This is a genomic window from Marivibrio sp. (genome assembly GCF_040218065.1).
Taxonomy (GTDB): domain Bacteria; phylum Pseudomonadota; class Alphaproteobacteria; order UBA8366; family Aestuariispiraceae; genus Marivibrio.
Genome location: NZ_JAVJQE010000005.1, coordinates 225,206 through 338,794, shown reverse-complemented (window position 1 = coordinate 338,794; position 113,589 = coordinate 225,206). Strand labels below are relative to the sequence as shown.

Sequence of the window (113,589 nt, the reverse complement as noted above, 5' to 3'; positions counted from 1 at the left end):
TACACCGGCGAGGACGGCTATGAGATCTCCTGCCCCGCCGACGGCGCGGAAGCCCTGAGCGAGGCGCTGTTGGCGCGCCAGACGGTGAAACCGATCGGGCTCGGCGCGCGCGATTCGTTGCGGCTCGAGGCCGGGCTGTGCCTTTACGGTCACGACATCGACGAGACCACAACGCCGGTCGAGGCCGGGCTCGCCTGGTCGATAGGCAAGCGCCGACGGGCCGAAGGCGGCTTTCCCGGGGCCGAGACCGTCCAGCGGCAATTGGCCGAAGGGCCGGCCAGGAAACGGGTCGGGATCCGCCCTGACGGCCGCGCGCCGGCGCGCGAAGGCGTCGAAATCCAGAGCGAATCGGGCGAAAGACTGGGTGAGGTGACGAGCGGCGGCTTCGGCCCCACCGTCGGCGGGCCGGTCGCCATGGGCTATGTGCCGAGCGCCTTTGCGGCGCCCGGCACGCGGGTCGGCCTCAGCGTACGCGGCAAAGCGCTGCCGGCCGAGGTGCGCCGCCTGCCCTTCACGCCCGCCAACTTCTATCGCGGATGACGAGCAACTAGGGGGAACGCAAGGCGATGAGCCAAATCTATTTCAGCGAAGATCACGAGTGGATCGAGGTCGAGGGCGACGTCGGCGTCGTCGGAATCACGAATTACGCCCAGGAACAGCTCGGCGACGTCGTCTTCGTCGAGACGCCGGAAGTCGGCGCGGCCCTCGACCAAGGCGACGAGGCCGGCGTGGTCGAAAGCGTCAAGGCCGCGAGCGAGATCTACAGTCCCGTCAGCGGCGAGGTGAGCGACGTCAATGAAGAGCTCGCCGATAATCCGGGCTTGGTCAACGAGGAGCCGGAGGACGGCGCGTGGTTCTTCAAGATCAAGCTCTCCGATCCCGGGGAGCTCGACGATCTGATGGACGCCGCCGCCTACAAGAAGTTCTGCAAAGATCAGGACTGAGCCGTCCGGCCGTCGCGGCCGCATTTCCAGCCTTTGGGGAAGAAAAAGATGAGCATCGATTGGCAGCACGGCGAGCGTCTGACCCTGGAGGCGCTGGAGGTGCGGGACGACTTCCTGCGCCGGCACATCGGACCGACCGAGGACGAAGTCTCGGCGATGCTGGCGACGCTGGCGGCGGACGGAGTCGCGGACCTAGACCAATTGACCGACGCCGCCGTGCCGAAGTCGATCCGGCAGACGCAGGAGCTGTCGGTCCCGGACTCGATCAGCGAGCGCCAGACCCAATCGGCGCTGCGCGCCATGGCCCGGCGCAACAAGGTCTTCGTCTCGATGATCGGGGCGGGCTATCACGGCACGATCACGCCGCCGGTCATCCTGCGCAACGTGCTGGAGAATCCCGGCTGGTACACGGCCTACACCCCCTATCAGGCGGAGGTCAGCCAAGGCCGGTTGGAGGCGTTGCTGAACTTCCAGCAGATGGTCGTCGATCTCACGGGGATGGAGCTCGCCAACGCCTCGCTGCTGGACGAGGCGACGGCCGCGGCGGAAGCCATGGCGATGGTCAAGCGCGCCAACCGCAAGAACAAGGCCGAGCGCTTCTTCGTCGACGCGGACGTCCATCCCCAGACGCTGGCGGTGCTGAAGACCCGCGCGGCGCATCTCGGCCTGCAGATCGTAATCGGCGACGCCGAAACGGATCTGGAGGCCGAGGGCGAGCTTTTCGGGCTGCTGGTGCAGAACCCTGGAACCTCCGGACGGCTGCGCGACGTCTCCGGCCCGATCGCGGCGATCCACGCCAAGGGCGGACTGGCGATCGTCGCGACCGACCCGATGGCGCTGGTGCTGACCAAGTCGCCCGGCGCGATGGGCGCCGACGTCGTCGTCGGCTCGGCCCAGCGCTTCGGCGTTCCGATGGGCTATGGCGGCCCGCACGCCGCCTTCTTTGCGACGCGAGAGGAGTACAAGCGCTCGACCCCCGGCCGGATCATCGGCGTCTCGGTCGACGCCGAAGGCCGCCCGGCGCTGCGCATGGCCTTGCAGACGCGCGAACAGCATATCCGCCGCGACAAGGCGACCAGCAACATCTGCACCGCCCAGGTGCTGCTGGCGGTCATCGCCGGCTGCTACGCGGTCTATCACGGGCCGGAGGGGCTCAATCGCATCTCCGGGCGCATCCACCGCAAGGCGGAGATCATCGCCGAGGGGCTGCGCCGGCTGGGTCACGGCGTCGTGCACGACTGCTTCTACGACACGATCAAGCTGTCGGTCCCGGGCCAGGCGCACAAGCTCGCCGCCCGCGCGCGGGAGAGCCGCATCAATCTGCGCGTCTACGATCCCGACCATTTGGGGATCAGCGTCGACGAGACGACGAAGCGCGAGGACCTGCAGACGCTGTTTCGCGTCTTCTCGCCGAAGGCCGGCGCGGCGCTCTCGGTCGAGGGTCTCGATCGCGAGGTCGGCGGCACCATCCCGGGCAAGCTGGTCCGCCGCGGCGAGATCCTGACGCATGAGGTCTTCCGATCCTACCACTCCGAGACCGAGATGATGCGCTATCTGCGCTGGCTGCAGGCGAAGGACGTGGCGCTCGACCGGGCGATGATTCCGCTCGGCTCCTGCACCATGAAGCTCAACGCCGCGACCGAAATGATCCCGGTCACCTGGCGGGAGTTCGCCCATCTCCATCCCTTCGCGCCGCTCGACCAGGCGCAGGGCTATCAGCAGCTGTTGGAAGAGCTGGAAGCGTGGCTCGCCGACATCACCGGCTATGAGGCGATCAGCTTCATGCCCAACGCCGGCAGCCAGGGGGAGTACACCGGCCTGCTGGTGATCCGCCAGTATCACGCAAGCCGCGGCGAGGGACATCGCAAGATCTGCCTGATCCCCTCCTCCGCCCACGGCACCAACCCGGCCAGCGCCGTGATGGCGGGCCTCGAGGTGGTGGTCGTCGAGTGCGACCATCAGGGCAATGTCGACGTCGCGGACCTCAAGACCAAGGCGGAGAAGCACGCCGACGATCTCGCCGCCATCATGATCACCTACCCCTCCACCCACGGCGTGTTCGAGGAGAAGGTCTCCGAGATCTGCGACATCGTCCACGCGCACGGCGGTCAGGTCTATGTCGACGGCGCCAACCTCAACGCCATGGTGGGGATCTGCCGGCCGGGCGATTTCGGGGCCGACGTCAGCCACTTGAACCTGCACAAGACCTTCTGCATCCCGCACGGCGGCGGCGGGCCGGGCATGGGCCCGATCGGAGTGAAACGCCACCTCGCGCCCTTCCTGCCGGAGCATCCGCTGGTCGACGGCGTCAACCCGGCGGCCCATGAAGGCCAGCCGGTCGGCCCGGTCTCGGCCGCGCCTTACGGCTCCGCCTCGATCCTGCCGATCAGCTGGGCCTATATCCGGATGATGGGGCCGCGCGGTCTCAAGCGCGCGACCCAGGTCGCGATCTTGAACGCCAACTACATGGCGACGCGGCTCGGCGACCACTTCAAGGTGCTCTACACCGGGCGCAACGGGTTGGTCGCGCACGAATGCATCCTCGACTGCCGGCCGTTCGAGGAGACGGCGGGCGTCACCGTGGAGGACATCGCCAAGCGGCTGGTCGATTTCGGCTTCCACGCGCCGACCATGTCCTGGCCCGTCCCCGGCACGCTGATGATCGAGCCCACGGAGAGCGAGAGCAAACGCGAGCTGGACCGCTTCTGCGACGCGATGATCCAGATCCGCGAAGAGATCGCGGCGATCGAGCGCGGCGATGCCGATCGCGAGAACAACCTCCTGAAGAACGCGCCCCACACCCACCATCTGCTGACCGCCGAGGCCTGGGAGCGACCCTACAGCAAGGAAGCCGCCTTCTTTCCGCTGAAGCAGATCCGCGAGGACAAGTTCTGGCCGCCCGTCGCGCGCGTCGACAACGTCGCGGGCGACCGCAACCTCATCTGCACCTGCCCGCCGATGGAGGATTACCGCGCGGCGGCGGAGTGATCCGCCGCCCGCGGGGGCCTCAAGGCCTGGTCGCGCCGCTCCTTGCGGGCGTCGCCGACGGGCGGCGCGCCCGGCCGCGCGGGCGACTTCTGACCGTCGATCGACGCGCCGCCTCGCGACCAAGGCTCGACGTCGCCCGGTCGGATCGCGGGCTGAGGGTCGGGGCGCTTAAAGCCCGTCTGCAGGCTCAAACCCGGATAGGCGCGCCGCCATTGGCGGGGCACGGGGTCCAAGAGACCGGGGGGCGGTCCGCCGATCGACTGCGCGCGCTGCGCGGCGCAGCGCTCATCGCTTGGCGTCGTCCGAGGAAAGCCCCTGCGCCGCCAGCGTATCGAGGGTCTCGCCGAGCAGCGTGTAGGTGAGGAACGGCGCGGCGAGGCAGGCGGCGAGCGAGGGTAGGACCACGCGCACCGGCTGCTCGATCAGGGATTCCCACAAGACCCCGCCCGTCGCGCCGATCCCGACGAGGTAGGCGAGCGCATAGGTCCCCGCCAGCCAGCCATAGGTTCGCCGCCAGGAGAACCCATGCGCCCGCGCCGCGCGATACCGCAGCCAGAAATGCCAGGGCGTGTGCATGACGGCGCGTACGGCGAGGGTGGCGACGGCGACCTGGGCCGCGGACGCCAAGACCAGGTCCGCGTTCCGCATTGTTGGATCAACCCCGCGCCCCTCAAGTGCTTGGAGAAAGATGATGGAGCAATAGAAAGTCACGCATAGCAGAGCGTCGACAGTCGCCTCGACGCCGATTGCACGCGCGCACCGTGCGTGGCGCGACCTCATTGCAAAGCCTCGTACCGAAGGTCAATCATCGCCTTGCCAAGCGCTTCACGGTGGGATTGTTTGGAGAAATCAAAACCGCCGTCAGCGAAGGTTTTCTCCACGGCGCCGCGAACGCCGGGATCGCCGAGCTCATCTGCAAGGAATTTTTGCAAGCCGCTGAGATTGATCAACCGGCTCAACTCTCCCGTCACCTCCGGGCGCTCCGCTTCCGGGAATTGTGCGAGCTCGGCGTCCAGATGCTTCTGCACCAGCGCCTGCTCGCGCTCGACCAGCGCGTGGTCGAGCGCCTTGCCGGAAAGGCCCTTCAGATCGTCGGGAAGCTCTCCCGTCCTGAGGGTGTCGAACAGCGCGAAATTCTCCGGCGCCAACTTGTGATGGACCGCGCGCATCACCGACGCCGCGCGCTCGTCGACCAATTCGCCGGCCGGACTGTCGAGCGCGCCCAGAGAGTTAAGCGAGGTGACGTCCGCCGCCGCGCCGAACCAGTGCGAGCGCACGGCGCCGTCTTCTTCCTGCAGGATCTCGTCCATCCGCCGCGAGGCCTCCATCTTCACCAGCTCGGATCGCGCAGCGGCTGGTAAAGACCCTCCAGTCCTTCCGCCTCATAGGCGGCGAGCAGCTCGGGAATGATCTCGCGCACCCGGATCATCGCCTGCTCCCGCGGCATGCCGTCGCTCAGCCTCGGATCATACAGCGTACGCAGCAGAATCTTGTCGTTCAGCGGGAAGTCGAGGCGCAGAGCACGGTGCTCGACAAAAAGCGAGTCAAAATCTTGCACTGTGTCGCCCATCAGACCCAAACTTTGAATAATTTCTTCCAATATGCAGTTAAGATAATCAGAATCTTCTGCCAGCGGGCTAAAGACCACATCGATTCTTGGATGATACTCTTTTTTGTTTTTGACAAAGTTTACAAAGCACGCGTAGTGCTCGATACCTCTTCTTAGGATGTTTTTCTCTTTTAATAAAAAAAATTTATGTTCGTATTCCTTTTTTGATGGAAGCACTATCCTAATGTTTGGAGATGTTATCGAAGCTGGGGAAACAATCCACACGCGCCTTCCGATCAGCTTTTCCAATTCTTGCGTGAAGTTTGCGGCCTGGCCGCGAACCTCTGAAGCAACGTTGGAAAACCCCAGGCGAAGCGGGTACTCCCATCTCGTCAGACGATGACGAAACAACTCACGCTCAGTTTCAGGCGTAACGTCGTCTCGGAACGCCACCTTTTCGAACCGATCGATAAGCGCTTCGGGTCCGGCATGCCTGGCCGTCTCGGGCGTCGATTGATGATAAAGCGCAACGCCGAGCGCGATCCCCGCCCCGACAAGCGAGGCGAGGAGAACGCTCGGACGCCGCAATGAGACGCACGCTTTAGCGCCCACGACGCCCTCTACCTGAGGACTTGTCGCCGCGAGACGGTTCTTCACCGTCCAAAAATCCTTGCTCTCGCAACCATTTCAGAAGTCGCCGACCAAAGGCGGTTTGGGCGTCGCCGCCGCCGGGCTGCAGCGCAGGCCGCCGACCGGGTGCGGGCTTTCTCGGCCGCTGTCCGTCCGGCAAGGGGACCAAAGGCGGCGGCGCGCGCGGGTCGTCCGGCGTTTCTTCCGGTGTGTTTAGCTCAGGGTCAGGCTCGTTCTCTTCCTCACGCTGGGGTGCAGAAGGCGCATCGAGGCGCGGTCGACTGATATCCCCATGCTCGAACCTATCGGTTCGATCCGAGACGCCCTCCACCCCCGGCGGCCCGTGGAACAGCAGTTGCTGCACGGTCAGCGCCTCGTGGAGGGCGTCCAGCTGATCGTCCGTCATTTGATCCGGCGGCGTCTCCAGAAGACCGTCGAGGCGCTCGCGCAGGCGGGCTTGCGCCTCGGGCGCGCTGGCGTAAGGAGCGCCGTCCGGGTCGCGCACCGGCTCGCCTGTGCGCGGGTCGGTCAGGATCGTGCCATGCTCGGGATCGAACCGTTTTTCCGGCCAGCCGAGGTCTTCACCGCTCGACGGATCGACGGTCGAGGGCGCGCCGGTGTCGGGATCGTGGAGCTTCCAGGGGAAGCGGCCGTCGCCGCCGTCATCTCTCGGGGCGGGGTGCGACGTCGAGCCCGGCTTACCGCCGGTCTCCGCATTCCCCGCCGGGTCGGTGCGCTCGGGTCGGGAGGCGTCGGTCTCAGCGCGCGAGTCCAGCTCGGTCAGGTAGACGGGCGCTTCCTCCCGGCCATACGGCCGCCGCTCCCAAGTCCGTCCCGTCGCGGCTGGGTCGTCCCAGCGGCGCTCCAGGGCGGTCGCCTGAGGCGGCTGCGGCGGCCAGGGCTCCACGTCGACCGGCCGGATAACGGGACGCGGGTCGGGCCGCTTGAACCCGGTGTGCACGCTCACGCCCGGATAGGCGCGCGCCCATTGGCGGGTCACGTGGTCGAGCAAACCCGGGTCGCGCTCTGCCGATGGACTGCGCGCGCTGCGCGGCGCAGCGCTCATCGCTTGGCGTCGTCCGAGGAACGACCCTGCGCCGCCAGCGTATCGATCGTCTCGCCGAGCAGCTTGTAGGTGAGGTACGGCGCGGCGAGGCAGGCGGCGAGCGAGGGGAGGACGATACGCACCGGCTGCTCGATCAGGGATTCCCACAAGACCCCGCCTGTCGCGCCGATCCCGACGAGATAGGCGAGCGCATAGGTCCCCGCCAGCCAGCCATAGGTCCGCCGCCAGGAGAACCCATGCGCCCGAGCCGCGCGATAGCGCAGCCAGAAATGCCAGGGCGTGTGCATGACGGCGCGCACGGCGAGGGTGACGAGGGCGAAATGAGCCGCCCCCGCGAGGATCAACGATGCGAACGAGACCGACGCTTTGGGAGATATGTCCTGGAAACCGACAATCGCGGTGTAGGCGATTATGCAAATCGCTCCATCGCAAATTATTTCGACAGATACGGCGCGCGCGTATTGGAAAAGGCGGGCGTTCACGGCAACACCTCATACCTTAGGTCAATCATCGCTTTGCCGAGGGCTTCACGATGAGAACGTTGTGAGAAGTCGAAACCGCCCTCTCCAAAAGCTTCTTTGACCGCGTTTCGAACGCCCGTATCTCCTAAGAGGTCGGCGAAACGCTTTTCGAGGCCGCTGAGATTGATCAACCGGCTCAACGCCGCCGTCACCTCCGGGCGCTCCGCCTCGGGGAACTGCGCGAGTTCGGCGTCCAGATGCTTCTGGACGAGCGCCTGCTCGCGCTCGACCAGCGCGTAATCGAGCGCCTTGCCGGAGAGGCCCTTCAGATCGTCGGGAAGGTCCCCCTTCCTGAGGGTGTCGAACAGCGCGAAATTCTCCGGCGCCAGCTTGTGATGGACCGCGCGCATCACCGACGCCGCGCGGTCGTCGACCAGTTCGCCGGCCGGACTGTCGAGCGCGCCCAGAGAGTTAAGCGAGGTGACGTCCGCCGCCGCGCCGAACCAGTGCGAGCGCACGGCGCCGTCATCCTCCTGAAGGATATCATGCATCTTCTCATATTTGAGGGAATTGAGCGGGATCGAGCTTTGCGGCTCCATCCGACCTCGTTTGTCGCGACGCTCCTTGCGGGTCTCGCCCGCAGCCGGCGCCGGCGTCTCGCGGGCGGTCCGTTCGCCGGTGGAGCGATCCAGCCGGTCGAGCTCGGCCGCCGCGACCTGTACGCCTTCACCGCCGCCGTCGTCCGGATAGGCCTCGCGGATGCGTTCGGCTTCTTTCAGGAACGCCGACGCGCGCATTCCGCCGTCGGCGGCCTCGGCGCGCAGGGCGTCGAGCGCGTCCTCGCGGCTGAGGCCGCTGTTGTGGTCGGGGGCCGGGGCGTCCGCTTTCAGCGGTGTCGGCCCGCGCTCCAACCACGCCTGCTCTTCGGCCGCCTCTTCGGGCGTCATCCGCTCCCACCGGCCGGTCCAGCCGTTCCATCTCCAGCCCGGCCGCATGATCATCGGCCGCGGGTGCGGCGGATGCTCGCCCGGGCGGGCGGGAAGCTTCTGGAGCTTGGGCTTTTCGTCCCGCGCCGGCCAAGGCTCCACGTCGCCCGGGCGGATCGCGGGCTGCGGGTCGGGGCGCTTGAACCCGACGTGCCGGCTCACGCCCGGATAGGCGCGCCGCCATTGGCGGGTCACGTGGTCGAGCAGGCCGGGATCGCGCTCGCGCCAATAGCGCGGGTCGCGCATCAGCGAGCGGATGCGATCGTCGACGGTGGCGCCCTGGGGCGTCAGGGGCGCTGAGCCGGGCGGCTCTTGCGCGATTTCGCGGAGGTCCCCGCCTTCGCGGGGACTCGGCCGCTGCGGGGCTTGGGCGGCGTTGCGGCGCGCCAGCGCCTTCAGGCGATCCTCGCGCTGACGCTCGGCCGCCTGGTCCGCCGCCGTTTTGCGGGCGCGGGCGGCCTTGTCGCGGGCGGCCTGTTCTTTCTCCCGCTCAGCCTTCCGGGCGCGGATCGCGGCCATCTGGTCGGGGCGGGCGGAGTCGGGAGCGGAGTCGGGGGCGCCGCCGGACGCGAGATCGGGGCCGGCGTCGGCGTCGGCGCTTGATATAGAGAGGTCCCCGCCTGCGCGGGGACTCCCGAACGCGGCGGCGGGGGCCGGCGTCCCGGCGGCGGGCTGGGCGGCCAGGGCGCCCGGGCCGGCGGGGGCGTGCGAGGCGGTGATCTCGTCCGCCGCGCTTTGATGGGTTCCGGTCACGAAAAACTCCTATAACGGGCGCCGCCGGGCGCGCCAAGGGGTGTCGGGGGAGGCGGCGCGGTCTGGGCGGCGAAGAGAAACCGAGGATCGGCGCGCGAAACCCGCAGCGGCCGATCCGACGAACCTGGTCAGCCAAGCGTAAAAATCTCACTTTGTCTACTAAAAAGTGTTATGTGAGCGTTATTGTTCTCTGTTGTATAATCATATGTAGAACAAAATTCCTCAGGGTCGCTCCTCCACCGGCACGGCCGGGCGGGGATCGCTCGCCAGGATGGCGAAGGTCTCGTGATCCTGCCATTGGCCGGCGATGCAGAGATATTTCCGCGCGATCCCTTCGCTCTGGAAGCCGGCCTTGAGAAGGAGCCGACGGCTGGCCTCGTTGTGGGTGAGGCAGGCGGCCTCGACCCGATGGAGCTGGAGGCGACGGAAGGCGAAGTCGAGGGCGAGGTGCAGCGCCTCCGTCATGTAGCCCTGGCGGATGAAGGGCTGGCCCGTCCAGTAGCCGACATTGGCGCTCTGCACCACGCCGCGGCGCACGTTGGCCAGCGTCACGCCGCCGACCAGCCGGTCGCCGTCTCGCGTGAAGACGAAAAAGCCGAAGCCCGTGCCGGCGCGCCATTCCATCAGGAACCGGTCGAGGCGCCGGCGATAGCCCTGGGGCGTCAGCGCGTCGCGCGGCCAGGTGGGCTCCCACGGCTCGAGGAAGCGCTTGCTCTCGCGGCGGATGGCGATCCAGGCGCGCTGATCGCGCCGGGCCGGGCAGCGGATGTAGACGCTGGGGCCGATCAGCCGAAGGGTCGGCGCGCGCCGCCCGAAGAGACCGAAGAGACCCGCGCCGCTCACCGCTCCTCCGCCTCCCGGCTCGCCGGCGCCGTCACGCCGCGCGCGCAGCGCCCGGCAGGCGCGCGGCGATCGCCTCGTACGTCTCCAACCGCGACAGAGGGCCGAGCGCGGCGAGCGTCGGCGGCGCACGGAACAGCGTCTCCGCGGCCGAGCGCACGGCCTCCGGCGTCACGGCCTCCAGCTTCGCGATCTGCTCCTCCACGGGAATCGCCCGGCCGTGGATCAGAAGTTGCTGTCCCAGCTGGTCGCAGCGCGCGCCGGTGGATTCACGCGCCATCAACATGGCGGCCTTCACCTGGGCGCGCGCGCGCGCGACCTCCTCCTCCGGCGCGGCCTCAGCGGCGGTGCGCGCGATCTCCTCGCACAGGACGGGCACGAGCTCCTCGACGTCGGCTTCGCCGGTGCCGGCGTAGACGCCGAAGATCCCGCTGTCGGCGAAGGCGCTGTTGAAGGAGAAGATGGAATAGACGAGGCCCCGCTCCTCGCGGATCTCCTGGAACAGGCGCGAGGACATGCCGCCGCCGAGCAGCGTGTTTAGGACGGCGGTCGGATAGAAGTCCGCGTCCGCATAGGCGGGTCCGGGGAAGCCCAGGATCAGATGCGCCTGTTCGCTGTCGCGGATCTCGCGATGCTCGCCGCCGGTGTAGGCGGCGTCTTCGACCGCCGCATCGCTGGTCGCCGGCAGGGCGTCGAAGGCCTCGGCCGCGCGGGCGACGAACTCCTCATGCTCCACCGCCCCCGCGGCGGCCAGCACCATGCGGTCGCCGGCGTAGCGCCGCGCCATGAATCCCTGCACCGCATCGCGCGTCATCGCCCCGACGGTGTCGACCGTCCCCAGCACCGGCCGCCCCATCGCCTGGGCCTGGAAGGCCTGCTCCTGAAAGTGATCGAAGATCACGTCGTCGGGCGTGTCGAAGCACTGCCCGATCTCCTGCAGGATGACCGACCGCTCGCGCTCCAACTCGGTCGCGTCGAACGTCGGATGCAGCATGATGTCGGCGATGATGTCGAGCGCGAGCGGCGCGTCCTCCGCCAGCACTTTGGCGTAATAGGCGGTGTTCTCGCGCGCGGTGTAGGCGTTGAGGAGTCCGCCGACGGCCTCGATCTCCTCGGCGATGCGCCGAGCGCTGCGCCGCTCAGTGCCCTTGAAGGCCATATGCTCGAGGAAATGGGCGACGCCGTTGATCGCCGCCGGCTCGGCCCGGGCGCCGGCGCCGACCCATACGCCGAGGCTGACGGTCGCCACATGCTCCATCCGATCGGTCGCCACGGTCAGTCCGTTCGACAGCCGGGTCGTCCGGATCGTCGTCTCGTCCGTCATACCGGGGCTCCCGCTCTATTGTTCGCGCGGATGGCGTCTTGCAGGTCGCCGAGACTGTTGCGCATCTCGGTAAAGCGCTCGGGCCGGTCGTAGAGATCCGACAGGCGCTCGGGCAGGGCGGGACGGATCCCCGTCGCCGCCTCGACCGCGTCGGGGAACTTGGCCGGATGGGCGGTCGCGGCCGTGACCAGCGGCGTGCGCGGGTCGCGCCGCGCGGTCCAGCCGGCCAGAATCCCGATCGCGGTGTGGGGGTCGACCAGTTCGCCCGTCGCCTCCAGCACGCCGGCGATGGCGGCCGAAGTCTCCGCGTCGGTAAAGCGCGCGCCGGCGAAAAGCTGGGTCGCGCGGCTCCAACGGCCCTCGTCCAGCGGCAGTTCGCCTGACGCCCGGAAGGTTTGCATGACGTGGGCCGTCTTTTCGCCGTCGCGGTCGAGCAGGTCGAACAGCAGGCGTTCGAAATTGCTGGAGACTTGGATGTCCATCGACGGGCTCAAGGTCGGCGCGACGGTGCGGATCGACATGTCGTTGGATTCGAAAAACCGCGTCAGGATGTCGTTCTCGTTGGAGCCGACGATCAACTGGCCGACCGGCAGCCCCATCTCACGCGCGCCGTAGGCCGCGAAGACGTTGCCGAAATTGCCGGTCGGCACGGCGAAGGCGATCTCGCGATCGGGCGCGCCGAGGGAGACGCCGGCGTGCGCGTAGTAGACGATCTGGGCCATGATCCGCGCCCAGTTGATCGAATTGACCGCCGAGAGATTGACCTCGTCCCGGAACAGCGGGTCGTTGAACAGCCCCTTCACCAGATCCTGGCAATCGTCGAACGACCCGTCGACCGCGATATTGTGGACGTTGGCGGCGTCCACCGTCGTCATCTGCCGGCGCTGCACCTCCGAGGTCCGGCCCTTGGGATGGAGGATGAAAATGTCGATCATGTCGCGGTCGCGGCAGGCCTCGATCGCCGCCGAGCCGGTGTCGCCCGACGTCGCGCCGACGATCGTCACCCGCTCGCCCCGGCGGCTCAAGATATGGTCGAACAGGCGGCCCAGCACCTGCAGCGCGAAATCCTTGAAGGCCAGAGTGGGACCGTGGAACAGCTCCATCACCCAGCTGTTCGCGTCGAGCTGCTTCAGCGGCGCCACCGCGTCATGATCGAAGCCGGCGTAGGCGTCGGCCAGCAGATCGGCCAGGGTCGCCTCGTCCAGCGCGTCGTCGACGAAGGGGGCCATCACGCGCGCCGCCAACTCGACGTAGGACAGGCCGCGCAGCGCTTTCCAATCCTCGGTCGCGAAGCGCGGCCACTCGGCCGGGACGTATAGGCCGCCGTCGCGGGCCAGGCCCGTCAGCAGGACGTCGTCGAAGCCGAGTGCGGGGGCTTCCCCGCGAGTGCTGACATACCGCATGGAGGCGACGCACCCTCTTCTATTCGGCCGCGGCCTGGATCATGTGCACGTCGCGCTGCGGGAAGGGAATGGTGCAGCCGGCGTCTTCGACCGCCTTTTTCGCGCCCTTCTGAACGTCCCATTTGACGGCCCAGAAATCGGCCGTGGAGACCCAACAGCGCAGGTTGATGTTGATCGAGCTGTCGGCGAGCGCGGTGACCATGGTCATCGGCGGCGGCTCCGCCTTGATCCGGTCATCCGCCTGCATGAGCGCCATCAACGCCTTCTGGGCCGCATCCACATCGTCGTCGTAGGCGATCCCCACCTCGAAATCGAGGCGACGGGTAGGATTGCGCGAGTAATTGGTGATCGCCTGATTCCACAGCGCGCTGTTCGGCGCGGAGATGTAGACGCCGTCCGCCGTGGTGAGCGTCGTGGTGAAGAGGCCGATCTCCTCCACCGTGCCGCCGAGCGATCCGGCCTGGACATACTCCCCGACCTTCAGCGGGCGCAGCGCCAGCAGCATGATGCCGGCGGCGATGTTCTGCAGCGTGCCCTGCAGCGCCAAGCCGATCGCGAGGCCGGCCGCGCCGAGGACCGCGATGATGGAGGCCGTCTGAACCCCGAAGCGGCCGAGCACGGCGACGATCGTGATGATCAGGATCGTGTATTTGACGAGGCTGGCGAGCAACGGCTTGACGGTGCCGTCCATCCGCTTCTGGCGATCCAGCAGTTTGCGCACGGCCGCGCCGACGCGCCCGGCGATCCACCAGCCGACGATCAGGATCAGAATCGCGCTGACGATGTTCTCGCCGTACTCCAGCACCATCGGCGCCGCCTGATCGTACAGCGCCTGCATCTGCTGCGTGGTCTCTTCCATCTCACTCGGTCTCCAGATAGCGGCGCTTGAGATGCGCCTGGAACGCCGTCGGATCGAGCGGCCGGCCGGTCGCCCGACGGATCACCTCCTGCGTCGGATAGCGGCTCGCTTGAGAGTGCACAGCCCCGGCCAGCCAATCAAGCAGCGGCGTAAAGTCGCCCTCGGCAAGGCGGGCGGGGATTTCCGGCCGCGCTTCCTGCGCGGCCGCCATCAGCTGCGCCGCCGTCATGGCCCCCAGCGTATAGGTCGGGAAATAGCCGAACGCCCCGTCGAACCAGTGAATGTCCTGCAACACGCCCTCGCGGTCGGTGTCCGGCCGAACGCCCAAGAGCGCCGAAAGCTCATCCCGCCACGCGCCCGGCAGATCGTCGACCGCGAGATCGCCCGCCATCAACGCGCGTTCGAGGCGCGTGCGCAGGATGACGTGCGCGGGATAGGTCACCTCGTCCGCCTCGACCCGGATGAGGCTCGGCGTCACCTGATTGTAGAGGCGCTTCAGGTTGGCGGGCTCGAAGGCGGGGTCCGGACCCAGGGCGGCCGACATTCGCGGCGCCAGCCAAGCGATGAATTCCGGCGATCGACAGGCCTGCATCTCCACGATCAGCGACTGGCTCTCATGCATCGCCATGCCGCGCGCCCGGCCGACCGGCTGGCGCGCCCACGCCGACGGAAGCTGCGCCTCGTAAAGCGCATGGCCGCATTCATGCAGCGAGGCCATCACCGCCATCGACGGATCGTCCTCCTTCACCATGATGGTGATGCGGTTGTCGCCGGGATAACCGGTGGAGAAGGGATGCGCGCTTTCGTCCAGGCGTCCCCGCTCGAACGGGAAGCCGACGCGCGCCAGCAGGTCGCGCACCAGCGCGCGTTGCCCGTCGGCGGGGAACGGACCCTGCGGCGCCGCGGGCGCCGGGGCGCGCCCCTGCTTCTCCAGCACAGCCGCCAGAAAATCCGGCAGAAAGGCGGCGTAAGCCTCCAGCACCGGGACGACGTCGTCCGCCCGCGCGTCGGGCTCGTACTGGTCCATCAGCGCATCGTAGGGGTCGAGACCCAGCGCCTCGCCCTTAACCGCCCCGATCTCGCGGGACAGCCGGACGACCTCCTCCAGATGCGGGCGAACGGCGGCGAAATCATCCTCGCCCTTGGCCGTGCGCCAACGGGCTTCGCAGGCCGAACAAGCGCGGCTGTGCGCAGCCACCAGATCGACGGGCGCGGCGGCTGCATGCAGGTGGTCTCGGCGCATCTCGCGCAGATTGGCCGCCGCCCACGGGTCCTCGGGCGGCGCCTCCTCGGCGGCGCTCAGCAACTCGCCCAGCGCAGGGTCGGTCAGCAGTTCGTGCAGCACGACCCGCAGTTCCGCCAGCTGATCGCCGCGCGGTTCGGCCGCGCTCGCCGGCATCATCACGGCGGCGTCCCAATGCAGAACCGTCGCACATTCCTCCAGAACCGCGATGCGGCGAAACCGCGACTCGAGGTGCGAATAAGCGTCGGCGGCGGTCATGGGCTCCCCTGGGTTAGGATCGGGTGTCGCCGGCGGTCTTGTCGCCGCCGCGCGGACGCCGGTGGTAGACGACGTAGATCACCGCCAAGGCGATCGCCAGGAAGAACCAGGTCAACGCGTACTGCAGGTGATCGTTGCGGATGTCGAGGCGCCACTGGCGGGAGACGGGGTAAAGACCCGGCGTCTCGTCCCGACCGTCGACGAGGTAGTAGTTCGGCAGTTCCGCGGCGAGCTCCGCCTCCATCTGGTCGAGATTAGGGTCGTACCACATGTTGTTCTGCGGCTCGTTCTCCGGCAGGAAGACGCGCTGCAGGCCGGTCACCTCGCGGGGGAACCGCAGGATGCCCTCGACGGTGACCGCGCCGTCGATCAGGCCCTGCTCGCGGGTCTCCCGCTCGCGCTTGTCGAAGGGGACCCAACCGCGGTTGACCAGGATCGTCTGCTCGCCGTCCACGTCGGTGCGCTTGAGCGGCGTGAGGACGTGGATCCCGGGGTTGCCGTTGAGCGATCGGTTGAGGAGATAGAATTCCTCCTCATGCAGGAAGACGCCCTCGGCCTCGACCTTGCGGTACTCCCACTCCTCGCGGTCGAGGGCGGGGGTCGCGGGCAAGTCGACGGCCTCTGCTACGGCGCGGCTTTGCAACTTGTCTATCAGCTCCTCTTTCCACTCCAGCCTCTGCAACTGCCACACGCCCAGCCAGACGAGGACGATCACCGATGGAATGGTGAAGAGGGTCGGGATCAGCTTGGGCCGAAACGGCATTGGGGTCTCCCATTACGGCGCGCACCGGATCGTGCGGCGTCTCAGTCTTGGTCGAAGCTGCTGCGGCCGGTGTCGCCGGCCCGGTTGACGAACTGCAAGGCGATCAGCAGGCCCTTGGCCTTGGGAATCGAGAGGATCGTCAGCACCACGATCAGCGGCGCCGTCACCGCCAGCGTTCCCCAGACCGACCAGTCGTAGCCCAATAGAAAAACCATTCCGAAGCCGACGCCGAGCGCGCCGATCAGCAGAATCAGAAACGGCACGGCGCCGTCGCCGGCGTCCTCACCGCTCAGATCCAGCCCGCATACGCCGCAGCGCGGGGCCACTTTGAGGAAGCCGCTATAGAGCCGCCCCTCGCCGCATCGCGGGCACCGCCCTTTCCAGCCGGTCGCCCATGGGCTAGGATAGCGATTCGGATCGGGCGCCGCCTCCTCGTCTTCGGGCTGTTGGTGCGGGTTGCTCATCGCTCTCTCAAAGGCTCTTTGACGGGGCGTTGGAGCGGTCGGCGCTCGCTTGAAAAAACGGCGGGCGCCGGTCCCGATCGGCCGGCGCCCGCCCCCTTGATGGTCGTCGCGTCTCGCGCGGGCGTCCGAAGCCGCCCGCCAGGCCGCCTATCAGGCGCCCCACCAGTAGATCGAGACGAACAGGAACAGCCACACCACGTCGACGAAATGCCAGTACCAAGCGGCCGCCTCGAAGCCGAAATGCTGATTCGGCGTGAAGTGGCCCTTGTAGGCGCGCACCAGGCAGACCGCCAGGAAGATGGTGCCGACGATTACGTGGAAGCCGTGGAAGCCGGTGGCCAGATAGAAGGTCGAGGCGTAGATCCCGTCGGTGAAGCCGAAGGCGGCGTGGCCGTACTCGTAGGCCTGCATCGCGGTGAAACAGACGCCCAGAATGACGGTCAGCCAAAGGCCCTGAATCAAGCCCTTCCGATTGCCCTCGCGCAGCGCATGGTGCGCCCAGGTGACCGTGCAGCCGGACAGCAGCAGGATAAGCGTGTTCATGAAGGGCAGATGGAACGGGTCGAAGGTCTGGATCCCCTCAGGCGGCCAGACGCCGCCGGTGGCCTCGACGCGGCCCGGCATGTTGGCCTGATCGACGAACAGGCTGGCGTCGAAATAGGCCCAGAAGAACGCCACGAAGAACATCACCTCCGAGGCGATGAAAAGCGCCATGCCGTAGCGCAGGCCGAGCTGCACGACCGGCTTGTGGTCGCCGGCGTTGGCCTCGCGCACCACGTCGCGCCACCAGTAGAACATGGTCGCCAGCACCAGGACGATTCCCGGCACAAACTTGATTACGCCGAGTTCGAGACCCAGCAGATCCGGGTGCATGTAGAGCACTGCGCCCATCGCAAGCACGAAGCCGGACAGCGCGCCGAGCGCGGGCCACGGGCTCGGGTCGACCAGATGATAATCGTGATTGGGCGCGTGATGTTCGCTTGCCATCCTACTTCCCCTAGGTGACGGGGCCCTTCCCCCAAAAAACTCCGATGACCGGTTTTCGGTCCGCCGCCTCCGGGCTTACTGCGTCCCGGCGGCCGCGTCCAGGCTCGAGACCTGCTCGCTCGCCTCGCCCTTCTTCGGAAAGAAGGTGTAGGAGAGCGTGATCGTGTTCACATCGTCCAGATCCGGATCTTCCTCGATCGCGGGATCGACGTAGAAAGTGACCGGCATGTCGATCGACTGGCCCGGCGTCAGCATCTGTTCGGTGAAGCAGAAGCAGTCGATCTTGACGAAATACTGACCCGCCTTGATCGGCGTCACGTTGAACGTCGCGGTGCCCAGCGTCTCGTGATCGGCGAGGCTCTCCGCCTTGTAGAAAGCCAGATGCGACTCGCCGACCTTGACCGTCATCGGCGCCTGCTTCGGCCGAAAGGACCAGGGCAGGTCCTTGTTGACGCTGGCGTCGAACCGCACGGTGACCTCGCGGTCGATAACCTCGCTCGACCCGGCCCCGACCTGGGTCGTGCCGCCGAACCCGGTGACCCGGCAGAACAGGTCGTAAAGCGGAACGCTGGCGAAGCTCAACCCCACCATGGCGACCACCCCGCCGGCGGCGGCCAGCGCCGTCTTGCGGTTCTTCGCCGCGCGCGCCGCGCGGGGATCTTGGGTCCGGGTCGCTTCGTCGTTCATCGTAGATCCGCCTTCAGTAGCCCGAGCTCATCTTCACGATGGAGACCAGGTAGACGATCACCACGAAGGCGACCACCAACCCCGCAACCGCCAGATTCTTGCCGCGCTGGCGGCGGTGCACCTGCTTCGGGTCGCGGCGGATGTCGCCGTCGAATTCCTCGTTCTCGTCCTTCAAAACCTTCGCCGTCACTTTCCCGCGCTCCTTCGGATGCGTTTGCCGCGCCTCAAAGCCACGCGGCCTGCGCCGCGTCGATCATCAGCGCGCCGAAGATCGCGAACAGATAGAAGATGGAATAGCCGAACATGCGTTTGGCGGCCTTGTCGCCCGCCGCGTCCGGCTCGCGCAGCACCGCGATCGCGGAAACCAGAAACAGCCCGCCCAGCACCAGAGCCGACAGGCCGTAGACCGCCCCCGCCGCGCCCAGCGCCCAAGGCGCGAGGCCGAGCGGGAAGAGAATTGCGGTGTAGATGAAGATCTGCCGCTTGGTCGCCTCGCGTCCGGCGACGACCGGCAGCATCGGCACGCCCGCCTTGCCGTAATCGCCGGCCCGGAACAGCGCCAGCGCCCAGAAATGCGGCGGCGTCCAGAAGAAGATGATCGCGAACAGCGCGATTGAGGCGAGCGAGACGTCGCCCGTCACCGCGGCCCAGCCGATCATCGGCGGAAAAGCGCCGGCCGCGCCGCCGATCACGATGTTCTGCGGCGTGCGGCGCTTCAGCCACATGGTGTAGATGAAAACGTAGAACAGGATCGTGCCCGCCAGCAGCCCCGCGGCCGCGTAATTGACGGCGATCGCCATCAGCGCGACCGAGAAGAGCGACAGCACGACTCCGAAGGCGAGCGCCTCCTCCGCCGGAACGCGCCCCATCGGCAGCGGGCGCCCGCGGGTGCGGGTCATGACCGCGTCGATGTCGCGATCGTACCACATGTTGATCGCGCCGGCGGCGCCCGCGCCAACCGTAATGCACAGGATCGCCACCGCCGCCAACAGCGGATGGATGTCGCCCGGCGCGGCGATCAATCCGGCGACGCCGGTGAAGACCACCAAGGACATCACCCGCGGCTTCAGCAGTTGGTAGTAGTCGCGCACCTGCGCCGGCCGACCGCTGAGCGCGACCGTATCCGGCATCCCGCCGGCGTAGCGGCGTTCGATCTCATGGCTGAAGGCGCTGTCGCTCACGTCCGGCGTCACTCGTCCTCAAGCTCTTGCGAGCGGTTGTCTTCGACCGTCGGCCCCGGCCCGCCCCGTCGGACGGGGCGGATCGGGGAACCGGCGACCCCTTGCGTCGACCGCCGCTTACTTGACCCGCGGCAGGTCGTTGAAGGTGTGGAACGGCGGCGGCGAGCTCACCGTCCACTCAAGCGTCGTGGCGCCTTCGCCCCAGTAGTTGGCCCCCACCTTCTTGCCGGCGAAGAGCGTGTAGAGCAGCACGGCGACGAAGAAGAGGGTGGAGGCGAAGGCGATGTAGGCGCCCCAGCTGGAGATGGCGTTCCACTGGGCGAAGCCGTCCGCGTAATCGATGTAGCGGCGCGGCATGCCGGCGAGGCCCAGGAAGTGCTGCGGGAAGAAGGTCAGGTTGACGCCGACGAAGGTCGTCCAGAAGTGCACCTGGCCCGCCCATTCCGGAATCTGCCGGCCGGACATCTTGCCCATCCAGTAGTAGACGCCCATGAACAGCGCGAACACCGCGCCCAGCGACAGCACGTAGTGGAAGTGCGCGACGACGTAATAGGTGTCGTGCAGCTGCAGGTCCATGCCCGCGTTCGCCAGCACCACGCCGGTCACGCCGCCGACCGTGAACAGGAAGATGAAGCCGACCGCCCAAAGCATCGGCACCGTGAAGCGGATCGAGCCGCCCCACATCGTCGCGATCCAGCTGAAGATCTTGATGCCGGTCGGCACCGCGATCACCAAGGTGGCGGCCGTGAAGTAGGCGCGCGTGTCGACGTCCAGGCCGACCGTGTACATGTGGTGCGCCCACACGACGAAGCCGACGACGCCGATCGCCACCATGGCGTAGGCCATGCCGAGATAGCCGAACACCGGCTTCTTCGAGAAGGTCGAGATCACATGGCTGATCATGCCGAAGGCCGGCAGGATCATGATGTAAACCTCCGGGTGCCCGAAGAACCAGAACAAATGCTGGAACAGGATCGGGTCGCCGCCGCCGGCGGGGTCGAAGAAGGAGGTCCCGAAGTTGCGGTCGGTCAGCAGCATGGTGATGGCGCCGCCGAGCACCGGCAGCGAGAGCACCAGCAGGAAGGCCGTGACCAGCATCGACCAGGCGAACAGCGGCATCTTGTGCAGCGTCATGCCCGGCGCGCGCATGTTGAAGATCGTCGTGATAAAGTTGATCGCGCCGAGGATCGACGAGGCGCCCGCAAGGTGAAGCGCGAAGATCGCCAGATCGACCGAGGCCCCTGGATGTCCCAACACCGACGAGAGCGGCGGGTAGATCGTCCAGCCCGTGCCCGCCCCGTTGCCGACCAAGGCCGAGAGCAAAAGCAGCGCGAAGGCCGGGATCAGCAACCAGAAGCTGATGTTGTTCATCCGCGGGAAGGCCATGTCCGGCGCGCCGATCATCAGCGGCACGAACCAGTTGCCGAAGCCCCCGATCAGGCCCGGCATCACCACGAAGAAGACCATGATCAGGCCGTGCGCGGTGATGAAGACGTTCCACTGCTGCCCGTCGGCCAGCACCTGGACGCCGGGATTGTGCAGCTCCATGCGCATGATGACCGAGAAAAGGCCGCCGATGAGACCGGCGACGATCGAGAACACAAGGTACATCGTGCCGATGTCCTTGTGGTTGGTGGAGTAGAGCCACCGGGCGATGCCGGTCGGCTTGCCGTGATCGTCGTGATGATCGGCCGCTGCAGCGTTGCTCATACCTGTCTCTCCATTTCCGTAATCCGCACGGGCGCACGCCCGAATGCGGATCGGTCCTTATTCGCTATCCGCCCGGCGGCGCCTCAGCGCTCCTCGTCGAGCGCGACCTGAACCGCCTCGCCGCCCTCGGGCGCGGCCTCGGCGGTCCGGCGTTCGGCCTCGCGATCCTCAAGCGTCGGGTCGAGCGCCGCGAATTCCTGCTTCGCCTCGGCGACCCAGTCGCGATACTCCTCCTTGGTGACGACCTTCACCGCGATCGGCATGTAGGCGTGATCCGTGCCGCACAGCTCGGAGCAGAAGCCGTAATACATACCCTCTTTGCCGGCCTTGATCTCGGTCCACGTCTCGTTCAGGCGGCCTGGAACGGTGTCCATGCGCACGCCGAAGTCGCTCAGCGCCCAGTTATGCAGCACGTCGGCCGACGTCATCTGCAGGCGGATCTTGGTGTCGGAGGGCAGCACGACCATGTTGTCGGTGTCCATCAGACGCAGCACGCCGCGCTCCTCGGCCTCTTCATGGGTGCGGGCCGCGAGAAAGGCGTCAAAGCCGAAATTCTCGTCGACATACTGGTATTCCCAGTACCATTGATGGCCGACGATCTTCAGCGTCATCTCCGAATCGGCGACGTCGTCGGTGGCGTAAAGCAACTTGAGCGAGGGGAAGGCCAGCACCACCAGGATCAGCACCGGGATGCCGGTCCAGACGACCTCGAGCACCGAATTGTGAGTCGTCTTCGACGGGGTCGGGTTGCGCTTCTCGCTGAAGCGCCAGCAGGTGTAGACCAACAACAGCAGCACGAAGATCGTAATGACCGTGATGATCGGCAGCAGCCACAGGTCGTGGAAGACTTTCATCTGCTCCGCGATCGGCGTCACCGGCTCCGGCAGCCCCAGCTGCCAGGGCTCGGCCTTCGCGGCCAGCGCCGCGCCCGCGCCGCCGACCAGCGCCGTGAGGCCCGCGGTGAGCGCGCCGAGGCGCTTCGTCATCGAAAAGGTGAAGGATCCAAGGCTCACTGCGATCACTCCCGTCGCTTTATGGCCGACCGCTTCGTCAAAGCGGCCGCGTCGCGCGAAGGCGACGACTTTATGCACGAGACCGAACCCTGAGAGGGGGTCCGGTTCGGGCGTTCAGTCTAGCGGGAGAAGGCGCGCGTTCAAGCGAGCCCGCTGACGTCCCCCCAAGCCGAACGTCCCGTCCACCGGCCGCGGTTAAACACCATGAGGAGCGCGGAATCAATTGGTTTGACGGGGTCTGCGACGACCTGTCATGGCCGCCCTGCCGCGCGTCCGCGCGACAGTATAGCGCAGCCCGCGGCGCCGCGGCTGACGGAACCGAACCGGTCAGGAATCCCGCTCGCGCCCTTCGATGATCTTGCGCGCTCGCTTTAGGCCCGTCCACAGCAACAGCACGATGATCGGGATCGACAGGCCGGTGACGTAGACCGAATCGATCGGCAGGGCGTCGGCCTTCTCCAGCGCCTTCGCACCGTAGTTGATCAGGCCGACCAGATAGTAGCTGATCGCCGCGATCGAGAGACCTTCGACCGTCTGCTGGAGGCGCAACTGCAGCTTCGCGCGTCGGTCCATCGAATGCAGCAAATTCTGATTCTGCCGCTCCAGCGCGAAGTCGACGCGCGTGCGCAGCAGGTTGGCGGCGCGCGTCGCCCGGCGCGACAGGTCCGCCAGCCGCTCGGAGACCGACCGGCAGGTGCGCATGGCGGGTCCGAGGCGCCGATCGAGGAACTCCCCGATCGTCTGATAGCCTTCGATCTGCGATTCGCGCAATTCCGACAGCCGCGCCTCGACCAGGGCGTAATAGGCGAGCGCCGCGCTGAACCGATAGGCGGTGCTGGAGGCCAGCCGCTCGATCTCGGCCGACTGCCGGGTCAGCTGCTCAAGCAGATCGCCGTCGTCATCCTCGCTCTCCGCCCGCCCGGCCTGCGCCATGCGCGACGTCAGATCGGCGAGAGCGCTGTCGATCCCGGCGATCTTCGGGCTGGTCTTCCGCGCCAACGGCAGGGCCATGAGCGCCAGATTGCGGTATGTCGCGATCTCCAACAGCCGCTGGACCATCCGCCCCGCCTTGCGGGAGTGCATGGTCTTGTCCTTCAATAGAATGCGATTGTGGCCGTCCGGGTGGATGCGCAGATCCGTCACCACCGTCGCCGAGCCGTTGGACAACGAACTCATCACCAGACTGCCTGGGACGAACAACCGCTCCAGCATCGCCTGATCCGGCTCCGGATCGTCGCGGTGGAGAAGGGTCAGCTGGGTCGCCACCAGCAGTTCGCCGGGCAGACCGGCGAACCAGTCCGCCGGCAGCGTCTCTCCGGCCGGGCTGCTGAACGGCTCTTGCTTTTCGCGCGGGCGAAAGACGGTGTAGCTGGTGAACTCCGAATGCCGCTCCCAACGCAGCCGGAAGGCGCCGAAATCAGCCTTGAAGAAGTTCGCGCCCTCGGCCGGCGGGTTGATCCCGAAGCGGTCGCACAGCTGGGCCAGATGCGCGCGGTCGTCCCCGGCCGTTCCCTCGCCGGTCACCATGGCGTAGAGCGCCACGTCGATCGGCGCCGACAGCTCCTCGAACGGCCGGGCGTGCAGCTCGTTGCTGAGCGCGTAGCGATCCGGGTGCTCCGCCGGCGGCAGCACGCGCTTCGGCGCGCTTTCGCGCTCCGCGCCGTTGGTCTTCGATCCGCCCATGGCGTCCGCTCTCGTCCCCCGCGCGTCGCCCCCGAAGCCGGAGACGAGACGCGTCTGTCGTTTTCCCCGCGCCCGCCCCTTGGACAATGCCGGGCGGCGCGCCATTTCCGTGGCGGCGGCGTCATGCTATCACGCCGTCAGGGCGGCTTATCGCCCGCCGCGCGCGCCGGCGCAAGGGCGCGCGCTCGTCACAGCCTATACGCAGAGGACGCCATGGCCGATCTCGCGAAGACCGACGATCTTTTCTTTCAACGCACCGGCCTCGACCGGTCGCGAGTCGAAGCGATCGTCGACGACACGCTCGGCGGGGCCGACGACGGGGAGCTTTTCCTGGAATACAGCCAGGCGGAAAGCGTCACCTTCGACGACGGCCGCATCCGCAACGCGGCCTTCGATTCCAGTCAGGGCTTCGGCCTGCGCGCCGTATGCGGCGAGGCGGCCGGCTACGCCCATGCAGGCGACTTGTCGGAAGAGGCGATGAAGCGCGCGGCCCAGGCCGTGCGCGCCGTCAAGCACGGCTATTCCGGCACGTTGGACGGGCCTCCGCCCGGCACGAACCGCAGCCTCTATCCGGACGTAAACCCGATCGCGACGCTCGATTTCGACGCCAAGGTGAAGCTCTTGGAGGAGATCGACAAATACGCGCGGGGCAAGGACCAGCGGGTCAAACAGGTGTCCGCCTCGCTGGCCGGCGAATGGCGCGCGGTGCAGATCCTGCGCGCCGACGGCGAGCGCGCGGCCGACATCCGCCCGCTCGTGCGCCTCAACGTCTCGGTCGTCGTCGGCCAGGGCGACCGGATGGAGAGCGGCTCCTACGGCGCCGGCGGGCGCGCGGACTACGCCGCCTATATCGATCCCGCCTTCTGGCGCGGCGCGGTGGATGAGGCGCTGCGCCAGGCGCTGGTCAATCTGGAGAGCGAGCCCTGCCCGGCGGGCGAGATGACCGTCGTCCTCGGCCCCGGCTGGCCCGGCATCCTGCTGCACGAGGCGATCGGCCACGGCCTCGAAGGCGACTTCAACCGCAAGAAGACCAGCGCCTTCTCCGGCCTGTTGGGCGAGCGCGTGGCCGCGCCCGGCGTCACCGTCGTCGACGACGGCACGATGTCGGATCGCCGCGGGTCGCTGACGATCGACGACGAGGGCACGCCCACCGGCCGCACCGTCCTGATCGAGGACGGCATCCTGAAGGGCTACATGCAGGACCGTATGAACGCGCGTCTGATGGGCGTCGCGCCGACCGGCAACGGCCGGCGGCAATCCTACGCCCACGCGCCGATGCCGCGCATGACCAACACCGTCATGCTGTCCGGCGACAAGGACCCGCAGGAGATCCTGGCCTCGGTCGACAAGGGCGTCTACGCGGTCAATTTCGGCGGGGGCCAAGTCGACATCACGAACGGGAAGTTCGTGTTCTCCTGCACCGAAGCTTATAAGATCGAAAACGGCAAGGTCGGCGCGCCCTTGAAGGGCGCAACGCTGATCGGCAACGGGCCGGACGCGCTGACCAAGGTCTCGATGATCGGGAACGACATGGCGCTCGACCCCGGCATCGGCACCTGCGGCAAGGACGGCCAGGGCGTGCCGGTCGGCGTCGGCCAGCCGACGCTGCGCCTCGACGGGCTGACCGTCGGGGGGACGGGGTGACCGGCGCCGCGCCGGCGTAGCGCTGCGCGGCGGGCGGTCTGGGGAGGAGGCCCGAGGATAATGTTCGGAGTGCGCGCGGCGCTGGCGGCCGCAATGATGCTGGGCCTCTCCGCCTGCGAAGACGACCGGGCTGCCGGCGACGGCGCCGCGACGGACGACGAGCGCGAGGCCAGCATGAACTGCCGGCGCGATCTGCCGCCGCCCAGCGTCGCGGGCGACGTCTCAGGCGATCTGTCGCTGGTGGTCGAGGATTTCAGCTACGAGGTCGTCGACGGCCGCCACCGCTACAATCACACGCGGCGCTTCCGCGAGACCGGCGGCGTGCCGGTCACGATCTATCGCGGCAAGGTCTGCGTGGATGACGGCGCGGAATGCGTCGACGCCTGCGTCAGCTACCGCGTTCCCGCCGGGACCACCTTTGTCCAGGCCGACCACCATGTCGCCACCAAGCGCGAGAGCGACCGGATCACCCTGCGCTACTGGGCGCGTGACGACGCCGGCAACCTGTTCGAGCTCGACCGCGTGATCGAGACCGACGGCCGCACGGCGCGGGTGATCGACTAGCGCGTCGAGCGCTGGACGCGGCCCCTCGATCGGCATAGAAGCGCGGGCATGAGCGACGAGCACCCCCCCGCCCGGAAGATCCTGCTGCAGCCCAAGGCCTGGAAGCGCTTCGCGCAGGGCGCGCCCTGGGCCTTCAGCAACGAAATCCAGATGGATAATGCGGCCCGCAAGCTGGCCGCGGGATCGGTCGTCCGCATCTGCCTGCCGGAGGGAGAGCCGATCGCGCTGGCCCACTTCAATCCGCACAGCCTGATCGCCGCGCGGGAGCTGAGCCGCGATCCGGCGGCGCTGGAGGCCGGACGTCTGCAGGACGGCTGGCTGCAAGCGCGCCTCGCGCGGGCGGCGTCGATCCGCGAGCGCCTGTTCGACCGCCCCTTCTATCGCCTGATCCACGCTGAGGCCGACGGCCTGCCCGGCCTGGTGATCGACCGCTACGGCCCCGTCTTCGTCGTCCAGGCGAACACCGCCGGCATGGACCGCCTGCTGCCGGAAATCGACGCGGCGCTGACCGAGACGTTCGGCGCGGCGGCGATCGTTCACCGGAATGAGTCCGCCTCCCGCGCGCTGGAGGGGCTGACGCAGATCGTCGCCGTCTCGCGCGGGACCGTCGACGGGCCGATCGCGGTGGAGGAGAACGGCTGCGCCTTCTTCTGCGATCCGCTCGCCGGTCAGAAGACCGGCTGGTTCTTCGACCACCGGGAGAACCGCGCCGCCGCCGCGCGCTTCGCGCCCGGCGCGCGGGTCCTCGACCTCTACGGCTACGCCGGCGCCTTCGCGATCCCCGCCGCCAAGGCCGGCGCGGCCGAGGTCGTTACGGTCGACCGCTCGAAGGAGGCGCTGGCGCTCTGCGCGCAGGCGGCGGAGGCCAACGGCGTCGCCGATCGGGTGCGGGGCGAGAAGGCGGACGTCTTCACCTGGCTGGAGCGCGCGACCGCCGACGGCGCGCGGTTCGACCTCGTCATCGCCGACCCGCCCGCCTTCGTGAAAGCCCGCAAGGAAATCAAGCAGGGCGCGCGCGCCTACGCCAAATTGGCGCGACTGGCGGCCCGGGCGACGGCGGAGGGCGGGACGCTGTTGCTCGCCTCGTGCAGCCACCTGGTCGACGAGGCCTTGTTCCTTGAGGAATGCCGCCGCGGCCTGACCGAAGCCGGCCGGTCCGCCCGCCTGCTGCGCCGCGGCGGGGCCGGCCCCGACCACCCGCTGCATCCCGCGCTGCCGGAGAGCGGCTACCTCAAAGCGCTTCTTTTCGCCCTGGATTAAGCGACGGCGCCCGGCGGCGCGGCGCAAGGCCGGCGCGGCGGTTTCGCCTTATTTGTCCGGACCGCTCGGCGTCCGGCGCCGCGAGGTCCCCTCCCGGCGCTTGACCGCCGCATCCGATTTCGCTAAACGTATGTTCAGTCAATTGGAGCGCCGTCGCGATGACCAAGCCGCAGGAAACCCGCCGAACCGAGATCCTGGAGGCCGCGATTCAGGTGATCGCGGAGAAGGGCTTGAGCGCAACCACGATGGAGCGGGTGGCCGGCCGCGCCGGCGTCTCGCCCGGGACCGTCACCTTCCATTTCGCCCGCAAGGAGGCGCTGCTGCTGGCGGCCCTGGACCATGTGGTCGCCCTGTTCGACGTCGCGCGGAGCGAGGCGCTCGCCGCCGCCGGCGACGACGCGGCGCGCGCGCTCGACGGGCTTGCGGCGGCGAGCTTCGCGCCGGACGTCTACACGCCGGAGAAGATCGCGGTGTGGACCGCCTTCTGGGGCGAAGCCAGCGCGCGGCGGATTTATATGGCGCGGGTCGGACCCGCCGACGCGCGCTTCCACCGGGATGTTATGCGCGAGACGCGGCGCCTTCTGGCCCGGGCCGGCGCAGGCCGTGGCGACCAGGCGACCGCCGAAGCGCTGGCCCGCGGGCTTACCGGCCTGGTCGATTCCCTGTGGCAGGAACAATTGGCCGCGCCCGGGTCGATTGACGCCGCCGGCGCGCGCACCCTGATCCGCGCCTATCTGGCGGCCGCCTTTCCCCGAGAGCCCCTGTGGCGCGATGCGCCGACCCATGAAGAAGGAACGAGGGCATGACCGACATCCCCGCGCGACAGGAACCCGTCTACGGCCTGGCCGCCTGGACCTATCAGAACGAGGAGCTGCTCGCGCTCGAGTATGAGCGCCTCATCCTGGGAACCTGGCAGATCGTCTGCCACCAGAACGATCTGGCCGAGCCCGGCGATTATGTCACCTTCGACCTGATGCGCGATTCGCTGGTCTTCATCCGCGACCGAGACGGGACGGTCCGCGGCTTCCAGAACGTCTGCCGCCATCGCGGGGCCCGGCTGCTGGACGGCAAAGGGTCGCTGAAGACGCGCCTGATGTGCCCCTATCACGGCTGGGCCTACCATCTGGACGGACGGCTCGCCGCGGTGCCGGCGGAGGCGACGTTCCCCGGTCTGGACAAGAGCTGTTTCGGGCTGAAGGAGGTTGAAACCGAGATCTTCCTCGGCTTCGTCTTCGTGCGAGTGACGGGCGAGGGACCCTCAGTCGCCGAGCGCTGGGGCGATTTCGCCGATCGCATCCGCCCCTACAAGCCCGAGGAAATGGTCGCCGCCGGCGAGCTCCACATCGAAGAGTGGGCCTGCGACTGGAAGACGGCGATCGACAACAACCAGGAGAATTATCACATCCCGGTCGGCCACCCCGGCTATTTCCGCTTGCTGGAGCGCGGGATCGAGGATTTCGGCAACGATCTGGGCGTCGGCGGCAGCACGACGCGTCACGCCGCCAAGCTGTCGGAAAACTGGGTCGAGCGGATGTATCAGCAGCTCGCGCCGAAGGCGCTGACGCATCTGCCGGAGGCGGAAAGGGTCACTTGGCGATTCTTCTCGATGCTGCCGACGCACGGCATCGACGTCTATCCGGACAGCATGGACTTCTTCCAGATCCTGCCGCTGGGGCCGGGTCGCTGTCAGGTGCGTCTCGGCGCCTACGGTCTGCCGAACCCCAGCCGCGAGGTGCGGGTGCTGCGCTATCTGAACCAGCGCATCAACCGCCAGGTGCTGCACGAGGATCGCTGGCTGTCCGAGCGCGTGCAGCAGGGCCTGCTAAGCCACGGCTACAATCCCGGCCCGCTGTCGACGAAGGAGGACGGGGTGAAGGAGCTGCACGACATCGTGCGCGCCGCCTGCCCGGTCGCCCGTCTGAGCGAGGCCCCGCCGCCCGGCGCGGTGCGCGCTGCGGACGCCGAGATGGCGGCCGCCCGGCGCGCGGCCGAATAGGCCAGGGCGAAAGCCGAGCGAGAGCCGGCGCGGCCCCGGCCTAACGCCCGGCCCGCCGCCTGAAGGTGCGCCACCCGCCGACCGCCAGGAACAGCGCCAGCACGGCCGCCACCACGCCGATGAAGCCGTCCGGGCCGCTTGCGTCCATCGCCGCGCCGGCGGCTGAGGGGCCGATCAGACTGCCGAAACAGTAGCTCATGACGAACAGCGCGTTCGCAGCCGCCAACGCGCCGCCTTGGAACCGCGCGCCGAGCTCGGCCAGGGCGACAGTGTAGAGGCCGGCGACCGTGCCGCCCCACAGGAACAACAGCGGCCAGAGCAGCCAGGGGTCGCCCAGCGCCAACGGCAGCAGCATCGCGCCCACCAGCCCCACCGCCCCCACGCCGAGCAGCAGCGCCCGTCGGTTGACCTTGTCGGTCAGCCATCCGAGCGGGGCCTGCAGCACGACCGTGCCCGCGATGGCGACTGAGAGCATCATCACCGCTTCGCCCTGTGGAACGCCGTTGCGCAACCCGTAGATCGGCAACAATGAGAGCATCGCCGTGTCGACCAGGCCCGAGACGAAGATCGCCGCGAAGACCGTCGGGGCCAGCCGGATCGCGGACCAGCGCCCGCTTTCCGTCGACAACGCCAGATTGGGCGCGCAGCCGACCGCCGCCAGGATCGGCACGCCGGCGAGCGCGATGAAGCCGACGATCGTCAGGAAGGGCGTCCACCCGTCGAGCGGCAGAACCGTCAGCATCGCCGGGCCGCCGGCGAATCCGACGCCCATCAACGCACTGTAGAGACCGGCGTAAAGCCCGCGATTGTGCGGCTTGGCCGCGCTGTTGAGCCAGGTTTCGCTGATCACCCAATGGACCGACATGCCGACGCCCACCAGAAAGCGCAGCACGAACCAGGCCTCCAACTGCCGGAAGACGGCCATCAGCAGGAAGCTGACGATAATCAATGCGATGCCGGCCAGCAGCGTCGGGATCACCCCGAAGCGCCGCACGATCCAGGGCGTCGCCGTCGACATGAGGATCGTCGCCAGCAGCGGCATGGAGGAGTTGAGGCCGATCAGCGTGGTGGAGACGCCCTGACGCTCCAGCAAGAGCGCCAGCAGCGGGATCGAGGTGCCGAAGGTCAGGCCCACCGCCAATAGGCTCGCCAATACGGCGATCAGGCCGCGCTTGCGCTGCGCCGGGGTCAGGCCGGCGACGGCCGCGCGCGCGGACCCCTCAAGGCCGACCGGCGGATGCGGGAACGGCTCATAGGCCGGCGGCCGATCCTCGCTCATGCGCCCGTCCTTTCCCCGACGCCCCTCAGCCGCGCCGGTGCGCGGGCTGATAGAAGCGCGGGCTCACGACCCGCGCGGCCGCGTCAACTTTGCCCTGCGTGATCTCCTTCAGATAGTAGATCTCCGCATCCAGGATCGTCCCTTCGCTCGCATAGGCCGCATCGACCGTCGCAAGCGCGATGTTCTTCTTCAGGATCGGCGACCAGCAGGCCGAGGTGACCTGACCCGCCTCCTTGCCGCGGCGATAAAGATAGGCGCCGATCGCAGGTTTACGGCCGGTCACGTCGAGACCGACGAGACGCTTCTTCGGGCCGCCGCGCTCGCGCTCGGCGACCAGCGCGCGTTTGCCGGTGAAGTGGTCTTTCGACAGATCGACCGCCCAGTCAAGACCGAGGCCGGCCGGGGTGCGGGTCTGCGACTCGCGAATGGCGTGGCGTGCGCCGACGAACTCGACGTTGATCAGGATGTGCCCCGCCTCAATCCGCACGCGGTCCAAGGCCTTGGAGCCGATCGGGCGCAGATAGGTCTCCTCGCCCTCCGCCATCAGCGCGTCCCACAGGTCGAGCGCGCGATCCGGCGCGACCCAGAGCTCATAGCCCAGATCGCCGGTGAAGCCGGTGCGGCTGACCGTCAGCGGCGCGCCCTCCGCCGTCTTGAAGTCGCCGACGCCGAAGAACGGCAGGGCGGCGGCCTCGTCGAGCCCGACGCGGCGCAACAGCTCCTTCGACATCGGTCCTTGCAGGGCGAGCCCTGCGATCTCGTCGGTCACCTCCTCGACGCGCGCGTCGAAGCCCCAGGCCGCATCCTCGAACCAGGCGAGCTGATGTTCGGCGCAATTGATCCGGAATTCGCTCTCCGACAGACGGAAGATCGTCCCCTCCTCGACCACGCGCCCCTTGCCGTCGCACCAGGGCGCGTAGGCGACGCGACCGGGTTTCAGGCGGTCGATCCGCTTCGTGACCAGCCGATCGACGACCGCCTCGGCGTCGGGTCCGTGGATGCGATATTTCAGCATCGGCGAGACGTCGTAGAGGGAGCTTCCGGTGCGCACGGCGAAATACTCGTCCTCCAACTCATAGAACAGGCTGGCGGTCGTGTAGCCCTGCCAGGCCTCCCAGGCGTTGGCGAGGTTGAGCGCCGCGAGGCGCGGGTGAAACGGCGAGCGCTTGAGCGTCGGCCCGCGCGGCAGCAGCGGGCTTTGAGTTTGCTGAGGCGTCATGTCCAGGCTCTCGATCATTGCGCGCCTCCGTCCGCCGATGCGGGTCGGCGCAACCCCGCCTTGGCCGCGGCGAGCGCCGCGCGCGCGCCGTTGAGGCCCGGTTGGCCGGTTATTCCGCCGCCCGGATGCGCACCCGCGCCGCACAGGAACAGACCTTCGATCGGGGTTCGGTACTGCGCCCAGCCGGGAGCTGGGCGCAGCAAGAAGACCTGGTCCAGTCCGAGCTCCAGATGATGCCAATGCCCGCCCGGCGCGGCGAAACGCCCCTCGATCTCCTCCGGCGTCGTGAGCGTCGCGCTCTGGACGCGGGCCTTCAGGCCGGGAATCAACGCGTCCATTCGGTCGACAAGGCGCTTGGCGAACGCCTCTCGCGCCTCGGCCCAGTTGGTCCCGCGCAGGGTGCGCGGCGCGTACTGCACGAGCGCGGCGGCCCGCGTCTCGCTTTCCAGCGTGACCTCAAGCGGCGGGTCGTCGGGCAGTTCGCCGTACTTCGCCTGATCGAAGGCGGTCTCGATATGGGCCAGGCTGGGCGCGTGGACCAGCCGCTCCCCCGGCGCCGCCGCCTCCGGCGCGCCGTCGAGCGCGAGGTCGAGGCGCGCCGTCATCCCCTCGCCGCGGGCGCAGCGCAGCGTGCGCACGAAATCGGCGTCCAGCGCGCGCGGTCCCACCAGATCGATCAGGGTCGTCTTCGGGTGCGCGGACGAGAGGATCACGGGGGCTTCGATCGTCTCGCCGCCGGCCGTCTCGACCCCGACGGCGACGCCGTCTTGAGTCAAGATTCGGGCGACCGGCGCGTCGGTGCGGATCTCCGCCCCTTCTTCGCGCGCCGCACGGGCGAGCGCGTCAATCAAGGCGTCGGCGCCGCCGTCGACAAGCGCCGCCGCCCCCGCCGGCGCGCCGGCGCCGGGCGCATGGCGCAACACCAGGGGGAAGACCGTGTTGGGGGAGCGCGCGCCCATCTTCTGCCCCATCACCGCGTCGAGGGCGAGCAGCCCCTGCAGTTCAGGGGTCTCCAACTCCTCCTCGGCCAGATCGGCGACGGGCAGCGGCAGGATGCGTAGAAGGTCGCGCATGTCGTCCCGCCCCATCCGGCGCACGGCGAAGCCGAGCTTCATCAGCTTCCAGCGCTCGCCCCAATCGGCGAGATCGAGGCGCGGCGGCGTTTCCTCCAGGAACGGAGCCAGCCCGGCCGCGAGCCGGGCGAGCCGAGTCTGCAAACGCCGCCAGCCGTCGGCGTCGGCGGCGCTCTCGCCGGCGATCGCGCGATGCGTCGCGCCCGGGTCGTTCGGGTCGAGCGACAGCGGCCCGCGTCCTTCGCGCAACAGACCCGTGCGCTGCGCCGACGCGCTGAAGGCGAGGCCGCGGCGTTTGAGCTGCAACGCCTCGACGACGGTTGCGGACAACCGATGGACGGACGGCGCCAGACCGGCCATGCCGCCCAACTCCTCGCCGGCTTCGAGCAACAGCGTGCGTCGGCCGGCGTGCGCCGCCAAGGCGGCGGCGATCAGTCCGTTGTGACCGCCGCCGATCACGATCGCGTCGTAGCGAGATTGGCTCACGCCGCCCTCCCCTTCAGATCCTGCAACATCTCGCGGGCCGCATTCGCGCCGGGCGCGCCCATGACGCCGCCGCCCGGATGGGTGCTGGAGCCGCACATGTAGAGCCCGCGGATCGGCGCGCGGTACTGCGCCCAGCCCGGTATCGGCCGGTTGAACAGCAGTTGGTCGAGCGTCAGCTCCCCGTGGAAGATGTTGCCTTCGGTGAGGCCGACCTGATCCTCCAGGTCGGCCGGGGAGCGCACCCAGGCGTCGAGGACCAACTTGCGGAAGCCGGGCATGTGCGCCTCGATCGTCTCCAGCACGGTCTCGCCCATCGCGTCGCGATCGGCGGCGGTCCAGGCGCCGGTCGCGAGCTTCGGCGGCGCGTATTGAACGAAGACGGACATGTAATGCTTGCCCGGCGGGGCCATGCTGCGGTCGAGCGTGGAGGGCAGGAAGATGTCGAGATAAGGCTTTTGCGACCAGGTCCCGTTCTTCCAATCGTCGTAGCCGCGCTCCAAATACTCCATCGACGGGCTGACGTTCAGGCCGCCGCGCATCAGTTTCGGATCGTGCCGGGTCGACGGCGAATCGGGCAGGCCGTCGAGCGCGATGTTCAGCTTGGCGGACGAGCCGCGAATCTTGAAGCGCTCCACACCCTGGACGAAATCCTCCGGCAGGTGCTTGCGCGGCGCGATTTTCAGGAAGGTGCGTTTGACGTCGAGATTGGAGACGACGGTGCGCGCCTGCACCTCCTCCCCGTCGGCCAGCACGACGCCGGCGACCTTGTCGCCGTCCATCAGCAGCTCAGCGACCTCCGCCTCGGTGCGGATCTCCGCGCCATGCTCCTGCGCGGCGCCGGCCAGCGCCTTGCTGATCGCGCCCATACCGCCGACGGCGAAACCCCAGGCGCCGACATGCCCGTCGAGATCGCCCATCACATGGTGCAGCAGCACATAGGCGCTGCCGGGCGAATAGGGGCCGAGCGCAGTGCCGATGATCGAGCCGCCCGCCAACGCGCCTTTCACCGCCTCGCTTTCGAAGTACCGATCCAGGAAATCGCCGCAGCTCATGGTCCAGAACTGCATCGCCTGATAGAGACCCTCCTCGCCGAGCGGCCCGAAGGCGTCGGCGATATCCTTCAGCCCCATCAGATCGCGCCATTTGAAGCTGGTCGGATCGGGCGGCGTCTTCAGCAGCAGCGGGCGAATGGCGCGGCACTGGCGCGTCAGATCGCGCATGAAGTCGTCGAACGCCTCGGCGTCGCGTTTGGAATGGCGCGCCACCTCCCGGCGCGTCAGCTCGGCGTCGGGATACATCGCGAAGCGGTCGCCGCCCGGCAGCATCGACGTGGTCGTGCCGTAAGGAATGATCTTCAGCCCGTGTTTGGGCAGATCCAGATCCCGCATGATCTCGGCGCGCAGCAACGAACACACATAGGAGCAGGAGGAATAAGTGAACCCCGGATAACGCTCCTCAGAAATGGCGGCGCCGCCGATCGCCTCGCGCCGCTCAAGCACCAGCACCTGAGCGCCCGCCCGCGCCAGATAGGCCGCCGCGGCCAGACCGTTATGTCCCGCCCCGATGACGATCGCGTCGTACCGTTTCACCGATCGCTCCCCGCTTCCTGCAGCGCCGCCGCAATGACGGCCGAACCGCGACAGGCTAGCCCGAGGATCGCCCCCTTGTCCAGTTCACTGAATGACCTTTCAATCAATAACAGTTCAATTATCTATACAGTTCATTGTCTTATGCTGCATTATTGCATAAAATGGCGACCAAATAAGAGGGTGACATGCCAAAGGAAGCCCAGACCGCCCAACGCCGCCGCCAGTTGATTGAGGCGACGATCGCCGTCATCGCCAAGCAGGGGCTGACCGGGCTGCGCATCGCCGACGTGGCCGCCGTCGCCGGCGTCAGCTACGGGGTCGTCAACTTCTACTTCAAAAGCAAGGACCAGCTGCTCGCCGACACGCTAGAGCATCTGGCTGCGGACTATGAGGAAGCGGCCGCGGAGGCGCTGGCCGCAGCCGGCCCTTCCGCGGTCGATCAGCTTCATGCGGTCATCGCGTTGGATTTCTCGGACCGGATCGCCGGGCGTCGGCAGATCGCGGCCTGGACGGCCTTCTGGTCCGAATCCCGGGCCAACCCCGCCTTCCGCAGACGGTGCGTCGCGGTGCAGGACCGCTTCCTGGCGATGTGCCGGCGCCTGATGCGCGAAGCGCTGGTCGAAACCGGGCGACGCGAAGATCTGGATCTTCTGGCCGCGGCGCTCAACAATCTGGTGACAGGCTTGTGGGTCGAGCTGCAACTGCGCGGCGCCACGCGCGAGGCCCGGCTTGAGGCGCGGCGCGTGTGCGTCGCCTATCTGCGGGCCTTGTTCCCGCAGGCGGCGCCGGGCGATGTCGAGGCGGACGAGGAGACGGCGGCGTGACAAGGCGCGGGCGAGGCTCGAATACCCGGCGGTGGAGGACGGCCGCGATTGTGCTCTGTCTGGCGGGACCGCTCGCCGCCTGCGCCCCAGCCCCGGGCCCAGACCCAGACCCAGGCCCAGACCCGGACGCGCCGGCGGCGAAAGGCGCGGACTCTGAGGCGTCATCGGTGGAGACGAAGACCGCCGTCGAAGACGATTGCGATTGCCGGCGCGCGGTGAAGACGCCGCTCAAAAACCCGGTTCGGCCGGCGGGAGAAGACGGCGGCTCCTAGTCCGCGCCGCCTCTTACCTCTCGCCCCTCGTCCGGCGTCGCGGCTCAGCCCCTATCCCGTTCCAGCAGGATCACGGCCTCATCCGACCAGCTGAGCCAAACGGGCGCGCCCTCGGCGAGGGACCCGCCGCCCGGCTGCTCGTCCGGCCCGGCGACCGCGATCGGCTGCTCCAACCCGTCAACGCGGACGTGAAAGTGGCTGCGATCGCCGAGATAGGCCGCGGCTTCGATCTTGCCTCGGACGGAATTGGCGCCCCCCTCCGGCGCACTCTCGGACAGCGTCAGCTTCTCAGGCCGAAGCGCGGCGATAAGGCGCGCCGACTTTTGCACATAAGGCCGGCGCGCCGGCGCCTTGATCGCACCGAAGCCGGCGGCGTCGAGGATCGCCTGATCGCCGGAAACCTCCCGTACGGAGGCCTCCAGGAAATTCATCTGGCCGATGAAGTCGGCGACCGTCATATCGGTCGGGTCGTTGTAGATCTCCTTCGGAGAGGCGACCTGCAGCGCCTTGCCGTGCGCCATCACCGCGATCCGGTCGGACAGCGTCATCGCCTCCTCTTGATCGTGGGTGACGAAGACGAAGGTGACGCCGAGCGATTGCTGCAGCTGACGCAGTTCGATTTGCATTTCTGTGCGCAGCTTCTTGTCCAACGCCCCCAGCGGCTCGTCGAGCAGCAGCACCTTCGGACGCCGGATCAGGGCGCGGGCCAAGGCGATGCGCTGGCGCTGGCCGCCGGACAGCTCGTTCGATTTGCGCTGTCCGTAGCCGCCGAGCTTCACCATCTCCAGCGCCTCGTTGACGCGCCGCGTCTCTTCCTCGCGGCCGAGCTTCTCCTTGCGCAGGCCGTAGGCGACGTTCCGCTCGACGTTGAGGTGAGGGAAAATGGCGTAATTCTGAAACACCATGTTGGTCGGCCGCATGTGCGGCGGCGTGCCCGAGACCGGCGCGCCGTCGATGTAGATTTCGCCGACGTCCGGCGTTTCGAACCCGGCCAGCATCCGCAAGAGCGTGGTCTTGCCGCAACCGGACGGGCCGAGCAGCGAGAAGAATTCGCCGGTCCCGATCGACAGGTCGACCTGATCGACCGCCGTGACCGAGCCGAAGCGTTTCGTGACCGTCTCGATCCGCAGATAGGAGTCGTCGCGCGCCATCCGTTCCATCGCTTTCTTCAGGTTATAGGGTCACTCGCCGCCCGCCTGGGGCGTGCCGAAGCTACGTCCGCGCAGCCACTGCGCCAGGAAGACGACGACGAAGGTCACCGTGATGATGCAGGCGCCCAGCGCCAGCACGCCCGGGAGCTTCTGCGGGAAGCGGAGCTGGCTGTAGATGAAGATCGGCAGCGTCTGCTCCGTCCCGGCCAGGAAGAAGGCCATGATGAATTCGTCGAACGAAATCGTGAAGCACAGCAGTAGGCTCGCCAGGATGCCGGGGAAGACCATGGGAAAAGTCACGCGCCAGAAGGTCCACCAGGCGTTGTCGCCGAGATCGGCGGCGGCCTCCTCCATCGATTTGTCGAATCCCTCGAAGCTCGCCATCAGGGTCACGATCGAAAACGGCACGCAGATCAGGATGTGCCCCATCGTGACGGTCCACAGCGACAGCTTGATGTCCGCCTGCGTCAGCAGGATCAGGAGCGCGACGCCCATGATGATCGGCGGGATCACCAGCGGCAGCATGATCACGCCGAGAACCGGCTTCACGCCTTTGATGCGGAAGCGGGTCACCGCTTTGGCGCCGAAAATCCCGAGGATCGTCGCGGTGACGGACGCGATCACGCCGACCTGGATGCTGTTCCGCAGCGCCGCGTGCATCTGCCGGTCCCCGAACATCTCCGCGTACCATTTGGTGGTGAAGCCTTCGAGCGGGAAGCGGATGTAAATCGAATCGTTGAACGAGAACATCGGCAGCAGCGCGACCGGCAGATAGAGAAACGCCAAATAGACGATCGCGTAGATCATCAACGGCCGGTTGGGCCGCTGCAGATGGGCGAGCTTGCTCATATCATCCGCCTCATATCATTCGCTCTTGGGCCTTGCGGCTAAGCCAGATCAGGCTGACGCACAGGATCGTCACGATCGCCATCATCGCGATCGCCAGCGCGGAGCCCAGCGGCCAGTTGTTCAACTTTCCGAACATCTTCTGAACGATGTTCGCCAGCATCAGCCCGTCCGGCCCGCCGACCAAAGCCGGCGTCACGAAGTCGCCGAAGGTTGGGATGAAGATCAGGAAGAGGGCCGCGATGACGCCCGGCGCCGAGAGCGGCAGCGTCACCCGGAAGAAGCGCGCGACCGGCCCGTCGCCCAGATCGGACGCCGCCTCCAACAGCGACCTGTCGATCTTCTCCAGCGAGACGTAGATCGGCAGGATGGCGAAGGCCGCCCAGGCGTGCGCCAATGTGATCACGACCGCCTCCGGACTGTAGAGCAGAAACTCGAGCGGCTCGGAGATCAACCCGAGGGACATCAGGCCGGAATTGATCGCCCCGTTATAGCCCAGCACCACTTTCCATGCGAAAACGCGCAGCAGATAGCTGGTCCAGAAGGGGAGCGTCATCAGGATAACCCAGACGAGCTTATTCTTCTTCACGTGGAAGGCGACGTAATAGGCCATCGGATAGGCGATCAGGACGGTCGCCACAGCGCAGGTCCCGGAGATCGCAATGGTGCGCAGGAACAGCGCCTCGAATATCGGGTTGGAGAAGACCTGTTCGTAGTTCTGCAGGGTGAAGGTGGCGGTGATGTCGAAGCCGGATTGGACCCAGAAGCTGAGCGCCACCATCATCGCCGTCGGCGCGCACATGGCGATCGCCATGACGAGCAGCGTCGGCGAGAGCAGCGCATAGCCGCGCAGCGAATCGCTGCGCCGGAAGCGCGTCGCCAAACTGCGACGGGTCGCGGGACTGGCGGAAGCGGCCGGCCGGTCGCCGAGCGTTGCGCTTTGAGCCACGTGGTCTTCCCCCTGATCGCTAAGACGCAAGAGCGCGCCGACCGGCGCGGCCGGGCGGCGCGACAGGCGGGCCGGGCGCACGCCGATCGCGTCCGCCCCGCCCGCGAAGCCGCGGTCGGCGCCGACGCCGCCTTATGCGGCCGTCGGCGCCGAGTCCTCAGAAGCCGGCTTTGATGTTCTCGAACTCCTGGTTCATCTTGGTCTCGAACTCCTGGCTCTGCGGGATCTGGAACTTGCCCGCCTTGAGCACGTCCGTCGGGTTCGAGCTGAGACCCAGATTGGCCAGCTGCTCTTCACTGAACTGCTCGAACGCCTTGGCGTTGGAACTGCCGTAGCCGTAGTCGCCGATCAGGAAGGTGCCGGATTCGACGCTGATCAGCGAATCGATGATGTCGTGCGCCAGATCGACGTCGGCGTCTTTGTGCATCATCGCCCCGCAGACCCAGGTCAGAGCGCCCTCCTTCGGATCGGCGAACTTCACCGGCACGCCTTCGCCGCGCAACTTGACCGCCGATTCGTTCCAGGTCATCGCCGCGACCAGTTCGCCCGACGCCAGCGCCTGCTCCAACGTCGTCATGTCGTCGGTGTAAGTGCGGATCAGCGGGCGCTGCTCGCGCAGAACGGCGGCCACCTTCTGGAAGTTCTCCTCGGTGGCGATCTCCTCGAACGGCACGCCGGCCTTGATCGCCGCGCACCACCAGGTGTCGCCGGCGGACGCGATGACGCCGAGACGCCCCTCATGCTCCGGATTCCAGAGGATGTCCCAAGACTCCTCCTCCGGCGAGATCAGATCCGTACGATAGGTGACGGAGGTCTGCCCCCACTCCATCGGGACCATGTAGGGCCGACCGTCCTCCATGTTGCCTTCCAACTGGTAGAGCGACGGAATGACGTTTTCCCAGTTGGAGAGCTTGGCCGGATCCACCGGCTGGAACAGACCGGTCGCGACCCACCGCGGCACCGCCTGGTTGCACGGATGGGCGACGTCGGCCACGAAGCCGGCGCGCATTTTGGTCAGGCCTTCCTCCGACCCGCCGAAGGTCGAGAAGCTCGGCGGCTCGCCGTGCTTGGCGATGTAGGGTTGGAACAGCTCCGGAATGTCGTAGCCGCCCCAGGTGAAATACGTGGCGTCGGAACCGGCGGCCTTCGCCGAGCGCGGCGCCGCCGGGACCATCGCGACCGTCACGCCGACGGCCGCCATCGCGGAAAGCATGTCGCGGCGCGACAGCTCGCCTTGCCCGTACGCTTTGACCTTGTCCTTGATCTTCATCACGAGTCTCCCAGTTCTTCAGTCGTGGTTTGGCGTGGGATCTCGGAACAAGTCCAAGAATTCGTTAGCTTTTCTACATCCCATGCGCCGTCGAAATCCCCGAATTTTGACTGTATGGTCAGTCAACAATACGGGCTTATCGTCGAAAACGTCAAGCTGACGTTCCGCTCCCTTGGAGGGCAACCGACTCGGTTCGCCGGTCTTCGCCAGGCGCGGCCTCCGCAAAATCCGCCCCGTCCTGTTCCAGCGACTGGGCGGTCAGATGGTCGAATTCGGACCCGAGGAAATGCTTCGGAAAGAGCTGCGCGAGATACTGCAGGCACGTGCGCATCGCCACGTCGCGCCGGAACTGCTGCGGCGCCATCAGAAGCTCGAGCCACAGCCCGTCCGTCATGCATCGCAGGCCCCGCGCCGCCAACGACGCGTCGACGGCGTAGCCCCCCTCCTTCGCGACCTCGCGGCACAGATCCTCGACCGCGTCGGCGAAAGCGCCGTCGGCCTTGGCGCAAACGTCCAGGTAGGTCGGGCGGCTCTTGGCCTCGCCCCAAAAGGCGTACCAGACCGCGATCTTCTTGCGATTGCAGACCTTGGGGCTGAAGTCCGCGCGCAGCAGCGCCAACAGCTTGTCCCGGGCGCGCGAGGGTTTGGCGATCGCCTTCGACCAGGTCGAGCGATACTCCTCCGTCAGTTGGCGCAACGTCTCGACGAGCAGCTGCTCCTTGCTGGTGAAGTGAAAATTCACCAACCCTCGCGAGACCTGCGCTCGTTGCGACACTTTCGCGAGCGTCATATCGGCGAAGCCGTCGGCCGCGATCACCTCCACCGTCGCCGCGATCAGCTGCTGGCGGGTCGCCTCCTTCTTCTCGATACGAGTTACGGGCGCGGCGGACTTTTTCGGTGCTGGCATCGATTCCCTTGGTCGTTCGTCAGGCCCGCCGCGCGGGCGCCGCATCGCGCGCGCCCGAGGCGTCGAGCCTGCCTGAAACCCACGGACGCGCCGCCCCTCCGACGCGTGCAAGCGGCCTATAATGCGTCATCCTGAGGATATGTGAAGTCTTAATTTTGGCTGAACGTTTGTTCAGTGTGTGGACAATCGGCTTGGGCCGTGCCATTTTGGGCTCGTCTGAACGCATCCGCGCGTCCGACGCCGCGCGCCCCGAAGCGGGGCCGATCGCCGCGCGTCGCCGCGCGAACAAGGGCGCCGAGCCGGCGCGACCCGTAACAGGAAGGCTAGCCGTTATGAAGAGCATGAGCCCCTCGAACGTCACAGAGCCCACAGTCGACGCCCTCGCGGTGGCCGATTCCGCCAAGCGGCATCTGATGCAGCCCTGGGACATGGTCGATCAGCTGGGCGACGAGGCGCGTCCCGTGCTGGACCGCGCCGAGGGCGTCTATCTCTACGACGGCGAAGGCAACCGCCTGATCGACGGACCGGGCGGCATGTGGTGCGTCAATGTGGGCTATCGCCGGCAGGAGATCGCCGACGCGATTTCGCATCAGGCGATGCAGCTGGGCTACAATTCGCCCTGGTTTTCGACCAGCGCGCCGGCGGCGGAATTGGCCCAGCGCATCGCCGAGAAGACCCCGGGCGACCTCAACCGAATCTTCTTCACGACCGGCGGTTCGACCGCCGTCGACACTGCGCTGCGTTTCGTTCACTTCCTGAACAACCTGCGCGGCCGGCCGGAGAAGAAGATGATCCTCTCGCGCGGCGACGCTTATCACGGCTCGACCTACCTGTCCGCCAGCTGTTCCGGCAAGATGCGCGACAAGGACCATCTCGACACCGCGCGCGAGCTCGTCATCCACCTTTCCTCCCCCAACCCCTATCGCCGGCCCGAGGGCATGACGGAGGCCGATTTCTGCGATCATCTGGTCGACGAGATGGAGGCGAAGATCGAGGAGATCGGCGCCGACAAGATCGCCTGCTTCATCGGCGAACCGATCCTGGCGTCGGGCGGCGTGATCATCCCGCCCGAAGGCTACCATAAGCGCGTCGAGGCCTTGTGCCGCAAGCACGACATCCTGATGATCGCCGACGAGGTGGTCACCGCCTTCGGTCGGCTCGGCCATTGGTTCGCCTCGAAGGAGGTGTTCGGCGTGCAGCCGGACCTCATCACCTTCGCCAAGGGCGTGACCTCCGGCTACGTGCCGCTCGGCGGCGTGGCGATTTCGGAGAAGCTGTTCAGCGAGATCGAGCGTTCCGAGGACGGCGTCATGTTCGCCAACGGCTACACCTATTCGGGCCACCCGATCGCCTGCGCGGCGGCGCTCGCGAATATGGACGTCATCGAGCGCGAGGATCTGCTGGCCCATGTGCGCGACATAGAGCCCTATTTCCTCGGCCGACTGAAGGAGCTCGAGGATCTGCCGCTCGTCGGCGAGGTGCGCGGGCGCGGCCTGATGGCCTGCGTCGAAGCGGTGGCGAGCAAGACGAAACGCACCCCTCTCGCGCTGGACAAGAAGGTGGGCGAGCGGATCGACCGACATACCGAGGCGATGGGCCTCGTCGTGCGGCCGATGTACAACATGTGCGTGATGTCGCCGCCGCTCGTGATCGAGCGCCCGCAGATCGACGTGATGGTCGAGATCCTGCGCGAGGGCGTGCTTCGCACGCAGAAGGACCTTGAGGCCGAAGGCGTCTGGTCACCGGCCGACGCGGCCGCCTGATCCGCCCGCCGACCGCCGTGCGGTCGGCGCGCGAGGCCGCAACGGGGGGACGGTCCATGCCGCGGGATCCGCAGTTCGACATCCTGTTCGAGCCGGTGCGAATCGGCCCGAAGACCGCGAAGAACCGGTTCTATCAGGCGCCGCACTGCTCTGGTATGGGCTGGGGCTGGCCGCGGGCGCTCGCGGCCATGCGGGGGATGAAGGCCGAAGGCGGCTGGGCGGTGGTCAACACCGAGTACTGCTCGATCGACCCCAGCTCCGACGACGCGCCCCACCCCTATGCCCGGCTTTGGGACGCCCGCGACGTGAAGGCGAACGCCCTGATGGCCGAGGCGGTGCACGCCCACGGCGCGCTCGCCGGGGTCGAGCTGTGGCACGGCGGCGCCTACATCTCGAATCTCGCCAGCCGACGCCCGACGCTCGATCTGCAAAGCCTGCCCTCGCGCGGCGATCCGGTGCAGTCGAAGAAGCTGGACGCCGCCGACATCAAGGACCTGCGCCGCTGGCACCGCGACGCGGCCGCCCGTGCGGCGGAGGCGGAGTTCGATCTGATCTACGTTTACGCGGCGCACGAATATCTGCTGCACCACTTCCTGCTGCCCGACCTCAACGATCGGCGCGACGCGTATGGCGGCTCGCTCGAGAATCGCGCGCGCATCGTGCGCGAACTGATCGAGGAGGTGCGCGAGGCGAGCAAGGGGGAATGCGCGGTCGCCGTGCGCTTTCCCGCCGCCCATGTCGGCGGACCCGGACCGTCGGACGATGAGATTTCCGCGCTCTTGGAGCACCTCGGCCCGCATGCGGATCTTTGGGATCTGGTGGTCGATGACTACAGCCTTGAAATGGGACATTCGCGCTTCGTCTCGGAAGGCGACGCCGCCGCCCGGTTGATCGAAGCGAAGCGGCTGACCGGCAAGCCGAGCGTCAGCGTCAGCCGCTACACCACGCCGGACGCGATGGCCGCGATGGTGCGCAAGGGCGCGCTCGACATGATCGGGGCGGCGCGCCCGTCGATCGCCGACCCCTTCTTGCCGAAAAAGATCGAGGAGGGTCGGCCCGAGCAAATCCGCGAATGCATCGGCTGCAACATCTGCTACGCCTCCAACTCCCGCGGGGCGCCGATCCGCTGCACCCAGAACCCCACGATGGGCGAAGAGGGGCGGCGCGGCTGGCATCCCGAAAAGGTCCCGGACAAGGGCTCCGAGCGCGCGGCGCTGATCGTCGGGGCCGGCCCGGCCGGACTGGAGGCGGCCTGCACCCTGGGCGCGCGCGGGTACGCCGTCACCTTGGCGGAGGCCTCTGATCGTCTCGGCGGGCGGGTGACGCGGGAGGCGGCGCTGCCGGGGCTCGCCGCCTGGGGCCGCGTGCTGCACCACAGAGAGGAGAAGTTGACCCGCCTCGCCGCCGTGGCCGCCTATCTGGAAAGCCCGATGGACGCGGCCGCCGTGCGCGAAATCGGCGCCCCCGTCGTCGCGATTGCGACCGGCGCGCGCTGGCGGCGCGACGGGATCGGACGCTGGTCGCAGGCGGCGCTGCCGGATCTGGCGGGAGGACCGCTGTTCACGCCGGACGATCTGATGGAGGTCGACGGGCTCGACCGCCTGCCGCTAGGGCCGGTGCTGCTGTTCGACGACGACCACCATTACATGGCCGCCGTCCTTGCGCTCGCCGCGGCGGCGAGCGGGCGCGAGACGATCTTGGTCACCACCGCCGGGCGCGCCTGCGCCTGGGGCGCGAATACGGAGGAGGATTATCGCACCAACGCCGCCCTGATCGAGGCCGGGGTGCGGATCGTCCCGAATCGCGCCGTCGACGGCTTCGACGGGAAGCGCGCGCGCACGCGCTGCGTCTTCACCGGCCGCGCAGAGGATGTGAGCGCGGCGGCGTTGGTGTGCGTCACATCGCGCGATCCGTCCTCTTCGCTCTATGATGCGCTGATCGCCGATCCGGAGGGGCTGGCCGCGGCCGGGATCGAGACCGTGGTGCGGATCGGCGACGCGCTCGCCCCCGGCCTGATCGCGCATGCGATCCACAGCGGCCACGAATTCGCGCGCGAGCTCGATCGCGCGCCGACGCCGATGCTGCACGAAGCGCCCGGCGTCTGACCTGGGAGACCACGACCAAGAGGGAGACCGTCATGAGCGACGCCGAAGAGATCGAATATCCGGACGACCTGATCGCCTTTCTGGAAAGCGTCTGGGGCTGGGGCTTTCTCTCGCCCGGCGGACCGGAGGAGGTCGCGCGGATCGTCGAGGGCGTCGATCTGCGCGGCAAGAAGGTGCTGGATATCGGCTGCGGATCGGGCGGGATCGCGCTGCGCCTGGCGCGCGATCACGACGCGGGCGAAGTAGTCGGCATCGACGTCGAGGGGCCGGTCGTCGCCAAGGCGGAAGAGCGCGCTGAAGAGATGGGCCTCGCCCATCGCGTCTCCTTCAAGAAAGTGACGCCAGGGCCCCTGCCTTTCGCGGACGAGAGCTTCGACGTCGTCTTCAGCAAGGACTCCATGATCCACATCCCGGACAAGGAGACGCTGTTCGCCGACATTTACCGGGTCCTAAAGCCGGGCGGCGAAATCGCCGCCGGCGACTGGCTGATCAGCCACGACGGCGAGCCCTCGCCCGAAATGGCGACCTATATCGAGAGCGAGGGGTTGAGTTTCGGCATGGCCTCGCCCGCGCGCTACAAAAGCGCGATGGAGGCGGCCGGCTTCACCGACGTGCGCCTCGTCAACCGCAACCCGTGGTACAAAGAGGTCGCGCGCGAGGAGCTGGCGCAGATGGAGGGGCCGCTCTATGAGGCGGCCGCCAAGGCCTCCAGCCCGGCGACGGTCGACCACAACATCCAGACTTGGCGACTCATGCTGGGCGTGCTGGAGACGGGCGAGCACTGCCCGCACCATCTGTTCGCGAAGAAGCCCGACTGACCGCGCGGCGGCCTCTCAGCTCCGCTGAGGCGCCCGGCTCAAGCCCGGCCATGACGTCCTCGTCTTCGCGTTCAGCGAATACGGAAGTCGTCATCCCCGGGGGTCGAGACCGGGAATCTCAGGCGGACCGCTCAACGGTCAAGGGCCGATCTTCGCCCGCGCGCGCCCCTCAGGACGGCTTGTCCAGCGCGGCGCGCACCGCCATCAGCACGCCGACGGCGGCGGCGCTCACCCCCATGGCGAGGGGCAGGCCGGCCGGCCCGATCAACTCCATCACCGCGCCTGCGATCGGCGCGCCGGACATGGTCCCCAGCTCCCAGGTCAGGATGAAGGCGGCGTTGGCCGCCGCCATGCCGCCGACGACCGCGAAGCGCGCGCCCAGAAGCGCCAGCGCCACCGTGTAGATTCCGATCAGACAGCCGCCCCACAGCACCAGCATGGGATAGAGCAGCAGCGGCGACGCCGTCAGCGGGACCAGGAGCGCCGCCCCCGCGACCGAGATCAAACACAGGATCACGATAAGCCGGTGTCGGTCGCGGGTTCGGTCGGCGAGCCAGCCGATCGGGAACTGCAGCAACAGCCCGCCGCCGAGCAGCGCCGCCTGCAACAGCGCCGCCTGGTCTTCCGGCAGGCCGGCGCGCACGCCGTAGAGCGCCATCATGCCGAGCGCCGCGCCCTGGGCGACGCCCATCATCAGCCCGGCGCTCATCAGCCGCGGGGCGATCCGGAACACCTTGGCGAGCGCCGCCTTCGCCAGCGGCTCGAAGCCGGGCGCGCCGGGCCGTCCGGGCGCGATCGCCAGCGCCGACAGGATCGCCAACGTCGCGATGGTCGCGAAGGCCGCATTCCCTTGCGTCCCCACCGCCGTCAGCAGCAGAGGGCCGGCGGCGGTCCCGCCGATGAAGGCGGCGATGTAAAGCGAGAGAACCCGTCCGCGCTCGCGCTCCTCGGCCGCCTGGTTGAGCCAGCTTTCGCTCGCCACCCAGTGGACCGACATGCCGAGACCGGCGAGGAACCGCAGGATCGTCCAAGCCCAGTAACCGGGAATCACGATCATCGCCGCAACGCCGGCGGCGAAGACGACGGCGCCGCCCAATACGGCGCCGGTGTAGCCAAGCCGGTTCAACACCGTTCCGATGAAGGGCGCGGTGAAGAAGATCGCGCAGCTGCTGGCGGCGGCGTTGACGCCGATCCAGAAGGCGCTGACGCCCATCTGGTCGAGCTTCAGCGGCAACAGCGGCAAGAACATGCCGATCGCCAGCCCGAAGAAGATGTTGCTGACGATGACGGCGGCGTAGCCGCGCAGGCGCTCCTGGCGCGGGATGGACGCCTGCGCCCGGGACATGAGCTAGCGACCGACCGCGTAGCCCTGCATGCCGCGCGGGTTGGCCGCGCCCTTGATCGTCCCGTCGTCGTCATAGGCCGCGGCCGACAGCCGGCCTTCCGACCAGGGCGGACCTTCGTGCACGTCGTGCCCGCGCGTGCGCAACGCCCCCAGCACGTCGTCGCCGAAGCGCCTTTCGGCCACGATCTTCCGGGGCGAGGCGTGCCGCGGGAAGAAGCTGTTCGGGAAATGCTCGGAATGCCAGGCGGGGGCGTCGATCGCCTGCTGCAGGTTCATACCGTGATCGATGTGGCGCAGCAGCATGATGATCTGCATCTGATCCTGCTGGTCGCCGCCCGGCGTGCCGAACGCCATGTAGGGCCGCCCGTTCTTGTGGGCGAGCGAGGGGGTCAGCGTCGTGCGCGGTCGGCGCCCCGGCTCCAACGCCGACGGCGCAGCCGGGTCGAGCCACGCCATCTGCAGGCGCGTGCCGAGACAGAAGCCGAGTTTGGGGATCGCCGGCGAGCTCTGCAGCCAGCCGCCCGAGGGCGTGACGGAGACGAGGTTCCCGTCCCGATCCGCGACGTCCAGATGGCAGGTGTCGGAGGCGTGCATCTTGCTTTCGGCCGCCGTCGGCTCGCCGCCGCCGAAGCCTGCCATGACGCCCTCGACAGGCTTGCGCCGACAAGCCGCTTCGTAGTCGATCGACCAATTGTTGCCGGCGATCACGCCCGGCCGGAACTCGCCCGACGCCTCGGCGGCGTCGATCAGCCTGCGCCGCTCGGCGGCGTACTCGGCCGAGAGCAGACGGTCCAACGGCACCTCCGTGAATGCCGGGTCGCCGTAATAGGTGTCGCGATCGGCGTAGGCGAGCTTGATCGCCTCCGTCACCGTATGGACGAAGTCGGGGCCGACCGGGTCCATCGCCGCGATGTCGAAGCCTTCCAAGAGCGCCATCGTCTGCAGCAGCACGGGGCCTTGGCTCCACGGGCCGCATTTGAACAGCTCGTAGCCGCGGTAGGTGTAGGAGACCGGCTCCTCGTAATGGGCCCGCCAGCCGTGCATGTCCTCCATCGTCAGCAAGCCGGCGTTCTTCTGGCCGGTCGCGTCCATATGCGGCTCTTCGGCGCAGAAGCGCGCGATCTCCTCGGCGACGAAGCCGTCGTACCAGCAGGCCCGCGCGGCGTCGATCTGGGCGACCCGATCGGACCCGGCGGCCTCCGCCTCGTCCAGCACTCGGCCCCAGGTCTCAGCCAGCGCCGGGTTGCGGTAGAGATCGCCGGTCTTGGGCGCGGAGCCGTCGGGCAGATAGATGGCGGCGGTCGACGGCCAATGCTCTCGCAGCATCGCCTCGGTCGCCTTGATCGTCTCGACCGCGCCGAAGGGCAGCGGGCAACCCTTGGCCGCGTAGCCGATCGCCGGCTCCAGCACCTCGCGGATCGTCATCGTGCCGTAGTCGCGCAGCATCAGCGCCCAGGCGTCGAAGGCCCCCGGAATGCAGGTCGCCATCAGGCCGGTGCCGGGGATGACCTCAAGGCCCAGCGCCTTGAAACGCTCGATCGTCGCGGCCTTGGGCGCCGGCCCTTGGCCGCAGATCACGCGCGGGCGCGCCTCGCCCTTGGCCTGGATCAGGATTGGCACGTCGCCGCCCGGCCCGTTCATGTGCGGCTCGGCCACCTGCAGGACCATGCCGGCGGCGAAGCCGGCGTCGAAGGCGTTGCCGCCGCGCTCCAACACGCCCATCGCCGTCTGCGAGGCGAGCCAATGGGTCGAGGCCGCGACGCCGAAGGTGCCGCGGATCTCGGGCCGGGTGGTGAAGGGGGGCGGGGCGCTGGCGGTCATGGAGATCGATCCTCGAAAAAGCGTTCTGAAGGCCCGCGTCCGGGGCGCGACAACCCGGCTGAGTGTAGGGACGCCGCCCGACGCGGCAAGCCCGGCGACTCCCTATCTGCTGTGCCGGCTGGGAAAAAGCGGCGCTCCCTCAACCGCCCCCTTGCCCCGCCCCCTTGCCCCGCCCCCTTGCAAGGCGCGCGCAGACTCATCAGGTGAAGGATGAAGGCGGACGAAAAGGTTAGTCCGTCGATTGTGAAGGCTACAGGAGACGCCCGACGAAAGGAGGGTTCTCAATGCAAATCAGTCAGGTAATGACTCCCGATTGCGAATGGATCGCCTTGGATGCAAGCGTTGTAGACGCCGCCCAACGGATGCGCGATCAGGATATCGGCGCGGTCGCCGTCGGCGACGGGGAAAAGCTCGTCGGCGTCGTGACGGACCGCGACATTGTGGTGCGCGCGGTCGCCGAGGACGCGACGCTGCGCGACGCCAAGGTCAGCGACGTGATGACCGACAAGGTGCTCTACCTGTTCGAGGATCAGACTACCGACGAAGCGGCGCGCAACATGGCCGAGACCGGCGTGCGCCGCATGCCCGTCGTCGATCGCGACAAGACGCTGAAGGGCGTCGTCACCGTGGGCGACCTCGCCAAGGCCGGCGAGGACGCGCAGGCCGGCGATGCGCTGCGCCAGATCGCGGCGGCGTGATCGCGCAGAGCTGAGCCTCAGAGCGCTTCCAAGCGCTCGCGCAGCGCCGTCGCCGAGAGGCGGCGGCGTTTTGCGTGCGCGCCGTAGAGATCCGCCCAGGGGTCCTCGCGCTGGCCGAGCCGCCGGAACAATGAGCCGAGCGTCACCCGTTGCGGGTCCATGCTCGTGGAGAGTTCGTCCCAGTCGAGCGGCGCTGCGACCGGCGCGCCCGGCAAAGCGCGCAGGCTGTAGGGCAGGATGGTCGTCTGTCCGTAGGCGTTGCGCAGCCAATCGACGAAGACGCGCGCGCCGCGATCCGCCTTGCGTTGGGCGACGGTGAGGCGGTCCGGGTCGTCCGCCGTCAGGCGTTCCGCCAGCGCGCTCGCCAGCGCGCGACTGGTTTCGAAGTCCGACCGGCCGTCGAGCGGGACCAACAGGTGAAGCCCGCGCGAGCCCGTCGTCATCACATAGGCCGGCGCGTCCAGTTGGGCGAGAAGATCGCGCGCGGCCCGCGCGGCCGAAACGATCGCAGGCATCCATCGCCGCCGATCATCGGCGTCCGTCGCATCCGACGGCGGATCGAAGTCCAAAATCAGGCGATCGGGCGCGTCCAAGGCGTCGGCGCGCGACAACGCGCCGTGGAACTCGACCGCCCCCTGATCGGCGAGCCAGGCGAGCGCCTGCCAACTGTCGGCGGTCGGCTGCACCATCGTCCCGCCTTCGATCGGAACGGCGACGCGGTCCAGCCAGTCGGGATAGTGATCGGCGACGCGCTTCTGGAAGAAGACGGCGCCGTCGACGCCGTCCGGCGCGCGCTTCAGGCTGAGCGGTCGGCCGGCGTAATGGGCGAGAAGCTCTTTTCCAACTCTTGAGTAATAGTCAACGACGGCGGCCTTATCGATCCCGGCCGCCGGGAAAAAGAGCTTGTCGGGATTCGACGGCTCGATCGCCTCGGGCGGGCGCTCAGCCATCGTCGCGCCCCTCGCGCCGAACCTGGTCGAGGGTGCGCCCGCTCGCGACCGAGCGCGTCTCGGCGGCGGTCGGATTGCGCCGTGCGTCCGCCGCCCCGTCGCGCGTCTTGATCATCAGCCAGTTGTCGGAGGCTTTCTTTCCCATCCGCTGGAAGGCGTAGCCGCCCGAGAGCTTGTCGCCGTCCAGCCGCACCACGAGATGGCCCGACTCGTACGCGTCCTTGAGGTCGGCGGCGTCCTCCGGCGGCGACCCGCCTTCCGGATCGACCGGATAGTCGAAGCGGCCTCGATCCCAGATCAGGACGGGTCCGGCTCCCTCCTCGCCGTCGGGAATCACGCCTTCGAACGCTGCATAATCCAGATCGTGATCCGGCGTCGGCACGGCGAGGCGCTTTTCCCGCGGGTCCGTCGAGGGTCCCTTGGGCACGGCCCAACTCTTCAGGACGCCGTCGATCTCAAGCCGCACGTCGTAATGATGCGTCGTCGCGTCATGCTCTTGGATCACGAAGATCGGGCGCTCGTCGCTCATCGGCTCCCTCTTTCAAAGCCTCCCCGATCAGAGCAGCGCCTTCACCTGGCTCGATACGGCGATGTGTCCCTCTTCGGCGAAGCGCTCATGGTTTCGCTCGATGTCGGAAAGCTTGTAGAGATAGTTCACCATCATGCCGCAGGACTGCTGCAAGCCCTTCTCGGAGACGTCGCCCATCCAATTGATGCGCTCCACCTGCGCGCCGTTCGACAAATGGAAGCGCGCGACCGGATCGCGCGGCCCGTCGCCCTTCTTCTCGCGCACCAGATACCGGGCGCACAGCCGCATCAGCGGCTCGCGCAGCGCTTCGACCAGCGCCGGCTCCTCGGTCCAGGCCTCCTCGGCGATCAGCTTGGGCAGATGGCCCTTGGCGACCGTACGCCCGGTCGCCTGCTTCAGGCGCTTGCGATCTTCCGCCGTCAAAATCCTGGGCGCGCCGTCGGCGATCGCCCGCTCCATCCATTTCCGGAATCCGGGAACAGGGGACAGGGTCGAAAAGGTCTTCAGATTGGGCAACTCGTGACGCAGATCCTCGACCACGCGCTTGATCAGGAAATTGCCCAGACTGATGCCGCGCAGCCCATTCTGGGTGTTGGAGATCGAGTAGAAGATCGCCGCGTCCTGCTGGCGCGGATCGGCGGTCGGCGCGTCCTCGTCGAGCAGGGTCTGAACGTTATCCGCCAATCCGCGAACCAGCGCCACCTCGACGAAGATCAACGGCTCCATCGGCATGTTGGGATGAAAGAAGGCGTAGAGCCGCCGATCCGCGGCGAGACGGTTATGCAGATCCTGCCAGCTGCGGATCTCATGCACCGCCTCGTATTCAATCAGCTTCTCCAGGAGCGCGGCCGGCGACTGCCAGTTGATCGCCTGCATCTCCAGAAAGCCGACGTCGAACCAGCTGCGCAGCAGGCCCTTCAAATCACGCTCGAGCGGTTCGAGCTCCGGCGCCTCTTTCAGAAAGGCCAGCACGTCGGCGCGCATGTCGACCAGGAACTTCACTCCCTGGGGCAAGGCGTTGAACTGGGTCAGCAGCTCGATCCGCGGCGCGGTCAAGGCGCGGCGCAAGCGGTCCTGCGCGCTCCGGCGGGCGGCCTCGTCGTCGGCCGCCTCGTACTCAATGACGGCGGCGTCGACCGCGTCGCGCTCAGGCCCGAAATTGGCCGCAAGCACCTTAAGGAACTCCAACCGGCCGGCGCGCCCTAGATCGAGATAGATTTGCCCCAGTCCGGCCGCGCGTTGGCGCGCCGAGACTTCGCCGCCGCGGCCGTCGAGACAGGCGGCCATCCGATTTTTGAGATCCGTGCGTTCGCGAGCGCCCAGATCGCTTCGACCGGCCAGCGGCGCCTCCGCTCCGCTCAACTCGCGCCAAGCGGTGCGCACGCTCTCCCAAGTGCGCATGAGGAAGCTCGGCCCTTCTCCCGCGCCGGGGTCCGACGTCGGAACGGCGCGCTTGATCTCGGGCGCTTTCCCTTCCGGCATGGCGACGGTTTCTTTCACGATCGACCTCCGCGGCGCGTCAAAGTTTCGATATGAGCAGCCGTTGACAAGGGGGCAAGGGGCGTCTCTCTATCGAGCCTAGCCGCTGATCGAGACATCAAAAAGACGGGAGCGCCATGATGGACGCCGCCGGCCCGCTTTCGGGCGTCACCGTGATCGATATGACCCGTGTGCTGGCGGGTCCCTATTGCACCATGGTGCTGCGCGATCTGGGCGCGCGGGTCATCAAGGTGGAGCCGCCGGGGCCGGGCGACGACGCCCGCGGCTTCGGGCCCTTCATCGACGGGCGCTCGGCTTATTTTCTGTCGCTCAACCGCGGCAAGGAGTCGATTGCGCTGGATCTGAAGAACGCCGACGATCGCACGGTCTTCGAGGCCCTTCTGAACCGCGCCGACGTACTGGTGGAGAACTACCGCGCCGGCACGCTCGAGAAGCTCGGCTACGGCTGGGAGGCGCTGCATGCGACCTACCCGACGCTGATCTACGCGGCCGTCTCCGGGTTCGGGCAAACCGGCCCCTACGCCGCCCGCGCGGCCTACGACATGGTGGTTCAAGGCATGGGCGGCATCATGAGCGTCACCGGTTGGCCCGGCGGCGAGCCGACGCGCGTCGGCACCTCGGTCGGAGACATCACGGCCGGCCTGTTCACCGCGATCGGCGTTTGCGCCAGCCTGAAGGATCGCGAGCGCACCGGCGAGGGCGCGATGGTCGACGTCGGCATGCTGGACTGTCAGATCGCGATCCTGGAGAACGCGATCGCACGCTATGCGGTCAGCGGCCAGGCGCCGGGCCCCTTGGGCGCCCGCCACCCCTCGATCACGCCGTTCGAGAGCTACCGGGCCGCCGACGGTCACGTCATCATCGCCGCCGGCAACGACAAGCTGTTCGCCAAACTGGCGCACGCCTTGGGTTTGCCGGGCCTGATCGACGATCCGCGCTTCGCCGACAACCAGGCGCGCAACGCCAATGTCGACGCGCTGAAAGCGGAAATGGAGGCGGCGCTGACCGGCGAGAGCGTCGATCATTGGCTGGCCGCGCTGGAGGAGGCCGGCGTCCCCTCCGGCCCGATCAACGACGTGGCGCAGGCTTTGGACGACCCGCAGGTGCGCGCGCGCAACATGGTGGTGGAGATGCTGGATCCCGGCTTGGCGCGCCCCTTGATCATGGCCGGCAACCCGATCAAAAGCTCCGCCTACCCGGACCCGTCGACGCGCCCGCCGGCCCCGGCCCTGGACCAGCACCGGGCGGCGCTGCTGCGCGAACTCGGCCTCGGCGAGGGCTGAGGCGTTGGCCGACGACGATCGCCTCCCGACGCATCTGTGGGTCGGCGCCGCGCTCGCCCGCTGTTCGGCAGAGGGCGTGCCCGCTATGGTCCTGCACAAGGGCGAGCGGATGTCGGGGGTCGTGCTGGTCAAGATTTCGCGCCTCGCCGAGGGCGGGGACGCGGTCCGCCTGCTGACCCAGCAACGTGATCTCGACGGCAGGCTCGGCTGGGTCCCGGCGCTGAAGGAGGACCGGCCGAGCGAAGCGGACGCCGACGCCTACATCGCGCGCGCCCGGGCGCGCGACCCCGACCTCTGGGCGGTGGAAGTGGAGGATCCGACAGGCCGCAATCCCTTCGACCCGAAGGAGGCCGAGGAATGATCCCCCGTTGGATCGACGCAAAGACGGTCGAGCGCCTGACCCCGTTCGGCCCGCTGATGGACTGGCTGGAGGCCCGCCATCGTGAGCCGCCGGCGAAAACCGAGCGAGTCCTGATGCAGGACGAGAGTCGGACCGGTCCGCCCAACGCCTTCCTGACCCTGCCGGCATGGGCCCCTGGGGCGGCGATGGGCGTGAAGATCGCGACCGTTTTTCCGCAAAATGAGGAAGAAACCGACGGGCCGCCGACGGTTCAGGCCGTCTACCAGTTGTTCGACGGGCGCGACGGCCGACCCGCGGCCTTGATAGACGGCACGATGATGACGCTGCGCAAGACGGCGGCCGACAGCGCTCTCGGGGCGCGGCTGCTGGCGCCGGCGCGACCGGCGCGGCTGTTGATGGTCGGCGCGGGGTCGCTTTGCCGCCATCTGATTGAGGCCCACCGCGCCGCCCGACCCAGCCTGACGCAGATTGCAATCTGGAATCGAACGCCCGCGCGCTCGGCGGAGAAGGCGGCCGCGCTGCGCGCCGAAGGAGTCGCGGCCGAAGCGACGACGGACCTGGAGGCGGCGGCGCGCGCCGCCGACGTGATCTGCTGCGCGACCATGAGCGATCGACCGCTGATCCTGGGCGACTGGTTGAAGCCCGGCTGCCATCTGGATCTGGTCGGCGGCTACACCCCGGCCATGCGCGAGGCCGACGACGCGGCCGCGGCGCGCGCCCGGATCTTCGTCGACTCGCGCCCCTTCACGCTTGGCTGCGTCGGCGATCTGACCCAGCCGATGGCGGCAGGCGTCGTCGACGAGAGGGACGTCCTGGCCGACCTCTACCAACTGGCGCAAGGCGCGCATCCCGGACGCGGCGACGACGCGGCGGCGGTGACGCTGTTCAAGAACGGCGGCGGCGGGCATCTTGATCTGATGACCGCCCGGTTCGTCGCGGCCGCGGCGTCGGGCTAAGCCGGCGCGCTCGACGGGCCACGCGGTCTCCCCGCATCCAGGGGTCCGGCCGCGCCTTCCCGGCCCGCCATCAAGGCGTCGGCGTCTGCTTTTCGCGGTGTTCGAGCGACACCTCGATCGGCGGGACGTCCGTCCCGAAATCGCCGGCGGCGTGGCGGGCCTTGAGGTCTCGATCGAGACTGGTCGCGATCGAATCGATCAGTTTCGCCCCGCCCTCGCTCTCCACCTCGGCGAAGAACACGATGGTCAGCCGGCCGGGGAAGTCGACTTGCGCCATCGCCGTCAGGACGTCGGCTATGTGACTGTCGACCTCCGCCTGGATGGCGCCGGCCAGCGCCGCGCCGATCCGACGCTCGCGATAGGCGGGGCGGACGTAGAACAGCTCGGGATAGACTGACAGGATCAGGCGCGGCTCCTCCGCGGGCGCGTCGCCGACCGGATAAGCGCTCAGCGCGCATTGCCAGCGCACGTAGCCGACCGGCGTCTCGTCCTCCGGCGCATAGGCGATGAACAGATGGTGCGTCTGCGGATCGAACCCGTCCAGATAGGCGGCGGCGCTTTCCTCAAAGGCGGGATCCGCGTCGAGGTCGGCGCGCAACGCCGCCAGCGCGGCTGCCGCCTCCGCCGCCTTCAAGGTGAGGCGCATCAGGCAGGCCGTCTCGTCCAGTTCCTCCGGCGCGCCGCCCATGACGCGATAGAAGGCGGCCGGCGTGCCGAGCGCCTCGTTCGCGGCGCGTCGGCTGTACGGGTCGTAGCCGTCGGCGGCCGCCATCCGCGACCGGGTCGCGGCGCCCAGCGGCTTGAAGCCGGCGGCGGCCTGGACGGCGGCGAGCCACGCGCCCGGCCCTTTCGGATCGCTCGCGGCCATGGCGCGCGCCTCTCCTGTTGATCAATTTCGGGGCTCGGTCGGATCAGCGCGAGCATGCAGCCGCGGTCCGCGGCGTCAAGAGGGCGGGGCTGTGCTGTGCGTCCCGTCACTTGCAGGGATTGGGAAAACCGCTAGTGTAATTGCAACCAAAGGCCGTCCACTTAAAGCGGCGTCCGAAAGGGGCGGCGGTCGCCGTCTTGATTTTGCGGGAATGGAGAAAGGTCAAAGCGACGGAACGCCCGCGCGCGTGCGTCGCGTTATTCGGTCTGGCAGGAACCGACGCTGATGCCGCAAACGCTGGACACCGCTTGGTTGATCGTCGCCTCCGCACTCGTTCTGGTGATGCAGGGCGGCTTTTGCGCGTTGGAGGCGGGGCTCGTCCGCGCGCGCAACAATATCAACGTGGCCGCCAAAAACTTGGCCGACCTGTGCCTCTCGACGGCCGCGTTCTGGGCGGTCGGCGCCTGGATCATGTTCGGGGAGGGGTCGCTGTCCGATCCGAGCCCGGCGGAAGTCGAGGTCGGGTGGGCCGCCGCCCTGCTGTTGTTCCAGGCGCTGTTCTGCGGCACGGCCACGACCATCATTTCCGGGGCCGTGGCCGAGCGGGTGGGCTACGTCGCCTACGGAGCCACCGTCGTCTTCATCGCAATCGCCGTCTATCCGGTCGCCGGGAGCTGGGCCTGGGCCGGCCTCGACGGCGGGCCGCCCGGCTGGCTGGAGGCGATGGGGTTCGTCGACTTCGCCGGCTCGACCGTGGTGCATTCGGTCGGCGGGTGGGCGGCGCTCGCCTTCTTGATGGTGATCGGGCCGAGGGCGGGGCGGTTCGGCCCCGACGGCCGCAATCCGCAGGCCAGCAACGTGCCGCTGTCGGCGCTTGGGGTCGTGTGCCTGTGGGTCGGCTGGTTCGGCTTCAACGGCGGCTCGACGCTCGCGTTTGACGGGACGGTTCCGGTGGTGGTGCTGAACACCATGCTGGCCGCCTGCTTCGGCGGAATCGCCTCTCAGCTGCTTTCCCAGGCGATCTACCGCAAGGTCCGGATCGAAGCGCTTTTGAACGGAATCTTGGGCGGATTGGTCGCAGTCACGGCGGGGGCGCACATCCTGCCGGCGTGGGGCGCTGCGACGGTGGGCGGGATCGGCGGGTTGGCGGTGGTCGGGGCGTCGCATCTGCTGGTGCGCTGCCGCATCGACGATGCGGTGGGGGCCGTGCCGGTTCATCTGGCGGCGGGCGCGGCCGGCACGATTCTGCTGGCGGTGCTGGCCGAGCCGGCCGCGCTGCCGCTGCCGCGCGCGGAGCAGTTGGGCGTACAGACGCTCGGCGTGCTGGCGATCGGCGGCTACAGTTTCGCGGTCTCGTTCCTCGCGCTGAAGGCGATCGACCGCGTGACGCCGTTGCGCGTCAGCGCGGCGGCGGAGGCGCGCGGTCTCAACATGGTCGAGCACGAGGAAAGCTCTGCGCTGATCGACATGATCGACGAGATGGAGCGTCCCGGCCAGGAGCCGGAGGCCCTGCCGACGCCGGTCAAGGTGGAGACGGGCGCCGAGATCGAGCCGGTCGCCCGCCAATACAATCAAGTAGTCGGGCGCGTCCACGCCTACACCCGCCATCTCGAGGAGACGATGGAGCAACTTGTCCGCGCCAAGTCGGACGCCGAGGCGGCCAACAACGCGAAGTCCGCCTTCCTGGCCAATATGAGCCATGAGTTGCGCACGCCGCTCAACGCCGTGATCGGTTTCGCCCAGGTGATGGAGGAGGAGAGTTTCGGCCCGCTGGGCGGGGACGGCCGGTATAAGCAGTACGTCGTCACCATTCGCGAGGCGGGGGCCCATCTGCTCTCGGTCATCAACGATCTGCTGGAGCATTCGCGGATCGAGGCCGGGCGGTTGGAGCTGGATGAGGAGTCTGTCGACCTGGTCGAGCTGCTGCATCAGGTGCGACGCCTGACCGAGGAGAACGCGCATCAGGGCGGGGTTGCGCTGGAGGCGACCCATGACGAGGACCTGCCGCGCCTGCACGCCGATCAGCGGCTGGTCCGCCAGGTGCTGATCAATCTCGTCTCCAACGCGATCAAATTCACCGAACGCGACGGCAAGGTGCGCATCGACGCGCGTGTCGAGCCGGACGGGCGCATGGCGCTGGTCGTCTCGGACACGGGCATCGGCATGGCGCGCGAGGAGCTGCGTCGCGCGCTCGAGCCCTTCACCCAGCTGAACGCCGCCTATAACAAGAAACATCCCGGCACGGGCCTCGGTCTGCCCCTCGTCAAGGCGATGATGCGCCTGCACGGCGGCAGCCTGACGATCGACAGCATGCTGGGCCACGGCACGACGGTGACCGCGCGCTTTCCGGAGACGCGCACGCTCTTCGTCGATCGCGCGCCGGAAGGCGCCGGCGCGGCGTGAGGACGCCGGCGCGGCGTTAACGCCTGATTCAGGGACAGACACGGTGGCTGGGGCGGCAGGATTCGAACCTGCGAATGGCGGTACCAAAAACCGCTGCCTTACCGCTTGGCTACGCCCCATCGCGCGCCGACCGCGTCGAGGCGGACAATAGGCGAGCCGGGCCGGCTTGCCAAGATCGGCGGCGGCCGGACAGGCGCGGATCAGGCGCCTGGATAAAGCCCGGCGAAGGGATCGTCGCGATCCTCGTCCTCGGCGGCCACGCCGCACTCGCGCGCCAGCCGGTCGATCAGCGCGGGCAGATCCGCCTGCGTCATCGCCAGCAGGAAATCGCCGCCGGGCGCGAGACGCATGGCCGGTCCCTGGCGGCATTTGTTCAGGCAATGGATGCGCTCCACCCGGCAGGCGATTCGCCGCTCCGCGATGCGCGTCTCCAGGGCGCGGGCGAGGCGCTCCGAGTCGCGGTCGCCCCCGCAGCACGGCTTGTTCGACCCGCTGAGCGGGTTGACGCAGACCAGCAAGCGGTCGGGACGGCGCGCCTCGCTCATTCCGGGACCCCCTCGGTCAGCAGCGCGCCGGCGGCGATCCACCAGGCGCCCGGCGCCGTCCCGCGCAGGCGGGCGGCGAGCGCCTCGGCGCTCGCGCGGTCTTCGGTCAGCGCGAAGCAGGTGGCGCCGCTGCCGCTCATCGCGGCGAACAGACTTTCAGGCTCGGCGGTCAGCGCCTGCAAAACCGACCCGACCGACGGCGTCGTCTCGATCGCAGGATCGGTCAGGTCGTTGCCCAGACCGCGCAGCGTCGCGGCCAGATCGCGCGCGGTCGGGCCGAGGGGTCCGAGCGTCCCGGACGGGGCCGAGATGCGCCCCCGCAACGCCCGGAAGACCGTCCCGGTCGGCGTCGCAACGCCGGGATTGACCAACAGGACGCCCGCCGGCGCGAGCGGCCCCACGGGTGTCAGCCTTTCGCCGATCCCGCCCATCCGCGCAGGCTCGCACGCCAGACAAACCGGCACGTCCGCGCCAAGCGTCAAGGCGGCCTCAGCCAGCGCCGCCGGATCCGGCGCGACGTTCCACAGCGTCGTCAGCGCCCGCAGGGCCGCGGCGGCATCCGAGGAGCCGCCGCCGATCCCGCCGGCGGCCGGCAGGTGTTTCTCAAGCGTCAACGCCGCCCCCGCCCGCACCCCGCTCAGTCGGCGCAAGGCCCGCGCCGCGCGCAGCACCAGATTGTCGTCGGAGGGAAGTCCCGCCAGATCGCCGGCCCGCGGCCCCGTCACGCAAAGCGACAAATCGCCGGCCGGCGCCGCGGATACGCGATCGCCGATGTCGGCGAAGGCGACCAGACTGTCCAGCAGATGATAGCCGTCGTCGCGCCGCCCCAGAATTTTGAGCGAGAGATTGATCTTCGCAGGCGCGCTGCGTCGGAGGCCGAGAGGCGTCACGGAGGGGCCGGGCGTGGCGGGGTCGTTCATGCCTGACGCGCGCTCCACCGCCAAACCTGGGTCGGACGTCACTGGCCGGCGGTTTCCGTCTCGCCCTCAAGCGCGGCGAGGCCGCCTTCGAGCTTGACGTCGATCTGCTCCAGGAGGTCGTCGTCCGCGTCGAGCGTGCGCACGCGCTCCCATTGGAAGCGCGCTTCAAGCTTGCGGCCGACCTTCCAATAGGCGTCGCCCAGATGGTCGTTGATCACCGGGTCCTGCGGGCGCAGCTGAACCGCGCGCTCAAGATGACGCACCGCCTGTTCATAGCGGCCGAGCTTGTAATAGACCCAGCCCAGGCTGTCGACGATGTAGCCGTCGTTCTGGCGCTGCTCCACCGCCTCGCGGATCATCGCTTCGGCGCGCTCGATATTCATGCCCTTGTCGACCCAGCTGTAGCCCAGATAGTTCAGCACATAGGGATCGCCCGGTTTGAGGTCGAGGGCGGTCAGAAACGCTTCCTCGGCGCGCGGCCAGCGGTCGGTGCGCTCCAGCGTGATCCCGTAATAGTAATAGACCAGCCAGTGACGGTCCTCGACCGTCTCGATCCGATCCAGCGCGCGGGAATAAACCTCGACGCCCTCCTCGAAGCGCTCGCGCAGACGCATCAGATAGCCCATCTTCATTAGCGCCTCGATGTCTTCCGGGCGCTCGGCGGCCATCTCGTCCAGGTGCTCGACCGCCTCCGCATCGCGCTCCAAGGCGATCAGATTGTCGGCCGTCGCAAGGCGCGCCGACCAGCCGTAGTCGGAGTCCGCAGGAATCAGCCGCAGCTCTTCGATCGCCTCGCGATGGCGGCTGCGCGCCTCCAGCACCTCTGCGACCAGCAGGCGCGACAGCGCCATCTGCGGGTCGAGGAAGGTGGCGAGCCGGCCATAGGCCAGCGCGATCGAATCCGCCTGTCGGCGCACGCCGGAGGCCAGATGATAGAGCCCCTCCGCCACGCCCGCCGGCGGATCGACCACCAGCGCGTCGAGCGCGCCGTCGGCCTCGAGCGACCGGATGTCGCCCTCGACCACGGTGATCTCGGGATTGGCCGCGTCATAGGCGCGCAGCATGCCCAGCACCGCGTCGCTCGGCTGGCCGGCCTCCAGCCGCACCCGGGCGTAGGCGCGCAGCATGCGCACCGGCATCTGCACCACCGGATCGAGCGCGCCGTCCGACCCCTCAGCCCCTTCGCCGCCGTCGCTCGCATCGTCGAGCGGCGGCGGCGCGAAGGTCTCCAGCGCGGCGTCGAGGCGCCCGGCGCGCTTTTCGATCAGACCGCGATGCAGCGTCACCAACTGACCCCAGCCGCCGTCACCGTCGATCTCCTCCAGGGCGGCGAGCGCGGAGTCGGTCTGACCGGCGCCGGCCAGCGCCCACGCGGCGAACAGCGGCGCGGCGAAGCGTGCGAGGCTGGTGCGCTCGGCCGCGTCGGCCTCCTCGGCGGCGGTCTCGTAGTCGCCGGTCTTCAGCGCGTGGGCCGAGCGGGTCAGCGTCGCCAGCCCCATGCCGATCGGGCTGCGCGCGTCGATCTTCTGCGCGAGGTCATGGGCGCGCTCGAACCGTCCGGCGTTGATGTTGGCGATAAAGGCGCGCCGCACCAGGCGATCGTCGTCCGGCTGCTCCGCCAGGACCTGATCGAGCAGGGTCGCCGCCGCCTCGTAGTCGCTCTCGTTCTCGGCGTGGCGCCCGGCGAGATAAGCGCCGAAGCCGCCCCCGTCGCCGGCCAGCGCCGCCGCCGGCCCGTCGAGCGCGCCCTCCGCCGCTTCAGCGACCGCGATGCGGAAGGTGACGGCCCCGCCGTCGGCGGTCTCCACCGTCTCAATCGGCCGGTCAACCGCGGCCCCGGCGGCCGCCTGAACCGGCGCGACGCCGGCGTTGGACGCCGTGTCCGACGCGTGCGCGCAGGCGCCGAGCGCCAGCAGCGCCGCCGCCCCTGTCAGCCCGCGCCGCAGCCCCGTCGCCCGGGTCACCCGGTTTCCACGCTCCGCCATGCCGCCTCGATTCCCGCCAGAGCCAGACGCCCGCGCCGCCCCCCGCGCCCGAACGTCGTCCATTCGCCCCAGAGCATATAGCAACGCAGCCGCCGGGAGAAAGGGCGGAGGGTCGCAGATCGACATGCACGCTCACAACGCGCGCATCCGCCCTTCAGGCGGGCGATCAGGGGATCACGCGATCACATATTCGCGTAAACCGGCCCCTCGCCGCCCTGCGGGCTGACCCAGTGGATGTTTTGCGACGGGTCCTTGATGTCGCAGGTCTTGCAGTGGATGCAGTTCTGCGCGTTGATCTGGAACTTGGGCTCGCCGTCGTCGTCCTCAACCACCTCGTAGACGCCGGCGGGGCAGTAGCGCTGCGCCGGCTCCGCGAATTTCGGCAGGTTATGCTGAATCGGGACCGACGCATCTTTGAGGGTCAGATGGCAGGGCTGATCCTCTTCGTGGTTCGTGTTGGTGAAGCTGACGTTGGTCAGCCGGTCGAAGCTGAGCACGCCGTCCGGCTTCGGATACTCGATCTTCTTGCACTGGTCGGCGGGCTTCAGGACCGCGTGGTCCGGCCCGTGATGCTTGAGCGTCCAGGGCGCGCGCCCGCGCAGGATGACCGTGTCGAGCGCCGAATAGGCGATCGCCGCGAACAGCCCCCACTTGAAGGCGGGGCGCACGTTGCGGACCTTGTAGAGTTCGTCCCACACCCAGCTCTTCTGCATCGCCTGCTCGAAGGCGGCGATCTCGCGCGGGGCCTCCGCCCCCTCCTCGGCCGGCTTCAGGGCCGCGTAGAGCTGTTCGGCCGCGATCATGCCGGACTTCATGGCGGTGTGCGTGCCCTTGATCTTCGGCACATTGAGGAAGCCCGCCTCGCAGCCGACCATCAGACCGCCCGGGAAGGTCAGCTTGGGGATCGACTGCCAGCCGCCCTCGTTCAGCGCGCGCGCGCCGTAGGAGATCCGCCGACCGCCCTCAAGCACCTTGGCGATCTCCGGGTGATGCTTGAAGCGCTGGAACTCCATATAGGGGTAGAGGTGCGGATTCTCGTAATCCAGCCCGATGACGTAGCCGACCGAGACCAGATTGCCGTCCAGATGATAGAGGAACGAACCGCCGTAGGTCTTGCTGTCCATCGGCCAACCGCAGGTGTGGACGATATGGCCGGGCTTGGACTTCTCCGGCTCAACCTCCCACAGCTCCTTCATGCCGATGCCGTAGGTCTGGAACTCGCCCGGCTTGCGCAGCTCGAAGCGCGTCATCAGCTCCTTGCCGAGATGGCCGCGGCAGCCTTCCGCGAAGACCGTCTGGGCGGCGTGCAGCTCCATGCCCGGCTGGTACATCGGGCCCTTTTCGCCGTCCTTGGTGACGCCCATGTCGCCGGTGGCGACGCCCTTCACCGAGCCGTCCTCGTGGTAGAGGATTTCGGCCGCCGCGAAGCCCGGATAGATCTCGACGCCGAGCGCCTCCGCCTGCTCGCCCAGCCACCGGCAGAGCGCGCCCAGCGAGATGATGTAGTTGCCGTGATTGTTCATCTGCGGCGGGGTCGGCAGCTTCATCGACCCCTTTTCCGTCAGGTAGAGAAACTCATCGTCTTTCGCGGGCGTATCCAGCGGCGCGCCGTCGGCGATCGCATTGGGCAGCAGTTCGAACAGCGCTCTCGGCTCCAGCACCGCGCCCGAGAGGATGTGAGCGCCGACTTCGCCCGCTTTCTCCAGCACGCAGACCGCGATCTCACGGCCCTGCTCGGCCTCCAACTGCTTCAGGCGGATCGCCGTCGCCAGCCCGGACGGACCGGCGCCCACGATCACCACGTCGTATTCCATGCTTTCGCGTTCGGCGCTTTCGCTCATGACCTGCTCTTCCCAGCTGTGTCGCGGCCGCGCGCTCACCGTCGGCGGCCCCCCGTCGATCCAACCCGCGCCCGTTCTAGACGATCGGGCGTGCGGTTCCAAGCCGCGGCGTGCTAGGCTCGCGGTCGAGCCGAGGACGCGCGCCGTCCGTCGGCGCTGAGCGAGAACCCTATTCGGCTTCGATCCACGAACAATGACCGGCGACGACCAGAACCTGCGGGAAAACGACGCGGCGCTCGCCGCCGCGCTGCTGTGGCAGGCGTCGATGGGCGCGGACGAGGCGATCTCGGACGCGCCCGTCGATCGCTACGCCGAGTTCGCAGAGAGCGAACGCCGCAAGGCCGAACGCCGCGCCCGGCCGGCGGCCCGCGCCCCCCATAGCGCCGACGCCCGCTCGCCGGGTCCCCAGCCCTCCCCTGGCGGCGACGTCGCCCCGCGACCGGCTCAGGCGAGCCCGCGCGCTCTGCCGGACGACGCGCCCCTGGGCGCCGCCGAGGCGGCGGAGAAAGGGCGCGCCGCCGCCGCCGCCTGCACGTCCCTGGACGGCTTGCGTGCGGCGTTGGAGGCGTTCGACGGCTGCCCGCTGAAGCTGACGGCGACCAACCTCGTTTTCGCCGACGGCGCGCCCGACGCCGACGTCATGCTGATCGGCGAAGCGCCCGGCGCGGACGAAGATCGTCAGGGAAAGCCGTTCGTCGGCGTTTCGGGACAGCTTTTGGATCGGATGTTGAGCGCCGTCGACCTGGACCGCACGCGGGTGCACATCACCAACGTGCTCTATTGGCGCCCCCCCGGGAACCGCACGCCGACCGACGCCGAGGTTGCGGCCTGCCGCCCCTTCGTCGAGCGTCACATCCAATTGGTCGCGCCCAAGGTGATCCTGCTGATCGGCGGCAAATCGGCCAAGTCGCTGCTCGGGACCGAGCAGGGCGTCACCAAGCTTCGCGGCAAATGGTTCGATTACCCGGCCGGCGGCGATCTGGGCGCCCTGCCGGCGCTAGCGACCTTCCATCCCGCCTATCTACTGCGCAATCCGGCGATGAAGCGTTTCGTCTGGCGCGATTTGCTGGCCCTGCAGCGGCGGATGCGGGACCTCGGGCTGGAGTCGCCGAAATAAGGCGAGTTCGTCAAAAGTTTGGCGAATTCAAAAACTCTGAATCGCCGCAAATCAACGGCTTAGCGACAAGTAGGTTGCCGATTGTGGCGCCTTCCCTTATCTAGCGTGGGTGTTTTCGTGCGCGCGCTCTCCGGCCGAACCGGCCGGAAGCCGGTCGGGAGAGACCGATTAAGCGCCCCGTCGTCGCTTCGGGAGGGCGACCCTTGATGGCCGACAGCTCCGCCCGATTCTGGGGGCCGTTCGAGCGTTTCAGCCGCGCCGCGGCCGCAGGCGCTCTGGCGCTCGGCCTGGCGGCCGGCTTCGCCGCCGCCGAAACGCCGGCGCCGGAGAGCGCCGCCCTCGACATTCGTCGCGCGGTGGAGGCGCCCAGCGTCGATCACGCCGCGTTGCCGCGCGTCCTGAGCGAGGCCGACGCCGCGCGCTACGCCCGAATCTTCGCGCTCCAGCGCGAGGGGGCGATGCAGTCCGCCGACCGCGAGATGGCGCAGCTCGAGTCGGACCTGCTGCTGGGCCACGTGCTGTTTCAACGCTACATGCACCCGACCGCCTGGCGCTCCAGCTATCTGGAGCTCAAGGGGTGGATGGCCGAATACGCGGACCATCCCGGCGCCCAGCGCATCTATCGCCTGGCGCTTAAGCGCCGACCGGCGAACTACAAATGGCCTCAGGAGCCGCGCTCGGTCGCGCTGCCCGGAATTGAAAAGCTGAGCGGCGAAGCGTCCCTGGAGGGCGAGGGAGATCGGCTGGTCGAGCGCGCGCCCGACCCCTACGCCGGAAAGACCCGGTGGGAGCGCGGTCAGATCCGCAGCGTTCAGCGCCAGATCGTCCGCTGGGTGCAGCGCGGCTCGGTCACGCATTCGCTGGAGCATCTGCGACAGGACGCGCATCAGCGGCTGTTCACGCCGCTGGCCTACGCTCAGAGCCTGGGGGTGATCGCGCGCGGCTATTATCGCTACCACAAGGACGCCGAGGCGATGGACGTCGCCGCCGAAGCCGCGCGCCGCGGCGGGGACGAGGCGGCGCGGGCGCATTGGTGGGGCGGTCTGGCCGCCTTCCGGGCCGGCGCGTTCGAGACCGCCTACGCCCATTTCGCCGCGCTTTCCGCCGCCCGCACGGCGGACGCCTGGCGCCGCGCAGCCGGCGCCTACTGGGCGGCGCGCGCGGCGCTGGTCGGCGGCCGGCCGCAGCAGATGAACGCGATGCTGAAGCGCGCCGCAGAAACCCCGCGCAGCTTTTACGGCCTGCTGGCGACGCGGGCGCTGGGGCAGGCGCCGGCGCTGGACTTTTCCCTGCCGGCCTTGAGCGCGGACGAAGTGGCCGTGCTGATGCAGATTCCGGCGGCGCGGCGCGCCGTCGCCCTGATCGAGGTCGGGGAGAGCGAGCGCGCCGACGCCGAACTGCGCCGCTTCGTGGACGCGCTGCCGCCGGCGATGGCGGAGACGCTGCTGGCGTTCGCCGACGCCGCCGGGCTCGCCGACCTCGCCTATCGGGTGGGACGCGATCTGGTGCGCCGAGAAGGGCTGCGGCTCGACGCGGCGCTCTACCCGCTGCCGGGCTGGCGCCCGCAGGACGGCTTCCGGATCGACCGGGCGCTGGTCTACGCCTTCGTGCGCCAGGAAAGCCGGTTCCGCGCGCGGGCCGTCTCCTATGCGGGCGCGCGCGGGCTGATGCAGCTGATGCCGGCGACCGCCGGGTGGATCGCGGGCGAGCGCTATCGCGGCGCCAAACGCGCGGAGCTGTTCGAGCCGGCGCTCAATCTCTCCCTCGGCCAGCGCTACATCGCCATGCTGCTGGACCAGCCGGACATCGCCGGGAACCTGTTCTACGCGGCCGCCGCCTATAACGGCGGCCCGGGGAACCTTAACAAGTGGCGCGACAAGATCGAGTATGTCGACGATCCGCTGCTATTCATCGAAAGCCTGCCCTCGCGCGAGACGCGGGACTATGTCGAGCATGTGATGGCGAATCTCTGGATCTACCGCCACCGCATGGGCCAGGCCACGCCGACGCTGGACGCCTTGATCGCCGGCGCCTGGCCGATCTATATGGGGTTGGACGCGACGGAGATCGCGGAGCAGCCGATCGCGGCTGTCGAGTAGGCGCCGCCCGCCGCCCGCCGCGGCCGGCGTCGGTCCTCAAGCCCTTGCCGGAGCCCGAACGCCCATGGCGATCGACGAAAGCCTGCCCTTCAAGCCCGTGAACATCGCGGTTTTGACCGTCTCCGACACCCGCGACATGGCCAGCGACCGGTCCGGCGAGACGCTGGTCCGGCGTCTGGAGGAAGACGGCCACCATCTGGCCGACCGCGCGATCGTGAAGGACGACGCGGACGCGATCGAGGCCAAGCTGAAGGACTGGATCGCCGACCCGAAGATCGATTGCGTCGTCACCACGGGCGGGACCGGCCTGACCGGCCGCGACGTGACGCCGGAGGCGTTCGCCCGCGTCGCCGAGAAGGAGATCCCCGGCTTCGGCGAGTATTTCCGCTGGATTTCGGCCGCGAAAATCGGAACCTCGACGATCCAGAGCCGCGCGATGGCGGTGCTGGCGAACGGCACATACCTCTTCGCGCTGCCCGGCTCCACCGGCGCCTGCAAGGACGGATGGGACGAGATCCTGCGCGCCCAGCTCGACTTCCGCCATCGGCCCTGCAACTTCGTGGAGCTGATGCCGCGCTTGAAGGAGACGTAGGCGGTCGGCTCCTCGGCTCGCGACGAGGCCCGTCATCCCGGCCGACGAGGCGTGAGCCGTGCGGCGTGCGGATCATCCTACTGCATGGACTGACTTGACGACGGCCTTCCCTCTGTTCCGACGGAGCGGGACGCCGAAACGGGCGCGATCGACCGCGTTTCGGCGGCCTCTTCACTCGATCGGAACGAAAAAAGAACTTTACGCGTTCCGCCTTCGTTCCTAAACTCCCCTGCATGAGCGAGGTCTTCGACGACGGATCTATTGACGCCGGCTACGGCCCCCATCCCGACGACGTCCTGGCGGATCGGCCGGTGAAGGGCCGCGGCGCCGTGTCCAACCGCGCGGGGCGCTTCGAGCCGCGCGGCGCGCTCGCCGCCGACGACGGCTGGGGTGAGGGCGAAGATCCCGATTTCCCGCCCGCCAAGCTGCGCACGACGCTGGGCGTCGACGCCGCGCGCACGGTCATCACCCGCAACCAGAGCCCGGACGTGCCCTTCGATCGCTCGATCAATCCCTATCGGGGGTGCGAGCATGGCTGCGTCTACTGCTTCGCCCGCCCGACGCACGCCTATTACGGCCTTTCCCCCGGTCTGGATTTCGAATCCAAGCTGTTCTGGAAACCGGGCGCGCCGGATCTGCTGGCGAAGGAGTTGTCGAAGAAAAGCTACAAGCCCGCGCCGATCGCGATCGGGACGAACACCGACCCCTATCAGCCGGCGGAGCGGGAGACGCTGGCCATGCGGCGCATTCTGGAGGTGCTGGCCGCCTTCAACCACCCGGTCACGATCGTCACCAAGTCGGCGCTGATCCTGCGCGATCTCGACATCCTGGCGCCGATGGCGGAGAAGAATTTGGTCCATGCGACGCTGTCGGTGACGACGCTGGATCGCCGCCTGGCGAATGCGATGGAGCCGCGCGCCTCGACGCCCGCGCGGCGGCTGGAGGCGATCCGGGGCCTTGCGGCGGCGGGGGTGCCGACGGCGACGCTCGTCGCCCCGATCATCCCGGGCCTCACCTGCCATGAGAGCGAGGCGATCCTGAAGGCGGCGGCCGAGGCCGGCGCGGGGAGCGCCGGCTACGTCATGCTGCGCCTGCCGCTGGAGATCGCGGATCTGTTCGAGGAGTGGCTGGAGGCGCACGCGCCGGAGCGCAAGGAGCGCGTCCTAAACCATGTGCGCGCGATGCGCGGCGGGGCGCTTTACGACAGCGCCTGGGGGACCCGGATGACCGGCGCCGGCGCTTACGCCGAGACGATCCGTCAGCGTTTCGCGCTCGCCCGCCGGCGCCTCGGCCTCGACAAGCGCAGCCTGTCGCTGGATTGCAGCCGCTTCAGCCGTCCCCCGACGGCGGGCGATCAGATGGCGTTGTTCTAAGCGACGCGCCCTCACAAGTAGGCGAACGGCTTGTTTTTCGCGAGGTCCTTGGAAAGCCGTTTGGCGATGCGGCCCATCAGCTTGCGCCCGTCTTTCGAGATGCAGAGTTGGTCCGGGAAGGGCGGCCCTTTGGAGACGCGGTCGATCAGGCCGCGCTCCGCCAGCAGGATCAGCAGGCGGCGAATCGATTCCCGGCTGACGCCCAGATTCTGGAACAGCTCGAAAAGCACCGTCTGGCTCAACATCGGATAGATCTTCAGGTTGGCCGGACTGTCGACGCCGTGTTCGGCCAGCAGCGTCTTGTAATGCTTTTCCGAGAGGCCCGCGTCGGAGAATTCGGTCAGGAACAAGAGGATCGTATAGGCATGGACGCTGGCGAGGTGCGCCGCATCCTGACGCGCCAGCGCCGCGCCGGCGCCGTCCAGAGTGCGCTCGATCTCCTGAGCGAAAAGGCGCAACGCCAACGCCGGGGCGCGCATCGCCGGATCGCCGGGCGTCGCCGCCGCCTTCCCCGGTTGCTTGCCGGCTTTCGGCGCGTCCGCGCTTTTGCCCTTCTTCGCCACGCTCGCTCTTCTCCCCACAGACCCCCTTGGCGGGGCGGTCGGCGCGCGCCATATCCAGATCAGGGCGCGCCCGTCAGCCTTTCCTAGCGCGCGCGCCTCCTGTAAAACCGCCGTCGACGGCGGCGCCGCGCGCCGAGCGTACAGCATGATACGCTAACGCCATCGCCGATCAATTAAGATCGGCGGCGACAGGCGAGCGCCCGCGACCAAGTTAAGGGAAGAGTGTCCGGTGACGAAGCCCCCCCATCCCCGCCGCCCCGAGTCCGGTCGCCGGCCGACCCCGACCGTGCTGTGCATCCTGGACGGGTACGGCGCGCGCGAGGAGACGGAGAACAACGCCATCGCCGCCGCCGCGACGCCTGTGATGGATCGCCTGACGGCCGGCAACCCGCACGCCGTCCTCGACGCCAGCGAAGATCACGTCGGCCTGCCCGCCGGCCAGATGGGCAATTCCGAAGTCGGCCACATGAATATCGGCGCCGGCCGGGTCGTGCTGCAGGACTTGCCGCGGATCGATCGCGCGGTCGAAAGCGGCGAACTCGCCCGCAATCCGGCCCTGCTGGACTTCGTCGAGCAGATCAAGGCGCATGGCGGCGCGGCGCACCTCCTGGGCCTGCTGTCGCCGGGCGGCGTGCACGCCCATCAGGATCATATGGCCGCGCTGGCCGAGGCGCTGGTGGATCTCGGCGTGCCCGTCAGGGTTCATGCGATCCTCGACGGCCGCGACACGCCGCCGCGCAGCGCCGAGGCCTATCTGAAGAGTTTTCAGGCCGCGGCGCCGCGTGCGCCGATCGCCAGCGTCTCGGGCCGCTATTTCGCGATGGACCGAGACAAGCGCTGGGAGCGCGTCGAGAAAGCCTATCGCGCCGCCGCTGAGGGCGAGGGCGAGCGCGCCGAGGATGCGCTGGCGGCGCTGGCCGCCGCCTATGCGCGCGGCGAGACCGACGAGTTCGCGACCCCGACCGCGATCGGCGACTACGCCGGCATGGCCGACGGCGACGGCCTGTTGATGGCCAACTTCCGCGCCGATCGCGCGCGCGAGATTCTGACGGCCCTGTTGGATCCGGGGTTCGACGGGTTCGCGCGGCCGCATCGGATCGATTTCGCCGCCGCGCTTGGCATGGTGGAGTATTCAGAGGCGTTGAACGCCCGTCTGACCCCGTTGTTCCCCCCGGACGCGCCTCAAGACACGCTGGGCGAGACGGTCTCGCGCGCCGGATTGACGCAGCTGCGAATCGCCGAGACGGAGAAGTACGCGCACGTCACCTTCTTCTTCAACGGCGGACGAGAGACGCCGTTCGACGGGGAGGAGCGGATTTTGGTCCCCTCCCCCGACGTCCCCACCTACGATTTGAAGCCGGAGATGTCGGCCGAGGAGGTCACGGACCGGTTGATCGACGCGATCGAAAGCGCGCGCTTCGATCTGATCGTGGTGAATTACGCCAATCCTGACATGGTCGGTCACACGGGAGACTTTGACGCCGCGGTAAAGGCGATCGAGGCGGTCGATCGCTGCCTCGGCCGGTTGGTGCAGGCGGTCGAGGGCGCCGGCGGCGCCATGCTGATCACCGCCGATCACGGCAACGCCGACATGATGGCCGATCCGGCCAGCGGCCAGGCCCACACCGCGCACACCATGAACAAGGTGCCGCTGGTCTATTGCGGCCCCAACGCTCATCGGCTGCGGCTCGAGAGCGGGCGGCTCGCGGATCTCGCGCCGACGCTGCTGGCGATCATGGGTCTCGACCAGCCCCAGGCGATGACGGGGAGGCCGTTGATTCGGTATGTCGAGCAAAGCGCGGCGGAATAACCCGCGCGGGCGCGGAACTCCCGGCGGCGCGCGCACAGGCGCCGCAGCGCTGACGCTGGGCGCGCTGTTGCTGACGTTCGCGCCGGCGCCGCCGCTTTCGGCGCAACAGCCGAGCGAGGCGGAGCTCGAGAGCCTCAACCGACAGATCGAGCAGACCCGCGCCAAATCCCGCGCGCTGGAGGCGGAGGCGCAGAAGCTCGCCGCCGAAATTAACGCGCTGCGTCAGGAGTTGATCACCGCCGCGCGCTCCGCTCAGCAGCGCGAGGCGCTGATCTCCGCGCTGGAGGAGCAACTGCAAGGCCTTGAAGCCGATTTGGCGGAGCGCCGCGCGGCGCTCGCGCTGCGTCACGGTCAGCTGAGCGGGACGTTGGGCGCGCTCGCCCGGCTGTCCAAGGATCCGCCCCAGGCGGTCTTCCTCTATCCCGGCGAACCGACGGAGGCGGTGCGCGGCGCGATGCTGCTGCGCGCCGCCGTGCCGGCGCTGGAGGGGCGCGCGCGCCTGTTGCGCGACGATTTGGAGGCGCTTGCCGCCGTGCGCGCCGACATCGACGCCAAGATCCGCGAGCTGGATCAGGCGGACGCCGACCTCGCCCGCGACCGCGCGGCGTTGGAGGATTTGATCGCCAAGAAACGCAATCTGTACGAGCGCACGGCCGCCGAGTCCCGCAAGACGCAGCAGGCCTTGGACCGCATGGTGCGCGAGTCGCAGAGCCTGCAGGAGCTGGTCGCCCGTCTCCAAGAAGCCGAGCGCCAGGCGAAGCGCGCCGCCGAAGCGGCCCGCGCGAAACCCGACGCGCCGACCCCAGACGCCGCGGCTCCCGAGGAAAGGGCGCAGGTCGCGGCCGCGCCCGCGGCGCTCGCCGTCCGGCCGGAAGGGATGCGCCCCTTCCCCGAAGAGGGGTCGATCACGGCGCCGGCGCGCGGCGACATTCTGCGCCATTACGGCGAGAGCACAGGCTTCGGCTTCAACGCAAAGGGGCTGTTCGTCGCCACCCGACCCAACGCCCAAATCGTGGCGCCGTTCGACGGCAAAGTGATCTTCGCCGGTCCGTTCCGGGATCTGGGGCGTATATTGATTGTCGAACATGACGGGGGCTACCATACGGTCCTCGCCGGATTCGATCGGATCGACGCCGTCGTCGGACAGTGGGTGCTGGCCGGGGAGCCTGTCGGCGTGATGCCCGAGCGGCTGGCGCCCGGCGCCGCGCACAGCGTCGCGGTCGACGCCGGGGCGCGTGACGCGGACCGGCCGCAGTTGTACGTTGAACTGCGGCGCGGCGGTCAGCCCGTCAACCCGCTGAACTGGATCACCGCTGGCAGTCTGAAGGTGCATGGATGATGTTTGACCCCGCCGCCTCGCGCTCCGCCCCTCTCAAGGTCGAGCGCGCCTGCGCCGTCGCCCGCCCCGACCCGTCGGCGCAGCGCGACCCCTGGCGGGCGGCGCTGGCGGCGCTGGCGGCGCTGGCGGCGGCGACGCTGCTGGCGGCCGCGCTCCTCGGGGCGTCTCCGGCCTTCGCCCAGTCCGAAGGCGGCGGCGAGACGGAGGCGGCCGCGCAGAGCGAGCGCGACACCTTCGAGATGCTGGACCTGTTCGGTCAGGTGTTCGAGCAGGTGCGTCGCGAATATGTCGAAGACGTCTCGGACAAGAAGCTGATCGAAAGCGCGATCCAAGGCATGCTGCGCAGCCTCGATCCGCACTCGGTCTATCTGACCGAGGAGAGTTACGACGCCATGCGCACCAACACGCGCGGCGAATTCGGCGGGCTCGGCATCGAGGTGACGATGGACGAGAGCGGCTATGTCCGCGTCGTCTCGCCGATCGACGACACGCCCGCCTCCCGCGCCGGCGTCGAGGCCGGCGACCTGATCACCCATCTCGACGACGATCCGGTGCAGGGCCTGACCCTGAACGAGGCGGTGGAGATGATGCGCGGCCCGGTGGGCAGCGACATCACCCTCACCATCGTGCGCAACGGCGAGGACCCGTTCGACGTCACCATCACCCGAGATCAGATCCGCATTCAATCGGTGCGCAGCCGCACCGAGGACGACATCGGCTATATTCGCATCACCAGCTTCTCAGGGCAGACGCAGGCCGGTCTCGACCGGGCGATCGACAAGATCAAGGAGGATTTGGGCGACTCGTTGCAGGGCTTCGTGATTGATCTGCGCAACAACCCGGGCGGCCTGCTGGATCAGGCGATCTCGGTGTCCGACACGTTCCTGGATCGCGGTGAAATCGTCTCCACTCGCGGCCGCGATCCGGAAAGCATCCAGCGCTTCCAGGCGACGGAAGGCGACCGGGCCGACGATCTGCCGATCGTGGTGCTGATCAACGGCGGGTCCGCCAGCGCCTCGGAGATCGTGGCCGGCGCGTTGCAGGATCACGGCCGCGCCGTGGTGCTGGGGACGAAGAGCTTCGGCAAGGGGTCCGTCCAGACCATCATGCCGCTGAACCGGCGCGGGGCGGCGATCAAGCTGACGACCCAGCGCTATTACACGCCGAGCGGTCGCTCGATCCAGGCGAAGGGAATCGAGCCCGACATCGTCGTCGAGCGCGCCACGCTCGAGGTGATCGAGAACGAGAACCAGCGCAGCGAAGCCGATCTTCGCAACGCGCTCGACACCGACGAGAACGGCCCGAATGAGGGCGACGAGGAGACGGCCGACCGCGCGGTCGACGACTATCAGTTGGCGCGGGCGCTGGACCTCATCCAGGGAATCGCGCTTTATCAGAGGCGGGCTGCGCAATAGGCGGGAGGTCCCGCCTCTCGCGGCGGCTCGAAACTGAGCGCGTGCGCGCCCGCCGGTCCGCCGGGACGGCGGGTCCGTAGCGGGTGAGGCGGGGCGAATGAAGGCGCCGAAGCTGAAGCTCTCGATTCCGAAGCCGTCGCTGGCCAAGCTCGGCGGCCTCAAAGTCTTGGCGGCCAAGGCGGCGGCGGCGCCGGCCGGCCTCCTGGCGCGCTTTCGCAAGGGCGACAAGGCCGGGGCTCCGGCCGACGGCGCGCCGGCGCCCTCGGCGGAGGTCGACGAGGACGACCTTCCCTCTCATCTGAAGCCGACCTTTCTCGAGAAGCACGGCCGGCTTGTCGGGGTCGCGGCGGCCTATCTGCTGTTCTTTGCAACCCTCGGCGGCACGGCGCTTTACCTCGTGCTGAACGAGGAGGCGATCCTGGAGGCCGAGAGAGAGCGTCGCCCGTCGATCACCATCGACCAGCTGCGCCCGGAAATCGTCCGCGTCCAAGAGGAGGCGTCCGACGAAGGGACGGCGTCGACGACGCCCGACGGCGCCGCCGACGAAGAAGGAGCGGCCGAAAGCGCGTCTGCGGACGCCGCGTCCGGCCAGGAGGCGGCGGGGGAAGAGCCTGCGGCGGAAGAGCCGGCGGAAGGGGATGAGGTCGCGCTCCTGACCCCGGCCCCCGATCCCGCCCTGATCGAGGAATCGCCCACCGGCCCGTTGCCGAGGATCGGCGAGGACGGCCGGACGCCGTGGCGGGTCTACAGCCGACCGCACAACGCCTTGGAGACGCGCCCGCAGATCGCCGTCGTGGTCACGGAAGTCGGGGTGTCCGCCAGCACCACCGAGGAGGCCATCGCCCTGCCCGGTCCGGTGACGCTCGCCTTCGCGCCGTACGCGCGCGATCTGGCGAACCAGATCGAACAGGCGCGCCAAGCGGGGCACGAGGTGTTGCTGACCCTGCCGATGGAGCCTCGCGATTTCCCGCGCAGCGATCCGGGTCCCTACGCCTTGATGACCTCGCTCGATTCGGAGGCGAATCTGGAGCGGCTGAATTGGATCCTGAGCCGGGCCGTCGGCTATGTCGGGCTCGCCAACTATCAGGGCAGCGCCTTCACGGCCGACGAGCGGGCGCTGCGCCCGATCATGACGGCCTTGGCGGAGCGCGGCCTGCTCTATTTCGACACCCGCGAAGACCCGTCCAGCGCAGCGCCGCAGATCGCGGAGATCGCCGGCGCGCCGGCGGCCAGCGCGGATCTGATCGCCGATCAGGAGCTGACCCGGAGCGCGGTGCTGCGCAAACTGAACGAGGCCGAGGTTGTCGCCAAAGCGCAGGGCACGGCGATCGTGCTGCTGCGTCCGACGCCGATGGCGATGGGTCGGTTGGAGAGTTGGGCGGCGGACTTGACGGAAAAAGGGATCGTCTTGGCGCCGCTTTCGGCGATCGTGCGCGCCCGCGCCAGCGGCGCGTGAGCCTCCCGACCGTCGGCTTGCGCCCTCAGAGGGCTTGACCATCGTGGGCGCAGCGGGCAGCAAGAATGGGTGATGCGCACACCCGATGACGATCCCCGCCCCTATCGCCCCTGCGTCGGCCTGATGTTGGTCAACGAGCGCGGTGCGGTGTTCGTGGGCAATCGCATCGACACGCCCGGCGATCATTGGCAGATGCCCCAGGGCGGCGTCGACGAGGGAGAGACGCCTCGCGAAGCGGCGTTGCGCGAGCTGGGCGAGGAAGTCGGCCTCTCCCCCGATCAGGTCGAGATCATGGGAGAAAGCCGGCAGTGGCACGCCTACGATCTCCCGCCGGGTCTGTCGCGGCGCGTCTGGAAAGGACGATATCGCGGGCAGACGCAGAAATGGTTCGCGCTTCGATTCCTAGGCCGCGATTCGGACATCGACATCGCCGCCCATACGCCGGAGTTCTCGGCCTGGCAATGGGCGTCGCTGGACCGGCTGCCCGATTTGATCGTCCCCTTTAAACGGGAGATCTATCTGCGCGTGGCGGAGGAGTTCCGGCCCCTGATCGAGCGGCTCGCCGCCGAGGCGCGCGACTGACCGCAGCCGCTCACGCGCCGCGGCGATGAATGCCGCATTCGGTCTTGTCCCGGCCCGCCCATCGACCCGCGCGCGGATCGGTGTCGCCTGCGGCCGGTTTGGCGGTGCAGGGGGCGCAGCCGACCGACGGGTATCCGGCCGCCCAGAGCGGATGGCGCGGCAGACCGTAACGCGCGAAATAGGCGGCGAGGTCCGACGCGGACCAGCCGGCAAGGGGATTGAGCTTCAACCGCGCGGCGCCGCGCGGCGCCGGCTCGATCTCGACCGACGGCGTGGTCGTCCGGGCGGCGCCGTGGAAGCGTTTGCGCCCGCTGATCCAGCCGTCGAAGCCCGCCAACGCCCGGTCCAGCGGACGCACCTTGCGCATGTCGCAGCAGGCGTCGGGGTTGCGCGCCCACAGGGCGTTTGACGGATCGACGCGCCGCCGGTCCGCCTCGTCCGGTTCCCAAATCCGGACGTCGCGCAGGCCGAGGCGGTCGATCAGCAGGTCCCGATAGGCGCGGGTTTCCCGAAAGTGCATGCCCGTCTCCAGAAAAATGACCGGAGTCGCGGGATCCACGCGGGCGACGAGATCGAGCAGCACGGCCGACTCCGCGCCGAACGAGGAGACTGTCGCAAGACGCCCTGGCGTCGTCTCCTTCAGGGCTGTCGACAGCAAAGCCAAACCGTCCAATGGAGCCAGCGCGGCGTAGGCGGCGCGCAGGGCGTCCGACGGAAGCCGCTCGGTTTCGGGCGGATCGGGGGTCAGGCGCGACGCGAAAGGCATGGGCGGTCCATTCCAATGCAGGGCGGGTTCGGCGTTTATTACACAAAAGTTTTATGTGATACAATAATTTTACACATAGCTATTGTCTTTTTGTCGAAGCCATTGCGACTCGCCCCGCCAACCCGGCCCGTGCTATGACCGAGGGGCGTTTGGCGAAGAAGTCGTCCGCGCCGGGCTTTGAAGGCCCTCTCTCCAGCGCAGAATGCGCCGCTCGAACCCCGCGACGCCGCCGCGCCCTCGGCGCGGCCGGCGCGCCTCTTGCGGTCGGCCGGCTTCGTGGGAGCGAGGGCGGCCCGGTGGGATTTCTGCGATGGCTCTCGACATCGCCGGCGCCAACACGCTCGCCCTGTTGGATCGGGCCGCGCTCGCCGCGGACCGAATCGGCGCGCAAGTCATCCTGCAAGGGTCTCGAGCGCCGACCGGCGGAGCCGGCGGCGCGCGGAACGCAGACGCAACCGCGCCGGTCTTGGGCGGTCCTCGACCCGCGATTCTCGTCGGCGCGGAAGGGCTGTCGCTGCTCCAGGCGCCGCCCGACGCCTCCAACGAGTCGCCGGAAAGCGACGCGGCGCGCGGGCGCGACGGCGCGCAGCGCGTGCAGCAGGAAGGCCGCGAGGGCGAAACGCCCGGCGAAGAAGAAGCTGGGACGACATCCGAGGGCGAGCAGGGGGGCGAGCAGGGGCGCGAGCAGGGGGCCGAGGAGACCGGCCCGGACGGTTTGACGGAGGCGGAACGCGCCGAAGTGCAACAGCTCCAGCAGCGCGACGCTGAGGTCCGCCGACACGAGCAGGCGCATCAAGCGGCCGGCGGTCCCTACACCGGGGCGGCGACCTACCAATACACCCGCGGACCGGACAGCCGCCTATACGCCGTCAGCGGGGAGGTGCGGATCGATTCCTCCGTCGTGCCCGGCGACCCGGAAGCGACGATCGCCAAAATGCGGATCGTGCGCCGCGCCGCCCTGGCGCCGGCCGAGCCGTCGCCGCAGGATCTGCGCGTCGCCGCCCAGGCTCAGCAAAAACTCGCCCAGGCGCAGGCGGAATTGCGCCAGGACCGTCTGGAGGAACGTCGGGAGGCCGCAGCGCAGGCGGAGGCGGACCGGGCGGAGCGTGCGATCGCCAGCGACGAGCGCTCCGGGCCGTCCGCCGCGGACGCGGACGTCGCCTTGGCGGCGCGCCGCGCCTTCGAACAGGCGGCGGCGCAGCAGAGCGTGCGCGCCTCCGCGCCGATCGATCTGACGGCGTGAGGTCGACCGGGCGGGATCCCGCCGCTTACGCCGCCTCGCGAACGGCCTCGTACTTGTCCGCTTGCTTGTGAATTCGGTTCAGCATGATGCCGGCGACGGTCTTGCGAACAGGGTCGTAGAGCCGAATGCCGCTGGCCTTGGCGATCATGGCGACCGCCTTGTCCATATGCTGGCGGCGGTAGTTCTTATAGACCGGCGCCATGTACAGACGATGGCAACGCTCCCGATCGTACTCCTCCACGCCGTATAGGTTGGCGGCGTAGTAGGCGTAGGAGAGCTCGTCGTCCTCGGTCTCGTTGATGCGGCTGACTGCGACCTTGAGCCGCCCGAGCTTGCCCAACCCCTCGATATCGAGATAGCGGCGCAGCGCGTCGTAGAACAGCTTGTAGTGCCGAAACTCGTCAGCCGCGATGGCCCGACAGATCTGCTGAAGGACGGGCTCGTCCGTCGCCTCGGCGATCGCGCTGTAGAAGCTGCTCGTGCCGGTTTCGACGATGCAGCGGGCGACCAGTTCGCCAGAGCGCGAGCCGCGGATGCTCTCCGTGGCCTCGACGTCGGGCCGGAAGCCCTCGACGAACCGCTTGAAGGAGGCGTCGAAGTCGAAACTCGGATCGACTTTCTCCGCCCAGGCGGCGAGCGCCTGGCCGTGCTGGATTTCCTCTCGACCCCACTTCCGGGCCGCGTCCTGGAACTCCGGATCGTCGGAGAAGACGTTGCAGAGATAGTCGGTGTAGTCCGCCCCATTGTACTCGACCATCGAGGCGGCCTTGATCAGCTTAACGATCTCGGGATCGACCTTGCTGCGATCGAAGGCGTCCCAATTGATGTCTTCCAGCGTCCAACCGGCTTTCATGCGCTGCACACGATCACCCTTTTCGTGTGATCGACCCCTTATTGTTTGTCCGTCGGCCTCTCGTCGTTCCGGTGCGCGTCCTTTTCCGCGGCGCCCTCCAAAAAAACAAAGGCCGCGACGCTCGACCGCCGCGGCCCTTGGCGCTTACTTGCGCGGGCGCTGTCGCCGAAGCGTCAGCGGTAGGCTGGCGCCTCGGCGGCGGCGAGCTTCGCCTCGGCGACAGCGAGCTTGGCCTCAAGAGCCGCCTGCTCGCGTTCGTCCTTGGCGCGCGACGCATCCTCTTTCAGGTCCCGTATTTGGGATTGCACGTCGCCGACATCAATATCTTCGACGGGCGTCGCCTGATCGGCCAGCACCGTGCAGCGGCCCTCGGCGACTTCGAGGAAGCCGCCGGCGACGAAAAGCCGCTTCTCGACGCTCGTTCCGCTGAACATCGCGATCGTGCCGGGGCGGACATTGGCGATCACGGGCGCGTGGCCCGCCATCACGCCCATGTCGCCCTCTTCCGCCGGGACGACGACCATGTCGACGTCCTCGGAGATCAGCAGCCGCTCCGGCGAAACCACGTCGAAGCCAATCTGATCGGCCATGGATCATCCTTCCTTACATCAGATCGCGCGCCGGCCGAACCGGCCGACGCGGGCGGCCTTAGGCGGCCTCCTTCGCCATCTTCTTGGCCTTCTCGATCGCCTCGTCGATCGTGCCGACCATGTAGAAAGCCGATTCCGGCAGATCGTCGTGCTCGCCCGCGACGATGGCCTTGAAACCCTTGATCGTGTCTTCGAGCTCGACGTACTTGCCCGGGCTGCCGGTGAAGACCTCGGCGACGTGGAAAGGCTGGGAGAGGAAACGCTGAATCTTGCGCGCGCGGGCCACCGTCAGCTTGTCCTCTTCCGAGAGCTCGTCCATGCCCAGAATAGCGATGATCTCCTGCAGGTTCTTGTACTGCTGCAGGGTCTCCTGGACCTTTCGCGCGATCTCGACGTGCTCTTCGCCGACCGTATTGGCCTCGAGAATGCGCGACGTGGAGTCGAGCGGATCCACCGCCGGGTAGATGCCGAGCTCCGCGATCGACCGCGACAGAACCGTGGTCGCGTCCAAGTGGGAGAAGGTCGTCGCCGGCGCCGGGTCGGTCAGATCGTCCGCCGGCACGTACACGGCCTGCACCGAGGTGATCGAGCCCTTCTTGGTCGAGGTGATGCGCTCCTGCATCGCGCCCATATCGGTGCCGAGCGTCGGCTGGTAGCCCACCGCCGAGGGAATGCGGCCCAGCATGGCCGACACCTCGGAGCCCGCCTGCGTGAAGCGGAAGATGTTGTCGACGAAGAACAGGACGTCCTGGCCTTCCTCGTCGCGGAAGTACTCCGCCTGCGTCAGGCCGGAGAGCGCGACGCGGGCGCGGGCGCCCGGCGGCTCGTTCATCTGGCCGTAGACCAGCGCCGCCTTGCTGTCGCCGTCCGGCTGGATGACGCCCGACTCCATCATCTCGTGATAGAGGTCGTTGCCCTCGCGGGTGCGCTCGCCCACGCCGGCGAAGACCGAGTAGCCGCCGTGCCCCTTCGCGATGTTGTTGATCAGCTCCATGATCAGCACGGTCTTGCCGACGCCCGCGCCGCCGAACAGGCCGATCTTACCGCCCTTCGGATAGGGGGTCAGAAGGTCGATGACCTTGATGCCGGTGACCAACTGTTCGGTTTCGGTGGCCTGATCGACATAGTCCGGGGCCGGACGGTGGATCGGATAGCGCTTCTCCGTCTTCATTTCGCCGCGCTCGTCGATCGGCTCGCCGATCACGTTCATGATGCGGCCCAAAACCTCCGGACCCACCGGGACGGTGATCGCGTCGCCCTGATCCTCGACCTTCTGGCCGCGCTGCAGGCCTTCGGTGGTGTCCATCGCGATGGTCCGCACCGTGTTTTCGCCAAGGTGCTGCGCGACCTCGAGCACGAGCGTCTTGCCCTGGTTGTCGCAGTGCAGGGCGTTCAGGATCGCCGGCAGTTCGCCGTCGAATTGGACGTCGACGACGGCGCCGAGCACCTGGGTGATCTTGCCAACGCTGTTCTTCGCCATGGGTTTGCTCCTAGCTTGCGGCCGTTCGTCAGAGCGCCTCGGCGCCCGAGATAATCTCAATCAGCTCGTTCGTGATCTGAGCCTGACGCATCCTGTTATAGGTGATGCTCAAGCTGTCGATCATGTCGCCGGCGTTGCGGGTCGCGTTGTCCATCGCGGTCATCCGCGCGCCCTGTTCGGACGCGAAGCTCTCCAGCATCGCCCGATAGACCTGCACCGACAGGTTCTTCGGCAGAAGGCTGTCGAGGATCGCCTCCTCGTTGGGCTCGAAATCGTATTGCGCCTCGGGCTCGCCGCCGGACGCCTGCTCTTCGTCCTCCTGATCCGGCACCTGGAAGGGGATCAGCTGCAGCGGCGTCACCTCTTGGCTGATGGCGGACAGGAACTTGTTGTAATAGACCGTGCAGACGTCGAACTCGCCCTCGTCGAACATCCGACGGATTTCGGCGACGACTTCGTCCGCGTGTTCGAAAGCGGGGGCGGGCTTCAGCAGATCCTCGTACTTGGCGACGATCTTGTTCCCGTGGTCCCGGCGCAGCAGGGTCACGCCCTTGCGCCCGACGACCATCAGCTTCACCTCGCGCCCCTGATCCTGAAGCGACTTGATGCGGGCTTTCACCGCGCGCGAGATCGACCCGTTGAAGCCGCCGCACAGGCCGCGGTCCGAGGTCACCACCACCAGAAGGTGGACCTTGTCGGAATTCGTGCCGCCGAGCAGCGGCGGCGCGTTCTCCGGCGTGATCCCGGCGGCGAGCGAGGAGAGCATGCGCTCCATGCGCTCGGCGTAGGGACGCGCGTCCTCTGCGGCCGACTGGGCTTTCTTCAGCTTGGCCGCGGCGACCATCTTCATGGCCGACGTGATCCGCCGCGTCGACTGGACGCTTTTGATGCGGCCGCGCAGGTCCTTAAGACTGGGCATTCACTAGCCTCCCGATCGGGCGGCGGCGGGCCGGGGACGGGGCGCGCCCGTCTTCCGGCCGCGGCGTCACGACGCCTTCGCCGCCCTTCTCGTCATCTTCTCGCGCAACGCGCGCCGGCGATCAGGCGTAAACCTTCGCGAAGGCGTCGAGCATCTCGACGACCTTCTTCTCCGTCTCCTCGGTCAGCTGACCGCTGGAGTCGATCTCGTCCAGCACCGCCTTGTGCTCGTTGCGCGCGTACTCGAGCAGCTTCGCCTCGTACTTGGTCACGTCGCCGGTCGGGATCTTGTCGAGATAGCCGTGCGTGCCGGCGTAGATCGAGACCACCTGCTCGGAGACGCTGAGCGGCTGATACTGCGGCTGCTTCAGCAGCTCCGTCAGGCGCGCGCCGCGGGCCAAGAGCTTCTGCGTGGCGGCGTCGAGATCGGAAGCGAACTGCGAGAAGGCCTCCATCTCACGGTACTGCGCGAGCTCGAGCTTCACCGAGCCGGCCACCTTCTTCATCGCCTTAGTCTGAGCGGCCGAGCCGACGCGGCTGACCGACAGGCCGACGTTAATGGCGGGGCGAACGCCCTTGTTGAAGAGGTTGGTCTCCAGGAAGATCTGGCCGTCGGTGATCGAGATCACGTTGGTCGGGATGAACGCCGAGACGTCGTTGCCCTGGGTCTCGATGATCGGCAGCGCGGTGAGCGAGCCGGCGCCTTCGTCGTCGTTCATCTTCGCCGCGCGCTCGAGCAGGCGGGAGTGGATGTAGAACACGTCGCCCGGATAGGCTTCGCGGCCCGGCGGACGGCGCAGCAACAGCGACATCTGACGGTAAGCGACGGCCTGCTTGGAGAGATCGTCATAGACGATCAGGCCGTGCATGCCGTTGTCGCGGAAATACTCGCCCATCGCGCAGCCGGCGTAGGGGGCGAGGAACTGCAGCGGCGCGGCGTCCGACGCGGTGGCCGCGACGACGATCGTGTAGGGCATCGCGCCCGAATCTTCGAGGGTCTTCACGACCTGCGCGACGGTGGAGCGCTTCTGACCGACCACGACGTAGATGCAGTAGAGCTTCTTGCTCTCGTCATCACCCGCGTTGACGGTCTTCTGGTTGATGATCGCGTCGATCGCCACGGCGGTCTTGCCGGTCTGACGGTCGCCGATGATGAGCTCGCGCTGGCCGCGGCCGATCGGGACCAGCGCGTCGAGCGCCTTGATCCCCGTCTGCACCGGCTCATGCACGGACTTGCGCGGGATGATGCCGGGCGCCTTCACCTCGACCAGACGGCGCTGGGACGCCTTGATCTCGCCCTTGCCGTCGATCGGGTTGCCGAGCGCGTCGACGACGCGGCCCAGCAGCTCCTTGCCGACCGGCACGTCCACGATGGCGCCGGTGCGCTTGACCGTGTCGCCCTCGGTGATCTCGCGGTCGGAGCCGAAGATCACGACGCCGACGTTGTCGGTCTCAAGGTTGAGCGCCATGCCTTTGACGCCGCTCTTGAATTCGACCATCTCGCCGGCCTGGACGTTGTCCAGCCCGTAGACGCGGGCGACGCCGTCGCCGACCGAGATCACCTGACCGACCTCGGCGACGTCCGCCTCGGCCCCGAAATTCGCGATCTGGTCTTTGAGAATCGCGGAGATTTCCGCAGCGCGGAGTTCCATGCCCTTAAGCTCCCTTCATCGCAAACTTCAGCCGCTGCAGCTTCCCGCTGAGCGACGAGTCCACCATATGGCTGCCGACCTTGACCACGAGCCCGCCGAGAAGCGACGGGTCGACCGTAAGATCCATCGAAACCTTGCCGCCGACCGCCTTCTTGAGCGCGTCTTCGAGCGCGCTCTTCTGGGCGTCGGTCAGCTCATGCGCGGCCGACACTTCGGCGACGACTTCGCCGCGCCGCTTCGCCAGCTGCGTCAAATAGGCCTTGGCGATCGCCTGCAGCGCGAACAGGCGCCGCTTGGCGGCGACAAGCGCCACGAATTTCCGGGTGAGGTCCGCCGCTTTCATCTTGTCGACCAGGGCGGCCATCGCCTTGCCCTGCTCGTCACGGCTGAGAACGGGGCTGCGCACCAGGCGCATCAACTCCTCGCTCTCGTTCAGCATCGCAGACAGCGTGCGCAGGTCGTCCGCGACCGCGTCCAGCTGTTTGCTCTCATCCGCCAGATCGTAAAGCGCGTGCGCGTAGCGATCGGCGATGTCGGAAACGCCACCTTTGGCTGCCACGGTTGGGAAACCCCTGCTGCGATCGTCAGTGTGCACCCCAGAGCGGACCGCCCGCGCCGCGTTGCGCCCCCTCGCACGCCCCTGATCGAGGGTCGGCGGCGGACGGTCGCGACGACGCGACCCCCCGTCTCGCCCGGCCTGTCGGCCTTTGGGCGGCGGCGGATCGTGCGACCCCTCTTCTCCCCCCGGACGGCGCGGAAATCCGCGCTTTCCGCCCGAAGTCCGCGGCGATGTAGCATAAGGGTCCGGCCCTTGCAACAAGCCAAGGTCGGGGCTCGCCCGGATTCAACTTGCTGCGCAATCCGGGGGCTTACATGAAGCTGTAGGGATCGACGTCGACATAGACGCGCACCTGGCTCGGCGACTTCAGGCCCGAGAGCCAGTCGCGCAGCGCCTTTTGGACGCTGATCGTGCGGTCGGCCTTCAACAGAAGCCGGCGGCGATAGCGCCCGCGCAGCAGCGCGAGCGGCGGCGGCGCGGGCCCCAGGACCCGCAGCCCCTCCGCCGCCGGCGCGGTGCGGGCGAGGGCCTTCGCCACCTCCTCCACCGGACGCTCCTCCGGCCCCGAGACGATGATCGCCGCCAACCGCCCGAAGGGCGGCCAGCCGCCGGCCGCGCGCTGATCGGCCTCGACGGCCAGGAACCCGTCGCGGTCGCCCGCGGCGATCGCCTGCAGGACGCGCGCGTCGGGATTCGCCGTCTGCAGCAGCACGCGCCCCTTCCGACCGGCGCGACCCGCGCGCCCGGCCACCTGACTCAGGAGTTGGAAGGTGCGCTCCGCCGCGCGCAGATCCCCGCCGGCCAGTCCGAGATCGGCGTCGATCACGCCCACCAGCGTCAGCATCGGGAAGTGATAGCCCTTGGCGACGATTTGGGTGCCGATCACGAGGTTTGTTTCGCCCGACGCCATGCGGTCGACGAAGGCGGCGGCCGCCAACGGCCCCATCAGCGTGTCCGAGGTCGCGATCTCCAGCCTGGCCTGCGGAAACAGGAGCGCCGCCTCCTCCGCGAGACGCTCCACCCCGGGCCCGCAGGGAGCGAGCTGATCTTCCGCGCCGCATTCCGGGCAGTCCTTCGGGGCCGGGATCCAATGGCCGCAATGATGACATTCCAGACGCTTGGAGAAGCGATGCTCCACCAGCCAGGCGTTGCAATTCGGACATTGCAGCCGGTGACCGCAGGCCCGGCACAGCGTCAAGGGCGCATAGCCGCGCCGGTTGAGGAACAGCAACGCCTGCTCTCCCGCTGCGAGGCACCGCTCCAAGGCGGCGCGCAGAGGCGGCGCGATCCAGGCCTGGCGCGCCGGCGGGTCGCGGCGCAGATCGACCATCTCGATCGTCGGCAGGTCGGCGCCGCCGTGACGCTCCGGCAGGTCGATGCGGGCGTAGCGCCCGGCCTCGCAGTTGGCGACCGTCTCCAAGGACGGCGTGGCGGAGGCGAGGACGATCGGAAACCGGCCCAGATGGGCGCGGACCACGGCCATGTCTCGCGCGTGGTAAATGACGCCGTCTTCCTGCTTGTAGCTCTGGTCGTGTTCCTCGTCGACGACGATCAGCCCGAGTTCGGGATAGGGCAGATGCAGGGCCGAGCGCGCGCCGACCACCACCTTGATTCGCCCCTCCGCGACTAACCGCCACGTCGAGCGCCGCTGAGCCGCCGTCAGATCGGAATGCCATTCCGCCGGCGGCGCCCCGAATCGGTCGGCGAAGCGCTCCAACCACTGGGCGCTGAGCGCGATTTCAGGCAGCAGCACCAGCACCTGACGCCCCGCCGCCAGCGCGGCCGCAATCGCCTCGAAATAGACCTCGGTCTTGCCGGACCCCGTCACGCCGTCGATCAAGGTGGCGGAAAATCCGCCCTCGCTCGCCTTCCGGCGCAGGTCGTCCGCCGCCTCGGCTTGCGCCGCGGACAGGCTCGGACCGGGTCGGTGCGCATCGGGCTCCGGCGGCTCCAGATCCTCGCGGATCTGCACCGGAACAAGGACGCCCGCGTCGGCCAGCCCGCGAATGACCCCGGGCGTCACGCCCGTCTCCCGGGCGAGATCGGCCGCGGGCAGGGCGGGGCCGTCGCGCAGGAACTCGACCACCCGCTGGCGCGCGGCCGTCATGCGGAGGGGCGGCGGCTCGTCGGACAGGGCGTAGGCCGTGCGGGTCTTCGGCGGACCCAAGGCCTGCGGCGCGCTCATCGCCATGCGAAGCACCGCGCCGGGCGGGGCGAGCGTGTAGGCGCTGATCCACTCGATCAGCCGCCGGTTCTCCTCGGGCAAGGGCGGAACGGGCAGGATCGCCTCCACCGCCTTCAACTTCTCATCCGGAACGCCGCCCCCGGCTTCGGCGCCGTCCGGGGGATCCCAGACGACGCCGACCATCTCGCGATTGGCGAGCGGCACATGCACGAAGGCTCCGGGCCGGGCGGTCATGTCGTCCGGCAACCGGTAATCGTAGGCGCCGGCCAGCGGCAGCGGCAGCAGCACCTTGACCCGCCGGACGGAAGCGGAGAAAACCGGCGACGTCGCGGCGGGGTCGGACTGTGTCGGGGCGGCGTTCATGGCCCATGCTTCTAGCAGCGATTCCCCGTCGTGAGCGAGCGGGAGAATCGGCTTATCGTCCCTTCGCCTTCGCTGCGCCGACGCCGGCCCAGCATCAAGCCCGAGGATCGAGACCATGAAATTCTTCATCGACACCGCGGATCTCGACGAGATCCGCGATCTCGCCGCCACCGGCATGGTCGACGGCGTGACGACCAATCCCTCGCTGGTCGCCAAGACCGGCCGCAGTTTTCTTGAGGTGGTCGAAGAGATCGCCGGGATCGTCCCCGGTCCGGTCAGCGCCGAATGCGTCGCGACCGACCATGAGACGATGCTGAAGGAAGGCGAGAAGCTGGCCAAGATCGCGTCCAACATCGCGGTCAAGGTGCCGCTGACGGTCGACGGCCTGAAGACCTGCAAGGCGCTCAGCGATCAGGGCGTGATGGTCAACGTCACCTTATGTTTCTCGCCGGCGCAGGCCTTGCTGGCGGCCAAGGCGGGCGCGGCCTTCATCTCGCCTTTCGTCGGCCGGCTCGACGACATCGGCCAGGACGGGATGGAGTTGATCGGCGACATCGTGCAGATCTACTCGAACTACGATTTCGACACGGAGGTGCTGGTCGCCTCCGTGCGCGGACCGCAGCATGTCGTGACCGCCGCCAAGATGGGCGCCGACGTCGCCACCGTGCCGCCCAAGGTGCTGCGCCAGCTGTTCGACCATCCGCTGACCGACAAGGGCCTCGACGCCTTCCTGGCCGACTGGGGAAAGACGGGGCAGAGCATTCTCTGAGCCGCTTTTTTCGTTCGGACCGCGGCCGAATCGCGCTACCGATGGCGTCACCACCGTCGAGTCGCGCCCTGGGGGACGAGCCATGAGCCAGAAGCCGAAGACCGACAGCGCGGCGGCCGAGCCGACGCCAGAGCAGGTGGCCGACTATCTGCGGCGCCATCCGGATTTCCTGGTCAAGCGCCCGGACCTCTTGAGCGTGCTGGACGCGCCCGGGCGCCGCGACATGGGCGACGGCGTCGCCGACTTCCAAGCCGCCATGATCCGCCGGCTGCGCCGCCAGATGGAGGACGCCACCGAAGTCGCGCAGGAGCTGATCGACACCAGCCGCGACAATCTGACCAGCACGACGCGCATCCATGACGGCGTGCTGGCGCTGCTCGCCGCAAGCTCCTTCGAGAAGCTCATCGAAGCGGTTCACAGCGATCTCGCCATGATCCTCGACATGGACGCCGTCGCGCTGTGCGTGGAGAGCAAGGAGGCGGAGGCCTTCCCGGTGCGCGCGGTGACGCTGGTCCCGCCCGGTTTCGTCGACCGCCAGATCGGCCGCGATCGCGACCTGCTGCTGCGCGACGACGTCTCAGGCGACCCGGAGATCTTCGAGAGCGCCGCCCCGCTGATCCGGTCCGACGCGCTGGTGCGCCTCAAGATCTCGGACCATGCGCCGCCGGCGCTGCTCGCCTTCGGGAGCCGGGAGGTCGGCAAATTCCATCCCGGCCAGGCGACCGAGCTCATTCAGTTCCTCTCCCAGGTTCTGGCCGAGTTGATCCGGCTGTGGCTCGACCTGCCGGAGTGAGGGGCGTCCGCCCATGCTCGACGCGGCAGACGATCTGCAGGCCGCCTTCGCCGACTTCCAGGCCTGGCTCAGAGACGAGCGGCGGGCGAGCCCCAAGACCGGCGAGGCCTACGGGCGCGACCTGTCCCAGTTCTTCCGGTTTCTGACCGACTACGAAGGCGCGCCGCCGAGCCTCGAAAGCTTGGCGCGCCTGGAGCCGCGGGCCTTTCGCGCCTGGCTGGCCGAGCGTGCGGACAAGGGCGTCTCCGCGGCGAGCCGCGCGCGCCAGCTCTCGGCGCTGCGCAGCTTCTTCGCCTGGACCGCCAAGACCGGGCGCTGCCGCTGCGAGGCGATCCAGCTGATCCGCAGCCCCAAAGTGACCCCGCCGGCGCCGAAACCCCTCTCCGCCCCCGATGCGGAAACCGCGGTCGAAGCGTTCGCCGATTTCGCGCGGGAGCCCTGGGTGGGCAAACGCGACGTCGCGATCGCGACGCTGCTCTACGGCTGCGGTCTGCGCATCGCGGAGGCGCTGGCGCTCGACGTCCGCGACGCCCCACGGGGCGATCAGATGACGGTCCTCGGCAAGGGGTCCAAGGAGCGGATGGTCCCCGTCCTGCCGGCCGTGCGTCAGGCGATCTCGGCCTATCTGGCGGCGTGCCCTCATCCGGCGACGCCGGAACGCGCGCTGTTCGTAGGCGTGCGCGGCGGGCGGCTAGACTCGGGCCAGGTGCGCGCCGCGATGCGCCAGGTGCGCCGAGCGCTGGGCCTGCCCGAAAGCGCCAGCCCGCACGCCCTGCGCCACAGCTTCGCCACCCACCTCTTGGGGGCCGGCGGCGACCTGCGCGCGATCCAAGAGCTGCTCGGCCACAGCTCGCTTTCCACCACCCAGCGTTACACTGAAGTGGACGCGGAACAGCTGATCCGCGAATACGCCAAGGCGCATCCGCGCTACAATCGCTGAGGGAGGCCGCGGGCGTCCCGCCCGCCTGATCAAGGCCTGTCCGAGGCGCCTCTCGCGCGTGCGCCTCAGTACGCGACGCGGGTCAGATAAAGTCCGGCCGCGGGCGCCGTCGGGCCAGCCTGAGCGCGCTCGCAGGCGTCGAGAATCCGGCTGACGTCCTCAGGCGTCCAGGCGCCTTCGCCGACGCGCTTAAGCGTTCCGGCGAAGTTGCGCACCTGGTGATGGAGGAAGCTGCGCGCCTCGACGATCAGCTCGATCGTCTCGCCGTTGCGCCGCACGTCCAGACGGTCCAGCGTCTTCACCGGGCTGTCCGCCTGACATTCGGCCGCGCGGAAGCTGGTGAAGTCGTGACGCCCGATCAGCCGGTCGGCGGCCGCCTGCATCGCGCCCTCGTCAAGCCGCCGGCCGACCCACCAAACGCGTCCCTTCGCCAGCGTCGGCGGCGCGCGCCGGTTCAGAATGCGGTAGAGATAGGCGCGGCCGACGGCCGAGAAGCGCGCGTGGAAATCCGCGTCGACCGCCTCCGCCCGCAGCACCGCGACCGGCTGGCGGCCCAGATGATGGTTGATCGCATCGCGCACCGTGTCGGCGTCGACCGGCTTCTCGATGTCGACATGAGCGACCTGACCCAGCGCATGAACGCCGGAATCGGTGCGGCCGGCTCCCTGCACGACGGCGCGCTCCTGAGTGAAGGCCGTCACCGCCTCCTCAAGCGCCTGCTGGACGCTCGGCCCCGTCTCCTGGCGCTGCCAGCCGACGAAGGGGCCCCCGTCATATTCGACCGTCAGCTTCCAACGGGTCATCGCGTCCCGATCAGGCTCTCATCGAAGGGCGTGTTCTGATAGGTCTGGTTGATCCAATTCGCGATGAAGAGGTGACCGTGGCTGCGCCAAACGTTGCGCGGCTCGCGCGCGGGATCGTCGCCGGGATAATAATATTTCGGCAGGTCGATCGGCTTGCCCTCGCCGAGGTCGCGCTCGTACTCGTCGCCCAACGTCCGGGCGTCGTACTCCAGATGGTTCAGCATATAGATCTGGCGGCGCGGACGATCTTCGGCCATGCAAAGGCCGGCCTCCTCGGAATCGAGGAGGATCTCGACCCCCTCCAGCGCCTCGAGATCGGCGCGCCGCGTCTCGGTGTGGCGCGATACCGGGATCGAAACCTCGTCGCAGAAGCCGCGCATCAACGGCGCGGTCGACGCCTCGACCCGATGCGGATAGACGCCGAACATTTTGCGCGGCAGCTCGTACTTCTCCACGCCGTGGAAGTGCTTCAACGCGGCCTGGGCGCCCCAACAGATGTCCAGGGTGGAGGTGACGTTGGTCTGCGTCCAGTCAAAGATTCGACACAACTCGTCCCAGTACTTCACCTCTTCGAAGGGCAGCGTCTCGACCGGCGCGCCGGTTACGATGAAGCCGTCGAACTTCTGATCCCGAACCTCGTCCCAGGGGCGGTAGAAATTCGAGAGATGATGGCGCGAGACGTTTCCCGGCACGTAAGAGCCGGTGGTGACCAGCGTCAGTTCGATCTGAAGGGGCGTCGCCCCGATCAGGCGCGCGATCTGCGTTTCGGTCTTCTGCTTCTGCGGCATCAGGTTCAGGAGACCGATGCGCAGCGGCCGGATGTCCTGGCGGATCGCGTCCGCCTCGGACATCACCACCATGCCTTCGGCTTCGAGATTCTGGCGGGCGGGCAGGTCGTCGGGAATCTTGATCGGCATCGGCTTCTACTTCCGTCGCTTCAGGTCTGAAAAGCGGGACCCCGAACAGCGTGGACGCCGCTAAGTAATGCAAATGACGCGGTTTCGCCAGACGCAATCTCGTGAGGCGGCGTGAGCCGCGCTCGGACGCGCGACTTGGGCTTTGCACTCCCGCCTCGCAAGCGCTAACTCAAGGGGCCGCAAGACCGAGGGCCCGCCGCGCGAACCCGGGCCCGGCGGGGGAGGACCGTCGCGATGACCAAGACGCCGCGCGATCTGGAGGCGTTGCGCCGCGAGATCGACGCCATTGACGATCAGATCCACGATCTGATCCTGAAGCGCTGGGAGACCGTGCGCCATGTGGCCGAGGCCAAGGGGCCGGGCTCGGGTCTTCCGGTCAGGCCGGCGCGCGAGGCGGCGATGCTCCGCCGCTTGGCGGCGCGCCATAAAGGCCCCTTCCCCTTCGCGGCCCTGGCGCGCATGTGGCACGAGATGATCGCCGCCTTCACCATGCTGCAGGCGGAGTATTCGGTCGCCGTCTACGCCAACGCGCGCGAACATGCGCTGTGGGATCTGGCCCGCGACCAGTTCGGCAGCCAGACGCCCATGCGCGCCTACGCCTCGAAGCGCGACGCGCTGGCCCAGCTGTTCGAAGGCCGACACGACGTCGCCGTCCTGCCGCTGCCGCGCGACGGGGAGGAGAACCCTTGGTGGACGGCGCTCGCCGCGCCCGATGCGCCGAAGGTGGTGATGCGCATTCCCTTCGCCGGCGTCGGCAGCGTGCGCGGGCCGATGCGCGACGCCCTGGCGGTCGCGCGCCTGACGCTGGAGCCGACCGGCAGCGACCGCACCCTGGTGGTGGTCGAGACCAGAGAGCCGCTGAGCCGCACCGGCTTGAACGCCATCCTGCAGCGCGCCAAGTTGTCGCCGCGCTTCACCGTGTCGGCGCATAAGGACCAGGGCTGGTATCATCTGGTCGAGCTGGGCGACTTCGTCGCGTCTGACGACCGGCGCCTCGAACTCATCGAAGTGCGCGACGCGGTCGTCGGCGTCTCCATCATCGGCGCCTACGCCGAGGTGCTGGGACCGGAAGACGGCGCGAGCCGACCGCCGACGGACGATCCGCCGGCTGACGACCCGCCGGAAGACGCCGCCGGTTGACGCCAGCCGATCCGTCGAAGCTCAGTCACCCGTCCGAAAAAAGGCCGATCCGCCATGACAAGCCCGTCCGACGCCCCCTCACCCGCCGCCGATCAGCCGCTGTCCGGGCGGCCGGTCCCACGCCCCGGCGTGATGGACGCGCCGCTTTACGTACCCGGCACGCATAAGGCGGGCGACGACCCGGCGATTCTGTCGGCGAACGAAAATCCGCTGGGCTGCAGCCCCGCCGCGATAGACGCCTTCAAGTCGGTCGGCGACAGCCTGCATCGCTATCCCGAGGGCGGCTCGGTCGATCTGCGCGAGGCGATCGGCGTGATCCACGGGCTCGACCCGGCGCGGATCGTCTGCGGCGCGGGCTCGGACGAATTGATCACGCTGTTGGTGCGCGCCTACGCCGGGCCGGAGGACGAGGTGCTCTACAGCCGGCACGGCTTCCTGATGTATCCGATCACGGCGCGCACGGTCGGCGCGACGCCGGTCGCCGCGCCGGAGCGCGACCTGAGCACGGACGTCGACCAACTGCTGGCGCACGTCACCGAGCGCACGAAGATCGTCTTCGTCGCCAATCCCAACAACCCGACCGGCAGCTGGATTCCGGAAAGCGAGCTGAAGCGCTTGCGCGACGGCTTGCCCGATCACGTGTTGTTGGTGATCGACAGCGCCTACGCCGAATACGTTGCGGCCGACGGCTACGGCGACGGACGCGCGCTGGTCGATGCGGGCGAGAATGTGGTGATGACCCGCACCTTCTCGAAAATCTACGGGCTGGCGGCGCTGCGGCTCGGCTGGGGCTATATGCCGGCCGGCGTCGTCGATGTGTTGAACCGGCTGCGCAGCCCCTTCAACATCAACGCCGCCGCGCAGGCCGCCGGCGTCGCGGCGGTGCGCGATCAGGATTTCGTCGCGCGCTCGGTCGCCGAAAACGCCGAGCAGCTGCGCCGGCTGCAGCAGTCGCTGCAACAGCTGGGGCTGGAGACGCCGCCGTCCGTATGCAATTTCACGCTGGCCGGCTTCACCGACGAGGAGACCGCCGCCGCCGCCAACGCCTGGCTGCTGGAACGCGGCGTGATCGTGCGCGCGATGGGCGCCTACGGCCTGCCGCGCCATCTGCGCGTCACGGTCGGGACGAAGGATGAGGTCACGCGGCTGCTGGACGCCTTGGCCGATTTCATGAAGGAGCGGGGCGGAGCATGAGCGACGGCGAAAGCGAAAATGAAGGCGCGTCGAAGGCGCCGCTTTACGACAAGGTCGCGCTGATCGGCCTGGGGTTGATCGGCTCCTCGCTCGCCCGCGCGATCAAGCGCGGGGCGCTGGCCGGCCGGATAGACGGGCACGCGCGCTCGGAGCGCACCCGCGATCTGTCGATGAAGCTGGGGTTTCTCGATCAGGTGCACGCGCGCGCCGAGGACGCGGTCAAGGACGCCGATCTGGTGGTGATTTGCACCCCGCTCGGCGCCTATGAGGCGGTGCTCGAGGTGATCGGGCCGCATGTGAAGCCCGGCGCGACGGTGACGGACGTCGGCTCCTGCAAGGGCGCGGTTGCGGACGGCTTCGCCCGTCATCTGGGGCCGGGCGTCCACGGCGTACCGGGCCACCCGGTCGCCGGCACCGAGAATTCCGGCCCCGACGCTGGCTTCGCCGAACTGTTCGAGAATCGCTACTGCATCCTGACGCCGACGCCGGAGACCGACCGCGCGGCGTTGGAGCGGCTCTCGACCCTTTGGCGCGCCGTCGGCTCGATCGTCGAGCTGATGGACGCACGCCACCACGACCGGGTGCTGGCGATCACCAGCCACCTGCCGCACCTGATCGCCTACACCATCGTCGGCACGGCCTCGGACCTCGAAAGCCAGCTGAAACGCGAGAAAGCCGATCAGGCCGCGATCGTCGAGACGCAGGAGGTGATCAAATACTCCGCCGGCGGCTTCCGCGACTTCACCCGCATCGCCGGCTCAGACCCCGTGATGTGGCGCGACGTCTTCACCCAGAACCGCGAGGCGGTCCTGGAGATGCTGGGCCGTTTCCAGGAGGATCTGGTGGCGCTCCAGCGCGCGATCCGCTGGGGCGAGGCCGACAAGCTCGAGGATTGGTTCACCCGCACCCGCGAGATCCGCCGCGGCGTGGTGGAGCTGCGCCAAGCCGGCCGCTTCTCGCCGACGGAAGGGGACGAGGCGAAGGACTAGACGCCCGCCCCTACCCCTCCTCGATGATCCGATAGGGATGCTGCAGCGGGACCGCGTCTTCGGCGATGCGCTCTGTCACGCCGCGGCGGTAGGCCGCGTCCTGCACCAGCTTCACCACGAAGGAGTCGGGATCGAGCGCCGAGGCGCCGACCCGCGCGCGGACATGCTCCAGCGCGTCGCCTGTCCGGGCCGCCGCAAAGCGACGGCCCGTCGCCGGCACGTCCGCCAAGGCCAACGGCTTGCCCTGATGCAGATAATGGCCGCGAGTGGAGACGTAGGCGTAGGCCGAGCGCTCGACCCGCCCGTCCTCCATCTGCAGCTTCACACCCGGCAGTTCGGCGTAATGGTAGTTGGCCGCGCCGCGCTCGGTCTCATGCATGATGGCGAGCTGTTCGTCGTCGAGCCAGGTGACCCAGATCTCCGCCGCCGTCCCGGGCGAGGCCTGAAGCATCGCAGGGGCCGCGCCGTAGCTTGTGATGTGCGCGGAATAGACCACGTCGAAATGGTGCAGGCGCGCGCGCTGCACCGGGATGACGTGATGGGCGGCGTGGCCGAACTTCTGTTTGAGGCGTTCCGGCGCGCGGTTGGAGCCGATGGCGAGGACCGGCGTGCGCCCGTCGCGCGCGGCCGCATCGAAGGCGCGGATCCCGTCCTCGGCGTAGAGATAGGAGTGTTCCGGCGCAGCGTAGGGGTAATTGCGCGCGCGATGGAGCAGATGCGCCAGCGCGGCTTCGTCCCCGCTTGCGCCGTCACTGCTGGTCGATGCGGTATCGGACATAGGCGTCGTCGATCGCGGCCATGCTTTTCTGTTTCCAGACCCGCTCGGCCTCCTCGTAGCTCGCATACGGGCCGAGGCGTTCTTCGGTGCCGGGCTTGATCGCCTGGAAGTCGGTGTCGGTGTACTCGCCGCCGACCACGAAGAACTGGTCGTGCTTCTCCCGCTCGATATGGAACCGGGCGTAGGCTTCGTCCACGGTCTCCATCGCCTTGGCGCGCCAGACGGCCTTGGCCTCGTCATAGGTCGAGAAGGGGCCGAGCCGCGTCTCCTTCGTCCCCGGTTCGAGCTCGGAGAAGCTGGTGTCGGTGTAAATCCCGCCGGCCACCCAGTACTGTTCCGCCATCTCTCACATCCTCGTTCAAGCGCCTCCCTCTCCCTTCATGGGAGAGGGTCGGGGAGAGGGTGGGCGCCGCAAGGCGCGTGAAAATCCCGGCGCAGAACGCCGGGTCGATTTCCGGCTCGGAAATCGCACCCCCTTCCAACCTCCCCCCACGAAGGGGGAGGCGATGGGCACCCGTTCTATCCCGACGCCCGGCCGAAGTCCAAGGCCCGATCCGCCTTGCCCGGGCGTGCGTAACGGGATAGGCGAAGTGACCGGCGCGACGAACGGGGAGCCCGATGCCCTACACATCCTTACGCGACTTCATGGACCGCCTGGAGCGGGAGGGCCGTCTTGTGCGGGTCTCGCATCCCGTCTCGACGGTCCTGGAGATGACGGAGATCCAGACGCGCCTGCTGGCCGAGCGCGGGCCGGCGGTGCTGTTCGAGAAGCCGGTGCGCGCGGACGGCGCGGCCTCCGACATCCCGGTGCTGGTGAACCTGTTCGGCTCGGTCGAGCGGGTCGCCTGGGGCATGGAGCGCGAACCGCACCAGCTACGCGAGGTGGGTGAGACGCTCGCCTTCCTGCGTCAGCCGGAGCCGCCGGGCGGCTTCCGCGAGGCGTGGGACATGCTGCCCTTGCTCAAGACCGTGATGGCGATGAAGCCTCGTACGACGCGCACCGCGCCTGTGCATGAAGTGGTCCTAAAGGGCGACGACGTCGACCTGAACCGACTGCCGGTGCAGACCTGCTGGCCGGGGGAGCCCGCGCCGCTGATCACTTGGCCGCTGGTGGTGACGCGCGGGCCGGATCCGAAAGGCGACAAGCAGGACGCCTTTAATCTCGGCATCTACCGCATGCAGGTGACAGGGCGGGACACGACCCTGATGCGGTGGCTCAAGCATCGCGGCGGGGCGCAGCACTATCGGCGCTGGAAGGAAAGCCGGCCGGAGCCGCTGCCGGCGGCGGCCGTCCTCGGCGCCGATCCCGGCACGATCCTGGCCGCGGTGACGCCGGTCCCCGATACGCTTAGCGAGTACCAATTCGCCGGCCTGCTGCGCGGGCGCAAGGTCGATCTGGTCGACTGCAAGACGGTGCCGCTGAAGGTCCCGGCCGAGGCCGAGATCGTGATCGAAGGCCACGTCATGCTGGACGAGCACGGCGAGGAAGGACCCTACGGCGACCACACCGGCTACTACAATTCGGTGGAATCCTTCCCGGTCTTCCGGGTTAGTGCGATCACGATGCGCAAGAAGCCGATCTATCTCTCAACCTTCACCGGCCGGCCGCCGGACGAGCCCTCGATCCTGGGCGAGGCGTTGAACGAGGTCTTCATCCCTCTCCTGCAGCAGCAATTCCCCGAGATCGTCGATTTCTGGCTGCCCCCGGAAGGGTGCAGCTACCGCGTCGCCGTGATCTCGATGAAGAAAGCCTATCCCGGCCACGCTAAACGGGTGATGCTGGGCGCGTGGTCCTATCTGCGCCAGTTCATGTACACCAAATGGGTGATCGTCGTGGACGACGACGTCGACGCACGCAGTTGGGACGACGTGATCTGGGCGATGTCGACGCGCATGGACCCGGCGCGCGACATCACGGTGATCGAGAATACGCCGATCGACTATCTGGATTTCGCGAGCCCTGAAAGCGGACTCGGCTCAAAGATCGGCCTCGACGCCACCAACAAACAGCCGCCCGAGACGAAACGCGAATGGGGCGAGAAGATCCGCATGGACCAGGACGTGGTCGACAAGATCGACCGCATCTGGGGCGATCTCGGTCTGCCGGGCTCAGGAGCCAAGATCTGGCGCGATTGAGTCGGCGACGACCTACAACCCAGACGCAGCCATTGCGCTTATTCATCGGTCCGCTTAAACTCCGACGCGAACCAGGAGGGGGTTCGGTGGGGAGCCGTGATCTATCAACTGGACGCTGTCGCTGAGGGGGTCTTCGCCCCGTTGGTCGCCTGTTGGCGGGCTATGCGGCGCGAGGGCGAACGGCTGCCGGATCGCGCGGCGCTGACGCCGGCGCGCCTCGGACCGATTCTCGATTACGTGCATTTCTTGGAGTGGGTGGATCCGCCGGACGACATCCGCTACCGCGTGTCCGGCGCGGCGGAGCTTGCGCGTCTGGGGTCCGCCTCGCTCGGCGAGAATTATATCGACCATCTCGACGAGCACGCCGCCGACTATTGCCGACGCTGGCTGCATCGGCTCAACAGCCATCCCTGCGGCACGCTGATCGCCTCGGAGGAGTACGGCCGCGACGGGCGGGTCCGCATGACCCGCTACCTGACCCTGCCGATGCTCTGCGGCGAGCGCGGGCGCCTTCAAGTAATGAGCCAAGTCGACACGCGCGAGGAAGTGGGCGTTTTCGGGCCCGAGGTTATGTGCGCGCTGAGCTGGCGCGATCGGTTGACCGAACTCACCCCGGTCGATCTCGGATTCGGCGTTCCCGCAGGGTTCGAGCCCTTCGCGCCCGCGGAGCCGTTAAGCGCTGCGACCGGGAGCGCCGCAGCGCCGCCCTGACCGCTGCGGGTCGCGTCCAAGACGACCGCGATTCGGCTCTATCCCTTCTTCGCCTCGCGCTGCAGCGCCCATTTGACGGCGGCGCCTTCCGGACCCACAACCCCGGTCAGGATGATCTGCTGGCTGCGTTTGCCCTCCCCGCGGCCGAGATAGACGCTGTCCGTCAGCGCCATGTCCGCGCCGGCCGCGCGCAGCCGCCAGCCTTGTCCGGAGGGCGTCCGCAACAGGGCGGCCGTGTGATTGTGCAGCAGCGAAACCTGGATTTTCGGATGCAGGTGGAAGCGGATGGTGAAGGGGGCGCCGTCGCCCCCCTCGATCGCGTCCTCCCCGCGCAGATCGTCGCCGCCGGCCGCCAGGAACAGCCGGCGACGCACCTGCGCCCCGATCCCTTTCCAGTAACCGTCATGCGACGCCTCGAGCCAGAAATTGTCGTCCGCCTCGCGGCGCTCGACCTCGGTCCGGGCGCGGCGTCTGCCGACGCGCGCTGTCTTGGGGAGGATTTCGGAGCTATTGGTGTCGTCGATCCCCAGCGTCGAATGCGCGGCTGTCGCGCGCTGGGCTGAGGACCAATCGCCGTCCGGCCGAAGCGAGGCGCCGCAGTTCACGATCAGGCGTTCCTGGCCGGCGCTGACCTCCAGCGACAGCGCGCCCGCATGGGCGCAACCGTCATAGGGGGCCGCCGGCGGCGCGCCGACGTCCACCAGCACCGTCATGCGCGCCGCCGCCAGCCGCTCGAACCCGCCGTGAGGGGCGCGTTTCGGAGGGCGGCCGCGCGCGTCGGCGAGCGCCAGCACGCTGTCGATCTCCGCCGCATCGCCTTCGCGGCTGTCGTTGAACAAGGCCAGCCCGCCGTCGCCATGCCGGAAGAAGCGCACCATCGGAGCCATCTTGTCGATCGCGCTCTGCAGCGCGTGCGGGGTTTCGACCTGGGCGCTTCGAAACACCTCGCGCAGGGCCGTTAGGTCCCGCAGCACCTCCACCTGAAGGCGCGGACTGCGGGTCGCGTGGCAGCCGTCGGGCAGAATGGCGCGCTCCAGCTCCTCCACCAGCAGGCCGAAAGCGCCGCGCCGCTCCTCCGCCCAGTTCGGCAGGCACAGCGTCGCGACGACGTAGCCCATGATCCCCACAAGGCGGCCCGCGTCGAGACCTTCTTGGCCCGCGACACGGTCCAGGTGGCGGACCTGGCGGCCAAGGCTGTCGAGCAGGGCGGCCGTCGCCTCGTCTCCCGCGCCTTCGCTCAACCAGCCGTAGCGCACGATCCATGACCAGACCCGCCGCCCGGCGACGTCCGCGCGCCATGCGATCGCGTCGCCTTCGAGCTTTCCGGCGTGGTCCGCGGCGATCCAGTCGGCCGTCAGGCTCTGCGCGCGGGCCTGCGCCTCCGCTCCGCCGTGCGCGGCGAGGTCGCGCAGCCAGTCGAAGCCGTTCGCCGTCTCCAACCAGCCGCGCCCGGCGCCGATGGCCGTCCAAGGGTTGCGGGCTTGGGCGATCCGCTCGCCCGCGAAGGCGAAAGCGCCTTCCAGGATCTGGCGCCCGCGATCGGGGTCGCCCGCGAAGGGATCGGGCGGCGCGACGTTTGGAGGCGGCGCGCGTCGGCCGGCCAGCGTTGCGCCGTAAAGACCGGTTCCGCGCGCGAGCTTAACCGCGCCGTACTTCAGGCCGGACCAGAAGGGGCTGGGGGGCGAGGGATCGTCGTCCATCGCGTCGACCCGTCCTCGTTCGCGATTCAGCAGGCGCCGCGCAGGCGCGCGATATTGGCCGCATAGGCCTCGGCGCCGCCCTTGAAGGTGGCGCTGCCTGCGACCAGAACGTCGGCGCCGGCCGCGATGCAGCGCGGCGCCGTGTCGAAATTCACGCCGCCGTCGACCTCCAGATCGATCGCGCGGCCGGTCTCCTCAATCAGCGCGCGCAGGCGCTCGATCTTGGGCAGGGCGGTCTCGATAAAGCTCTGCCCGCCGAAGCCCGGATTGACCGACATCACCAGGACCAAATCCACTAAATCCATGACGTGCGCGATCGCCTCCGCCGGCGTCGCCGGATTCAAGACCACGCCCGCCTTCTTGCCGAGCGCGCGAATCGTCTGAAGCGAGCGATGGAGATGCGGCCCCGCCTCCGGATGGATCGAGATCACGTCAGCGCCGGCCTCCGCGAAGGCCTCGAGATAGGGGTCGGCCGGCGCGATCATCAAATGGCAGTCGAAGGGTTTCGGGCTGTGCGCGCGCAACGCCTTCACCACCGCCGGGCCGATCGTGATATTGGGGACGAAATGGCCGTCCATCACGTCGATATGGATGTAGTCCGCCCCGGCTTCGTCGATGGCGCGCACCTCTTCCCCCAACTTGGCGAAGTCGGCCGAGAGGATCGACGGGGCGATGCGCACGGGCTGTTGCATGACGGCTTACCTAGTCTCGGATTCGCGCCCGCGCAAGCGATCTTGGGCGAAGAGCCGGTCGAACCGGGCGCAAACCGGCGCATTCGGGACAGAAAGCCTCTGGCGTCCGTGAAAGCAAGACGGGTAGAGTGAAGGCCATCAGGGGCGCCAAGGGGGAAGATCATGTTCAAGTCCATCGTCTGCGCGGTCGACGGTTCGGAACATTCGCTGCGCGCGGCTGAGACGGCGAGCGAACTGGCTCAGAAATTCGACGCCAAGCTCACCATTCTGACCGTCGCCAAGGCGGTTAAATTGACGCCGAAACTGCGCGAATTCTTCGAAAACGAAAGCCTGAAAGGCGAGGCCACCTATGTGCTTGAGCCAATGACCGAAGGCGTCTTGGCCGAGGCCAAGAAGCGCGCGTTGGCGAAGGGCATGACCAAGGTGGAGACCGTCGTTCTGGAAGGTCAGCCCGCCCGGACGATCGTCGACTTCGCCAAGCGCAACAAGTCGGACGCGATCGTCATCGGCGGTCGCGGCCTCGGCGACATGGAGGCGGCGCTGCTCGGCTCGGTCAGCCACAAGGTCTCCTCGCTGGCGCCCTGCACGGTGGTGGTCGCGAAGTAGCGACCACGCCCAGACGTCGCAATCCCGGCCTTTCCGGCCGCGCGCTCGCTTGACCGGGGCGGCGGCCCGGGTAGAGTGCGCGCGCCTTAACGAGACGACGGCGCGCAGCACGAGGGAGAGCGACATGGCCCATGAGGATCTTCAGGCGACGATCGACGACGCCTTCGACAATAAGATCGGCGAGATTTCCGCGAAGACCGGCGGCGAAATCCGCGAGGCGGTCGAAGAGGCGCTGACGCTGCTCGATTCCGGCAAGGCCCGCGTCGCGGAGAAGGACGCGGACGGCTGGCGCGTCAATCAGTGGCTCAAGAAGGCGGTGCTGCTCTCCTTCCGCCTGAACGACATGACGACCATCGCCGGCGGCCCGGGGGGCGACGCCAACTGGTGGGACAAGGTGCCTAGCAAGTTCTCCGGCTGGGGCGAGACGGAGTTCCGCGCCGCCGGCTTCCGCGCGGTGCCCAATTGCGTCGTGCGCCGCAGCGCCTTCATCGCCAAGGGCGTCGTGCTGATGCCGAGCTTCGTCAATCTCGGCGCCTATGTCGATGAGGGAACGATGGTCGACACCTGGGCGACCGTCGGCTCGTGCGCGCAGATCGGCAAGAACGTTCATCTTTCCGGCGGCGCAGGCATCGGCGGCGTGCTGGAGCCGCTGCAGGCCGGGCCGGTCATCATCGAGGACGGCGCCTTCATCGGCGCGCGCGCCGAGGTCGCAGAGGGGGTCATCGTAGAGGCCGGCGCAGTGCTCTCGATGGGCGTCTATATCGGCGCCTCGACCAAGATCATCGACCGCGAGACCGGCGAAGTGCATATGGGCCGCGTGCCGTCGAACGCCGTGGTGGTTCCTGGAACCACGCCCGGCAAGCCGCTGCCCGACGGCTCGCCCGGCCCCGGCCTCTACTGCGCCGTGATCGTGAAGCGGGTCGACGACCGCACGCGCTCGAAAACCTCGATCACCGAGTTGCTGCGCACCTGACGGGGACCGGTGAGCGCCCTATAGTCACTGTCATGCCCGACGCTGTGAACCGCCAAGAGACCGCCCCGATCGATCCGCTCGCGCTCGCCCGCGACCTGATCCGCTGCGAAAGCGTGACGCCGGCCGAAGGCGGCGCGCTGGACCTGCTGGAAGAGGTGCTGGCCGGCCTCGGCTTCGACTGCACGCGCCTGCCGTTCGAGGAGGCGGGGACCGACCGGGTCGACAATCTCTACGCCCGGCTCGGCGCCGACGGGCCCAATCTCTGCTTCGCCGGGCACACCGACGTGGTGCCGGTCGGACACCGCGACAGCTGGACCGTCGATCCGTTCGCCGCCGAGGTGATCGACGGCGTCCTCTACGGCCGCGGGGCGAGCGACATGAAGGGCGCGATCGCCTGTTTCGTCTCCGCCGTCGCCGATTATCTGGGCGACGGGCGCGAAGGGCCGGGCCGCGGGTCGATCAGCCTGCTGATCACCGGCGACGAAGAAGGCCCTTCGATCAACGGCACGAAGAAGATGCTGCCGGCGCTGGCCGAGCGGGGCGAGCGGATCGACGCCTGCATCACCGGCGAGCCGACGAACCCAAAGCGCCTCGGCGAGATGATGAAGATCGGCCGGCGCGGCAGCCTGAACGGCTTCCTGACGGTGCACGGCGTCCAAGGCCATACCGGTTACGTCCATCTGGCGGACAACGCAGCCCATCGGCTGACCCGCATGCTGAACGCGCTGTTGGAAATTGAGCTCGATCAGGGCTCGGAGCATTTCCAGCCCTCGACGCTCGCGATCTCCACCATCGACGTCGGCAATCCGGCGACCAACATCGTGCCGGGACGGGCGGCGGCGGTCTTCAATATCCGCTTCAACGATCTGCACACCGGGGCCGAGCTCGAGGAGCGCCTGCGCGCCGTCCTCGCCGACGCGGCCGGCGACGGCGCGCGTTACGATTTCGAGGTGCGAGTCTCGGGCGAGAGCTTTCTGACCCCGCCGGGCCTCCTGTCCGACCTGCTCGGGGAGGCGGCTAAGGCCGAGACCGGCCTCGACTGCGAGCTCAGCACCACCGGCGGGACGTCCGACAGCCGCTTCATCAAAGACTATTGTCCCATGGTGGTGGATTTCGGGCTGGTCGGACAGACCATGCATAAGGTGGACGAACGGGTCGCCGTGGCCGATCTGGAGGCGCTGACGCGCATCTACCGCCGCGTGATCGAGGGCTATTTCGCGCGCGCCTGACGGTCCGTCGGGGCCTTTTGCGCAAACGGGAGGAGACGACGACGAAGATGTTGCCGCCGGTCTCCGCCGCTGAAATCGTCGCGCGCACTCAAGCCGCCTTCAAGCTGTTCCTGACCTTCGACGAGAAGCAGTTGGAGCGGTTCGGCGACGAGATGTCGGACGCGGTCAAGAGCTTCTGGGCGCCGATCCTGGTGCTGCCGCTCAGCCTTTGGATCACGCTGATGCGCGATGCGGGCACCGTCGTCGATCAAGCGCCCTTGCTGCCGCGGCTGATCACCGAATTGTCGGCCTACGCGATCGATGTGGTCTACTGGCCGCTCGCCATGGTGATGATCGCGGATCTGCTGCAGAAACCGGAATCCTACGCCCGCTATATCAGCGCCTACAACTGGACCGTCATCCCGATCACCGTCATCGCGACGGGGCTTGCCGCGGTGTTCGGGGTGACGGACGGCACCATGGGGCTGCCCGGCGTCGCGCTGATGTTCTGGATTCTGCTGTTCCGCATCCGGCTGGCGCGCAAGATCTTCGACCTGAATGTCGGGGTCGCCGTCGCCCTCGTCGCCGGCGACTTCTTCCTGGGCCTGCTGGTCTCCGCCATGCGGGCGGGGGTGCTGGTGGGATAGCCGGAAACCCCCTCGCGGCTCACAGCGTCCAGTAGACCAGCCCTTCCGGTATCGAGCGCTTGCGCCACACGCCCTTGATGTCGGCGACGAGGCCGCCCGGCTTCACGAGGCCGCGCAGCGGCAGTTCCGCGAAGCCCGTATGCGGGACGGCGCCGACGACGGCGTCGTAGGCGAGTTCCGGCGCGTCGATCACGTCCAGCCCGTACTCATGGCGGATCTCTCCCGCGTCGGCGACGGGATCGTAAACGTCGACGCTGTGACCCAGCCCCTCCAGCGCGCGCACCAGGTCGATCACCTTGGTGTTGCGGATGTCGGGGACGTTCTCCTTGAAGGTGAAGCCCAACATCAGCAAGCGCGCGCCGCGCGGCAGGTCGGCGTCCAGCCGCCCGGCGATGGCGGCGGCCATGCCGTCGTTGATCCGCCGGCCGGCCAGGATCACCTGCGGGTCGACGCCGATCTTCTCCGCCGCGTAGGCGAGGTAGTAAGGATCGACCCCGATGCAGTGGCCGCCCACCAAGCCCGGCGTGAAGGGCAGGAAGTTCCACTTCGTCCCCGCCGCCTCCAGCACGTCATAGACCGAGAGGCCCATCTTGCCGAAGATCTGCGCGATCTCGTTCACGAAGGCGATGTTGATGTCGCGCTGGGCGTTCTCGATGACCTTGGAGGCTTCGGCGGTGCGGATGTCGCGCGCGACGAAGACGTCGTCGCCGTTCATGGCGCCGTAGACCTGGGCGAGGAGGCGCGCGACCTTCTCGGTCTGGCCGGCGACGACCTTGGTGATGCTGTCGACGCGGTGGACCTTGTCGCCCGGATTGATGCGCTCGGGCGAATAGCCGAGATAGAAGTCCTGGCCCGAGATCAGGCCCGATTCCGCCTCCAGGATCGGGCCGCAGAAATCCTCCGTGCAGCCGGGATAGACCGTGCTCTCATAGACCACGATCGACCCGAGGCCGATGAGCCCGCCCACGAAGCGCGACGCGCTCTCCACCGCGCGCAGGTCGGGCTTGTTGTCCGGGCCGACGGGCGTCGGGACCGTCACGATGAAGATGTCGGCCTCTTTCAAGGCCGCAGGGTCCGAGACATATTCCAGCCGGCTGTCCAGCAACTCGCCCCGGCTCAGTTCGCCCGTGCGGTCGCGGCCCTCGCGCAGCTGCTCCAGGCGCGTCTCGTCGATGTCGTAGCCCATCACCTCGAAACGCCGGGCCAGCGCGACGGCCAGCGGCAGCCCGACATAGCCGAGGCCGATTACAGTGAGGACGGGATCCTTCGCCATAGGGACGCGTGCTCCGACAAGGGGGCGGGCGGGCCGGTGCGGCCGTCGATGCGCTTGGCGATAGCCCCCGAGGCGCAACCTGTCAATCTGAGCCGCCGCGCGCCGCGTATTGAGGTCCGTCATGCCCGTCACCCTGCTCTGGCTCAAACGCGACCTGCGGGTCGAGGATCATGCCGCGCTCGCCGCCGCCGCGCGCGCGGCGGACGAGGCCGCGCCCGTCCTTCCGCTTTACGTGATCGAGCCGGAGCTGTGGGCCGAGCCCGATCGATCCGGCCGGCATTGGGATTTCCTGCGCGAAAGTCTGCAGGAGGCGCGCGTCGCCTTCGCGGCGCTTGGGGTCCCGCTGGTCGTGCGCATCGGGTCGGTCCTCGAAATTTTTCAGGCGCTGGCCGACACGATCGGCGTCGCGGCGATCCACGCGCATGAGGAGACCGGGAGCGGTTGGACCTTCGCGCGCGACGATCAGGTGCGCGCGTGGGCGCGGGACCGCGGGATTCCCCTGCGCGAACATCGCCAGTTCGGCGTCTTGCGCGGTCTCAAGGATCGCGACGGCTGGGCCGCGCACTGGGAGCGGATGATGGGCGCGCCCAAGGCCGAGGCGCCGGCCGTTCTGCCGCCGCTCCCGGGCGAGATCGATCCCGGGACGATCCCGGACCGCCCGCCGGGGCTGTCGGCCGACGCTCCCTGCCCTGGCCGGCAGCCGGGCGGACGCGCCGCGGGCCTCGATCTCCTGGGAAGCTTTCTCAGCCGTCGCGGCGCCCGCTATCATCAGGAGATGTCGAGCCCGCTGACAGCGCAGCAGGCCTGTTCGCGCCTGTCCGCGCATCTCGCCTACGGCACGCTGTCGATGCGCGAGATCGTGCAGGCCGTGCGGGTCGAGCGGCGTCGCCTCGCCGATGCGCCGCCGGCGGCGCGCGGGCTTTGGCCGGCCGCCCTGAACGCGCTGGACGGGCGCCTGCACTGGCATTGCCACTTCATCCAGAAGCTCGAGAGCGCGCCCGAGATCGAATGGCGCAACATGCATCCCGGCTTCGACGGGATGCGCGAGGACGCCTTCGATGCAGAGCGCTTCAAGGCGTGGACCGAGGGCCGCACCGGTTTTCCCATGGTCGACGCCTGCATGCGGATGCTGGTCGAGACCGGCTGGATCAACTTCCGCATGCGCGCGATGCTGACCTCCTTCGCGGCCTATCATCTCTGGCTGCATTGGCGCGAGCCGGCGCTGCATCTGGCGCGCCTGTTCACCGATTACGAGCCGGGAATCCATTACAGCCAGATGCAGATGCAATCGGGGACGACCGGCGTGAACACGCCGCGCATCTACAATCCCGTCAAGCAAGGCTGGGACCACGACCCGGACGCGCGCTTCATCCGACGCTGGGTCCCCGAGCTTGCGCGCCTTGAGGACCCGAAGCTGGCGCACGAGCCCTGGCGCGCGCCGAACGCCGCGCCGGACTATCCGGCGCCGATCGTCGATCTGACGGAGGCGGCGCGCTTCGCCCGCTCCGAGATCGCGCGGGTGCGACGCAGCGACGGCTACCGCGAAGCGGCGGGCGCCATCCAGCGCCGGCTGGGCTCGCGGCGCTCCGGTCTGAAACAGACGGGCGGCGCCAAGGAACGCGCGGCGGCGGCGCGGCGCGCCGCGACGCGGGACCAGATGTCGTTCGACCTTTAACCCAGCAGCTCCAGCGCCCGCGCGCCGACCAGCGACAGGCCCGAGAGCAGCAGGATCCCCAGCACATAGCGGCGGAACTGCGCGTCGGAGGCCCGGCGATAGACCCAAAGTCCGGCGCCCGCGCCGAGGATGGCGGCGCCGACGGCGCCGGCGACGAGTCCGGCGTCCGAGAGCGCGATGCGGCCGCTGGCGTAGTGCCCGATCGCGGCGGTCAACAGGATCGCGAGGTTGAAAGGCTGAAAGACGCCGCGCTGCTCGTCCTTGGGCCAGCCGCGCAGCCCCGCCCAGATCGTCGGCAAGGGACCCGACAGGCTGGCGAGCCCGCCCAGGAACCCGCCGCCCACGCCGACCAGCGCATCCGCCGACCGCCCGCCCCACCGGATGACGGGCGGCGTACGCACCGCAAGCCCGTAGGCGCAATAGGCCAGCAGAAAGAGCCCGAGGCCGAGCTTCACCGCCTCGCGATCAAGCGTCGGCAACAGCAGCACGCCGATCGGCATGCCGATCAGTCCGCCCGCTAGGAACGGCAGAAGCCGCGGCCAGATCACCCCGTGCCGCACGAAAGCCAGCGTCGTCACATGGGCCGCCACCGCGATGGTCGCCGCCACCGGCACGGCGAAGGCGGGCTCCGCCACGTGCAGCCACAGGCTGAGCGCGATCAGGGCGGTGCCCAGGCCGGTCAGGCCCGAGACGAAGCCGGCCAACAGGGCGCCGCCGATCATGACGGTCAGGAAAAGCGGCTCCATCTGGCTCGGGTCTCCGGTTGGGCTTGAAGGGCGGGAGGGGCCTGTCTAGCGTCAGGCGCGCCGCTTGGAAAGGAGAGCTCGCATGACGCTCGACCTCGCCGTCGTCGAGGCCGGTCAGGACCGACCCGGCCCGCCGCTTGTCATCCTGCACGGCCTGTTCGGGGCCAAGAAGAACTGGGGCGCGCTGCAAAAGCAGTTCGCGCGGACGCGGTCCGTGATCGCCGCCGACCTGCGCAATCATGGGCAAAGCCCGTGGGACGCCGCGATGGATTATACGATCATGGCGCAGGACGTCGCGCGGCTGATCGAGACGCGCTGCGCGGGCGGGCCGGTCCATCTGCTGGGCCATTCCATGGGCGGCAAGGCGGCGATGATGCTGGCGCTCTCGCGGCCTGAGCTTTTGGCCTCGCTGATCGTCGTCGACATCGCGCCGGCGCCCAGCCAGTCGGCGCAGTTGACCCATTACGCGGAGCTGCTGCGCGATCTCGACCTATCGCCCTATTCGCGGCGCTCGGAGGTCGACGCGGCGCTCAAGCCGGCGGTCCCGGACGACGGGGTGCGCGCCTTTCTGCTGACCAATCTGGAGACAGCCGGCGACGCGCTCTCCTGGAAGCCCAATCTCGACGCGCTGGTCGACAATATGCCTCAAATCGAGGATTGGCCCGCGCTCGACGGCGTCGAGCCGTTCGAGGGTCCGACCCTCTTCATCGCCGGCGGGCGCTCGGACTATATCGGCCCGCAGCATCAGGCCGAAATCGAGCGCCTGTTCCCCAACGCCGAGATCGAAACCATTCCGGGCGCCGGGCATTGGGTCCACGCCGAGGCGCCGAAAGCCTTCCTGGAGACGGTGGAGCGGTTTCTGGCGGAATAGACGGCGCCCCCGCGAAGGCGGGGCCCTCGGACCGCCCGCTCAACCGAGGGAGCGAGCCGAGGACGGCCCCCGCTTTCGCGGGGACCCCCCATCGACGTCGAACCGACTTGACGGCTGCGCCTCGTCGAGGCTTCAGGGCGGCCCCCTCAGGCCGCTTCGGCCTCGAGCGTCTCGCCGTTGATGACGAGGCCGGTCTCGTCGGCGGTGACCTTGACCGCGTCCCCGTCCTTGATGCGGCCCTCCAGGATCAGGGTCGCCAGCGGGTTCTGCAGATTCTTCTGGATCACCCGCTTGAGCGGCCGCGCGCCGTAGACCGGATCGTAGCCCGCATCGGCGAGCCAGGTCTCCGCCTTCTGGTCCAGCTCCAGCGCGATCTTGCGATCGGCCAGCAGCTTCTTCAGATAGCCGAGCTGGATCTCCACGATGCCGGTCATGTTGTCTCGGCTGAGCCGGCGGAACAGCAGCAACTCGTCCAGCCGGTTCAGGAACTCCGGCCGGAAGGCGGACCGCACCACCTCCATCACCTGGCCGCGCACCTGCTCGACGTCGTCGCCCTCATTCTGGCCGGCGAGATACTCGGCGCCGAGGTTGGAGGTCATGACGATCAGCACGTTGCGGAAATCGACCGTCCGGCCCTGGCCGTCCGTCAGGCGGCCTTCGTCCAGCACCTGGAGGAGGACGTTGAAGACGTCCGGATGGGCCTTTTCCACCTCGTCGAACAGTACGACCTGATAGGGCCGGCGGCGCACGGCCTCGGTCAGCGCGCCTCCTTCGTCATAGCCGACATAGCCCGGCGGCGCGCCGATCAGGCGGCTGACGGAGTGCTTTTCCATGAACTCCGACATGTCGATGCGCACCATCGCGGTCTCGTCGTCGAACAGGAATTCCGCCAGCGCCTTGGTCAGCTCCGTCTTGCCGACGCCGGTGGGACCTAAGAACAGGAAGCTGCCGATCGGCCGGTTCGGGTCCTGCAGCCCGGCGCGGCTGCGCCGCACGGCGTTGGCGACCGCCTTGATCGCTTCGTCCTGCCCGACGACGCGACGCGCCAGCAGGCCTTCCATCCGCACCAGCTTCTCGCGCTCGCCTTCGAGCATCTTATCGACCGGGATGCCGGTCCAGCGGCTCACCACGCTGGCGATGTCCTGCTCGCTCACCGCCTCGTTCAGCATGTGCTCGGCGCCGTCCTGCTCCTCAGCGGCGGCGAGCTTCTTCTCAAGCTCCGGAATGACGCCGTAGGCGAGTTCGCCCGCCCGGTCGAAGCGCCCGCCGCGCTGCGCCTGATCCAATTCGATGCGGGCGGCGTCCAGCTTCTCCTTCAGCTCGGACGCGCTGGCGAGCTTTTCCTTCTCCGCCTTCCAGGAGGCGGTCAGGTCGGCGCTCTCCTTTTCAAGCGCCTCCAGCTCGTCCTCCAACTTCTCAAGACGATCCTTGGAGGCCTTGTCGGTCTCCTTCTTCAGCGCCTCACGCTCGATCTTCAACTGGATGATGCGCCGGTCCAGCTCGTCGATCTCCTCCGGCTTGCTGTCGACCTCCATGCGCAGGCGCGAGGCCGCCTCGTCGACCAGGTCGATCGCCTTGTCCGGCAGGAACCGGTCGGAGATGTAGCGGTTGGAGAGCGTCGCCGCCGAGACGATCGCCGCGTCGGTGATGCGCACGCCGTGATGGACCTCGTACTTCTCCTTCAGGCCGCGCAGGATGGAGATGGTGTCCTCCACCGTCGGCTCGGCGACGAAGACCGACTGGAAGCGCCGCGCCAGCGCCGCGTCCTTCTCGATATGCTTGCGGTATTCGTCGAGCGTGGTCGCGCCGACGCAATGCAATTCGCCGCGCGCCAAGGCGGGCTTCAGCATGTTGGAAGCGTCCATCGAGCCTTCGGCCGCCCCGGCGCCGACCAGCGTGTGCAGCTCGTCGATGAACAGCACCACGCCGCCGTCTCCACCGGAGGAGGCGGAGGCGATCTCCTCCAATACGGCTTTCAGGCGCTCCTCGAACTCGCCGCGGAACTTGGAGCCCGCGACCATCGCCGACAGGTCGAGCACCAGGAGCTTTTTGTCGCGCAACGCCTCCGGCACGTCGCCGTTGACGATGCGCTGGGCCAACCCTTCGACGATGGCGGTCTTGCCGACGCCGGGTTCGCCGATCAGTACGGGATTGTTCTTGGTCCGACGCGAAAGAACCTGGATGGAACGGCGGATCTCCTCGTCCCGCCCGATCACCGGATCGAGCTTGCCGTCCTGCGCCGCCTTGGTCAGGTCGCGCGTGTATTTCTTCAGCGCGTCGTATTTGTCCTCGGCCCCTTGCGTGTCGGCGGTGCGGCCCTTGCGCATCTCCTGAATGGCCTGATTGAGCGCCTGCGGCTTGAGGCCGGACTCCTTAAGCGTCTTGGCGGCCTGCGTCCCCTCGGCCATGGCCAGCGCAAGCAGGATGATCTCGGCGGTCACGAAGCTGTCGCCGTTCTTTTTGGCGAGCTCCTCGGCCTGGCTCAGCGCCTTGGCTGTCGCCGTGTCGAGATGTAGCGAATTGGCGCCGCCGCCCTGCACCTTCGGCTGACGGCCGAGATCGGTCTCGACCAGCGAGAGCGCGCGCTTCGGATCGCCGCCGGCCGCGCGGATCAGCGTGGCCGCCAAGCCCTCCGAATCGTCGAGCAGAACCTTCAGCAGGTGGTCGGGGGTCAGGCGCTGGTGATCGGAATTGATCGCCAACGTCTGGGCGGATTGAATGAAGCCGCGGCTGCGGTCAGTGAACTTCTCGATATTCATCGCTCGTCCTCTTCTCACGTCCCCCGCGTCGCGCAGCGAGACATCCAAGAACCGACGCGTCGTAGCGAGCCCGCTTTGCGGCGCCCGCGCGCGTCCCTCTGGATGTATATTGGAGGCGCGGGCGAGGCGTGCAATAGACTCGAGATCTGCAAAAACGCCGACGCCGCGCTTCTCGCGCGCCCTCAGTGCGGCGCGCGGCGGAACGATCGGGGCGCTGTCTTTCCGTCCCCTTGACCCGCCGCCGCGCGCGGCGCAACACAAACGCAACAGAGTTTTGCTAGACGCAAGGGTTATGAGGAGAGAGCTCCATGCCTGACGCAGCGCTCGCCGCCGGCCGAGCGGCGACGATCCTGGCCCAGCAGCCGCACTTCTTGATCCTCGAATGGCCGGACGGCGCGCGCCGCCGCTTCGAGGCGCTTTGGCTGCGCGATCAGGCGCAGGGGGGCGCCTTTCGCCATGGCGACAACGACCAGCGGCTGTTCGACGTCGCCGACCTGCCCGAGGACCTCTCGATCGCGACGGCTGAAATGCGGTGCGACGGGGCCCTGGCGGTGCGGTTCGAGCCGGAGGGGATTGACCTCGCCTACGACGCGGCCTGGCTCAAAGCGCACGCCTCCGACTCGCTGCGCGACGCCGCCTGGCCCGCCAGCTGGGACGCCGCGGCGATGGGCGAGCCGATCTGGCACGACTACACCGCCGTGACCCGCGATCCGGCGGCGCTCTACGGCTGGCTCGACGCGATCCGCCGCGACGGCGTGGCGCTGATGCGCGGCGCGCCGGTCGAGCCGGAGACGGTCTGTCGCTTGGCCTCGCTCTTCGGCTATGTGCGCGAGACCAACTACGGCCGGTTGTTCGACGTGCGCGCCGAAGCAAAGCCGACCAACATGGCCTTCACCGGCGAAGGGTTGGGGGTGCACACGGACAATCCCTATCGCGATCCGGTTCCGACGCTGCAGCTCCTCCACTGTCTGCAAGCGGACGCCGACGGCGGCGGCGAGAGCCTGGCGGTCGACGGGTTCGAGGCCGCGCGGCGCCTCTATGAGCGTTCGCCGAAAGACTACGATCTGCTGACCCGCTGGCGCGTCCCCTTCCGATATCGCAGCGGCGGCGTCGACCTTCAGGCCCGCCGTCGTCTGATCGAGGCGGACGAAGCCGGCCGGCCGATCGCCGTGGCCTACAACAATCGCTCCATCGCGCCCTTCGACCTGCCGGCCGACGCGATGCGTCCCTTCTACGACGCGTATCGCCGTTTCGCCCGAATCCTGCGGGAGCCGGACCTGCCGCTTCGCTTCACGCTCGCGCCGGGGGACGTCTTCATCGTCGACAATCGCCGGGTGCTGCACGGCCGCGGCGCCTACGGCGCGGGGGCGCGTTGGCTGCAGGGCTGCTACGCCGACATCGATTCGCTGCTGAGCCAACTGCGCGTCATGGAGCGCGACCGAGACCAAGGAGACAGAGGATGACCGCCGCCCCGATCCGCGAAACCCTGCCGAGCGATCCCGCCTCGGTGACGCCGGAGAGCGTGGTCCCCTTCATCCTGTCGCTGTTCCGCCAGTCGGGCGGGCGCGACTATCTGGGCGAGGCGGTCAGCCAGCAGGAGCACGCGCTGCAATGCGCCGTCTGCGCCGATCAGGAGAACGCCGATCCGGCGCTGATCGCCGCCTCGCTGCTGCACGACGTCGGGCATTATCTGCACGACTTCACCGAGGACGCGGCCGCGCAAGGGATCGACAGCCGGCACGAGGAGGCGGGCGCCGACTTCCTCGCCCGCTTCTTCCCGCCCGAGGTCTCGGAGCCGGTGCGCCTGCACGTCGCGGCCAAACGCTATCTCTGCGCGGTCGAGCCGGACTATTTCGATCGGCTGTCCGCCGCCTCCGTCCGCTCGCTGGAGCTGCAGGGCGGCCCGATGTCGGAGGCGGAGGTCGCGGCCTTCGAGGCCAATCCGCACCACAAGGCGGCCGTGCGTCTGCGCCGCTTCGACGAGACGGGCAAGATCGCGGGCCTGAAGACCCCGGCGCCCGAGGACTTCGCGGATATGCTGGAGGGCTTGCGCCGGTCGGCCTAAGCGCCCTGTCTTACAGGCGATCGCCCGCGCCCTCGTCCTGAGGAGGGCGCCCAGGCGCCCGTCTCGACGGACGCGGCCGATGTCGGGAGACGCTCCGGCGCGCTTGGCGGAGCGCGACGCGTCGCAGAGAGCGGGCCTACCCGCCGTCCTGCTGCGCGCCGCCGCCGCCCTCGCCGCCGCCGTCCTCGCCGCCGCCTTCCATCTCAGGGGCTGCGCCCTCGACCTCGTCGGCGCGGGTGAAGGTCACGAACAGGCCGGTCGCGCCGCGCGGCGGGTTCTCGACCTCGGTCTCGTAGGAGACCGTCTCGCCGGGCAGAATGCGCTCCTCGGCGGCCTCGAAGGTCCAGACCGTCAAATCGTCGCCCTGGGCGTTGCGCAGCGCGCCGCGCAGCAGCGGCGCGTCGATCGGCTCGGCCGTGGTGTTGCGAATCTCGCCG

General features: G+C 68.3%; 101 protein-coding genes and 1 tRNA gene (2 of these 102 only partly in view). 43 read left to right on the top strand and 59 right to left on the bottom strand.

Annotation, left to right across the window (positions count from 1 at the left end):
• The 3 genes in view from gcvT to gcvP are tightly spaced (at most 48 nt apart) and all read left to right on the top strand, a layout consistent with a single transcriptional unit that may run on beyond the window.
• Positions 1–540, top strand: the 3' end of a protein-coding gene (gcvT, locus tag RIB45_RS03835) for a glycine cleavage system aminomethyltransferase GcvT (RefSeq protein WP_350048899.1). 612 nt of this gene lie to the left of the window's left edge; 540 of the gene's 1,152 nt are visible here — the last part of the coding sequence; the start codon falls outside the window, past its left edge; its stop codon occupies positions 538–540.
• A gap of 26 nt (positions 541–566) precedes the next feature.
• On the top strand, positions 567–944 hold the full coding sequence (gene gcvH, locus RIB45_RS03830) for a glycine cleavage system protein GcvH (RefSeq protein WP_350048898.1): 378 nt from the start codon (positions 567–569) through the stop codon (positions 942–944).
• A gap of 48 nt (positions 945–992) precedes the next feature.
• A complete protein-coding gene (gene gcvP, locus RIB45_RS03825) occupies positions 993–3,932 on the top strand; it encodes an aminomethyl-transferring glycine dehydrogenase (protein WP_350048897.1) in 2,940 nt (979 codons plus the stop codon).
• 285 nt (positions 3,933–4,217) lie between these two features.
• On the opposite strand, the gene RIB45_RS03820 is transcribed toward gcvP, so the two are convergent.
• The 20 genes from RIB45_RS03820 to RIB45_RS03725 form a co-directional block, all read right to left on the bottom strand.
• Positions 4,218–4,580, bottom strand: a complete 363-nt coding sequence (locus RIB45_RS03820) for a hypothetical protein (RefSeq protein WP_350048896.1) — start codon at positions 4,578–4,580, stop codon at positions 4,218–4,220.
• A 128-nt stretch (positions 4,581–4,708) separates the two neighbouring features.
• The gene (locus RIB45_RS03815) at positions 4,709–5,242 is read right to left on the bottom strand and encodes a hypothetical protein (RefSeq protein WP_350048895.1); all 534 of its coding nucleotides are present in this window, start codon (positions 5,240–5,242) and stop codon (positions 4,709–4,711) included.
• Between the two features lie 20 nt (positions 5,243–5,262).
• The gene (locus RIB45_RS03810; protein WP_350048894.1) at positions 5,263–6,138 is read right to left on the bottom strand and encodes a DUF2927 domain-containing protein; all 876 of its coding nucleotides are present in this window, start codon (positions 6,136–6,138) and stop codon (positions 5,263–5,265) included.
• Positions 6,083–7,177: a hypothetical protein gene (locus RIB45_RS03805; RefSeq protein WP_350048893.1), complete on the bottom strand. Its 1,095-nt coding sequence runs from the start codon at positions 7,175–7,177 to the stop codon at positions 6,083–6,085. The genes RIB45_RS03810 and RIB45_RS03805 overlap by 56 nt, the downstream gene beginning before the upstream one ends.
• Complete coding sequence (locus RIB45_RS03800; RefSeq protein WP_350048892.1) at positions 7,174–7,521, bottom strand: hypothetical protein; 348 nt, start codon at positions 7,519–7,521, stop codon at positions 7,174–7,176. The genes RIB45_RS03805 and RIB45_RS03800 overlap by 4 nt, the downstream gene beginning before the upstream one ends.
• Positions 7,522–7,655: 134 nt before the next feature.
• Entirely contained in the window at positions 7,656–9,377 is a 1,722-nt protein-coding gene (locus RIB45_RS03795) for a hypothetical protein (RefSeq protein WP_350048891.1), read from the bottom strand.
• A 222-nt stretch (positions 9,378–9,599) separates the two neighbouring features.
• Complete coding sequence (locus tag RIB45_RS03790) at positions 9,600–10,220, bottom strand: GNAT family N-acetyltransferase (protein ID WP_350048890.1); 621 nt, start codon at positions 10,218–10,220, stop codon at positions 9,600–9,602.
• A 31-nt stretch (positions 10,221–10,251) separates the two neighbouring features.
• The gene (locus tag RIB45_RS03785) at positions 10,252–11,541 is read right to left on the bottom strand and encodes a M16 family metallopeptidase (protein ID WP_350048889.1); all 1,290 of its coding nucleotides are present in this window, start codon (positions 11,539–11,541) and stop codon (positions 10,252–10,254) included.
• On the bottom strand, positions 11,538–12,944 hold the full coding sequence (gene thrC, locus RIB45_RS03780; protein WP_350048888.1) for a threonine synthase: 1,407 nt from the start codon (positions 12,942–12,944) through the stop codon (positions 11,538–11,540). Before thrC ends, RIB45_RS03785 begins: the two co-directional genes overlap by 4 nt.
• Before the next feature lie 19 nt (positions 12,945–12,963).
• On the bottom strand, positions 12,964–13,803 hold the full coding sequence (locus RIB45_RS03775) for a mechanosensitive ion channel family protein (RefSeq protein WP_350048887.1): 840 nt from the start codon (positions 13,801–13,803) through the stop codon (positions 12,964–12,966).
• A 1-nt stretch (position 13,804) separates the two neighbouring features.
• Positions 13,805–15,304, bottom strand: a complete 1,500-nt coding sequence (locus tag RIB45_RS03770) for a carboxypeptidase M32 (protein ID WP_350048886.1) — start codon at positions 15,302–15,304, stop codon at positions 13,805–13,807.
• Between the two features lie 13 nt (positions 15,305–15,317).
• Entirely contained in the window at positions 15,318–16,067 is a 750-nt protein-coding gene (locus tag RIB45_RS03765; protein WP_350048885.1) for an SURF1 family protein, read from the bottom strand.
• A 41-nt stretch (positions 16,068–16,108) separates the two neighbouring features.
• On the bottom strand, positions 16,109–16,531 hold the full coding sequence (locus tag RIB45_RS03760) for a DUF983 domain-containing protein (RefSeq protein ID WP_350048884.1): 423 nt from the start codon (positions 16,529–16,531) through the stop codon (positions 16,109–16,111).
• Between the two features lie 150 nt (positions 16,532–16,681).
• Positions 16,682–17,518: a cytochrome c oxidase subunit 3 gene (locus tag RIB45_RS03755; protein WP_350048883.1), complete on the bottom strand. Its 837-nt coding sequence runs from the start codon at positions 17,516–17,518 to the stop codon at positions 16,682–16,684.
• 75 nt (positions 17,519–17,593) lie between these two features.
• Positions 17,594–18,205 (bottom strand): cytochrome c oxidase assembly protein, encoded by a 612-nt coding sequence (locus RIB45_RS03750; RefSeq protein WP_350048882.1) that lies wholly within the window; start codon positions 18,203–18,205, stop codon positions 17,594–17,596.
• Positions 18,206–18,218: 13 nt separating this feature from the next.
• Complete coding sequence (locus RIB45_RS03745; protein WP_350048881.1) at positions 18,219–18,395, bottom strand: cytochrome c oxidase system small membrane protein; 177 nt, start codon at positions 18,393–18,395, stop codon at positions 18,219–18,221.
• Positions 18,396–18,429: 34 nt separating this feature from the next.
• Entirely contained in the window at positions 18,430–19,335 is a 906-nt protein-coding gene (locus RIB45_RS03740) for a heme o synthase (protein WP_350049088.1), read from the bottom strand.
• A 168-nt stretch (positions 19,336–19,503) separates the two neighbouring features.
• Complete coding sequence (gene ctaD, locus RIB45_RS03735; RefSeq protein ID WP_350048880.1) at positions 19,504–21,096, bottom strand: cytochrome c oxidase subunit I; 1,593 nt, start codon at positions 21,094–21,096, stop codon at positions 19,504–19,506.
• 83 nt (positions 21,097–21,179) lie between these two features.
• On the bottom strand, positions 21,180–22,109 hold the full coding sequence (gene coxB / locus RIB45_RS03730) for a cytochrome c oxidase subunit II (protein ID WP_350048879.1): 930 nt from the start codon (positions 22,107–22,109) through the stop codon (positions 21,180–21,182).
• Between the two features lie 327 nt (positions 22,110–22,436).
• Complete coding sequence (locus RIB45_RS03725; protein WP_350048878.1) at positions 22,437–23,792, bottom strand: DUF3422 family protein; 1,356 nt, start codon at positions 23,790–23,792, stop codon at positions 22,437–22,439.
• A gap of 213 nt (positions 23,793–24,005) precedes the next feature.
• Here RIB45_RS03725 and tldD point away from each other — a divergent pair, with 213 nt between their 5' ends.
• From tldD to RIB45_RS03700, 5 genes are all read left to right on the top strand, one after another.
• Positions 24,006–25,436: a metalloprotease TldD gene (gene tldD / locus RIB45_RS03720; protein WP_350048877.1), complete on the top strand. Its 1,431-nt coding sequence runs from the start codon at positions 24,006–24,008 to the stop codon at positions 25,434–25,436.
• Between the two features lie 60 nt (positions 25,437–25,496).
• On the top strand, positions 25,497–26,000 hold the full coding sequence (locus RIB45_RS03715; protein WP_350048876.1) for a hypothetical protein: 504 nt from the start codon (positions 25,497–25,499) through the stop codon (positions 25,998–26,000).
• Between the two features lie 48 nt (positions 26,001–26,048).
• A complete protein-coding gene (locus RIB45_RS03710) occupies positions 26,049–27,260 on the top strand; it encodes a class I SAM-dependent rRNA methyltransferase (protein WP_350048875.1) in 1,212 nt (403 codons plus the stop codon).
• Between the two features lie 158 nt (positions 27,261–27,418).
• The gene (locus tag RIB45_RS03705; protein ID WP_350048874.1) at positions 27,419–28,066 is read left to right on the top strand and encodes a TetR family transcriptional regulator; all 648 of its coding nucleotides are present in this window, start codon (positions 27,419–27,421) and stop codon (positions 28,064–28,066) included.
• Positions 28,063–29,256, top strand: coding sequence for an aromatic ring-hydroxylating oxygenase subunit alpha (locus RIB45_RS03700; RefSeq protein ID WP_350048873.1), 1,194 nt, complete (start codon positions 28,063–28,065; stop codon positions 29,254–29,256). Before RIB45_RS03705 ends, RIB45_RS03700 begins: the two co-directional genes overlap by 4 nt.
• Before the next feature lie 40 nt (positions 29,257–29,296).
• On the opposite strand, the gene RIB45_RS03695 is transcribed toward RIB45_RS03700, so the two are convergent.
• From RIB45_RS03695 to RIB45_RS03680, 4 genes are read right to left on the bottom strand one after another with little or no spacing between them, the layout of a single operon-like run.
• The gene (locus RIB45_RS03695) at positions 29,297–30,535 is read right to left on the bottom strand and encodes an MFS transporter (RefSeq protein WP_350048872.1); all 1,239 of its coding nucleotides are present in this window, start codon (positions 30,533–30,535) and stop codon (positions 29,297–29,299) included.
• 25 nt (positions 30,536–30,560) lie between these two features.
• Positions 30,561–31,772 (bottom strand): aminomethyl transferase family protein, encoded by a 1,212-nt coding sequence (locus RIB45_RS03690; protein WP_350048871.1) that lies wholly within the window; start codon positions 31,770–31,772, stop codon positions 30,561–30,563.
• Complete coding sequence (locus RIB45_RS03685) at positions 31,769–33,313, bottom strand: phytoene desaturase family protein (RefSeq protein WP_350048870.1); 1,545 nt, start codon at positions 33,311–33,313, stop codon at positions 31,769–31,771. The genes RIB45_RS03690 and RIB45_RS03685 overlap by 4 nt, the downstream gene beginning before the upstream one ends.
• Complete coding sequence (locus tag RIB45_RS03680; RefSeq protein WP_350048869.1) at positions 33,310–34,902, bottom strand: phytoene desaturase family protein; 1,593 nt, start codon at positions 34,900–34,902, stop codon at positions 33,310–33,312. Before RIB45_RS03680 ends, RIB45_RS03685 begins: the two co-directional genes overlap by 4 nt.
• 185 nt (positions 34,903–35,087) lie before the next feature.
• Here RIB45_RS03680 and RIB45_RS03675 point away from each other — a divergent pair, with 185 nt between their 5' ends.
• On the top strand, positions 35,088–35,726 hold the full coding sequence (locus RIB45_RS03675; protein ID WP_350048868.1) for a TetR family transcriptional regulator C-terminal domain-containing protein: 639 nt from the start codon (positions 35,088–35,090) through the stop codon (positions 35,724–35,726).
• Positions 35,727–36,042: 316 nt separating this feature from the next.
• Here the strand turns inward: RIB45_RS03675 and RIB45_RS03670 are convergent, their stop codons facing one another.
• From RIB45_RS03670 to RIB45_RS03650, 5 genes are all read right to left on the bottom strand, one after another.
• The gene (locus tag RIB45_RS03670; RefSeq protein ID WP_350048867.1) at positions 36,043–37,149 is read right to left on the bottom strand and encodes an ABC transporter ATP-binding protein; all 1,107 of its coding nucleotides are present in this window, start codon (positions 37,147–37,149) and stop codon (positions 36,043–36,045) included.
• A 30-nt stretch (positions 37,150–37,179) separates the two neighbouring features.
• Positions 37,180–37,998: an ABC transporter permease gene (locus RIB45_RS03665; RefSeq protein ID WP_350048866.1), complete on the bottom strand. Its 819-nt coding sequence runs from the start codon at positions 37,996–37,998 to the stop codon at positions 37,180–37,182.
• Between the two features lie 10 nt (positions 37,999–38,008).
• The gene (locus tag RIB45_RS03660) at positions 38,009–38,944 is read right to left on the bottom strand and encodes an ABC transporter permease (RefSeq protein WP_350048865.1); all 936 of its coding nucleotides are present in this window, start codon (positions 38,942–38,944) and stop codon (positions 38,009–38,011) included.
• A 157-nt stretch (positions 38,945–39,101) separates the two neighbouring features.
• Positions 39,102–40,214: an ABC transporter substrate-binding protein gene (locus RIB45_RS03655; protein WP_350048864.1), complete on the bottom strand. Its 1,113-nt coding sequence runs from the start codon at positions 40,212–40,214 to the stop codon at positions 39,102–39,104.
• A gap of 151 nt (positions 40,215–40,365) precedes the next feature.
• Positions 40,366–41,121, bottom strand: a complete 756-nt coding sequence (locus RIB45_RS03650; protein ID WP_350048863.1) for a TetR family transcriptional regulator C-terminal domain-containing protein — start codon at positions 41,119–41,121, stop codon at positions 40,366–40,368.
• A 332-nt stretch (positions 41,122–41,453) separates the two neighbouring features.
• On the opposite strand from RIB45_RS03650, the gene RIB45_RS03645 reads away from it, so the two are divergent.
• From RIB45_RS03645 to RIB45_RS03635, 3 genes are read left to right on the top strand one after another with little or no spacing between them, the layout of a single operon-like run.
• On the top strand, positions 41,454–42,884 hold the full coding sequence (locus RIB45_RS03645; RefSeq protein ID WP_350048862.1) for an aminotransferase: 1,431 nt from the start codon (positions 41,454–41,456) through the stop codon (positions 42,882–42,884).
• 56 nt (positions 42,885–42,940) lie between these two features.
• Entirely contained in the window at positions 42,941–44,989 is a 2,049-nt protein-coding gene (locus RIB45_RS03640; RefSeq protein ID WP_350048861.1) for an oxidoreductase, read from the top strand.
• 32 nt (positions 44,990–45,021) lie between these two features.
• On the top strand, positions 45,022–45,807 hold the full coding sequence (locus RIB45_RS03635) for a methyltransferase domain-containing protein (protein WP_350048860.1): 786 nt from the start codon (positions 45,022–45,024) through the stop codon (positions 45,805–45,807).
• Positions 45,808–45,976: 169 nt separating this feature from the next.
• On the opposite strand, the gene RIB45_RS03630 is transcribed toward RIB45_RS03635, so the two are convergent.
• The gene (locus tag RIB45_RS03630) at positions 45,977–47,152 is read right to left on the bottom strand and encodes an MFS transporter (RefSeq protein WP_350048859.1); all 1,176 of its coding nucleotides are present in this window, start codon (positions 47,150–47,152) and stop codon (positions 45,977–45,979) included.
• A gap of 3 nt (positions 47,153–47,155) precedes the next feature.
• Positions 47,156–48,973, bottom strand: coding sequence for a gamma-glutamyltransferase family protein (locus tag RIB45_RS03625; protein ID WP_350048858.1), 1,818 nt, complete (start codon positions 48,971–48,973; stop codon positions 47,156–47,158).
• Positions 48,974–49,257: 284 nt separating this feature from the next.
• Between RIB45_RS03625 and RIB45_RS03620 the strand changes: the two genes are divergently transcribed.
• On the top strand, positions 49,258–49,671 hold the full coding sequence (locus RIB45_RS03620; RefSeq protein ID WP_350048857.1) for a CBS domain-containing protein: 414 nt from the start codon (positions 49,258–49,260) through the stop codon (positions 49,669–49,671).
• Between the two features lie 17 nt (positions 49,672–49,688).
• Here the strand turns inward: RIB45_RS03620 and ligD are convergent, their stop codons facing one another.
• The 3 genes from ligD to RIB45_RS03605 are packed head-to-tail and all read right to left on the bottom strand — an operon-like array spanning position 49,689 to position 52,650.
• The gene (gene ligD / locus RIB45_RS03615; RefSeq protein WP_350048856.1) at positions 49,689–50,621 is read right to left on the bottom strand and encodes a non-homologous end-joining DNA ligase; all 933 of its coding nucleotides are present in this window, start codon (positions 50,619–50,621) and stop codon (positions 49,689–49,691) included.
• The gene (locus RIB45_RS03610; RefSeq protein WP_350048855.1) at positions 50,614–51,150 is read right to left on the bottom strand and encodes a DNA polymerase ligase N-terminal domain-containing protein; all 537 of its coding nucleotides are present in this window, start codon (positions 51,148–51,150) and stop codon (positions 50,614–50,616) included. Before RIB45_RS03610 ends, ligD begins: the two co-directional genes overlap by 8 nt.
• A gap of 27 nt (positions 51,151–51,177) precedes the next feature.
• Positions 51,178–52,650, bottom strand: coding sequence for a malonyl-CoA decarboxylase (locus tag RIB45_RS03605; protein ID WP_350048854.1), 1,473 nt, complete (start codon positions 52,648–52,650; stop codon positions 51,178–51,180).
• A gap of 116 nt (positions 52,651–52,766) precedes the next feature.
• On the opposite strand from RIB45_RS03605, the gene RIB45_RS03600 reads away from it, so the two are divergent.
• The 3 genes from RIB45_RS03600 to RIB45_RS03590 are packed head-to-tail and all read left to right on the top strand — an operon-like array spanning position 52,767 to position 55,250.
• Positions 52,767–53,933 carry a CaiB/BaiF CoA transferase family protein gene (locus tag RIB45_RS03600; RefSeq protein ID WP_350048853.1) on the top strand — a complete coding sequence of 389 codons (1,167 nt, stop codon included), beginning with the start codon at positions 52,767–52,769 and terminating at the stop codon, positions 53,931–53,933.
• Positions 53,934–53,937: 4 nt separating this feature from the next.
• Positions 53,938–54,294 carry a DUF1491 family protein gene (locus RIB45_RS03595; RefSeq protein ID WP_350048852.1) on the top strand — a complete coding sequence of 119 codons (357 nt, stop codon included), beginning with the start codon at positions 53,938–53,940 and terminating at the stop codon, positions 54,292–54,294.
• On the top strand, positions 54,291–55,250 hold the full coding sequence (locus tag RIB45_RS03590; protein WP_350048851.1) for an ornithine cyclodeaminase family protein: 960 nt from the start codon (positions 54,291–54,293) through the stop codon (positions 55,248–55,250). Before RIB45_RS03595 ends, RIB45_RS03590 begins: the two co-directional genes overlap by 4 nt.
• A gap of 70 nt (positions 55,251–55,320) precedes the next feature.
• Here RIB45_RS03590 and RIB45_RS03585 read toward each other — a convergent pair whose 3' ends face one another.
• Positions 55,321–56,118: a GNAT family N-acetyltransferase gene (locus RIB45_RS03585; protein ID WP_350048850.1), complete on the bottom strand. Its 798-nt coding sequence runs from the start codon at positions 56,116–56,118 to the stop codon at positions 55,321–55,323.
• Between the two features lie 285 nt (positions 56,119–56,403).
• Between RIB45_RS03585 and RIB45_RS03580 the strand changes: the two genes are divergently transcribed.
• Positions 56,404–58,521: an ATP-binding protein gene (locus RIB45_RS03580; RefSeq protein WP_350048849.1), complete on the top strand. Its 2,118-nt coding sequence runs from the start codon at positions 56,404–56,406 to the stop codon at positions 58,519–58,521.
• A 44-nt stretch (positions 58,522–58,565) separates the two neighbouring features.
• On the opposite strand, the gene RIB45_RS03575 is transcribed toward RIB45_RS03580, so the two are convergent.
• The 5 genes from RIB45_RS03575 to RIB45_RS03555 all read right to left on the bottom strand — a co-directional run bounded on the left by RIB45_RS03575 (position 58,566) and on the right by RIB45_RS03555 (position 63,812).
• A tRNA-Gln gene (locus tag RIB45_RS03575) sits at positions 58,566–58,640 on the bottom strand.
• A gap of 81 nt (positions 58,641–58,721) precedes the next feature.
• Positions 58,722–59,066 carry a (2Fe-2S) ferredoxin domain-containing protein gene (locus RIB45_RS03570; RefSeq protein WP_350048848.1) on the bottom strand — a complete coding sequence of 115 codons (345 nt, stop codon included), beginning with the start codon at positions 59,064–59,066 and terminating at the stop codon, positions 58,722–58,724.
• A complete protein-coding gene (locus RIB45_RS03565; RefSeq protein ID WP_350048847.1) occupies positions 59,063–59,986 on the bottom strand; it encodes a 4-(cytidine 5'-diphospho)-2-C-methyl-D-erythritol kinase in 924 nt (307 codons plus the stop codon). The genes RIB45_RS03570 and RIB45_RS03565 overlap by 4 nt, the downstream gene beginning before the upstream one ends.
• A 38-nt stretch (positions 59,987–60,024) precedes the next feature.
• On the bottom strand, positions 60,025–61,971 hold the full coding sequence (locus tag RIB45_RS03560) for a tetratricopeptide repeat protein (protein WP_350048846.1): 1,947 nt from the start codon (positions 61,969–61,971) through the stop codon (positions 60,025–60,027).
• Between the two features lie 182 nt (positions 61,972–62,153).
• On the bottom strand, positions 62,154–63,812 hold the full coding sequence (locus RIB45_RS03555) for an electron transfer flavoprotein-ubiquinone oxidoreductase (protein ID WP_350048844.1): 1,659 nt from the start codon (positions 63,810–63,812) through the stop codon (positions 62,154–62,156).
• A 193-nt stretch (positions 63,813–64,005) separates the two neighbouring features.
• Here RIB45_RS03555 and RIB45_RS03550 point away from each other — a divergent pair, with 193 nt between their 5' ends.
• The 4 genes from RIB45_RS03550 (at position 64,006) to RIB45_RS03535 (ending at position 68,993) form a co-directional block, all read left to right on the top strand.
• Entirely contained in the window at positions 64,006–64,929 is a 924-nt protein-coding gene (locus RIB45_RS03550; protein WP_350048842.1) for a uracil-DNA glycosylase, read from the top strand.
• Positions 64,930–65,135: 206 nt separating this feature from the next.
• Positions 65,136–67,028 carry a transglycosylase SLT domain-containing protein gene (locus RIB45_RS03545; RefSeq protein WP_350048840.1) on the top strand — a complete coding sequence of 631 codons (1,893 nt, stop codon included), beginning with the start codon at positions 65,136–65,138 and terminating at the stop codon, positions 67,026–67,028.
• Between the two features lie 64 nt (positions 67,029–67,092).
• A complete protein-coding gene (moaB, locus tag RIB45_RS03540; protein WP_350048838.1) occupies positions 67,093–67,620 on the top strand; it encodes a molybdenum cofactor biosynthesis protein B in 528 nt (175 codons plus the stop codon).
• 233 nt (positions 67,621–67,853) lie between these two features.
• Positions 67,854–68,993 (top strand): PA0069 family radical SAM protein, encoded by a 1,140-nt coding sequence (locus RIB45_RS03535; RefSeq protein WP_350048836.1) that lies wholly within the window; start codon positions 67,854–67,856, stop codon positions 68,991–68,993.
• A gap of 11 nt (positions 68,994–69,004) precedes the next feature.
• Here RIB45_RS03535 and RIB45_RS03530 read toward each other — a convergent pair whose 3' ends face one another.
• On the bottom strand, positions 69,005–69,556 hold the full coding sequence (locus tag RIB45_RS03530) for an eS19 family ribosomal protein (protein WP_350048834.1): 552 nt from the start codon (positions 69,554–69,556) through the stop codon (positions 69,005–69,007).
• Between the two features lie 229 nt (positions 69,557–69,785).
• Here RIB45_RS03530 and gpmI point away from each other — a divergent pair, with 229 nt between their 5' ends.
• The 5 genes from gpmI (at position 69,786) to RIB45_RS03505 (ending at position 76,158) form a co-directional block, all read left to right on the top strand.
• Positions 69,786–71,366, top strand: coding sequence for a 2,3-bisphosphoglycerate-independent phosphoglycerate mutase (gpmI, locus tag RIB45_RS03525; protein ID WP_350048832.1), 1,581 nt, complete (start codon positions 69,786–69,788; stop codon positions 71,364–71,366).
• Positions 71,341–72,705, top strand: a complete 1,365-nt coding sequence (locus tag RIB45_RS03520) for a murein hydrolase activator EnvC family protein (protein ID WP_350048830.1) — start codon at positions 71,341–71,343, stop codon at positions 72,703–72,705. Before gpmI ends, RIB45_RS03520 begins: the two co-directional genes overlap by 26 nt.
• Positions 72,702–74,120: a S41 family peptidase gene (locus tag RIB45_RS03515; protein WP_350048828.1), complete on the top strand. Its 1,419-nt coding sequence runs from the start codon at positions 72,702–72,704 to the stop codon at positions 74,118–74,120. The genes RIB45_RS03520 and RIB45_RS03515 overlap by 4 nt, the downstream gene beginning before the upstream one ends.
• A 97-nt stretch (positions 74,121–74,217) precedes the next feature.
• Positions 74,218–75,576, top strand: coding sequence for a divergent polysaccharide deacetylase family protein (locus tag RIB45_RS03510; protein ID WP_350048826.1), 1,359 nt, complete (start codon positions 74,218–74,220; stop codon positions 75,574–75,576).
• Between the two features lie 72 nt (positions 75,577–75,648).
• The gene (locus RIB45_RS03505) at positions 75,649–76,158 is read left to right on the top strand and encodes an RNA pyrophosphohydrolase (protein ID WP_350048824.1); all 510 of its coding nucleotides are present in this window, start codon (positions 75,649–75,651) and stop codon (positions 76,156–76,158) included.
• 10 nt (positions 76,159–76,168) lie between these two features.
• On the opposite strand, the gene RIB45_RS03500 is transcribed toward RIB45_RS03505, so the two are convergent.
• Positions 76,169–76,924 (bottom strand): phosphoadenylyl-sulfate reductase, encoded by a 756-nt coding sequence (locus tag RIB45_RS03500; protein ID WP_350048822.1) that lies wholly within the window; start codon positions 76,922–76,924, stop codon positions 76,169–76,171.
• A gap of 310 nt (positions 76,925–77,234) precedes the next feature.
• On the opposite strand from RIB45_RS03500, the gene RIB45_RS03495 reads away from it, so the two are divergent.
• On the top strand, positions 77,235–78,167 hold the full coding sequence (locus RIB45_RS03495; RefSeq protein ID WP_350048820.1) for a putative metalloprotease CJM1_0395 family protein: 933 nt from the start codon (positions 77,235–77,237) through the stop codon (positions 78,165–78,167).
• Between the two features lie 25 nt (positions 78,168–78,192).
• Here the strand turns inward: RIB45_RS03495 and RIB45_RS03490 are convergent, their stop codons facing one another.
• The 7 genes from RIB45_RS03490 to RIB45_RS03460 form a co-directional block, all read right to left on the bottom strand.
• Positions 78,193–79,020 (bottom strand): acyl-ACP desaturase, encoded by an 828-nt coding sequence (locus RIB45_RS03490; protein ID WP_350049087.1) that lies wholly within the window; start codon positions 79,018–79,020, stop codon positions 78,193–78,195.
• 173 nt (positions 79,021–79,193) lie between these two features.
• The gene (locus RIB45_RS03485; RefSeq protein WP_350048818.1) at positions 79,194–79,610 is read right to left on the bottom strand and encodes a F0F1 ATP synthase subunit epsilon; all 417 of its coding nucleotides are present in this window, start codon (positions 79,608–79,610) and stop codon (positions 79,194–79,196) included.
• Positions 79,611–79,668: 58 nt separating this feature from the next.
• Positions 79,669–81,090 (bottom strand): F0F1 ATP synthase subunit beta, encoded by a 1,422-nt coding sequence (atpD, locus tag RIB45_RS03480; protein ID WP_350048815.1) that lies wholly within the window; start codon positions 81,088–81,090, stop codon positions 79,669–79,671.
• A 28-nt stretch (positions 81,091–81,118) separates the two neighbouring features.
• Positions 81,119–82,009, bottom strand: coding sequence for a F0F1 ATP synthase subunit gamma (locus RIB45_RS03475; protein WP_350048813.1), 891 nt, complete (start codon positions 82,007–82,009; stop codon positions 81,119–81,121).
• Positions 82,010–82,130: 121 nt separating this feature from the next.
• A complete protein-coding gene (gene atpA / locus RIB45_RS03470) occupies positions 82,131–83,660 on the bottom strand; it encodes a F0F1 ATP synthase subunit alpha (protein WP_350048811.1) in 1,530 nt (509 codons plus the stop codon).
• 4 nt (positions 83,661–83,664) lie between these two features.
• On the bottom strand, positions 83,665–84,219 hold the full coding sequence (locus RIB45_RS03465; protein WP_350048809.1) for a F0F1 ATP synthase subunit delta: 555 nt from the start codon (positions 84,217–84,219) through the stop codon (positions 83,665–83,667).
• Positions 84,220–84,529: 310 nt separating this feature from the next.
• Complete coding sequence (locus RIB45_RS03460) at positions 84,530–86,767, bottom strand: primosomal protein N' (protein ID WP_350048807.1); 2,238 nt, start codon at positions 86,765–86,767, stop codon at positions 84,530–84,532.
• A 115-nt stretch (positions 86,768–86,882) separates the two neighbouring features.
• On the opposite strand from RIB45_RS03460, the gene fsa reads away from it, so the two are divergent.
• The 3 genes from fsa (at position 86,883) to RIB45_RS03445 (ending at position 89,269) form a co-directional block, all read left to right on the top strand.
• Positions 86,883–87,536: a fructose-6-phosphate aldolase gene (gene fsa, locus RIB45_RS03455; RefSeq protein ID WP_350048805.1), complete on the top strand. Its 654-nt coding sequence runs from the start codon at positions 86,883–86,885 to the stop codon at positions 87,534–87,536.
• Positions 87,537–87,618: 82 nt separating this feature from the next.
• Positions 87,619–88,329, top strand: coding sequence for a DUF484 family protein (locus RIB45_RS03450; protein ID WP_350048803.1), 711 nt, complete (start codon positions 87,619–87,621; stop codon positions 88,327–88,329).
• 13 nt (positions 88,330–88,342) lie between these two features.
• Positions 88,343–89,269, top strand: a complete 927-nt coding sequence (locus tag RIB45_RS03445) for a tyrosine recombinase XerC (protein ID WP_350048801.1) — start codon at positions 88,343–88,345, stop codon at positions 89,267–89,269.
• A 65-nt stretch (positions 89,270–89,334) separates the two neighbouring features.
• Here RIB45_RS03445 and truA read toward each other — a convergent pair whose 3' ends face one another.
• Both truA and RIB45_RS03435 read right to left on the bottom strand, forming a co-directional pair.
• On the bottom strand, positions 89,335–90,072 hold the full coding sequence (gene truA / locus RIB45_RS03440) for a tRNA pseudouridine(38-40) synthase TruA (RefSeq protein WP_350048799.1): 738 nt from the start codon (positions 90,070–90,072) through the stop codon (positions 89,335–89,337).
• Positions 90,069–90,989, bottom strand: a complete 921-nt coding sequence (locus RIB45_RS03435; protein WP_350048797.1) for a homoserine O-succinyltransferase — start codon at positions 90,987–90,989, stop codon at positions 90,069–90,071. The genes truA and RIB45_RS03435 overlap by 4 nt, the downstream gene beginning before the upstream one ends.
• A 234-nt stretch (positions 90,990–91,223) precedes the next feature.
• On the opposite strand from RIB45_RS03435, the gene RIB45_RS03430 reads away from it, so the two are divergent.
• From RIB45_RS03430 to RIB45_RS03420, 3 genes are read left to right on the top strand one after another with little or no spacing between them, the layout of a single operon-like run.
• A complete protein-coding gene (locus RIB45_RS03430) occupies positions 91,224–92,129 on the top strand; it encodes a chorismate mutase (RefSeq protein ID WP_350048795.1) in 906 nt (301 codons plus the stop codon).
• 54 nt (positions 92,130–92,183) lie between these two features.
• Positions 92,184–93,323: a histidinol-phosphate transaminase gene (hisC, locus tag RIB45_RS03425; protein ID WP_350048793.1), complete on the top strand. Its 1,140-nt coding sequence runs from the start codon at positions 92,184–92,186 to the stop codon at positions 93,321–93,323.
• The gene (locus RIB45_RS03420) at positions 93,320–94,312 is read left to right on the top strand and encodes a prephenate/arogenate dehydrogenase family protein (protein WP_350048791.1); all 993 of its coding nucleotides are present in this window, start codon (positions 93,320–93,322) and stop codon (positions 94,310–94,312) included. The genes hisC and RIB45_RS03420 overlap by 4 nt, the downstream gene beginning before the upstream one ends.
• A 10-nt stretch (positions 94,313–94,322) precedes the next feature.
• Here the strand turns inward: RIB45_RS03420 and RIB45_RS03415 are convergent, their stop codons facing one another.
• Complete coding sequence (locus RIB45_RS03415; protein WP_350048789.1) at positions 94,323–95,090, bottom strand: hypothetical protein; 768 nt, start codon at positions 95,088–95,090, stop codon at positions 94,323–94,325.
• Positions 95,062–95,433 carry a DUF4170 domain-containing protein gene (locus RIB45_RS03410; protein WP_350048787.1) on the bottom strand — a complete coding sequence of 124 codons (372 nt, stop codon included), beginning with the start codon at positions 95,431–95,433 and terminating at the stop codon, positions 95,062–95,064. The genes RIB45_RS03415 and RIB45_RS03410 overlap by 29 nt, the downstream gene beginning before the upstream one ends.
• Before the next feature lie 275 nt (positions 95,434–95,708).
• On the opposite strand from RIB45_RS03410, the gene RIB45_RS03405 reads away from it, so the two are divergent.
• Together RIB45_RS03405 and RIB45_RS03400 are read left to right on the top strand one after the other, a co-directional pair.
• Positions 95,709–97,226 carry a UbiD family decarboxylase gene (locus RIB45_RS03405; protein WP_350048785.1) on the top strand — a complete coding sequence of 506 codons (1,518 nt, stop codon included), beginning with the start codon at positions 95,709–95,711 and terminating at the stop codon, positions 97,224–97,226.
• 96 nt (positions 97,227–97,322) lie between these two features.
• The gene (locus tag RIB45_RS03400; protein ID WP_350048783.1) at positions 97,323–97,937 is read left to right on the top strand and encodes a PAS domain-containing protein; all 615 of its coding nucleotides are present in this window, start codon (positions 97,323–97,325) and stop codon (positions 97,935–97,937) included.
• A gap of 38 nt (positions 97,938–97,975) precedes the next feature.
• Here the strand turns inward: RIB45_RS03400 and RIB45_RS03395 are convergent, their stop codons facing one another.
• Positions 97,976–99,637: a heparinase II/III family protein gene (locus tag RIB45_RS03395; protein ID WP_350048781.1), complete on the bottom strand. Its 1,662-nt coding sequence runs from the start codon at positions 99,635–99,637 to the stop codon at positions 97,976–97,978.
• A 26-nt stretch (positions 99,638–99,663) separates the two neighbouring features.
• Positions 99,664–100,329 carry a ribulose-phosphate 3-epimerase gene (gene rpe, locus RIB45_RS03390; protein ID WP_350048779.1) on the bottom strand — a complete coding sequence of 222 codons (666 nt, stop codon included), beginning with the start codon at positions 100,327–100,329 and terminating at the stop codon, positions 99,664–99,666.
• A gap of 162 nt (positions 100,330–100,491) precedes the next feature.
• On the opposite strand from rpe, the gene RIB45_RS03385 reads away from it, so the two are divergent.
• The 4 genes from RIB45_RS03385 to RIB45_RS03370 all read left to right on the top strand — a co-directional run bounded on the left by RIB45_RS03385 (position 100,492) and on the right by RIB45_RS03370 (position 103,763).
• A complete protein-coding gene (locus RIB45_RS03385; RefSeq protein ID WP_350048777.1) occupies positions 100,492–100,935 on the top strand; it encodes a universal stress protein in 444 nt (147 codons plus the stop codon).
• Between the two features lie 124 nt (positions 100,936–101,059).
• A complete protein-coding gene (gene dapD / locus RIB45_RS03380; RefSeq protein ID WP_350048775.1) occupies positions 101,060–101,908 on the top strand; it encodes a 2,3,4,5-tetrahydropyridine-2,6-dicarboxylate N-succinyltransferase in 849 nt (282 codons plus the stop codon).
• A gap of 32 nt (positions 101,909–101,940) precedes the next feature.
• Positions 101,941–103,137: a succinyl-diaminopimelate desuccinylase gene (gene dapE / locus RIB45_RS03375; protein WP_350048773.1), complete on the top strand. Its 1,197-nt coding sequence runs from the start codon at positions 101,941–101,943 to the stop codon at positions 103,135–103,137.
• A gap of 47 nt (positions 103,138–103,184) precedes the next feature.
• On the top strand, positions 103,185–103,763 hold the full coding sequence (locus tag RIB45_RS03370; protein WP_350048771.1) for a hypothetical protein: 579 nt from the start codon (positions 103,185–103,187) through the stop codon (positions 103,761–103,763).
• A 19-nt stretch (positions 103,764–103,782) separates the two neighbouring features.
• Here the strand turns inward: RIB45_RS03370 and RIB45_RS03365 are convergent, their stop codons facing one another.
• Positions 103,783–105,036, bottom strand: a complete 1,254-nt coding sequence (locus RIB45_RS03365; RefSeq protein ID WP_350048769.1) for a nucleotide sugar dehydrogenase — start codon at positions 105,034–105,036, stop codon at positions 103,783–103,785.
• Between the two features lie 121 nt (positions 105,037–105,157).
• On the opposite strand from RIB45_RS03365, the gene RIB45_RS03360 reads away from it, so the two are divergent.
• Positions 105,158–106,711, top strand: coding sequence for an FAD-binding domain-containing protein (locus RIB45_RS03360; protein WP_350048767.1), 1,554 nt, complete (start codon positions 105,158–105,160; stop codon positions 106,709–106,711).
• Here the strand turns inward: RIB45_RS03360 and RIB45_RS03355 are convergent.
• On the bottom strand, positions 106,708–107,457 hold the full coding sequence (locus tag RIB45_RS03355; RefSeq protein ID WP_350048765.1) for a sulfite exporter TauE/SafE family protein: 750 nt from the start codon (positions 107,455–107,457) through the stop codon (positions 106,708–106,710). The two genes, RIB45_RS03360 and RIB45_RS03355, sit on opposite strands and share 4 nt — an antisense overlap.
• An 82-nt stretch (positions 107,458–107,539) precedes the next feature.
• Here RIB45_RS03355 and RIB45_RS03350 point away from each other — a divergent pair, with 82 nt between their 5' ends.
• Positions 107,540–108,328: an alpha/beta fold hydrolase gene (locus RIB45_RS03350; RefSeq protein ID WP_350048763.1), complete on the top strand. Its 789-nt coding sequence runs from the start codon at positions 107,540–107,542 to the stop codon at positions 108,326–108,328.
• Between the two features lie 146 nt (positions 108,329–108,474).
• Here the strand turns inward: RIB45_RS03350 and clpB are convergent, their stop codons facing one another.
• Positions 108,475–111,087 carry an ATP-dependent chaperone ClpB gene (gene clpB, locus RIB45_RS03345; protein ID WP_350048761.1) on the bottom strand — a complete coding sequence of 871 codons (2,613 nt, stop codon included), beginning with the start codon at positions 111,085–111,087 and terminating at the stop codon, positions 108,475–108,477.
• A gap of 308 nt (positions 111,088–111,395) precedes the next feature.
• Between clpB and tmpA the strand changes: the two genes are divergently transcribed.
• Together tmpA and RIB45_RS03335 are read left to right on the top strand one after the other, a co-directional pair.
• On the top strand, positions 111,396–112,550 hold the full coding sequence (gene tmpA / locus RIB45_RS03340; protein ID WP_350048759.1) for a 2-trimethylaminoethylphosphonate dioxygenase: 1,155 nt from the start codon (positions 111,396–111,398) through the stop codon (positions 112,548–112,550).
• Positions 112,547–113,152 carry a phosphonate degradation HD-domain oxygenase gene (locus tag RIB45_RS03335; protein WP_350048757.1) on the top strand — a complete coding sequence of 202 codons (606 nt, stop codon included), beginning with the start codon at positions 112,547–112,549 and terminating at the stop codon, positions 113,150–113,152. Before tmpA ends, RIB45_RS03335 begins: the two co-directional genes overlap by 4 nt.
• A gap of 136 nt (positions 113,153–113,288) precedes the next feature.
• Here the strand turns inward: RIB45_RS03335 and RIB45_RS03330 are convergent, their stop codons facing one another.
• A protein-coding gene (locus RIB45_RS03330) for an MJ0042-type zinc finger domain-containing protein (protein ID WP_350048755.1) crosses the window boundary here: on the bottom strand, positions 113,289–113,589 show its 3' portion. It continues 680 nt past the right edge of the window; only the last 301 of its 981 coding nucleotides appear in the window; its start codon lies beyond the right edge, outside the window; the stop codon is at positions 113,289–113,291.

Bases quoted from the DNA above. Each gene is read 5' to 3' on its own strand.
- gcvH (WP_350048898.1), top strand. From the start codon at position 567: ATGAGCCAAATCTATTTCAGCGAAGATCACGAGTGGATCGAGGTCGAG.
- gcvP (WP_350048897.1), top strand. From the start codon at position 993: ATGAGCATCGATTGGCAGCACGGCGAGCGTCTGACCCTGGAGGCGCTG.
- RIB45_RS03820 (WP_350048896.1), bottom strand. From the start codon at position 4,580: ATGCGGAACGCGGACCTGGTCTTGGCGTCCGCGGCCCAGGTCGCCGTC.
- RIB45_RS03815 (WP_350048895.1), bottom strand. From the start codon at position 5,242: ATGGACGAGATCCTGCAGGAAGAAGACGGCGCCGTGCGCTCGCACTGG.
- RIB45_RS03805 (WP_350048893.1), bottom strand. From the start codon at position 7,177: ATGAGCGCTGCGCCGCGCAGCGCGCGCAGTCCATCGGCAGAGCGCGAC.
- RIB45_RS03785 (WP_350048889.1), bottom strand. From the start codon at position 11,541: ATGACGGACGAGACGACGATCCGGACGACCCGGCTGTCGAACGGACTG.
- thrC (WP_350048888.1), bottom strand. From the start codon at position 12,944: ATGCGGTATGTCAGCACTCGCGGGGAAGCCCCCGCACTCGGCTTCGAC.
- RIB45_RS03775 (WP_350048887.1), bottom strand. From the start codon at position 13,803: ATGGAAGAGACCACGCAGCAGATGCAGGCGCTGTACGATCAGGCGGCG.
- RIB45_RS03770 (WP_350048886.1), bottom strand. From the start codon at position 15,304: ATGACCGCCGCCGACGCTTATTCGCACCTCGAGTCGCGGTTTCGCCGC.
- RIB45_RS03765 (WP_350048885.1), bottom strand. From the start codon at position 16,067: ATGCCGTTTCGGCCCAAGCTGATCCCGACCCTCTTCACCATTCCATCG.
- RIB45_RS03760 (WP_350048884.1), bottom strand. From the start codon at position 16,531: ATGAGCAACCCGCACCAACAGCCCGAAGACGAGGAGGCGGCGCCCGAT.
- RIB45_RS03755 (WP_350048883.1), bottom strand. From the start codon at position 17,518: ATGGCAAGCGAACATCACGCGCCCAATCACGATTATCATCTGGTCGAC.
- RIB45_RS03750 (WP_350048882.1), bottom strand. From the start codon at position 18,205: ATGAACGACGAAGCGACCCGGACCCAAGATCCCCGCGCGGCGCGCGCG.
- RIB45_RS03740 (WP_350049088.1), bottom strand. From the start codon at position 19,335: ATGCCGGATACGGTCGCGCTCAGCGGTCGGCCGGCGCAGGTGCGCGAC.
- ctaD (WP_350048880.1), bottom strand. From the start codon at position 21,096: ATGAGCAACGCTGCAGCGGCCGATCATCACGACGATCACGGCAAGCCG.
- RIB45_RS03725 (WP_350048878.1), bottom strand. From the start codon at position 23,792: ATGGGCGGATCGAAGACCAACGGCGCGGAGCGCGAAAGCGCGCCGAAG.
- tldD (WP_350048877.1), top strand. From the start codon at position 24,006: ATGGCCGATCTCGCGAAGACCGACGATCTTTTCTTTCAACGCACCGGC.
- RIB45_RS03715 (WP_350048876.1), top strand. From the start codon at position 25,497: ATGTTCGGAGTGCGCGCGGCGCTGGCGGCCGCAATGATGCTGGGCCTC.
- RIB45_RS03710 (WP_350048875.1), top strand. From the start codon at position 26,049: ATGAGCGACGAGCACCCCCCCGCCCGGAAGATCCTGCTGCAGCCCAAG.
- RIB45_RS03705 (WP_350048874.1), top strand. From the start codon at position 27,419: ATGACCAAGCCGCAGGAAACCCGCCGAACCGAGATCCTGGAGGCCGCG.
- RIB45_RS03700 (WP_350048873.1), top strand. From the start codon at position 28,063: ATGACCGACATCCCCGCGCGACAGGAACCCGTCTACGGCCTGGCCGCC.
- RIB45_RS03695 (WP_350048872.1), bottom strand. From the start codon at position 30,535: ATGAGCGAGGATCGGCCGCCGGCCTATGAGCCGTTCCCGCATCCGCCG.
- RIB45_RS03690 (WP_350048871.1), bottom strand. From the start codon at position 31,772: ATGATCGAGAGCCTGGACATGACGCCTCAGCAAACTCAAAGCCCGCTG.
- RIB45_RS03675 (WP_350048868.1), top strand. From the start codon at position 35,088: ATGCCAAAGGAAGCCCAGACCGCCCAACGCCGCCGCCAGTTGATTGAG.
- RIB45_RS03670 (WP_350048867.1), bottom strand. From the start codon at position 37,149: ATGGCGCGCGACGACTCCTATCTGCGGATCGAGACGGTCACGAAACGC.
- RIB45_RS03665 (WP_350048866.1), bottom strand. From the start codon at position 37,998: ATGAGCAAGCTCGCCCATCTGCAGCGGCCCAACCGGCCGTTGATGATC.
- RIB45_RS03655 (WP_350048864.1), bottom strand. From the start codon at position 40,214: ATGAAGATCAAGGACAAGGTCAAAGCGTACGGGCAAGGCGAGCTGTCG.
- RIB45_RS03650 (WP_350048863.1), bottom strand. From the start codon at position 41,121: ATGCCAGCACCGAAAAAGTCCGCCGCGCCCGTAACTCGTATCGAGAAG.
- RIB45_RS03645 (WP_350048862.1), top strand. From the start codon at position 41,454: ATGAAGAGCATGAGCCCCTCGAACGTCACAGAGCCCACAGTCGACGCC.
- RIB45_RS03640 (WP_350048861.1), top strand. From the start codon at position 42,941: ATGCCGCGGGATCCGCAGTTCGACATCCTGTTCGAGCCGGTGCGAATC.
- RIB45_RS03635 (WP_350048860.1), top strand. From the start codon at position 45,022: ATGAGCGACGCCGAAGAGATCGAATATCCGGACGACCTGATCGCCTTT.
- RIB45_RS03630 (WP_350048859.1), bottom strand. From the start codon at position 47,152: ATGTCCCGGGCGCAGGCGTCCATCCCGCGCCAGGAGCGCCTGCGCGGC.
- RIB45_RS03625 (WP_350048858.1), bottom strand. From the start codon at position 48,973: ATGACCGCCAGCGCCCCGCCCCCCTTCACCACCCGGCCCGAGATCCGC.
- RIB45_RS03620 (WP_350048857.1), top strand. From the start codon at position 49,258: ATGCAAATCAGTCAGGTAATGACTCCCGATTGCGAATGGATCGCCTTG.
- ligD (WP_350048856.1), bottom strand. From the start codon at position 50,621: ATGGCTGAGCGCCCGCCCGAGGCGATCGAGCCGTCGAATCCCGACAAG.
- RIB45_RS03610 (WP_350048855.1), bottom strand. From the start codon at position 51,150: ATGAGCGACGAGCGCCCGATCTTCGTGATCCAAGAGCATGACGCGACG.
- RIB45_RS03600 (WP_350048853.1), top strand. From the start codon at position 52,767: ATGATGGACGCCGCCGGCCCGCTTTCGGGCGTCACCGTGATCGATATG.
- RIB45_RS03590 (WP_350048851.1), top strand. From the start codon at position 54,291: ATGATCCCCCGTTGGATCGACGCAAAGACGGTCGAGCGCCTGACCCCG.
- RIB45_RS03585 (WP_350048850.1), bottom strand. From the start codon at position 56,118: ATGGCCGCGAGCGATCCGAAAGGGCCGGGCGCGTGGCTCGCCGCCGTC.
- RIB45_RS03580 (WP_350048849.1), top strand. From the start codon at position 56,404: ATGCCGCAAACGCTGGACACCGCTTGGTTGATCGTCGCCTCCGCACTC.
- RIB45_RS03570 (WP_350048848.1), bottom strand. From the start codon at position 59,066: ATGAGCGAGGCGCGCCGTCCCGACCGCTTGCTGGTCTGCGTCAACCCG.
- RIB45_RS03565 (WP_350048847.1), bottom strand. From the start codon at position 59,986: ATGAACGACCCCGCCACGCCCGGCCCCTCCGTGACGCCTCTCGGCCTC.
- RIB45_RS03560 (WP_350048846.1), bottom strand. From the start codon at position 61,971: ATGGCGGAGCGTGGAAACCGGGTGACCCGGGCGACGGGGCTGCGGCGC.
- RIB45_RS03555 (WP_350048844.1), bottom strand. From the start codon at position 63,812: ATGAGCGAAAGCGCCGAACGCGAAAGCATGGAATACGACGTGGTGATC.
- RIB45_RS03550 (WP_350048842.1), top strand. From the start codon at position 64,006: ATGACCGGCGACGACCAGAACCTGCGGGAAAACGACGCGGCGCTCGCC.
- RIB45_RS03545 (WP_350048840.1), top strand. From the start codon at position 65,136: ATGGCCGACAGCTCCGCCCGATTCTGGGGGCCGTTCGAGCGTTTCAGC.
- moaB (WP_350048838.1), top strand. From the start codon at position 67,093: ATGGCGATCGACGAAAGCCTGCCCTTCAAGCCCGTGAACATCGCGGTT.
- RIB45_RS03535 (WP_350048836.1), top strand. From the start codon at position 67,854: ATGAGCGAGGTCTTCGACGACGGATCTATTGACGCCGGCTACGGCCCC.
- RIB45_RS03520 (WP_350048830.1), top strand. From the start codon at position 71,341: ATGTCGAGCAAAGCGCGGCGGAATAACCCGCGCGGGCGCGGAACTCCC.
- RIB45_RS03515 (WP_350048828.1), top strand. From the start codon at position 72,702: ATGATGTTTGACCCCGCCGCCTCGCGCTCCGCCCCTCTCAAGGTCGAG.
- RIB45_RS03510 (WP_350048826.1), top strand. From the start codon at position 74,218: ATGAAGGCGCCGAAGCTGAAGCTCTCGATTCCGAAGCCGTCGCTGGCC.
- RIB45_RS03505 (WP_350048824.1), top strand. From the start codon at position 75,649: ATGCGCACACCCGATGACGATCCCCGCCCCTATCGCCCCTGCGTCGGC.
- RIB45_RS03500 (WP_350048822.1), bottom strand. From the start codon at position 76,924: ATGCCTTTCGCGTCGCGCCTGACCCCCGATCCGCCCGAAACCGAGCGG.
- RIB45_RS03495 (WP_350048820.1), top strand. From the start codon at position 77,235: ATGGCTCTCGACATCGCCGGCGCCAACACGCTCGCCCTGTTGGATCGG.
- RIB45_RS03490 (WP_350049087.1), bottom strand. From the start codon at position 79,020: ATGAAAGCCGGTTGGACGCTGGAAGACATCAATTGGGACGCCTTCGAT.
- RIB45_RS03485 (WP_350048818.1), bottom strand. From the start codon at position 79,610: ATGGCCGATCAGATTGGCTTCGACGTGGTTTCGCCGGAGCGGCTGCTG.
- atpD (WP_350048815.1), bottom strand. From the start codon at position 81,090: ATGGCGAAGAACAGCGTTGGCAAGATCACCCAGGTGCTCGGCGCCGTC.
- RIB45_RS03475 (WP_350048813.1), bottom strand. From the start codon at position 82,009: ATGCCCAGTCTTAAGGACCTGCGCGGCCGCATCAAAAGCGTCCAGTCG.
- atpA (WP_350048811.1), bottom strand. From the start codon at position 83,660: ATGGAACTCCGCGCTGCGGAAATCTCCGCGATTCTCAAAGACCAGATC.
- RIB45_RS03460 (WP_350048807.1), bottom strand. From the start codon at position 86,767: ATGAACGCCGCCCCGACACAGTCCGACCCCGCCGCGACGTCGCCGGTT.
- fsa (WP_350048805.1), top strand. From the start codon at position 86,883: ATGAAATTCTTCATCGACACCGCGGATCTCGACGAGATCCGCGATCTC.
- RIB45_RS03450 (WP_350048803.1), top strand. From the start codon at position 87,619: ATGAGCCAGAAGCCGAAGACCGACAGCGCGGCGGCCGAGCCGACGCCA.
- RIB45_RS03445 (WP_350048801.1), top strand. From the start codon at position 88,343: ATGCTCGACGCGGCAGACGATCTGCAGGCCGCCTTCGCCGACTTCCAG.
- truA (WP_350048799.1), bottom strand. From the start codon at position 90,072: ATGACCCGTTGGAAGCTGACGGTCGAATATGACGGGGGCCCCTTCGTC.
- RIB45_RS03435 (WP_350048797.1), bottom strand. From the start codon at position 90,989: ATGCCGATCAAGATTCCCGACGACCTGCCCGCCCGCCAGAATCTCGAA.
- RIB45_RS03430 (WP_350048795.1), top strand. From the start codon at position 91,224: ATGACCAAGACGCCGCGCGATCTGGAGGCGTTGCGCCGCGAGATCGAC.
- hisC (WP_350048793.1), top strand. From the start codon at position 92,184: ATGACAAGCCCGTCCGACGCCCCCTCACCCGCCGCCGATCAGCCGCTG.
- RIB45_RS03420 (WP_350048791.1), top strand. From the start codon at position 93,320: ATGAGCGACGGCGAAAGCGAAAATGAAGGCGCGTCGAAGGCGCCGCTT.
- RIB45_RS03415 (WP_350048789.1), bottom strand. From the start codon at position 95,090: ATGTCCGATACCGCATCGACCAGCAGTGACGGCGCAAGCGGGGACGAA.
- RIB45_RS03410 (WP_350048787.1), bottom strand. From the start codon at position 95,433: ATGGCGGAACAGTACTGGGTGGCCGGCGGGATTTACACCGACACCAGC.
- RIB45_RS03405 (WP_350048785.1), top strand. From the start codon at position 95,709: ATGCCCTACACATCCTTACGCGACTTCATGGACCGCCTGGAGCGGGAG.
- RIB45_RS03395 (WP_350048781.1), bottom strand. From the start codon at position 99,637: ATGGACGACGATCCCTCGCCCCCCAGCCCCTTCTGGTCCGGCCTGAAG.
- rpe (WP_350048779.1), bottom strand. From the start codon at position 100,329: ATGCAACAGCCCGTGCGCATCGCCCCGTCGATCCTCTCGGCCGACTTC.
- RIB45_RS03385 (WP_350048777.1), top strand. From the start codon at position 100,492: ATGTTCAAGTCCATCGTCTGCGCGGTCGACGGTTCGGAACATTCGCTG.
- dapD (WP_350048775.1), top strand. From the start codon at position 101,060: ATGGCCCATGAGGATCTTCAGGCGACGATCGACGACGCCTTCGACAAT.
- dapE (WP_350048773.1), top strand. From the start codon at position 101,941: ATGCCCGACGCTGTGAACCGCCAAGAGACCGCCCCGATCGATCCGCTC.
- RIB45_RS03370 (WP_350048771.1), top strand. From the start codon at position 103,185: ATGTTGCCGCCGGTCTCCGCCGCTGAAATCGTCGCGCGCACTCAAGCC.
- RIB45_RS03365 (WP_350048769.1), bottom strand. From the start codon at position 105,036: ATGGCGAAGGATCCCGTCCTCACTGTAATCGGCCTCGGCTATGTCGGG.
- RIB45_RS03360 (WP_350048767.1), top strand. From the start codon at position 105,158: ATGCCCGTCACCCTGCTCTGGCTCAAACGCGACCTGCGGGTCGAGGAT.
- RIB45_RS03355 (WP_350048765.1), bottom strand. From the start codon at position 107,457: ATGGAGCCGCTTTTCCTGACCGTCATGATCGGCGGCGCCCTGTTGGCC.
- RIB45_RS03350 (WP_350048763.1), top strand. From the start codon at position 107,540: ATGACGCTCGACCTCGCCGTCGTCGAGGCCGGTCAGGACCGACCCGGC.
- clpB (WP_350048761.1), bottom strand. From the start codon at position 111,087: ATGAATATCGAGAAGTTCACTGACCGCAGCCGCGGCTTCATTCAATCC.
- tmpA (WP_350048759.1), top strand. From the start codon at position 111,396: ATGCCTGACGCAGCGCTCGCCGCCGGCCGAGCGGCGACGATCCTGGCC.
- RIB45_RS03335 (WP_350048757.1), top strand. From the start codon at position 112,547: ATGACCGCCGCCCCGATCCGCGAAACCCTGCCGAGCGATCCCGCCTCG.